General features: G+C 72.2%; 78 protein-coding genes, 1 tRNA gene and 2 pseudogenes. 50 read left to right on the top strand and 31 right to left on the bottom strand.

Annotated features, from left to right (window positions below; genetic code table 11):
- Positions 1-891: 891 nt before the first annotated feature.
- Together AB0K03_RS30185 and AB0K03_RS30180 are read left to right on the top strand one after the other, a co-directional pair.
- Positions 892-1311: pseudogene (locus AB0K03_RS30185) on the top strand (adenylate/guanylate cyclase domain-containing protein); the annotation flags it as partial.
- Positions 1312-1797: 486 nt separating this feature from the next.
- Positions 1798-4035: an adenylate/guanylate cyclase domain-containing protein gene (locus tag AB0K03_RS30180; RefSeq protein WP_364691717.1), complete on the top strand. Its 2238-nt coding sequence runs from the start codon at positions 1798-1800 to the stop codon at positions 4033-4035.
- 39 nt (positions 4036-4074) lie between these two features.
- On the opposite strand, the gene AB0K03_RS30175 is transcribed toward AB0K03_RS30180, so the two are convergent.
- Positions 4075-4575: a phospholipase gene (locus AB0K03_RS30175; protein WP_364691610.1), complete on the bottom strand. Its 501-nt coding sequence runs from the start codon at positions 4573-4575 to the stop codon at positions 4075-4077.
- 194 nt (positions 4576-4769) lie between these two features.
- On the opposite strand from AB0K03_RS30175, the gene AB0K03_RS30170 reads away from it, so the two are divergent.
- The gene (locus tag AB0K03_RS30170; protein ID WP_364691607.1) at positions 4770-5783 is read left to right on the top strand and encodes a potassium channel family protein; all 1014 of its coding nucleotides are present in this window, start codon (positions 4770-4772) and stop codon (positions 5781-5783) included.
- A 31-nt stretch (positions 5784-5814) separates the two neighbouring features.
- Here the strand turns inward: AB0K03_RS30170 and AB0K03_RS30165 are convergent, their stop codons facing one another.
- Both AB0K03_RS30165 and AB0K03_RS30160 read right to left on the bottom strand, forming a co-directional pair.
- Entirely contained in the window at positions 5815-6837 is a 1023-nt protein-coding gene (locus tag AB0K03_RS30165; protein WP_364691605.1) for a 2-oxoacid:ferredoxin oxidoreductase subunit beta, read from the bottom strand.
- Complete coding sequence (locus AB0K03_RS30160; RefSeq protein WP_364691715.1) at positions 6830-8608, bottom strand: 2-oxoacid:acceptor oxidoreductase subunit alpha; 1779 nt, start codon at positions 8606-8608, stop codon at positions 6830-6832. The genes AB0K03_RS30165 and AB0K03_RS30160 overlap by 8 nt, the downstream gene beginning before the upstream one ends.
- A gap of 264 nt (positions 8609-8872) precedes the next feature.
- Here AB0K03_RS30160 and ndhC point away from each other — a divergent pair, with 264 nt between their 5' ends.
- The 5 genes from ndhC to AB0K03_RS30135 all read left to right on the top strand — a co-directional run bounded on the left by ndhC (position 8873) and on the right by AB0K03_RS30135 (position 11872).
- Positions 8873-9250, top strand: coding sequence for an NADH-quinone oxidoreductase subunit A (gene ndhC / locus AB0K03_RS30155; protein ID WP_364691602.1), 378 nt, complete (start codon positions 8873-8875; stop codon positions 9248-9250).
- A 57-nt stretch (positions 9251-9307) separates the two neighbouring features.
- Positions 9308-9988, top strand: coding sequence for a DivIVA domain-containing protein (locus AB0K03_RS30150; protein WP_364691599.1), 681 nt, complete (start codon positions 9308-9310; stop codon positions 9986-9988).
- Positions 9985-10482, top strand: a complete 498-nt coding sequence (locus tag AB0K03_RS30145; protein WP_364691596.1) for an SRPBCC family protein — start codon at positions 9985-9987, stop codon at positions 10480-10482. The genes AB0K03_RS30150 and AB0K03_RS30145 overlap by 4 nt, the downstream gene beginning before the upstream one ends.
- Positions 10483-10592: 110 nt before the next feature.
- Positions 10593-11156 (top strand): DNA-3-methyladenine glycosylase I, encoded by a 564-nt coding sequence (locus tag AB0K03_RS30140; protein WP_364691712.1) that lies wholly within the window; start codon positions 10593-10595, stop codon positions 11154-11156.
- Between the two features lie 158 nt (positions 11157-11314).
- The gene (locus tag AB0K03_RS30135) at positions 11315-11872 is read left to right on the top strand and encodes a hypothetical protein (RefSeq protein WP_364691593.1); all 558 of its coding nucleotides are present in this window, start codon (positions 11315-11317) and stop codon (positions 11870-11872) included.
- A gap of 64 nt (positions 11873-11936) precedes the next feature.
- Here the strand turns inward: AB0K03_RS30135 and AB0K03_RS30130 are convergent, their stop codons facing one another.
- The 3 genes from AB0K03_RS30130 to AB0K03_RS30120 form a co-directional block, all read right to left on the bottom strand.
- A complete protein-coding gene (locus tag AB0K03_RS30130; RefSeq protein ID WP_364691590.1) occupies positions 11937-12734 on the bottom strand; it encodes a serine protease in 798 nt (265 codons plus the stop codon).
- Between the two features lie 190 nt (positions 12735-12924).
- Positions 12925-13713, bottom strand: coding sequence for an enoyl-CoA hydratase-related protein (locus AB0K03_RS30125; RefSeq protein WP_364691587.1), 789 nt, complete (start codon positions 13711-13713; stop codon positions 12925-12927).
- The gene (locus AB0K03_RS30120) at positions 13710-14522 is read right to left on the bottom strand and encodes a PaaX family transcriptional regulator C-terminal domain-containing protein (protein ID WP_364691584.1); all 813 of its coding nucleotides are present in this window, start codon (positions 14520-14522) and stop codon (positions 13710-13712) included. Before AB0K03_RS30120 ends, AB0K03_RS30125 begins: the two co-directional genes overlap by 4 nt.
- A 289-nt stretch (positions 14523-14811) precedes the next feature.
- Between AB0K03_RS30120 and AB0K03_RS30115 the strand changes: the two genes are divergently transcribed.
- Together AB0K03_RS30115 and AB0K03_RS30110 are read left to right on the top strand one after the other, a co-directional pair.
- The gene (locus tag AB0K03_RS30115) at positions 14812-14979 is read left to right on the top strand and encodes a DUF3117 domain-containing protein (protein ID WP_015625691.1); all 168 of its coding nucleotides are present in this window, start codon (positions 14812-14814) and stop codon (positions 14977-14979) included.
- Positions 14980-15055: 76 nt separating this feature from the next.
- Positions 15056-16465, top strand: a complete 1410-nt coding sequence (locus AB0K03_RS30110; protein ID WP_364691582.1) for a leucyl aminopeptidase family protein — start codon at positions 15056-15058, stop codon at positions 16463-16465.
- Here AB0K03_RS30110 and AB0K03_RS30105 read toward each other — a convergent pair.
- Positions 16455-17063, bottom strand: coding sequence for an O-methyltransferase (locus tag AB0K03_RS30105; RefSeq protein WP_364691709.1), 609 nt, complete (start codon positions 17061-17063; stop codon positions 16455-16457). The genes AB0K03_RS30110 and AB0K03_RS30105 overlap by 11 nt on opposite strands.
- Before the next feature lie 259 nt (positions 17064-17322).
- Between AB0K03_RS30105 and AB0K03_RS30100 the strand changes: the two genes are divergently transcribed.
- The gene (locus tag AB0K03_RS30100) at positions 17323-18588 is read left to right on the top strand and encodes a trypsin-like peptidase domain-containing protein (protein WP_364691579.1); all 1266 of its coding nucleotides are present in this window, start codon (positions 17323-17325) and stop codon (positions 18586-18588) included.
- 28 nt (positions 18589-18616) lie between these two features.
- Positions 18617-19030 carry a preprotein translocase subunit TatB gene (locus AB0K03_RS30095; protein ID WP_364691576.1) on the top strand — a complete coding sequence of 138 codons (414 nt, stop codon included), beginning with the start codon at positions 18617-18619 and terminating at the stop codon, positions 19028-19030.
- Positions 19031-19240: 210 nt separating this feature from the next.
- On the opposite strand, the gene AB0K03_RS30090 is transcribed toward AB0K03_RS30095, so the two are convergent.
- Genes AB0K03_RS30090 through AB0K03_RS30080 form a run of 3 tightly spaced genes read right to left on the bottom strand, consistent with a single transcriptional unit; the run spans position 19241 to position 22236 of the window.
- A complete protein-coding gene (locus AB0K03_RS30090; RefSeq protein ID WP_364691573.1) occupies positions 19241-20389 on the bottom strand; it encodes an Mrp/NBP35 family ATP-binding protein in 1149 nt (382 codons plus the stop codon).
- 21 nt (positions 20390-20410) lie between these two features.
- A complete protein-coding gene (locus AB0K03_RS30085) occupies positions 20411-20944 on the bottom strand; it encodes a DUF1003 domain-containing protein (protein ID WP_364691571.1) in 534 nt (177 codons plus the stop codon).
- Entirely contained in the window at positions 20941-22236 is a 1296-nt protein-coding gene (locus AB0K03_RS30080; RefSeq protein WP_364691568.1) for a magnesium transporter MgtE N-terminal domain-containing protein, read from the bottom strand. The genes AB0K03_RS30085 and AB0K03_RS30080 overlap by 4 nt, the downstream gene beginning before the upstream one ends.
- 34 nt (positions 22237-22270) lie before the next feature.
- Between AB0K03_RS30080 and AB0K03_RS30075 the strand changes: the two genes are divergently transcribed.
- On the top strand, positions 22271-23149 hold the full coding sequence (locus AB0K03_RS30075; RefSeq protein ID WP_364691565.1) for a PhzF family phenazine biosynthesis protein: 879 nt from the start codon (positions 22271-22273) through the stop codon (positions 23147-23149).
- Here AB0K03_RS30075 and AB0K03_RS30070 read toward each other — a convergent pair whose 3' ends face one another.
- Together AB0K03_RS30070 and AB0K03_RS30065 are read right to left on the bottom strand one after the other, a co-directional pair.
- The gene (locus AB0K03_RS30070; RefSeq protein WP_364691563.1) at positions 23150-23650 is read right to left on the bottom strand and encodes a hypothetical protein; all 501 of its coding nucleotides are present in this window, start codon (positions 23648-23650) and stop codon (positions 23150-23152) included.
- Between the two features lie 31 nt (positions 23651-23681).
- A complete protein-coding gene (locus AB0K03_RS30065) occupies positions 23682-24380 on the bottom strand; it encodes an HAD family hydrolase (protein ID WP_364691560.1) in 699 nt (232 codons plus the stop codon).
- A 127-nt stretch (positions 24381-24507) separates the two neighbouring features.
- Between AB0K03_RS30065 and AB0K03_RS30060 the strand changes: the two genes are divergently transcribed.
- Together AB0K03_RS30060 and AB0K03_RS30055 are read left to right on the top strand one after the other, a co-directional pair.
- Positions 24508-25455: a DMT family transporter gene (locus tag AB0K03_RS30060; protein ID WP_364691557.1), complete on the top strand. Its 948-nt coding sequence runs from the start codon at positions 24508-24510 to the stop codon at positions 25453-25455.
- A 69-nt stretch (positions 25456-25524) separates the two neighbouring features.
- A complete protein-coding gene (locus tag AB0K03_RS30055) occupies positions 25525-26160 on the top strand; it encodes a hypothetical protein (RefSeq protein ID WP_364691554.1) in 636 nt (211 codons plus the stop codon).
- A 138-nt stretch (positions 26161-26298) separates the two neighbouring features.
- Here AB0K03_RS30055 and AB0K03_RS30050 read toward each other — a convergent pair whose 3' ends face one another.
- Positions 26299-26898, bottom strand: coding sequence for a DUF4190 domain-containing protein (locus AB0K03_RS30050; protein ID WP_364691551.1), 600 nt, complete (start codon positions 26896-26898; stop codon positions 26299-26301).
- Between the two features lie 357 nt (positions 26899-27255).
- On the opposite strand from AB0K03_RS30050, the gene AB0K03_RS30045 reads away from it, so the two are divergent.
- Complete coding sequence (locus AB0K03_RS30045; RefSeq protein WP_364691548.1) at positions 27256-28176, top strand: SDR family NAD(P)-dependent oxidoreductase; 921 nt, start codon at positions 27256-27258, stop codon at positions 28174-28176.
- Between the two features lie 338 nt (positions 28177-28514).
- Here the strand turns inward: AB0K03_RS30045 and AB0K03_RS30040 are convergent, their stop codons facing one another.
- The 4 genes from AB0K03_RS30040 to trxA form a co-directional block, all read right to left on the bottom strand.
- Positions 28515-29021 (bottom strand): DUF4190 domain-containing protein, encoded by a 507-nt coding sequence (locus AB0K03_RS30040; protein ID WP_364691545.1) that lies wholly within the window; start codon positions 29019-29021, stop codon positions 28515-28517.
- Positions 29022-29521: 500 nt separating this feature from the next.
- The gene (locus AB0K03_RS30035; protein WP_364691542.1) at positions 29522-29929 is read right to left on the bottom strand and encodes a CoA-binding protein; all 408 of its coding nucleotides are present in this window, start codon (positions 29927-29929) and stop codon (positions 29522-29524) included.
- A 69-nt stretch (positions 29930-29998) separates the two neighbouring features.
- Complete coding sequence (locus AB0K03_RS30030; RefSeq protein WP_364691539.1) at positions 29999-32056, bottom strand: intein-containing Rv2578c family radical SAM protein; 2058 nt, start codon at positions 32054-32056, stop codon at positions 29999-30001.
- Between the two features lie 144 nt (positions 32057-32200).
- Positions 32201-32563 (bottom strand): thioredoxin, encoded by a 363-nt coding sequence (trxA, locus tag AB0K03_RS30025; protein ID WP_364691536.1) that lies wholly within the window; start codon positions 32561-32563, stop codon positions 32201-32203.
- 678 nt (positions 32564-33241) lie between these two features.
- Here trxA and AB0K03_RS30020 point away from each other — a divergent pair.
- The 7 genes from AB0K03_RS30020 to AB0K03_RS29990 all read left to right on the top strand — a co-directional run bounded on the left by AB0K03_RS30020 (position 33242) and on the right by AB0K03_RS29990 (position 38324).
- A complete protein-coding gene (locus AB0K03_RS30020; protein WP_364691706.1) occupies positions 33242-33850 on the top strand; it encodes an RNA methyltransferase in 609 nt (202 codons plus the stop codon).
- A gap of 95 nt (positions 33851-33945) precedes the next feature.
- A complete protein-coding gene (locus AB0K03_RS30015) occupies positions 33946-34620 on the top strand; it encodes a DUF6758 family protein (RefSeq protein WP_364691533.1) in 675 nt (224 codons plus the stop codon).
- Positions 34621-34748: 128 nt separating this feature from the next.
- Positions 34749-34907 carry a hypothetical protein gene (locus tag AB0K03_RS30010; RefSeq protein ID WP_364691531.1) on the top strand — a complete coding sequence of 53 codons (159 nt, stop codon included), beginning with the start codon at positions 34749-34751 and terminating at the stop codon, positions 34905-34907.
- A gap of 9 nt (positions 34908-34916) precedes the next feature.
- Entirely contained in the window at positions 34917-35795 is an 879-nt protein-coding gene (locus AB0K03_RS30005) for a PH domain-containing protein (protein ID WP_364691528.1), read from the top strand.
- 43 nt (positions 35796-35838) lie between these two features.
- The gene (locus AB0K03_RS30000) at positions 35839-36690 is read left to right on the top strand and encodes a PHP domain-containing protein (RefSeq protein ID WP_364691526.1); all 852 of its coding nucleotides are present in this window, start codon (positions 35839-35841) and stop codon (positions 36688-36690) included.
- 52 nt (positions 36691-36742) lie between these two features.
- The gene (locus AB0K03_RS29995; protein ID WP_364691523.1) at positions 36743-37357 is read left to right on the top strand and encodes a MarC family protein; all 615 of its coding nucleotides are present in this window, start codon (positions 36743-36745) and stop codon (positions 37355-37357) included.
- 148 nt (positions 37358-37505) lie between these two features.
- The gene (locus AB0K03_RS29990) at positions 37506-38324 is read left to right on the top strand and encodes a PD-(D/E)XK nuclease family protein (protein ID WP_364691703.1); all 819 of its coding nucleotides are present in this window, start codon (positions 37506-37508) and stop codon (positions 38322-38324) included.
- Positions 38325-38370: 46 nt separating this feature from the next.
- Here the strand turns inward: AB0K03_RS29990 and AB0K03_RS29985 are convergent, their stop codons facing one another.
- Complete coding sequence (locus tag AB0K03_RS29985) at positions 38371-39231, bottom strand: oxygenase MpaB family protein (protein WP_364691520.1); 861 nt, start codon at positions 39229-39231, stop codon at positions 38371-38373.
- Between the two features lie 60 nt (positions 39232-39291).
- Positions 39292-39726, bottom strand: a complete 435-nt coding sequence (locus tag AB0K03_RS29980; RefSeq protein ID WP_364691517.1) for a Fur family transcriptional regulator — start codon at positions 39724-39726, stop codon at positions 39292-39294.
- Between the two features lie 480 nt (positions 39727-40206).
- On the opposite strand from AB0K03_RS29980, the gene AB0K03_RS29975 reads away from it, so the two are divergent.
- Entirely contained in the window at positions 40207-40692 is a 486-nt protein-coding gene (locus AB0K03_RS29975) for a DUF2231 domain-containing protein (RefSeq protein WP_364691514.1), read from the top strand.
- 111 nt (positions 40693-40803) lie between these two features.
- Here AB0K03_RS29975 and AB0K03_RS29970 read toward each other — a convergent pair whose 3' ends face one another.
- Positions 40804-41136, bottom strand: a complete 333-nt coding sequence (locus AB0K03_RS29970; RefSeq protein ID WP_364691511.1) for a translation initiation factor 2 — start codon at positions 41134-41136, stop codon at positions 40804-40806.
- 56 nt (positions 41137-41192) lie between these two features.
- Between AB0K03_RS29970 and AB0K03_RS29965 the strand changes: the two genes are divergently transcribed.
- Positions 41193-41384 (top strand): hypothetical protein, encoded by a 192-nt coding sequence (locus tag AB0K03_RS29965; RefSeq protein WP_364691509.1) that lies wholly within the window; start codon positions 41193-41195, stop codon positions 41382-41384.
- 450 nt (positions 41385-41834) lie between these two features.
- Here AB0K03_RS29965 and AB0K03_RS29960 read toward each other — a convergent pair whose 3' ends face one another.
- On the bottom strand, positions 41835-42077 hold the full coding sequence (locus AB0K03_RS29960) for a hypothetical protein (protein ID WP_364691506.1): 243 nt from the start codon (positions 42075-42077) through the stop codon (positions 41835-41837).
- 778 nt (positions 42078-42855) lie between these two features.
- Between AB0K03_RS29960 and AB0K03_RS29955 the strand changes: the two genes are divergently transcribed.
- Positions 42856-43194 (top strand): hypothetical protein, encoded by a 339-nt coding sequence (locus AB0K03_RS29955; protein ID WP_364691732.1) that lies wholly within the window; start codon positions 42856-42858, stop codon positions 43192-43194.
- 14 nt (positions 43195-43208) lie between these two features.
- Here the strand turns inward: AB0K03_RS29955 and AB0K03_RS29950 are convergent.
- Both AB0K03_RS29950 and AB0K03_RS29945 read right to left on the bottom strand, forming a co-directional pair.
- Positions 43209-43349, bottom strand: a pseudogene (locus tag AB0K03_RS29950) (FmdB family zinc ribbon protein); the annotation flags it as partial.
- 70 nt (positions 43350-43419) lie between these two features.
- Positions 43420-44046: a 5-formyltetrahydrofolate cyclo-ligase gene (locus tag AB0K03_RS29945; RefSeq protein WP_364691504.1), complete on the bottom strand. Its 627-nt coding sequence runs from the start codon at positions 44044-44046 to the stop codon at positions 43420-43422.
- 82 nt (positions 44047-44128) lie between these two features.
- Between AB0K03_RS29945 and AB0K03_RS29940 the strand changes: the two genes are divergently transcribed.
- The 6 genes from AB0K03_RS29940 to AB0K03_RS29915 all read left to right on the top strand — a co-directional run bounded on the left by AB0K03_RS29940 (position 44129) and on the right by AB0K03_RS29915 (position 51033).
- Complete coding sequence (locus AB0K03_RS29940; protein ID WP_364691501.1) at positions 44129-46813, top strand: diguanylate cyclase; 2685 nt, start codon at positions 44129-44131, stop codon at positions 46811-46813.
- 49 nt (positions 46814-46862) lie between these two features.
- Complete coding sequence (locus AB0K03_RS29935) at positions 46863-47789, top strand: UTP--glucose-1-phosphate uridylyltransferase (protein ID WP_364691498.1); 927 nt, start codon at positions 46863-46865, stop codon at positions 47787-47789.
- A complete protein-coding gene (glp, locus tag AB0K03_RS29930) occupies positions 47786-49096 on the top strand; it encodes a gephyrin-like molybdotransferase Glp (RefSeq protein ID WP_364691495.1) in 1311 nt (436 codons plus the stop codon). The genes AB0K03_RS29935 and glp overlap by 4 nt, the downstream gene beginning before the upstream one ends.
- Positions 49096-49737, top strand: a complete 642-nt coding sequence (locus AB0K03_RS29925) for a GNAT family protein (RefSeq protein ID WP_364691492.1) — start codon at positions 49096-49098, stop codon at positions 49735-49737. Before glp ends, AB0K03_RS29925 begins: the two co-directional genes overlap by 1 nt.
- A gap of 311 nt (positions 49738-50048) precedes the next feature.
- The gene (locus AB0K03_RS29920; RefSeq protein ID WP_364691489.1) at positions 50049-50876 is read left to right on the top strand and encodes a hypothetical protein; all 828 of its coding nucleotides are present in this window, start codon (positions 50049-50051) and stop codon (positions 50874-50876) included.
- Positions 50877-50959: 83 nt separating this feature from the next.
- Positions 50960-51033, top strand: a tRNA-Ala gene (locus AB0K03_RS29915).
- Positions 51034-51301: 268 nt separating this feature from the next.
- Here AB0K03_RS29915 and AB0K03_RS29910 read toward each other — a convergent pair.
- Positions 51302-51691 carry a response regulator gene (locus AB0K03_RS29910; protein WP_364691486.1) on the bottom strand — a complete coding sequence of 130 codons (390 nt, stop codon included), beginning with the start codon at positions 51689-51691 and terminating at the stop codon, positions 51302-51304.
- A 216-nt stretch (positions 51692-51907) separates the two neighbouring features.
- Between AB0K03_RS29910 and AB0K03_RS29905 the strand changes: the two genes are divergently transcribed.
- The 4 genes from AB0K03_RS29905 (at position 51908) to AB0K03_RS29890 (ending at position 55120) form a co-directional block, all read left to right on the top strand.
- On the top strand, positions 51908-52297 hold the full coding sequence (locus AB0K03_RS29905) for a VOC family protein (protein WP_364691483.1): 390 nt from the start codon (positions 51908-51910) through the stop codon (positions 52295-52297).
- Positions 52298-52420: 123 nt separating this feature from the next.
- Positions 52421-53182 carry a phosphodiesterase gene (locus tag AB0K03_RS29900; RefSeq protein ID WP_364691480.1) on the top strand — a complete coding sequence of 254 codons (762 nt, stop codon included), beginning with the start codon at positions 52421-52423 and terminating at the stop codon, positions 53180-53182.
- A gap of 152 nt (positions 53183-53334) precedes the next feature.
- Positions 53335-53700: a VOC family protein gene (locus AB0K03_RS29895; protein ID WP_364691477.1), complete on the top strand. Its 366-nt coding sequence runs from the start codon at positions 53335-53337 to the stop codon at positions 53698-53700.
- A gap of 190 nt (positions 53701-53890) precedes the next feature.
- Positions 53891-55120 (top strand): GAF domain-containing sensor histidine kinase, encoded by a 1230-nt coding sequence (locus AB0K03_RS29890; RefSeq protein ID WP_364691474.1) that lies wholly within the window; start codon positions 53891-53893, stop codon positions 55118-55120.
- A 198-nt stretch (positions 55121-55318) separates the two neighbouring features.
- Here the strand turns inward: AB0K03_RS29890 and AB0K03_RS29885 are convergent, their stop codons facing one another.
- The 3 genes from AB0K03_RS29885 to metG form a co-directional block, all read right to left on the bottom strand.
- On the bottom strand, positions 55319-57802 hold the full coding sequence (locus AB0K03_RS29885; RefSeq protein WP_364691471.1) for a glycosyltransferase: 2484 nt from the start codon (positions 57800-57802) through the stop codon (positions 55319-55321).
- The gene (locus AB0K03_RS29880; protein ID WP_364691468.1) at positions 57799-58743 is read right to left on the bottom strand and encodes a hypothetical protein; all 945 of its coding nucleotides are present in this window, start codon (positions 58741-58743) and stop codon (positions 57799-57801) included. Before AB0K03_RS29880 ends, AB0K03_RS29885 begins: the two co-directional genes overlap by 4 nt.
- A 942-nt stretch (positions 58744-59685) precedes the next feature.
- On the bottom strand, positions 59686-61470 hold the full coding sequence (metG, locus tag AB0K03_RS29875; RefSeq protein ID WP_364691465.1) for a methionine--tRNA ligase: 1785 nt from the start codon (positions 61468-61470) through the stop codon (positions 59686-59688).
- A gap of 120 nt (positions 61471-61590) precedes the next feature.
- On the opposite strand from metG, the gene AB0K03_RS29870 reads away from it, so the two are divergent.
- The gene (locus tag AB0K03_RS29870; protein WP_364691462.1) at positions 61591-63165 is read left to right on the top strand and encodes a hypothetical protein; all 1575 of its coding nucleotides are present in this window, start codon (positions 61591-61593) and stop codon (positions 63163-63165) included.
- Here the strand turns inward: AB0K03_RS29870 and rsmI are convergent.
- Positions 63159-64010 carry a 16S rRNA (cytidine(1402)-2'-O)-methyltransferase gene (rsmI, locus tag AB0K03_RS29865; protein ID WP_364691459.1) on the bottom strand — a complete coding sequence of 284 codons (852 nt, stop codon included), beginning with the start codon at positions 64008-64010 and terminating at the stop codon, positions 63159-63161. The genes AB0K03_RS29870 and rsmI overlap by 7 nt on opposite strands.
- 168 nt (positions 64011-64178) lie before the next feature.
- Between rsmI and AB0K03_RS29860 the strand changes: the two genes are divergently transcribed.
- A complete protein-coding gene (locus AB0K03_RS29860) occupies positions 64179-65678 on the top strand; it encodes a glycosyltransferase family 39 protein (protein ID WP_364691700.1) in 1500 nt (499 codons plus the stop codon).
- Between the two features lie 12 nt (positions 65679-65690).
- Here AB0K03_RS29860 and AB0K03_RS29855 read toward each other — a convergent pair whose 3' ends face one another.
- Entirely contained in the window at positions 65691-66725 is a 1035-nt protein-coding gene (locus tag AB0K03_RS29855) for a hypothetical protein (protein ID WP_364691456.1), read from the bottom strand.
- 79 nt (positions 66726-66804) lie between these two features.
- Between AB0K03_RS29855 and AB0K03_RS29850 the strand changes: the two genes are divergently transcribed.
- Positions 66805-67707, top strand: a complete 903-nt coding sequence (locus AB0K03_RS29850; protein WP_364691453.1) for a TatD family hydrolase — start codon at positions 66805-66807, stop codon at positions 67705-67707.
- Positions 67708-67711: 4 nt separating this feature from the next.
- On the opposite strand, the gene AB0K03_RS29845 is transcribed toward AB0K03_RS29850, so the two are convergent.
- The gene (locus tag AB0K03_RS29845; RefSeq protein WP_364691451.1) at positions 67712-68134 is read right to left on the bottom strand and encodes a hypothetical protein; all 423 of its coding nucleotides are present in this window, start codon (positions 68132-68134) and stop codon (positions 67712-67714) included.
- A gap of 136 nt (positions 68135-68270) precedes the next feature.
- Here AB0K03_RS29845 and rsmA point away from each other — a divergent pair, with 136 nt between their 5' ends.
- The 5 genes from rsmA (at position 68271) to AB0K03_RS29820 (ending at position 73055) form a co-directional block, all read left to right on the top strand.
- A complete protein-coding gene (gene rsmA, locus AB0K03_RS29840) occupies positions 68271-69170 on the top strand; it encodes a 16S rRNA (adenine(1518)-N(6)/adenine(1519)-N(6))-dimethyltransferase RsmA (RefSeq protein ID WP_364691448.1) in 900 nt (299 codons plus the stop codon).
- Between the two features lie 46 nt (positions 69171-69216).
- Complete coding sequence (locus AB0K03_RS29835; RefSeq protein WP_364691445.1) at positions 69217-70164, top strand: 4-(cytidine 5'-diphospho)-2-C-methyl-D-erythritol kinase; 948 nt, start codon at positions 69217-69219, stop codon at positions 70162-70164.
- A gap of 93 nt (positions 70165-70257) precedes the next feature.
- Positions 70258-72057, top strand: coding sequence for an ABC-F family ATP-binding cassette domain-containing protein (locus tag AB0K03_RS29830; protein WP_364691442.1), 1800 nt, complete (start codon positions 70258-70260; stop codon positions 72055-72057).
- Positions 72058-72174: 117 nt separating this feature from the next.
- Positions 72175-72636, top strand: coding sequence for a DUF4383 domain-containing protein (locus AB0K03_RS29825; protein ID WP_364691439.1), 462 nt, complete (start codon positions 72175-72177; stop codon positions 72634-72636).
- Positions 72636-73055, top strand: a complete 420-nt coding sequence (locus AB0K03_RS29820) for a DUF4383 domain-containing protein (protein WP_364691436.1) — start codon at positions 72636-72638, stop codon at positions 73053-73055. The genes AB0K03_RS29825 and AB0K03_RS29820 overlap by 1 nt, the downstream gene beginning before the upstream one ends.
- A 7-nt stretch (positions 73056-73062) precedes the next feature.
- Here the strand turns inward: AB0K03_RS29820 and AB0K03_RS29815 are convergent, their stop codons facing one another.
- Positions 73063-73665, bottom strand: a complete 603-nt coding sequence (locus tag AB0K03_RS29815; RefSeq protein WP_364691697.1) for a TetR/AcrR family transcriptional regulator — start codon at positions 73663-73665, stop codon at positions 73063-73065.
- Positions 73666-74105: 440 nt separating this feature from the next.
- Between AB0K03_RS29815 and AB0K03_RS29810 the strand changes: the two genes are divergently transcribed.
- The 6 genes from AB0K03_RS29810 (at position 74106) to AB0K03_RS29785 (ending at position 89534) form a co-directional block, all read left to right on the top strand.
- The gene (locus AB0K03_RS29810; protein ID WP_364691433.1) at positions 74106-81221 is read left to right on the top strand and encodes an SDR family NAD(P)-dependent oxidoreductase; all 7116 of its coding nucleotides are present in this window, start codon (positions 74106-74108) and stop codon (positions 81219-81221) included.
- Between the two features lie 6 nt (positions 81222-81227).
- Complete coding sequence (locus AB0K03_RS29805; protein WP_364691430.1) at positions 81228-85814, top strand: beta-ketoacyl synthase N-terminal-like domain-containing protein; 4587 nt, start codon at positions 81228-81230, stop codon at positions 85812-85814.
- Positions 85815-85827: 13 nt separating this feature from the next.
- Positions 85828-86127 (top strand): acyl carrier protein, encoded by a 300-nt coding sequence (locus AB0K03_RS29800; protein WP_364691427.1) that lies wholly within the window; start codon positions 85828-85830, stop codon positions 86125-86127.
- Positions 86124-86894 (top strand): alpha/beta hydrolase, encoded by a 771-nt coding sequence (locus AB0K03_RS29795; protein WP_364691424.1) that lies wholly within the window; start codon positions 86124-86126, stop codon positions 86892-86894. Before AB0K03_RS29800 ends, AB0K03_RS29795 begins: the two co-directional genes overlap by 4 nt.
- Positions 86895-86902: 8 nt before the next feature.
- Entirely contained in the window at positions 86903-87844 is a 942-nt protein-coding gene (locus AB0K03_RS29790) for a hypothetical protein (RefSeq protein ID WP_364691421.1), read from the top strand.
- An 85-nt stretch (positions 87845-87929) separates the two neighbouring features.
- Positions 87930-89534 carry a hypothetical protein gene (locus tag AB0K03_RS29785; RefSeq protein ID WP_364691418.1) on the top strand — a complete coding sequence of 535 codons (1605 nt, stop codon included), beginning with the start codon at positions 87930-87932 and terminating at the stop codon, positions 89532-89534.
- Positions 89535-89616: the final 82 nt, after the last annotated feature.

The raw sequence follows: 89616 nt of genomic DNA, 5'->3' as shown, positions 1-89616 counted from the left end.
GCGTTGAGCCCGCACGGCGTTGAGCCCGCACGGCGTTGAGCCCGCACGGCGTTGAGCCCGCACGGCGTTGAGCCCGCACGGCGTTGAGCCCGCACGGCGTTGAGCCCGCACGGCTCTCGGCGAAGCAGGTTCCGCGACCGGTTCGGCCGGCCACGGGGCGGTCGACCACGGGGCGGCGGATCCGCGGGCGGCCGGCCTGCTGAGCGATCGGCCACGGGACGGCCGGCCTGCTGAGCGACTGTGACCGACCCGGGGGTGCGGTCGAGGGGTTCGCGACCGCTGCTCGACAGCACGCCCGACGGACCTCCGCGTCGACGCCTGGCCGGTGGACGCGGGCCCGGCGGGTGGACGCGGGCCCGGCGGGTGGACGCGGGCCCGGCGGGTGGACGCGGGCCCGGCCGGTGGACGCGCGCCTGGGCGGTGGCACGCCGACCCGCCGGCAGAACCGGCGGGTGGTCGGACCGATGCCGCAGCGGCCACCGGGCGTGACGTCCGTCGATCCAGGCAGCCGGTCGCCGGAAAAGGTCCAACCGCGACAGCGCGTACGGGCAGCTCAACTCGCCCACCGCCGGGGAAAGGAGGTCGCCTACTGTCCAGTGAGGGCACTCTCATTCCGTGATCGAGTAGTGACGTGCCGAAGTCGCACAAAGGAGCTCTTGCGGGTACGTCCGTTCGGGGGCCGGAAAAGGCCGAGTGCTGCGTGACCCGCACATGAACCGGGTCGTTACGTCACGCGTAGTGCCGTGCGTGGATGTGGACGACCGCTCCGGGGTCGCCCGAACGGGGTCGGCCGTGGCGGGTGGACGGTTACCGACCGTTTCTACGATGTGCCGCGCGATTGCTGTGCGGCAGCATGGAGCGCGACTTCCCAAGGGGGCGGAGGTTCACACCGTGTCGGGACGGACCGAGCTGCCGAGTGGGCTGGTGACCTTCATGTTCACCGACATCGAAGGCTCGACGCGGCTGGCCAGGATGCTCGGCGACGGCTATCGCAGCGTGCTGAACGCGCATCGCGGCGTCATTCGGGATGCTCTGCGTAATCACGCTGGGATCGAACTTTTCACTGAGGGTGATTCGTTCTTCGTGGCATTCGCCGACGCTGCGGATGCCGTCGCGGCCTGCGTGGCGTCACAGCGTGCACTCGCCGATCACCCGTGGCCCAGCCCCGACGTGGCGCCGCGCGTACGGATGGGTCTCCACACCGGATGGGCCCAGCCGATCGGCGGGGAGTACACCAGCCACGAGGTTCACCGCGCCGCCCGGGTCTCCGCCGCAGCCCACGGCGGGCAGATCATCTGCTCCGAGGCGACGGCGCTGGCGGTGAGCGTGTGGTCCGTCGATCTGCTCCCGGGAGTTCCGGTCACCCACAACCGCGGGCACAACAGGCCGGACAACCCTGGAGCTTGGAAGCACGCCGGCAATACGAACCGCACCGCTGCGGGCTCGCTGATCAGATCATTCGCAGCGTCGGCTGACCGAGCGGCAGGAGCCACGACCGGAACAAGGGCGACCGCCGGCCCCGCCGGCCCCGGCGCAGCCGCCGGAGCGGCCACGACCGAGACGGCGTTCGGCAGGGCTGCGACGGAGACGGCGTTCGGCAGGGCCGCGACCGCAGCGGCTGCGACCGAGACGGTGTTCGGCAGAGCTGCGACCGAGACGGTGTTCGGCAGAGCCGCAACCGGAACGGCCGCAACCGAGCCAACCTTCGAAAAAGCCGTCGGCACAACGACGGCCGGCCTCACAATGGCCGGCACAGCGACGGCCGGTCCGGCGACCGCCGGAACAGCCGCGACCAGGGTGGCCTTCGGGACGGCATCGAGCGGACCCTCGTTCGGTACAGCGGCACGGGCCGTCGTCGATCTGGTCGATCTGGGCCAGCACCGGCTGCGCGGCTTCGACGACGCCGAGCGGCTTTTCCAGATCGTCGCGCCCGGCCTGCAGCGATCGTTCCCCGAGCCGCGGACGGAGAGCGCCCCCGTCCACAATCTTCCGGCCGCGTTGACGTCGTTCGTCGGGCGGCAGGCCGAGGTCGCCGAGCTGCGGGCGCTCGTCGGGGAGCACCGGCTCGTCACCGTGGCCGGGGCCGGTGGGGCGGGCAAGACGCGGGTCGCGCTGGTGGTCGCCGAGCAGGTGCTGCCGGCGTACGCCCAGGGGGTCTGGGTGGTTGATCTTGCCGAGGGGGTGCCGGAGGCCGCCTTGGCGGCCGCGATGGGGGTACGCAGGGAGCCCGGGCGCTTGCTTATCGAGTCCGTCGTCGAGCGCTGCCGCAACGGCCGAATCCTGCTGGTGCTGGACACCTGCGACGCGCGGCCCGACGAGGTACGGCATCTGGTGCGGCGGCTGCTCTCGGCGTGCCCGCGGCTGGACGTGCTGGCGACCTCGCGGGCGCCGCTCGGGGTGCCGGGGGAGCTGGTCTGGCGGTTGCCGCCGATGGTGCCGGCGGAGGCGTACGCGCTGCTCAGCGAGCGTTCGACCGCTGCCAGGGGTGGACGGCCGGCGCCGGCGGATGAGTTCGCCGATCTGGGGCGGGTGGCGTCGAAGCTGGACGGGCATCCGCTGGCGATCGAGCTCGCCGCCGACCGGTTGCGGCTGTTGTCCGCGGCGCAGCTGGCCGGGCGCCTCGACGACCCGATCTCGGCCCTCGACGCCGGCCGTGACGGCTGTGAGCCGTCGAAGCGCGCGGAGAACGACCGCGGGGAGTCCTTCCGGGACCGGCACACCAGCCTGACCCGGAACCTCGACTGCTCCTACCGAGCCCTCAGCGAGCGGGCCGCCGCCCTGCTCCGCCGCCTCGCCGTCTTCGCCGGCCCGGTCGAGCTCGCCACCGTCGAATGGTCCGGCGAGGACTCCTTCGGCGCCCTGTCGGAGCTGGCCGACCGGTCGCTGGTCGAGGTCGTGTCCGGGCCGCGGTACCGGTTGGGTGAGCAGGTACGGGCGTACGCGGCGCGCCGGCTCGCCGCGGCCGGCGAGGAGCGGGTGGCCCGGGATCGGCATGCCGCGTGGTCGTTGCACACGTTGGACGGTGTCGTCGTGGACACGGACGGGCAGCCGCGGACCGTGTCGTTGACGGAGCTGTCGCCGTACGTGAAGGAGTGGGAAGCCGCTCTGCGGTGGTCGGTCTCGGGCGGCGACGTGCGGGCCGGGTTGCGGCTCGCCGGTGCGCTGGACCCGTGGTGGCGCGAGCACGGCGGCGCGCGGGCCGGGCGGGACCTGCTCTATCGGCTGTACGGCCGGCTGGAGGGTGCGGACGTGGCGCCCGGGCAGCTGGCGTCCGCGTACCTGGTCCACGCCGGCCTGGCGGCCGATCGCGACGAGCGGGACCGCTTCCTGCAGCGGGCCGAGGTTGCCGCCCGGCAGGCGGAGGATCCGGTTCTCCTGGTACGGGCGCTCGCCGGGCACCGCGTCTCGCTCATCGAGGCGGGCCGGTACGACGACGCGGAACGGCTGTGTTGCGAGGTCATCCGGGCCGCCGACCGGACGGGTTTCCCGGCCGCCGCCCTGCCGTCGATCATCGCGCTCGCCGAGTTGCTGTGGCGGCGGGGCGCGCTCGACGAGGCGGCGGAGCTGCTCGGCGGGGCGCGCGTCATGGAGGCGACGCGGCCGGAGGACCGTGGCCGCCGTACCGTCGACTGGCTTCTCGGAATGGTGGCGTTGCGCCGCGGTGACCTGGTCGCCGCGCATGACCACCTGGTTGTCGCCTTGCGGTCGCGGCTGCGGCACGGGTTCCGGGGCGCCGCGGCGGACGCGGTCGCGGCCATCGCCGTGCGCTGCGCGATGGGCGGGGACCCGGTGACCGCCACCGTGTTGTTCGGCGGGGCGGAGTCGGTGCGGGGTGCGCGGCGGGCGACGCAGTTCGGCGTGTTCTGGGGGAACCAGCAGGCGGCCCTGCGGCAGATGATCGGCGACGCGGCGTTCGACGCGGCGTACGCGGACGGCGCGCAGATGGGCTTCACCAGCGCGGTCGCGACCGCGCTGGCCGTGGAGCACCCGGACCTGGAGCACGGCTCGGCCCGGTTCGCCCAGACGCTGGGCTGACCCCGCGCCGTGCGGCACGAGGTCAGCCCGGCACCGGGCTCAGCCGACGAGCGCGCGGGCCCGGTCGACGTCGGACGGGTTGACCGCCTCGAGCGAGCCGAAGATGCTGACCGCCTGGTAGTACGTCCAGGCCAGGCTGTAACAGGCCGGCTGGGTGACGGCGCTGTACGTCGCGCACTTGCGCTTCAGGTCGGCGTAGAACATGGAGTCCAGCCGGGCCTTGTTGGCGTCGAACGTGCCGAGGTCCTTGTAGTTGCGGTAGCCGAAGTCGTGGTGCCAGCACGACAGCTTGAAGTCGAAGCCGAGCGGGTTGTCCGGGCTCGACGAGCAGTAGTCGGTGGACCAGTCGAAGTTGTACGACGCCCACGGCTCGCGGTCGAGCCGGGCGGCGTTCCACGCGTTCGTGCTGGACGCGGTGGTCTGGGTCCAGCTGGACAGCACGGATGTCTTGCTCTCCGCGGCGAGGGCCGCGGCCGGGGGTACGAGCAGAGCCAGGGTCGAGATCAGGACGACGAGGAGACGGCGGGGGGACCGGTTCATCGAAACCTCCAGCAGTGGGGGCCACTGCCGGTAAGTCTTCGGCTCCATAGCGTCATCAAACAATACGGCCGTCTAACTTTGCTTAACGATGCTTTAACTTACTCGCGGGTATTCCGCGTCGGTGACGTCTGTGATGTCCTGAGAAGCGCTGTGGGGAGCGGCCGCTATGGTGTGAACGTGCAGGCGGACGTCAGGTGATCCATCTCCCGCTGGTCCGCCAGGGCCCGTTGCGCGCCCTGGCCGTCCGGCTCGTGGCGGCGATCGTGCTCGTCCTGCTCACGGTGCTGGTGATCTACCTCGACCGGGACGGCTACCGCGACGTCAACGAGGACGGCCTGACGCTGCTCGACTGCTTCTACTACGCGGTCGTGTCGCTCTCGACCACCGGCTACGGCGACATCACCCCGGTGACCTCCCACGCCCGCCTAGTTAACATCGTGTTCATCACCCCGGCGCGGGTGCTCTTCCTGATCATCCTGGTCGGCACGACCCTCGAGGTGCTGACCGACCAGTACCGGAACAGCCTGCGGGTGAACCGGTGGAGGCGAAAGTTGAAGGACCACATCATCGTCTGCGGCTACGGCACCAAGGGCCGCGCCGCGATCAGCGCCCTGCTCGAGACCGGGTACGACAAGTCCCGCATCGTCATCGTGGAGAGCCGGGAGGTCGCGCTGCGGCAGGCCGCCGCGAACGGACTGGTCGCCATCGAAGGCAACGCCACCCGCTCCACGGTGCTGATGCAGGCGGACGTCAAGAACTGCAAGGCGGTCATCATCGCGACGGACACGGACGAGGCCTCCGTGCTGATCTCGCTGACCGTACGGCAGCTGACCGCCGGCCAGGTCCGCATCATCGCCGCCGTCCGCGAACAGGAGAACGCGGCGCTGCTCAAGCAGAGCGGCGCCCACCACGTGATCGTCTCGTCGTCCACCGCGGGCCGGCTGCTCGGCCTGACCACGACCACGCCGCCGCTGATCGACGTGGTGGAGGACCTGCTCACCCCGGGCCAGGGCATGGCGCTGGCGATGCGCTCGGCCGAGCGGGCCGAGGTGGGTCAGAACCCCCGCGAGCTCCAGACGCTGGTGGTCGCGCTGATCCGGCGCGGCAAGGTGGTGCCGCTGGGCGGGGAGCAGGCGGAGACCATCGAGACCGGCGACATGCTCATCTACATCCGCGACGAGGAGAAGAGCATCCCGGCGACCGTCTGACGGCCGTCCGGGCGGACGGCCGTCGTCGCGGCTAGAGGATGGTCCAGGTGTCGCCGGCGTTGAGCAGGTCGCCCAGCATCTCTTCCTTGGTGCCCGTCGCCGTGGCCTGCGCGTCCTGGAGCTGCTTCTGCACCAGGTTGTCGTAGGTGGGGCGCTTGACGTTGCGGAAGACGCCGATCGGGGTCGTGTTCAGATCCGAGCCCGACAGGCGGGACAGCGCGAACGCGTACGCCGGGTCGTCGACCGTCGCGTCGTGCACGAGCGGCGTGCCGCCCTCCTGCACCTGCAGGCCGAAGCTGCCCTCGGGGTGCACGACCGAGTAGCGGTTGTCGCCGCCGAAGGTGATCGGCTGGTCCTGCTCGAGGCGGATCAGGTGCTCGTCGCGAGTGCCCGGGTCCTTGATGAGCTCGAACGCGCCGTCGTTGAAGATGTTGCAGTTCTGGTAGATCTCCACGAACGCCGAGCCCTCGTGCTCGGCCGCCGCGCGGAGCACCGACTGCAGGTGCTTGCGGTCCGAGTCGATCGTGCGGGCCACGAACGTCGCCTCCGCGCCCAGCGCCAGGGACAGCGGGTTGAACGGGGCGTCGTTGGAGCCCACCGGCGTCGACTTGGTGATCTTGCCGAGCTCGGACGTCGGCGAGTACTGGCCCTTGGTCAGCCCGTAGATCCGGTTGTTGAACAGCAGGATCTTCAGGTTGACGTTGCGGCGCAACGCGTGGATCAGGTGGTTGCCGCCGATCGACAGCGCGTCACCGTCACCGGTCACCACCCACACCGACAGGTCCGGGCGTGAGGCGGACAGCCCGGTCGCGATCGCCGGGGCGCGGCCGTGGATCGAGTGCATGCCGTACGTGTTCATGTAGTACGGGAAGCGCGACGAGCACCCGATGCCGGAGACGAAGACGATGTTCTCCCGCGGGATGCCGAGCTCCGGCATGAAGCCCTGCACGGCGGCCAGGATCGCGTAGTCACCGCAGCCCGGGCACCAGCGGACCTCCTGGTCGGACTTGAAGTCCTTCGCGGTGAGCTTCAGCTCCACGGTGGGGTTAGCCATTCTTGACCACGTCCTCGAGCATGTTCTCCAGCGCCGCGGCCGTGAACGGCAGGCCGCTGACCTGGTTGAAGGGGACCGCGTCGACCAGGTAGCGGGCCCGGACGACGTGGGCCAGCTGGCCCAGGTTCATCTCCGGGATCACGACCTTGTCGTACGCCTTCAGCACCTCGCCGAGATTCGCCGGCAGCGGCGCCAGGTGCCGCAGGTGCGCCTGAGCCACCGGCAGGCCGCGCTGACGCAGGGCCCGGCACGCGGCGCCGATCGGCCCGTACGTGGAACCCCAGCCCAGCACCAGCACGCGGGCGTTCTCGTCCGGGTCCTCGACCTCGACGTCGGGGACGGGGATGTTCTCGATCCGCGCCGCGCGGGTGCGGACCATGAAGTCGTGGTTGGCCGGATCGTAGGAGATGTCACCGGTCTTGTCGGCCTTCTCCAGGCCGCCGATGCGGTGCTCCAGGCCCGGCGTGCCGGGGATCGCCCACGGCCGGGCCATGGTCTCCGGATCCCTCAGGTACGGCAGGAAGCGCCCGTCCTCGGTGTTCGGCTCGGTGGCGAACGGCACCTGCAGGTCCGGCAGCTCGGAGACCTCGGGCAGCAGCCACGGCTCGGAGCCGTTGGCCACGTAGTTGTCCGAGAGCAGGATCACCGGCGTGCGGTAGGTCAGCGCGATCCGCGCCGCCTCGATGGCCGCGTGGAAGCAGTCCGACGGCGACTTCGGCGCGATCACCGCGAGCGGCGCCTCGCCGTGGCGGCCGTACAGCGCCATGTTGAGGTCGGCCTGCTCGGTCTTGGTCGGCATGCCCGTCGACGGCCCGGCGCGCTGCACGTCGACGATGACCAGCGGCAGCTCCAGCGCGATGGCCAGCGAGATCGTCTCGCCCTTGAGCGCCACGCCGGGGCCCGAGGTCGTGGTGACGCCGAGCGCGCCGCCGTACGAGGCGCCGAGGGCCGCGCCGACCGCGGCGATCTCGTCCTCGGCCTGCATGGTGGTGATGCCGAACTTCTTGTGCTTGCTCAGCTCGTGCAGGATGTCCGACGCCGGGGTGATCGGGTACGCACCCAGGAACACCGGCAGCTTCGCGCGCACGCCGGCCGCCACCAGGCCCAGCGCGAGCGCCGCGTTGCCGGTGATGTTGCGGTAGGTGCCCGGCAGCATCTTGGCCGGCTTCACCTCGTAGCGCACCGAGAAGGACTCGGTGGTCTCGCCGTAGTTCCAGCCCGCCTGGAAGGCCGTCTTGTTCGCGGCGACCAGCTCGGGGCGCTTGGCGAACTTGCGCTCGAGGAACCGCAGCGTCGACGCGTACGGCCGCGAATACATCCAGCTCAGCAGGCCGAGGGCGAACATGTTCTTGGCCCGCTCGGCGTCCTTCTTCGACAGGCCCGAGTCGGCCAGTGCCGCCACCGTCATCGATGTCAGCGCCACCGGGTGCACCGACCACTCGGACAGCGAACCGTCCTCGAGCGGGCTCACCGCGTACCCCACCTTGGCGAGGTTGCGCTTGGTGAACTCGTCGGTGTTGACGATGATGTCCGCGCCGGCCGGCAGGTCGGCGAGGTTGGCCTTCAGCGCGGCCGGGTTCATCGCCACGAGCACGTTCGGCGCGTCGCCCGGCGTGAGGATGTCGTAGTCGGCGAAGTGCACCTGGAAGCTCGACACGCCCGGCAGGGTGCCTGCCGGCGCGCGGATCTCCGCGGGGAAGTTGGGTAGCGTCGAGATGTCGTTGCCGAGCTGAGCGGTCTCCGACGTGAACCGGTCACCGGTGAGCTGCATACCATCACCGGAGTCGCCGGCGAACCGGATGACCACGCGATCGAGCTGCTCGACACGCTTCGCGGGAGCGGCCACGTTCCAACCTCCTGAGGGTGCCGGCCTGCGCGGGTACGCACGTCGATGAGCCGGCCCGCATTCGTCATTTCCAGCCTACGTCGCCGCCCCTTACCAGTGGTTGCCGCAGACTGTCCGATCGAACACATTAGCCAGGCAAGCCTTCCCTCAGCCAATCGAGTCCACCTGGTGACTCGCTAGACTCCGCGCGTGGACGGGTATCTGGGTACGTACGCGACGCTGGGGCTCGTGCTGGCGGCCGGCGTGCTCGTCTTCGTCGGCGCGTTCGGGGCGAACCGGCTGCTCAGGCCCGCCAACCCGGCCGAGCCCGCCGGCAAGCGCATCGCGTACGAGAGCGGCATCGACCCGGTCGGCGGCGACTGGGCCCAGGCACAGATCCGCTATTACGTGTACGCGTACCTCTATGTGCTCTTCGCCGTCGAGGCGGTCTTCCTCTTCCCCTGGGCGGTCGTCTTCGACCGCCCGGGCTTCGGCGCGGTGACCGTCGCGGAGATGGGCATCTTCGTCGCGGTGCTCGCGCTCGGCATCCTGTACGCGTGGCGCAAGAAGATCCTCACCTGGACGTGACCCCCTCGGGGGGTGGCGGGCTCGCCACGCCGCACCGCTCGTGCCACGATCGTGCCCATGGGTCAGCTTCTCCTCTTCGTCGTCGTGGCGCTCGTGGTCGCGGCCATCGTCTTCGGCGTGACCGTCATGATGAGCGGCGGGGACCCCGGTCTGACGCCGGTCGAGCCCGACGGCAAGGCGTTGCCGCTGCCCAGTGACCGGCCGCTGGCGGAGGACGACGTGGTGCGGACCCGCTTCGACATGGCGTTCCGCGGCTACCGGATGGCCCAGGTCGACCAGGCGCTGCAGCGGGCGGCGTACGACATCGGCTACAAGACCGAGCTGATCGGCGTGCTGGAGGCAGAGGTCACGGCGCTGCGCGAGGGCCGTACGGCCGACGCCGACGTGCTGCGCCGCGCGCGGGAAGCCGCGGTGGCCCCGCCCCCGGCCGCCTCGCCGCCCGCCGGCCCGGCGCCCGACGTCATCTCGTCGCACCCGGAGCCCGACCCGGCGCCCGAGGCATCGGCTGACGCCCCTGCTGCGTCGCCGGCGGGATCGACTGCTGCGTCATCGTCCGGCCCGGCCGCGTCGGCGGGCTCCGCAGCATCGGCGGACTCGACGGTGGCGTCGGCGGGCTCGGCACCGGCCGGTTCGGCACCGGCCGGCTCGGCCGCTGCTTCACCCGCCGCTTCGCCGGCTGCGTCGTCGGTGGAGGCCGCCGAGGCCGTGGCGGAGGAGAAGGCGGCCGACCGCCGATGAGCGAGACGGAGCGGGTCGGCGGTCTCGGCGACGCCGCGCGACCGGGCACGGGCGAGGTCACCGCCACGGTCATCGTCGACGCCCCGGCGCCGCGGGTCTTCGCCGCGTTCCTGAACTGGGAGAAACAGAGCGAGTGGATCCCCTTCACCAAGGTGCGCGTGGTGGAGGGTGACGGCGGCGAGGGCAGCCTGATCGAGGCGATCACGGCGATCGGCCCGGCCGCGCTCCGTGACGAGCTGCGCGTGGTCCGCGTGGACGCGCCGTACGAGCTGCGCGTCGTGCACTGCGGCACGGTGCTGCGCGGCCCGGGGTCGATGCGCTGCACGGCCATGGGCGGCGACCGTACGCAGGTGGTCATGCACGAGTGGTTCCACCTGCCCGGCGGCCCGGCGGGGAAGCTGGCGTGGCCGGTGCTGTGGCCCGGCTCCAAGCTCGGCTTCAAGGGCGCGCTGAAGAAGTTCGGGCGGCTGGTCGAGGAGGGCAAGCTGCCCTGAGGCTTTTTGTCGGTGGCTGCTCCTAGGGTGTCGCCATGACGGATGACATCTCGCCGTTCGGCGCACCCACGCCCGGCCTCGCCCCGGAGGACGCCCTGAGCCGGGGCCTGGTGATCGGCGAGGACGGCCGCGCCCGCTGCTTCTGGGGCGGCAGCACCCCCGATTACGTGGCATACCACGACACGGAGTGGGGACGTCCGCTGCGCGGCGACGACGCCCTCTTCGAGCGCATGTGCCTCGAGGCGTTCCAGTCGGGCCTGTCCTGGATCACCATCCTGCGCAAACGCCCCGCGTTCCGGCAGGCTTTCGCGGGCTTCTCCATCGAGGCGGTCGCGGCGTTCGACGACAAGGACGCCGACCGGCTCATGACCGACCAGGGCATCGTCCGCAACCGCATGAAGGTCGACGCCGCCCTGCACAACGCCCGCGTCGCGGCCGGCCTGCCCACCGGCCTCTCCGACCTGCTCTGGTCGTACGCGCCGGCGCCCCGGCCCCGGCCCGCCACGAGGCAGGACGTGCCGGCCACGACGCCGGAGTCCAAGACGATGGCGAAGGACCTGAAGAAACGCGGCTTCAAGTTCGTCGGCCCGACCACCGCTTACGCGCTCATGCAGGCGACAGGCATGGTGGACGACCACGTGGCGGGCTGCCACGTTCCGCCCGCGACCCCCTGACGGACCGCAGTGCCCCTCCCGCGGCTCACCCGGCCCCGCCGTGTCGCCCTCGGCGACCTGCCGGGATGCCGCGTCCGCCCTCCCGCAGGGTGACGTGACGCCCGCCGCCGCTCTCACCCAGCGGCCGGGCTCCGGGGCCAGCGTGATGTCATAGGCGCATGGCTCAATGGGCGGTGGTCATTCCTGCGGACCGGTGGGCGACCGAGCGGTTGTTCCACCACGACACCCTGACGGTGGCCGGCTCGGCCGGCGTCGCACCCGCGGCGGGTGACGAGGTGTTGCTGGTGACGGAGGAGGACACTCCGCACCTGGTCGCGCTCGGTGTCGTGGCGGAGCAGGAGTCGCGGCGGCGGGGGGCGCACGGGGTGCCCGAGGTCGAGGTGGCGTACACGCGGCGGTCGTTCGACGCGCCCGTGGCGGTCGAGGAGCTCACGCTCGACGCGCCCGTCGTGGCCGTGGACGCCGACGTGTTCCGCGGGCTCGCCGCCAAGCTGGGCGGCGACCGCGACAAGCAGACGTGGCTGGTCAGCCTGGACCTGCCGATCGAGGCGGCCACCCCGGCCGAGGCCGTACGCCAGTTCTGGTCGTACGTGGTGGAGCTGGGACCGGCGGAGCTGCCCACCTTCGTCTCGCCTTCCGGGGACGAGCTGGCGATGCAGGCGTTCGTGCTGGGCGAGGAAGCCAACCAGGACCCGGAAGAGGACGAGGACGACTGACCGGCCGCCGGCGACGTACGGGCCCCGGAGCACCGCTCCGAGGCCCGTTGTCGTCTGCCGGGGATCAGCCGCCCAGGCTCGAGGCCGCGGAGGCGATGGCGGAGGAGAAGTAGCTCACCTGGGTGTAGACGCCGGGCTTGTTCGGCCGGGCGCACCCGTCGCCCCAGCTCACGATGCCGACCTGGATCCAGGCGTTGGCGGCGTCGCGGCGGAACATGGGGCCGCCGGAGTCGCCCTGGCAGGTGTCCACGCCGCCCTGCGTGTAGCCGGCGCAGATCTCGTCGGTGGGGATGATCTGGCCCGCGTACATGCTGCTGGAGTTGCAGGTCGAGTCGCTGACGAACGGGACCGTCGCCGTCATCAGGTAGCGCTGCTGAGCGCCGCCCTCACGGGTCGCACCCCAGCCGGCGACCGTGAACGTGCCCGTGTCGTAGGTCGTCGTCGTCGCGATGGGCAGGGTGGCCAGGCCGGTGACCGGGCTGGAGAGGCGGATCAGCGCCCAGTCCTTGCCGTTGCCGTTGTAGCCGGGCGCCCGGTACACGTAGTTGGACCTACGGGTGATCTTGCTGCTCGAGTTGAGGTCCACGACGCCGAGCGTCGCGGTGATCGACGTGTTGGTGCCCGTGCGGCCGACGCAGTGCGCCGCGGTCAGCACCAGCGTGGGGCTGTACAGCGCGCCGCCGCAGCCCATCGAGAGGCGCACCATGAACGGGAAATCGCCCTGGGCGGCCCGGCTGCCGCCGACCACCTTCTGCGGACCGTCGTCGGCAGCCGCCGCGGGCGACGTCTGCATCACGGTGCCCATCGCGGCCACCGTGAGTGCGGCCGCGAGCCCGCCCATCATCCTGCGCCACCTTGCCATCCGGACCTCCCCAACCAAACCGGTCCGGGACCGGCCGGTGGCCGGCCCCGAAGGTGAGCGAAGGGGCGCCCGGTGGGGCGCTCCTTCACGATTGGGCAGAGCCTATGCATCCATCGACATATATGTCGCTATCCCGAAACACTCATACCGTCAGCGCGAGAACGGTCGAATCAGGGAGGTGGCGGGCGGTTCAGCGGCCCTCGAACACCGGCTTCTGCTTGCCGACGAAGGACGTCACCGCGTTCTTGTGGTCGCTGGTCGCCCCGCAGATCGCCTGCGCCTGGGCCTCCGCCGCGAGCGCGTCCGAGAGCGAGCCCGCCGTGCCGATGGAGAGCTCGCGCTTGATCGCCGCGTACGCCACTGTCGGGCCGGCGGCGAGGCGGGCGGCGAACTCCTGGGCGGTCGGCAGAACCTGCTCGTCGTCCTCGAGCAGCTGGGTGAGCAGGCCGTACTCGTAGCACTGCTGGGCTCGGACCGGCTCGGCAAGCAGGAGCAGCTCCAAGGCGCGGGCGCGGCCGACGATGTGCGGCAGCGACCAGGACACGCCCGAGTCGCCGGCGAGGCCGACGTTGGCGAAGGCCATGAGGAACGTCGTCTTCGGGCCGCCGATACGGAAGTCGGCGAGCAGCGCGAGCGAAGCGCCCGCGCCGGCCGCGGTGCCCCGTACGGCCGCGACCACCGGCTTGGGCAGGCTCGCCAGCCGCTGCGCGATCGGGTTGTAGTGGGCCCGGACCGTGTCCAGGTCGGTCGAGCCGCGCTCGAGGATGCCCGCGTGCTCGCGCAGGTCCTGACCGACACAGAACGCCTTGCCCGCCCCGGCGAGCACCACGGCTCGCACCGAACGGTCCCCCTCGATCTCGGCGAGCGTGTCCCGCAGCGCCTCCTTGAGATCCACGTCGAGGGCGTTCATGGCGTCGGGGCGGTTGAGGGTGAGGGTGACGACCGCATCGGTGCGATCGACGAGCAGCGAGTCAGTCATGCGTCAGAGAATCCCACACGGCCATTGCGGGAGGCGGATGCGAGGCAGCGCTCCACGAAGCGGTCTGCCGCGGGGCGCAACCGGGCCGCGTGCTTGTCGAAGAAGGAGGCCGCCCCGATCCCGGGCCAGCGGGGCGGCAGCAGCGACGCCGGCAGCTGCGGGTCGCGGAAGAGGAACGTGCGCCACGCGTGGACGAGGTGGAAGCGGGCGGCGTACGCGTCCTCGTCCGAGCTGCGCGCGGTGATCGCGGTGACGGCCGGGCGCTGGGCGGCCACGAACTCCTCGTACGCCGTCCCGATCTCCTCGAGGTTCCACGCCCGTCCCACCACGTGGGCCGCCCCGGGGGAGCCGGCGGCGTGGGCGGCGCTGAACCGCTCGTACGCGACCCCGGCCCCGGCCAGCACCGCGTCGATCTCGTCCGCGGCCCGGGGCGCGACCCAGGAGCGGTCGTCGAGCATGCCGTACCCGAGGAACGCCAGGCGCTGGGCGTCGCGGCGCGCGAGCGGCGCGCTCAGCAGGACCAGGTCGAAGCGGCCGTCCCAGCCGGACCGGCCGGTCCGGTAGATCCGCGCGGACGCCTCGTCGAGCCTCCGGGCGGCCTTCGGGGTCAGTAGATAGCCTGGTCCGGAGCCCAATCGCAGGGGATGCAGCCAACCTTGCCGCACCATGCGGGAGACGGCGGTCCGCACCGCGGGAGCGGCTATGCCGAGTGGTGCGAGCAGTTTGACGAGGGCTGCGACCGGCGCCCGGCCGCCGCGGGGGCGCAGGTAGTCGCCGTAGAGGTCGAAGAGTGCCGACCGCGCCTGCATGACCGCACATTGTGACAGCCCGAAAGACGATATGCTAGACGCTGTCACATCAGCCCGGGCTGGGTTTGGGTTCGCCGGTGTTCATCAGGGAAAATGTTTGATCGGCACGGTGGGCCCCGTCGCGTGACCTTGTGGCGAGGCCCGCAACGCTGCGGTCTCGGGTCGGTCCAGCGGGCGCGATCCCGGCGGTCGGCAACGAGTACGGCGCACTGTGGGGCTGAGCACAGGGCGTGATGAATTGGCTGTGGGGCAACCCACCGTCCCTGATGTAGGTCTGAGGGGAGACAAGATGGCGGCGATGAAGCCGCGGACGGGCGATGGTCCGCTGGAGGTCACCAAGGAAGGGCGCGGCATCGTCATGCGCGTCCCGCTGGAAGGTGGTGGCCGTCTCGTCGTTGAGATGACTCCGGACGAGGCCAACGCGCTGGGTGACGCGTTGAAGGCGATCGCCGGCTGACGTTTCACGTGGCCCGCCGGTACGGTACCGCCGTACCGGCGGGCTTTCCATGTCTTCGCGAAAGGGTCATCCTTCGGTGTTCGCGATTCGCCTGGTCACCACGCCGCAGCCCGGAACCTGCGTGCTCGCCGCGGACGCGTCCGGCGTTCTGGCGGGCGGGGACGACGAGACCGCCGAGCTGCACCGCACGGCCGAGGACCCGGGACGCGCGGGCGCCGCGCAGGTGATGCCGCGTCCCCTGCGTACCCCGGCGAAGGTGGTGATCGCCGGGGTCGGCGCCGGCGACGAAGCCGGGTGGCGCGCGGCCGGTTGCGCCGCGATCCGTTCCGTGCCGGCCGGCGAGGCGCTGCACGTCGTGCTGCCCGAGGGAGTCGCGCCTGAGGCGGTGCGCGGCCTGGCGGAAGGCATCTGGTTCGCGGCCTACCGGTTCCGCGATGCCGTCGACAGCCCCCGGTCCGTCGAGGTCACGCTGCAGACCTCAACCCCTGACGCGTACGCCGGGAGCCTGGCGACCGCCCGGGTGACCGCCGCGGCGACCTGGCTCGCGCGCGACCTGACCAACATGCCGTCCTCGGTCAAGAACCCGGCCTGGTTCGCCGGACAGATCGTGGGCGAGGCGGCGACACGCCCGGGACTCACCGTGACCGTGCGCGAGCCGGAGCAGCTGCGGGCCGAGGGCTTCGGTGGCCTGCTGGCCGTCGGCGGTGGCTCCGCGACCCCGCCCCGGCTGGTGGAGCTCTCCTGGCAGCCCGAGGGCGCGACCCGGCACGTCGTCCTGGTCGGCAAGGGCATCACGTTCGACACCGGCGGCCTCTCGATCAAGAACCGCGACGGCATGAAGCTCATGAAGAAGGACATGGGTGGTGCGGCGGCCGTCGTCGCCGCCACGCTGGCGGCGGCGGACCTGGGTCTTCCCGTACGCGTCACCGCGCTCGTGCCGCTCGCGGAGAACGCGGTGAGCGGCTCGGCGTACCGGCCGGGTGACGTGATCACCCAGTGGGACGGCAGCACGACCGAGACCACCAACTCCGACGCGGAGGGCCGGCTCGTCCTCGCCGACGCCCTCGGGTACGCCGTCGCCCGGCTGAGCCCCGACGTGGTGCTCGACCTGGCCACGCTGACCGGCGCCAACTCGGTCGCTCTCGGCAAGCGCACCGCGGCGCTCTACAGCCACGACGACGACCTCGCCGCCGCCCTGGAGTCCGCCGGGCGGGCCGCGGGAGAGCGGATGTGGCGGCTGCCGCTGCCGGACGACTACGTGGAATACCTGCACAGCGACATCGCCGACCGGCACAGTTCACCCACGCGCGGTGCCGGCTCGGTGGTGGCTGCCCTGTTCCTGCGCGAGTTCCTCGGCGACAAGGTCGGCAGCTGGGCGCATCTCGACATGTCGGCACCCAGCTGGGCCGAGAAGCACGAGGACGACCTCACGCAGGGCGCCACCGGCTGGGGCGTCCGTACGCTGCTGCGCTACCTCACCGCTTGACGGCGGCGAGGACGCCGGCGCCCGCCGGGATCAGGGCCGGGATCCACTCCTCGGACTCCCGGACCGCCTTCACGGTCTCGCGGATCGTGATCGTGTCGGCGTCGCGGGCCGACGGGTCGCTGATCCGGCCACCGGCCAGCGCGCCGTTCACCACCAGGACGCCGCCCGGGCGCAGCAGCCGCAGCGCCGCCTCGGCGCACGCCCCGAACTCGGTGGCGTCCGCGTCGACGAAGACCAGGTCGTAGACGCCGTCGGCGAGCCGGGGCAGGACGTCGAGGGCCCGGCCGGTGATGATGCGAGTGCGGGAAGCCGCGAAGCCGGCCTCCTGGAAGATGCGGCGGGCGATGCGCTGATGCTCGTTCTCGACGTCGATCGTGGTGAGCACGCCGTCGGGCCGCATGCCGCGCAGCAGCCAGACGCCGCTGACCCCCGTACCCGTGCCGATCTCGACGACCGCCTTGGCGCTGCCCGCGGCAGCCAGCAGGCTGAGCACGGACCCCGCGCCCGGGGTCACGCAGGAGAGCCCCACCTCACGGGCGAGGCTGCGGGCGGTCTGCAGCACGATGTCCTCGGCGGCGTACGCCTCCGCGAACTGCATCGACTGCGCGCTGGGAGTGCCGAGCTGGCGGGCTGCGGTGACGATGACGAACCTCCGTGTGGGATGCGCGGAAGACAACCGGTGCACATCGGGTATGAGCGTAGAGCGATGCACTCCCTTCGCGCACCGGGACTTCGGTGGCGGAAAGCGGCGATGAGACCCGCAGGGGACCGCACAGAGCGGATGACCGCCACCGATCCGTGTCATCCTGGAGGGCGGGAGCCCTCGGGCTCCGAGGACGACGAGTGGAGGCACCCACGTGACCGACGGCTGGAACTGGCGCCGGCCTCAGCCACCACCGGCGGGGCCTCCGGCGTCGGGTGGCTCGCCCTGGTGGTCCGATGCGCTGGCCGACCCGTGGCGCGACCCGTACGCGCCGTCCGCCGTGGTCGTGCCGAGCGCGCCGGTCAGCACCGGGCCCGCGCCCGAGCCGGTCGCCGACCCCGACGCGCCCCGCCGCTCGCTCACGCCGATCCTGATGATCTGCCTGCTCACGGCTCTGCTCGCGGGCGGGCTGGGCGGCACCCTCGGGTACGTGTTCGCGACCCGCAGCGGCGTCGGCGGCGGCGGTACCCAGCTCGGCGGCGCACCCCTGGCGGCCCCTAGCGCCGCCCAGCGTGCCCCCGAGTCGTTCGGCGGGGTCGCCAAGCAGGTCCTGCCCAGCGTCGTCACGGTGCGGGTCACGGGTGCGATCGGTTCCGGCTTCGTGGCGTCCGCGGACGGTTACGTCATCACCAACGACCATGTCGTCGAAGGCGCGGGCAAGACGATGTCGGTGTCGTTCAGCGACGGCTCCACGGCGCCCGCGACCCTGGTGGGGCGCGACCCCGAGTCGGACATCGCAGTGATCAAGGTCTCCAAGAGCAATCTGCCCGCCGTCCAGTTCGGCAACTCCGACTCGATCGCGGTCGGTGACCCGGTGCTCGCGTTCGGCTCGCCGCTGGCCCTCGTCAACACGGTCACCCAGGGCATCGTCAGCGCGCTCGACCGGACCATCCAGGCCGGCGACCCGGGCGGCACGACCCGCTACTACGCGGCCATCCAGACCGACGCCGCCGTCAACCAGGGCAACTCCGGCGGCCCGCTCGTCGACGCCGCCGGCCGGGTCGTGGGCGTGAACTCGGTGATCCGCTCGGTGGGCGGCAGCGAGACCGAGGCCGGCAACATCGGCCTGGCCTTCGCCATCCCGATCAACCAGGCCCGGCGCATCGCCGAGGACATCATCGACACCGGCAAGGCCCGGCGTACGGTGATCGGCGCGGAGGTCTCCGCCGGCGGCTCCACGGGCTCCAGCGGCTCCACCGGGGCGCGGCTGCGCGCGGTTCAGCCGGCGGGCCCGGCGGCGGCCGCGGGCTTGAAATCCGGCGACGTGGTCACGAAGATCGACGGGCACGTCCTCGAGGACGGCACCGACCTGATCGCCCTGGTCCGCAAGTACGCCCCGGGTGCCACCGTCTCGGTGGAGTACCGCCGGGGCACCGGCACACAGACGGCGTCAGTAACCTTGGCAGCCGACGCGAAGTGAGAGGCCCTCACGGGCAGGGGAGGCCGCCATGTTCGAGAACCTGAACTGGTGGGAGATAGGCGCGCTGCTGATGCTCGCGCTGCTCATCTTCGGCGAACGCCTGCCCAAGGTCATCGGCGACGGCCTGCGCATGCTCCGCGGGCTGCGCGCCATGGCCCAGAACGCGACCAGCGACCTGAGCCGCGAGCTCGGCACGGACATCCAGCTGCAGGACCTGCATCCCAAGGCGTTCATCCGCAAACACCTGCTGAGCGAGGAGGACGAGGCGGCGATCCGCAAGCCCCTCCAAGGCCTCTTCGAGGACGTCAAATCCGACCTCAACGGCGTCAAATCCGACCTCAACGAGGTAGCCGCCGCCGCAGACATCAAGTCCCCCTCCGCACCCACCTCTGCGCCTGCGCCGAAGCCCGCCTCCGCGTCCTTCGACATCGACGCGACGTAGCCCGGGCGCTTCTGGGGCGGAATTGGCCCACTCCGGGCGGTCAGGCTGCCACGTAACTCTTCTGTGCCACGCGCGCTGCGAAGCTGAAAAGCCGCCGGTCAATCGCCCACCGGAACCACGACGGCGTTTTTGGCGGGGATCGCCTCACGCAGGGATCAAGCCTGACCGCCCGGAGTGAGGTGATCCCCGCCAAAAACGCCCCCAGCGCAATCAGCGCCGAGCGTTGACCATCAACCCCAAGGGCTTGCCGACGAGGGACTCGCGACGGACGGCGAGACGGTCCGCCACCGCGGAGAGGGCCGCCGCAGCAGGAGCCGAAGGGTCGGCGAGGACGATCGGGGTGCCCGCGTCGCCGGCTTCGCGGACGCGGGTGTCGAGGGGGATCTGGCCCAGCAGCGGCACCGAGGCGCCGACGGTCTTGGTGAGGGAGTCGGCGACCGTCTGGCCGCCGCCGGCGCCGAAGACCTCCATGCGGGTGCCGTCGGGCAGCTCAAGCCAGGACATGTTCTCCACGACGCCGATGAGGCGCTGGTGGGTCTGCATGGCGATCGCGCCGGCCCGCTCGGCCACCTCGGCGGCCGCGGCCTGCGGGGTGGTGACGACCAGGATCTCGGCGTTCGGCAGGAGCTGGGCGAGGGAGATCGCCACATCGCCGGTGCCCGGGGGCAGGTCGAGCAGGAGCACGTCCAGGTCGCCCCAGAAGACGTCGGCGAGGAACTGCTGCAGCGCGCGGTGCAGCATCGGGCCGCGCCAGACGACGGCCGCGTTGCCCGCGGTGAACATGCCGATCGAGATGACCTTCACGCCGTGCGACTGCGGCGGCATGATCATGTCTTCGACGCGGGTGGGGCGTCCGTCGGCGCCGAGCATGCGGGGCACCGAGTGGCCGTAGATGTCCGCGTCGATGACGCCGACCGACAGGCCGCGCTTCGCCAGGGCCGCGGCGAGGTTCACCGTGACGCTGGACTTGCCGACGCCGCCCTTGCCGCTGGCCACCGCGTACACCCGGGTCTTGGAGCCCGGCTGCGCGAACGGGATGACCGGCTCGGCGCTCTGGCCGCCGCCGCGCAGCGTGGCCTGCAGGGCCTTGCGCTGCTCCTCGGTCATCACGCCGAAGTCGATCTCCACCGAGTCGATGCCGGGGATCTTCGTCACGGCGGCGGTGATGTCGGTGTTCAGCTTGTCCCGCAGCGGGCAGCCGGCGACCGTCAGCAGCAGCTCGACGGTGACCTTGCTGCCGGCGACGGTGAAGCCCTTGACCATGCCGAGCTCGGTGATCGGCCGGCGGATCTCGGGGTCGTCGACCGTGGCGAGGGCCGCCTGGACGGCTTCCTCGATGGCGGGGGCGGGTGCGGACATGTCGACAAGCTTACGTCTGTGTCAGGAGTGCTCTTCTTCCCACTCCTTGCGTTCCAGCTTCTGCCGCCGGTGTGCCGCCTCGTCCAGTTCGTCGGCCAGCCGGCTCAGCTCCGAGCGCAGGAAGTCGCGGGTCGCGACCTCGCCGAGAGCGATGCGCAGGGCGGCGATCTCGCGGGCCAGGTATTCCGTGTCGGCCTTCTGCATGGCGGCCCGCCGGCGGTCCTCCTCCATGGCGAGGCGGTCGCGGTCGGCCTGCCGGTTCTGCGCGAGCAGGATCAGCGGCGCGGCGTACGACGCCTGCAGGGACAGGATCAAGGTCAGGAACGTGAACGTGTACGGGTCGAAGCGCAGGTTCTCGGGCGCCAGCGTGTTCCACGCGAACCAGGCCGCGATGACCACGGTCATGTAGACGATGAACTTGGCCGTACCCATGTAGCGGGCGATGTTCTCCGACCACTGGCCGAAGGCCTCCGGGTCGAACCGGGGCAGCCGGACGCGGCCGGGCTCGACGGGCTGGTCGAGCCGTTCGATCCGCTTGCTGCGCAGGTCCGTCATCGCTCGACCCCGGGCAGCAGGCCGGCGGGCTCGATGTCCTGGACGTCGCGGTCACGCCAGTCGCGTGGCAGGGCGTGGTCGAGCACGTCGTCGACCGTGACGGCCCCGACCAGCCGGAACGAGCTGTCCACCACCGGCATCGCCACCATGTCGTACGTCGCCATCCGCCGGGTGATCTCTGTGAGATTCGTCTCGGGTTGCAGCGGGTGGATGTCGGTCTCGATGAGGCCGCCGAGGATCGCCGACGGTGGCTCGCGCAGGAGCCGCTGGAAGTGCACCATGCCGAGATACTTCCCGCTGGGCGTCGCCGAGGGCGCCCGGGCCACGAACACCTGCGCGGCCACGACCGGGGAGAGCTCCGGCTCCCGGATGCGGGCCAGCGCCTCGGCGACCGTGGCGTCCGGCGTCAGGATCACCGGCTCGGACGTCATCACCGATCCGGCCGTACCCGGGGTGTAGCTCATCAGCTGCCGGACGGGGGCGGCCTCCTCGGGCTCCATCAGGTCCAGCAGGATGGTCTGCTCCGCCTTGGGCAGCTCGGCCAGCAGGTCGGCGGCGTCGTCCGGGTCCATCCGCTCGAGCACGTCCGCGGCTCGTTCCCGGTCGAGCCGGACGAGGATCTCCACCTGGTCGTGCTCGGGCAGCTCCTCGAGCACGTCGGCGAGCGTACGGTCGCTCAGCGCGGCGGCGACCTCGTTGCGCCGCGCGTCCGGCAGATCCTGCAGGGCGTTCGCCATGTCGGCGGGGCGCATCTGCTCGAGCAGCGCGACCAGGTTGGCGCTGCCCTGGGTGTCGGTCGGCCCGACGAGCCCGCGGACCCGGTCGTACTCGACCTGGTACGTGTGCCCGCGCCGGGTGAGGCGGCCGGTGTGCTCCCGCACGGCGACCCGGGTGATCAGCCACTCGTTGTTGCGGTTGAGCTCCATGGCGAGGTCGACGACCGTGCCGCTCTGCCCCGGCCCGTTGCGGTCCTCGGGCTCGACGGTGACCCGGCGGTCCAGCAGGTCCTCGAGCACGAGCAGCTCGTTGGGGCGCTTCTCGAACCGGCGCAGGTTCAGCGTGCCGGTGCTGAGCACCACCGCCTCGGCGTCCATCGAGGTCACCCGTCCGATGGGCAGGAAGATGCGCCGCCGCAGCGCCATCTCGGCCACCAGCCCGACGACCTGCGGCGGCCGGTTGGTCGTCCGCAGCCGCACGACGGCGTCGCGGACCCGCCCGACGCGGTCGCCGTTGGGGTCGAACACCGGCAGAGCGGCGAGCCGCGCCAGATAAACCCTCGTCCCCATGGTCACGGCACCAGCCTAGGCCGTCGGCTAGCGTCGAGCTGTGTCTACCGTGGCGTACGAGATCGTGGACGTGTTCACCGACCGCCCCTTCGCCGGCAACCCGCTCGCGGTGGTCTTCGGGGCGGAGGCTCTCGGTGCTGACCAGATGCAGGCCCTGGCCCGGGAGTTCAACCTCTCGGAGACCGTGTTCGTCCTGCCGCCGACCGACATCGAGGCGACCTACCGGGCGAGGATCTTCACCCCGGAGACGGAACTGCCGTTCGCCGGTCACCCGAGCGTCGGCGCGGCGGTGACATCGGTACGCCGTGGACTCGCGGCGCACGGCCGGGTGGTGCAGGAGTGCGGGGCGGGTCTGCTGCCCATCGAGGTCACGGACGCGGGGTCGGCGACGCTGACCGGCGGTACTCCCACGCTCGGGAGCCCGCGGGAGCCGGCGGCCCTGCTGGAGCTGGCCGGGCTCGCCGCCGACGATTACGCGGGCGGCTCGGCGCGTCCCTCGACGGCCGGCTGCGGGCTGGAATTCGTGTTCCTGCCGGTGCAGCGCCGGGCCCTGGACCGCGCATGGGCGGACGCGGCGCGCGCGGCGAAGGAGGGCGTCTCCCAGATCAGCGTCTTCGCGTGGGACGCCGACACCCGTACGGCCTGGGCCCGCGTCTTCTGCCCGGGCGTCTCCGTGCCGGAGGACCCGGCCACGGGCTCGGCGGCGCTGGGGCTGGGCGTGTGGCTGGTGGCGAACGGATGGCTGCCGGGCGACGAGACCTCGGCGTACACGGTGCACCAGGGGATCGAGATGCACCGGCCGTCGCTGCTCGAGTGCACTGTCACCGCCTCCGGCGGCGAGGCGACCTCGGCGACCGTCTCCGGCCACGTGGTGCCGGTCGCGACGGGCGAGATCTCGGTGCCGCCCTTCGTCGGGTGATCAGCCGCGCTTCCGGCGTACCCGATGAAGACGGAACGGGCGACGGACCGGGACCCTCGCCGGGGTTTCCCGCGGCGCGGCGGCGCCGGAGCCGTCGGGCAGGCCGGGAGCGGCGATCGGCGCGGATTCGGCGGGGGTGAGGCGGACGACCGCGCAACCGGTCTCCGCCCATCGCGCCACGACCTCCTCGGTGGTGCCGGCGGCGTTCAGGCGCTTGCCGGCCAGCTGGGGTGCGACCTCCGCCCAGGCCTCGCTGCCGGGGGTGAGGCGCTCCACCCGCGCGTCGGTGAGCACGATGAGACCGCCGGTGTCGCCGCGGAGCCGCACCTGCACGGACTGCGCCTCGGCGAGCCCGGGCGCCGGCTGCTCGCCGGGGCCGCTCACCACGACCAGCGAACCGTCCAGGGGCATGACCCACAGGCCGAGCGCGGGACCGCCGTCGACGCTGATCCAGGCGATGGCGGCCTTCTTGATGGCCTCGGCCACGAGCTCCGTCGTCACCGGCCCATCCTCTCAGCCCGCCGGTGCCCGCTCAATTCAACGCCGGGACGCGGTCCAGCAGATCGACGACCGCGGACAGCGACGACACGCTGGGGCCGGCGAAGTCGTCGTCGCGGTTGAACACGAGGTGGTCGGCCAGGTCCGGGGCGTTCAGCCGGACCGGTGTCATGCCCACCGCCGCCGCGCCGGTGAGCTCGCGGCTGCCGCCGTCGCCCACGTACAGGCAGTCCTCCGGCGCGACCTGCAGCCGCCAGCAGGCCTCCAGGTAGATCAGCGGGTCCGGCTTGCAGCGGCCCACCTCGACCGAGAAGACGTTGACGTCCAGCAGCGGCGCGATCGGCATGCTCGGCAGGAAGGCCGGTAGCTCGTGGGTGCAGTCGCTGATCAGGGCCGTGCGCAGGCCGCGGCTCTTGAGCGTGGTGAGAACGCTCTCAGCGTCCGCGCGCAGTTCCGTGTCGGCGCGCAGCGCGTCCACCCGGGCCGGCACGGCGGCCCGCAGCTGAGCGGGGCGCGGGCTGCCTCCGGCCTGCTCGGTGACCCATCGTAGGGTGGCCTCCGCGGAGCCGAACTGGCCCCGGGCCCGGACCTGGAAGGTGCGGTCCAGCACGTTCAGCACGGCGTCGGGATCGCACCCGAGGGCACGGGCGATCTCGGCGTGCTGCGGCCCGCGCTTGACGGACCGGGTGAGCGTGCCGAAGAAGTCGAACAGCACCGCTTGGTACGCGGGCATCTAGAAATCACTCTCCAGGGGCATTGACCGATGAGTACCGGCGGCGAGCGTAACGACAGAATCACTTTCCGCTCAAACGAGGTCGACAAACTGTGACGTGCCGATCTGCGGAAAGCGACCCCGAGGGATGAATGCACGCTCAACACCCGGATTGCTCACGGTTGCGGCCTTGACTGTCGCCGTCCTGGCGGTGTCCTCCTCGGCCCCTCTGATCGCCTTCGCCGCGGCTCCGGCCCTGGCCATCGCGTTCTGGCGCAACAGCCTCGCCTTCGCGGCGCTCACCCCGATCAGCGCCGGCCCCCGCCGGGCGGAGGTCCGTACGCTGCTCAGCAAGGACGGCATGTACTGCGTCCTCGCGGGCCTCGCGCTGGCCCTGCACTTCTCCACCTGGATGCCCAGCGTGCAGCTCGGCTCGGTGGCGACCGCCACGGCCCTCGTCGCCACCCAGCCGGTGTGGCAGGGCCTGATCGCCGTCGCCGTGGGGGGCCGCAGCGCAGCACCGTCGCGTACCGCCTGGATCGGCATCGTGCTGGCCGTCGCGGGGGTCGGCTGGGCCACCGGGGTGGACGTCGGCGTCTCGGCGCAGGCGGTCCTCGCCGACGTGCTCGCGCTCATCGGCGCCATGGCCGCGGCGGTCTACACCGCGTTCGGGGAACGGGCCCGCGCCCGGCTGAGCACGACGACCTACACCTGGACCTGCTACGGGACGTGCGCCGCGGTGCTGCTGGCGGTGTGCCTGATCGGCGGCGTCCGCCTCGCCGGCTACGACGGCCGTACGTGGGCGGCGATCCTCGCGCTGGTGGTGGGAGCCCAGCTGCTGGGCCACTCGATGTTCAACTACGCGCTGCAGCACGTGTCCGCCACGACGGTCAGCGTGCTGATCCTGCTGGAGGTCCCGGGAGCGGCCCTGCTCGCGTGGCTGTGGCTGGGGCAGGTGCCCCGCGCCGAGTCGCTGCCGGGGCTCGCGGTGCTGGTCGCCGGGGTTGCGGTGGTGATCCTCGGCGGTGCGCGGAAGTGGAACGGCCGGCCGGCCACCGCGTCGCTGGCCGAGGCGGCCGACCCGGAACAGGCCTGACCCTTTCCCCTCCGGGTGTCGTTGAACCTTGGCGAACTGCCGCCCGGCGCGGTAGAGAGGGGGGATGCGATGCGCCGCTGTCGATGTGTGCTCGGAGTGCTGCTGCTCGGGGCGGTGCTCATGACCGCGGCCTGCGAACCCCCCGAGGCGCCGCAGCCCGGCCTCGTCGGCGGCTGGACCACGGCGGGGTGCGAGTTCACGCGTACCCCCGAGACCGTGACCGTGGGCGGCCACACCATGCCGGCGACCCCCGCCGCCCTGGCGGCGGCCATGAACCGCATCGACGCGGGCGGCCGCGCCGAGCACGCCGCCAGCTACGCGGGCCTCGAGGTCGACCAGCAACGGGTACGCGCGATCGTCTACCGCGTGCCGTCCGCACCGTTCGACGACTTCATCCGCCAGGCGGCCGAGGACACCTGCATCTTCGTCCGCGACGCGCCGTACAGCCTGCAGGACCTGACGGCCTGGCACGACCGCGTCCGCGCCGACCTCGAAGCATGGCGCGCCCGCGGCGTCCGCATCTCCTCGATCGCATCCCGCCACGACGGCGCGGGCGTCGAGATCGGCACCCAGGACGTCTCCCGCGCCCGCCACGACCTGCCCCGCCACTACGGCCGCAGGGCGCCGCTGATCTTCGTGGCGGAGGGGCCGGTCACGCCGAGACCCGGCGACGGCTTCCCGACCGCGCCCCAGCCGGGCGGCTGAGCGGCCGCTCAGCCGCCCGGCTGAGCGGCCGCTCGTGGGCGCCGCGCGGATCTCTCGACCCGGCGCTGTGCGGATCTCTCCGACCGGCGCTCTGCGGATCTCTCCGGCGCTGTGCGGATGTCTCCGGCGCTGCGCGGGTCAGAAGGTGTTGCTCGAGTTGTCCGTGGCGATCGCGATCACGATCAGCACCGTCCCGATCACCGCGATGCCCGTGACGATCCAGCCGATGATGATGCCCGCGAGCGCCATCCCGGCCCCGTTCGCTCCCGACCGGCGGATCCGCCGCCGCGCGACATGCCCGAAGATCGCCCCGAGGATGCCGAGCAAGCCGCCGATCCCCCAGCCGCAGAGCCCGGCGATCGAGGCGCAGGAGACGACCAGCGAGGCGACCGCGAGACCCTCGGTCGGGCGCGGACCCTGCGAATACCCGTACGGGCTGCCGGGGTACCCGAAGTCGTACGGCTGCGGCGCCGGCGCGTACGGCTGCGGCGCGGGCGCGTACGGCTGCGGCGCCTGCGTATACGGAGCGGGCGCAGGCGCCGCCGCGTACGGGTCATGAGCCGGCGGGTATGGGTCATGAGGCGGCGGGTACGACGGGTGCGGCTGCTGCCCTGACGGCTGAGGAGCGGGCTGCTGGAGGCCCGGCTGCTCGAGACCGGGCGGCTGGTAGGGCTGCACGGGCGGGTCCGGCGGCGGCGGGTACGTGCCGTCCGGGCCGGACGTCGGTGGGTAGGTCACGTCATGCCTCCGTCCAGCCCTCGAGTCGCGGCCCGAGAGGTCCCGCCCTCGAGTGCGGCCCGAGAGGTCCAGCTCTCGAGTGCGGCCCGAGAGGTCCTCCCCTCGAGTGCGGCCCGAGTGATCCAGCCCTCGGGTCGCTCCCCCCAGGGTAGAAGCCTGTGTCATCAGCCTCGTCAGGTGATCACCCGATGCGTCGTCGCCGGCCGCGACCGATCGCGCTTCGTGTCGGCCCGTTCGCCGACCGTTCTTGGCAGGCGCCGGGCGAATCGTCCATGCCGGGCCGGATGAGCAGATCCGGCGTACGCCACGTGCGGGGCGATGTTTGCCCCCGTGCGCGGGAGCGGGCAGGATCGCCGCATGGTCTTCGACGCCCGTTCCGCGAGTGGCAGCCGGTCGAGGCGGGACGCGACGCGTCCCGCGGCCGGACGCCGGCCCCGGTCCGCCACCACCGCCGCCGAGTCCGAGCCGGTCGCGGCGACGCTCGAGGACTCCGCCACGGAAGCGGAGGAGGCCCCGGTGACGCTGCGCCTGGACGGCAAGGTCGCCCTGGTCACGGGCGCGGGCAGCCCGGACGGCATCGGGTACGCGACGGCGCGCCGGCTGCGCGACCTCGGCGCCCGGGTGGCGATCGTGTCCACCACCCGCCGCATCCACGAACGGGCGACGGAGCTCGGCGTGACCGGCTTCGTCGCGGACCTGACCGACGAGGCCGAGGTCGGCGCGCTCGCCGACGCGATCGCCGACCAGCTCGGCGACGTCGAGGTTCTGGTGAACAACGCCGGCCTGGCGAGCCGCACCAGCCCGGAGGTCCTCCGCCCGGTCGCCCAATTGACGTACGACGAATGGCGAGCGGAGATCGACCGCAACCTGAGCACGGCGTTCCTGTGCAGCCGCGCCTTCGTAGGCGGCATGTCGGAGCAGGGCTGGGGCCGCATCGTCAACCTCGCCGCGACCGCGGGCCCGATCAACGCCCTCCCCACCGAAGCGGCGTACGCGGCGGCGAAGGCCGGCGTGGTCGGCCTGACCCGGGCCCTGGCCATGGAGCTCGTGGCGGACGGCATCAACGTCAACTGCGTGGCCCCGGGCACCATCTACACGGCGGCGTCCACCGTGACGGAGATCAAGCAGGGCCTCGGCACCCCCATCGGCCGCCCGGGCACCCCGGACGAGGTGGCGGCGGCGATCGCGTTCCTGTGCTCGCCGGCGGCCTCGTACATCACGGGCCAGATGCTGGTGGTGGACGGCGGCAACAGCGTCCGCGAGGCCGAGTTCCGCTGACCGCCGGTCCGGGCCGCCGGGTCGTGCGCCACGCCGGGCCGGGCGCCACGCCGGGTCGTGCGCCACGCCGGGTCGTGCGCCACGCCGGGCCGGGCGCCGGGCCGGGCCGGGCGCCACGCCGGGCCGGGCGCCACGCCGGGCCGGGCGCCACGCCGGGCGCCGGGCTGGGCTTGCCCCATGTCGGGCCGGGCGTTACCCCGGGCCGGGCTGTCGGTGACGGCCCGGGCTGGCGCTGATTGCAGGGCCGGCGGCGCAGATTCGCCCGCGCTCGCAGGTCGCGGCGCGGCCCGGGTACGGGGTGAGGCCCGGCGTACCGTGGTCCGCCGGGCGTACCCGCGTCAGTACGTCGACGTGCTGCTCGAGCCGATCGCGAAGATCACGAGGAGAAAGTAGGCGGCGCAGAAGAGCAGGTACGCGCTGGTGAAGATATAGCTGAGCCAGAGCCCCGCCGTCGCCAGCCCGTCACCGGACTCGCCGGTGTTGCGGATCTGCTTCCTCGCCACGTGCCCCATCACGATCCCGGCGGGCGCGAACACGAAGGCGAACACCAGGCTGAGGATCGCCATGGTGTTGGTCGGCGCGGGCATCTGCCCGTACGGCTGCTGCGCGTACGGCTGGCCGTAGCCGGGCTGCCCGTACTGTTGCTGCCCGTACGGCTGCCCGCTCGACGGCGCCCCGTACGGCGGCTGCTGCCCGTACGGCTGCCCGCTCGACGGCGCACCGCTGGCCGGAGCCGCGTACGGATCCTGCGAGTACGGCGAGTTGGGGTCGTACGACGGCTGCTGCCCGTAGGGCTGCTGCGGCTGATATGGGTCCGGCGTGCCACCGGGCGGCGGGTAAGTCATTCAAGGTCCTCCTAGTTCACCCGGCACCGTACTAGCCGGAGCCGCGATCGGGGCACCCGCGCCTGCGTGTCTGACCCTGGCGTCCCACGTCACGCCCCGATCGAGCCGTCCGGAAGCCGCCGGAACGCCGGTCAAGCCGCCCGCAGCCCTCTCCGGACGCCATCGGTCGCCCGGTAGCGATCCGCAATGCCGGTCGGGCGGCGACCCGCGTCACCGGTCGGGCGACCCGTCGGCGAGCCCTCGCTGGTGGTCCAGCGGGCTCCGCGGTGAACCGCGCTTGCGCTGCGTGTCCCACCGGCCGGGTGGCGCCTGCGCTGCTGGGCCCACCGGCCGGGCGGCGCCTGCGCTGCTGGGCCCACCGGCCGGGCGGCGCCTGCGCTGCTGGTCCGACGGTCCCGGCGAAGTGACCCGCACTGCTGGGTGAGAACCGCCCGGACGTGACCCGAAGCTCAGACTACGCCGCCTCCGCCAAGCGACGGGGCAGGAAGGCCAAGCCCCGGTCAGCTCAGCTTCGTCAGGTTGCCGACGGCTCGTTCCACCGCCAGGCAGCGGTCCTCCACGTAGTCCATGCCCGCCTCGGTCGCGATCCGCCGGGCCTCCGCCGACACGATGCCGGTCTGCAGCCAGACCGCGGGCGCGTTGATCGCCGCGGCCTGTCGCACGATGTCCACGGCGTCGGCTGCCGGGCGGAAGATGTCGACGAGGTCGACCGGCTCGGGCAGGTCGGCCAGCGTGGGCACCGTCTTCACCCCGAACACCTCGTCCACGAACGGGTTGACCGGGATGATCTTCCAGCCGTGCCGGAGCATCTGCAGCGGCACGGAGTGCGCCGGCTTGAAGGGATCACGAGAAGCGCCGACGACGGCGATGACGTGCGCTTCCGCCAGGATCTGCTGAGCACTTCTCATCCCTCGACTCTAGTCACCGGCGCGGCCACGGCGAGGTGAACAACCGGCGCCGGCGGTCTGCGCGGCCACTCACAGCAGCGTCAACTGCTGGGAAACCCGATCATCGACCGGCCCGACCGCCGGAAGCCGCCGCGCCTCGGCCGGGACCTGCCGCGCCTCGGCCGGGACCTGCCGCGCCTCGGCCGGGACCTGCCGCGCCTCGGCCGGGACCTGCCGCGCCTCGGCCGGGTCTCGCCGCGCCGCCGCCGGAACCCGGCGGGCCTCGGCCGGACCTGGTCGGTGCAGCCCGTGCCGGCGTGCCGCCAGCCGTACCCGGGCGGTGATCTCGTTCTGGAACGACTGCGGCAGGTACGACCCGCCGCGGTACAGCTCCCTGTACCGCGACGCCAGCTCGGGGTGCTCGCGCGTCAGCCAGGCCGCGTACCACTCGCGGGCGCCGGGCCGCAGGTGCAGGGCCAGGGGAGTCACACCGGTCGCGCCGGATGCGGCGATCGCGGCGACGGTTTCGTCGATCGACTCGTCCGTGTCGGTGAGACCCGGCAGGATCGGTGCCATCAGCACGTTCACCGCGAACCCCGCGTCGGTCAGCCGGCGTACGGCGTCCAGCCGGCGGCGCGGGCTCGGCGTGCCGGGCTCGACCGCGCGCCATATGTTCTCGTCGACGAAACCCACGGAGAACGACAAGCCGACCCGGGTGACGGACGCCGCCTGTTCGAGCAGCTTCAAGTCACGCAGGATCAGCGTCCCCTTCGTCAGGATGGAGAAGGGGTTGGCGAAGTCGCGCAGCGCCGACAGGATCTGCGGCATCAGCCGGTAGCGGCCCTCCGCGCGCTGGTAGACGTCCACGTTGGTGCCCATGGCTATGTGGTCGCCGGTCCACCGGGGCGCGGCGAGCTCGCGCCGGACCAGCTCGCCGGCGTTGACCTTGACGACCACCTTGGAGTCGAAGTCGTGTCCGGCGTCCATGTCGAGGTACGTGTGCGTGTTGCGGGCGAAGCAGTTGTGGCTGACCACCCCGTCGGCGATGAAGTCCCCGGTGCCCGTGGTGATGTCGTACAGCGGGAGGGTGAGGCCGAGGTCCTCGATGTCCGCGACGGTGAGCTGGGCGTCGCTGCGCACGCCGATGCCGGCCGCGTCGAGCGGCGCCTCGCTGACTCCGGTCATGTGCCGGAACCGCAGGGCGGCCCAGAGGTCCCGCGTGATCTCGACCGTGTGGACCCCGCCGAGCTGGGTGTGCGGCGGGCGGCGGCTGGGCAGGCCCAGATGCGTCAGCGCCTCCGTCACCCGGTCCAGGAAGCCGCGGTCGCGGCTGGTGAAGACGAGCGCCAGGCGATCCGCCGACCCGGTGGATCCGTACGCCCCGGCGAGAAACCCGCGATACCAGCTGCCGGTCGGCATGTCGGGCCAGCGCAGCGCCTGGTGCATGGGGACATCGTCGAGGTACGCGTCCGCGCGGATCCACGCGTCGCCTTCGCGCGGGCCGGACGGGGCAGCGCAGGAGTCGCCCCGGATGAGTCCGCAGAGGTAGCCCGCCTGGTAGTCGGGGGACTCCTTGGGCGGATCCGCGAAGTGCCCGACGCCGGACATGCGGTCGCCGACGGCGAGAGCGGGCAGATGTGGCTCTGCGGGGCTGACGTGCCGCCAGCCGCGATCGGTGAGGAACCGGTGGTCTCCGCTCGCCACGAGCCGGGTGCCGTCCGCCAGCGTCACGCGGAAGGCGCGCTTCGATGTGGACCAGTGGTCGAGCACCGTCGTCGCCACGTACCGCCGATGGGCGCCTGCCCCCATCGTGCCGAGCACCGCGTCGCCCACCTTGAGCTGCGACAGCGGCCGCGTGGAGCCGTTCGCCAGGAGGATCGGGGTGTCACCGCTCAGGCAATACGAGCAGGCGTGCGAGCAGCCTCGATACGGGTTGACGGTCCATTCGAACGGCACGCGTGAGGCGCCGGGCACGCGGTTGATGATCGATTTGGCCCGGATCTCGTAGAACGTCATGCCCGCGAAGCCCGGGGTGTCGAACGTGCGGACGGTCGCCCCGGGCACCGCCAGCGGCAGGGGTGAGGCCGCTGGCGGTGCGTCCAGGAGCGAGTCGTCGCCGGCCGGGGCCGACAGGTGAGACCATCGCATGGCGAAGATTCGAACACATGTACGACCGCGCTGTCCACTCGGATCGCCGGGCCGGGTGCGCCGATCTGCCGGCCTACAAAAGCCGCGCCGGCATGCAAAAGCGCCGCGGACCGAGCGGTCCGCGGCGCCGTGCCGTGCTGGTGGTCAGTGGTTGTGCGCGGCGAGCTGCTTGCGCACGTCGTCCATGTCGAGCTTCTCGACCTGGTCGATCAGGGACTCGAGCGCCGACTCGGGGAGGGCGCCGGGCTGCGAGAAGACGATGACGCCGTCGCGCACTGCCATGATCGTCGGGATGGAGCTGATGTTGAACTTCGCGGCGAGTTCCTGCTGAGCCTCGGTGTCGACCTTGCCGAACGTGATGTCGGGGTGCTTCTCCGACGAGCGCTCGTACGTCGGGGCGAAGCGCACGCACGGGCCGCACCAGCTGGCCCAGAAGTCGACCAGCACGATGCCGTCCTTGCCGGTCACCTCGTCGAAGTTCTCTGTGGTCAGCGCAACGGTCGCCATGATCTCTCCGTCCACGGGATTGGGGCTACGTGGCTTTCAACCGAACCTGTACCTCGTCAATTCCCTGCCCACCGGCGATGACACGTGGCCTGCGGCACCATTGACGGCGCTCTCAGGCGTGCGGAGGCAACTCATCGTAACCGAATGCATGGAGAGCGCTCTCAGTTGTTACGAGAAGTCCGACGTCTCTTTTGCACCGTCTCGACCGGACTCGTCGGCTCTGACGCTGCTCGATAACGACAAGGTCACCGATAACGAAAACTGGTAACAAAGTTAAATGTGACCTGTGTCACTTTTGAATTCTCTTCACATGGATACGCAGGGTGAGGCAGACTCTTCCCCAACAGAGCGTGGGCGGCGGGTGCCGGGGAGGGCCCCGCCGCTCATTGCGTCTCCTCCCCGATGCGCTCCGAGACCGTGAATCCGCCGGTCGGAGCCGGATCCCCGAACCGCCGACGCGGCATCACGCCGCCGCATCGGCCCGAAAGGGGTGCGACGGATTCGGTTCCTGCCCGCCGGGACGCTCGTACCTCCGTAGCCGGCTGATTCCACCGCGTGCTATCGGTCCGGCCGCCGCGCGGGCTGGACCGCGCATCCCGCGAGAGACGACGGCGCCCGGCCCGGATAGCGTGCTGCGCCATGGCGGCCGATGAGGTTGCGGCGAACGGTGAGCCGCTGATGGAAGTGGGTGTCGGGCCCTGGTCCGGGCCGTGGCCCGACGGCGACCGCTACGACCCCGAGCTCCTGGAGCACGGCGACCGCCGCAATGTCGTCGACCGGTACCGGTACTGGCGGCGTGAGGCCGTGGTCGCCGATCTCGACCGGCGACGGCATCCGTTCCACGTGGCGATCGAGAACTGGCAGCACGACTTCAACATCGGGACCGTCGTACGCAACGCCAATGCGTTCCTCGCCGCCGAGGTGCACATCGTCGGTTTGCGGCGGTGGAACCGGCGCGGTGCCATGGTCACCGATCGGTACCAGCATGTCCGGCACCATCCGAGCGTCGAGGCGTTCGCGGCGTGGGCCGCGGAGGCCGGACTGCCGGTCGTCGGCATCGACAATCTGCCGGGATCGCGGCCGATGGAGAGCGTCACGCTTCCGCGTGAATGCGTTTTGATCTTCGGCCAGGAGGGGCCCGGGCTTTCCGACGCGGCGCGCGCTGCGTGCAGCGAACTCTTCTCCATCGCCCAGTACGGGTCCACGCGCTCGATCAATGCGGGCGTGGCGAGCGGCATCGCGATGCACTCCTGGGTACGCGCCCACGCCGGCCCGCCCCCGGGGTGACCGGCGGCTCCGGCGCAGCGTGGCAGCCCTTCTCCATCCTTTCGGGTTCCGCCGATCCGCTTGACGGGGGCCTCCGGGGCAAGCACCTTTAGGGGGTGGGTGTCACCGTAAGCTGCCCCCGTTGTGCTGGTCAGGTCCGACCTCCGGACCTGATGCACAGCGCTTGGCGTTGCAATGACTGCGGTGACGTCCAGCCCTTCCACGTCGCCCAGCACATCGGGCCGGAGATCCTCGAGAGCGTCCTGCGCCAGGCTGCCCAGGGTCCCGACCGCATGCCGCTGTGGTGTCCGTGGCCGCTGCCGCCCGGGTGGATGGTCACCGGCGTCGGCTGGGCGGGTGACGACCGGTCCGGCGTACGCGCGACAGCCCTGTCCTGCAGCGGCCCCGACCCGCTCGGCGGCGGCCCCGCCGACCTCGTCCTCATCGCCGAGCAGCCCGGCGTCGGCCTCGGTACGCGCTTCGCCGGCATCCCCGGCATCGACCCCGGTTACCTGATAACCGAGGCGCTCAGCGACGGCGCCGGCCGTCCCGGGCCGCACGCGAAGATCAAGGCCGGGGGACATCCGACTCCACTGTGGTGTGTCAAGTCCCCGGAGGACCGAAGCGCCTATGTGAGTGAAGCCCGAGGAATGTGGCTCTATGCGGTAGCGTGGCCCGCAAGCGCGGGCTACTTCCTCGCCGAGCATGTCGTGCTGCACGACCTGACCGACGGGGTGCCGCCCGAGCTCGTGTACGGAGCGCCGTCGCCCTACCTGCACGGCCGGGTCTGATCAAGGACCCGTGACCTGCGGGAACGGTATCGGCTTTTCGGGCACTCTGTTCACAGAGCGCAGTCTTACTGATACCGTGAGTGTTGCTGCGGCGTCGACCGTACCCGCAACGGAGGAGCAGGCCCGCCATGATCAAGAAGGTACTCACCTGGCTTGGCATCGCATTCTTGATCTTCTTCATTGCGTTCAACCCGAACTCCGCCGCAGCGGTCTTCTCGTCCCTCGGACAGACCATCGGCGACATCGCCCGCGGTTTCGGAACCTTCTTCACCAACCTCGTCGCTTAACATCGGCGCATGGGTCCTGGTGAGCCGCGGCAACCTGATGACGAGGGTGCGCGTCGCCCTCAGGACGACGACGAGACCTTCGGCTACGACGATCCGGCGTTCCGGGCCGCCGACGGCCCGGAGTATGCCCGCGGAGTAGCCTCTGCGGACGGTCCCGGATATTCGTCCGGTCCCGCGTACGCGACGAGCGCCGGTTACGCCGACGACTACGAGACGCGTGAGCAGGAGCGCTACCGCGATCCCGGCGAGTACGACCCCCCGGTCTTCACCGAGGAGGAGCTGCAGGGCCTCGGTGGTGACGGCGGGGGTGTCCCCGGTGGACCACGTCGCGTCCTGCCGCTCGAGGACGAACCGACCACACTGGTCTCCCGCTATCTCTTCCCGACCGAGCGCTACCGCGGGGAGTGGAAGCGGCACTGGATCCACCTGTCCACGCCGCTGCTCGTCGGCGTCGGCGCCACACTGCTGCTCGGCTATCTCGCCGGCTTCCTCACCCGGCAGAACATCGACGGCCTGGTCACGGCGGCCGTGTTGATCTGGCTCGGCGTCATGGGCTGGGTCGGCTGGAAGGTCGCCGACTGGTACTTCGACCGGTTCATCCTGACCAACAAGCGGGTCATGGTCGTCAACGGCATCATCACCCGCAAGGTCGCCATGATGCCGCTGCTGCGGGTCACCGACATGAAGTACGAGCAGTCCGCCCTCGGCCGCATGCTGAGCTACGGCACGTTCGTCCTCGAGTCGGCCGGCCAGGACCAGGCGCTGCGTGAGGTCAAGCATCTGCCCAACCCCAACGAGCTCTACCTGCGCGTCGTCGAGGAGATGTACGAGCCGCAGGCGGTCGAGGCGCGGTTGGGCAAGGACGGTGACGCGGGCGACGACGCCTGACGTCATCGGCGGAATCCGTGCGCGCAACCGGTAGCGTCGCCGAGTGACCAGAATCGACCTGCACTGCCACTCGACCGCCAGCGACGGCACGCTGACCCCGTCCGAGTTGGTCCGGGCGGGCGCCGCCGCGGGTCTGGACGTCATGGCCATCACGGACCACGACACCACGGGCGGCTGGGCCGAGGCGGCGGCCGCGCGGCCGGCCGGGCTGACTCTGGTACGCGGCGCCGAACTGTCCTGCCGCTGGTACGGGGTGGAGCCCGCCATCCCGCTGCATCTGCTGGCGTACCTGTTCGACCCGGAGGAGCCGCAGCTCGCCGCCGACCTCGCGCGCCTGCGCGCCGACCGGGAGCAGCGCGCCGAGAAGATCGTCGAGTTGCTCCGCGCGGACGGCGTCGACATCAGCTGGCCCGAGGTCAGCGGTTATGCGGCGGGCGGGTCGGTGGGGCGTCCGCACATCGCCCAGGCCTTGATCCGGGCCGGTCTCGTCCGTACGACCAGCGAGGCGTTCGCCTCCCGATGGCTGGGCGCGCGGTACTTCGTACCCAAAGCGGATCTTGATGTTTTCGAGGCGTTGCGGGCGGTGCGGGCCGCGGGCGGGGTGGCCGTGTTCGCCCATCCCAACGCGACGGTCCGCGGGCGGATCGTGCCGGACAAGCTCGTCGTGGAGCTCGCCGCGGCGGGCCTTTTCGGACTCGAGGCAGACCACGAGGACCACTCGCCGCAGCAGCGCGCCCACGTCCGGTCGCTCGCCGGGGAACTGGGGCTGGTCGTCACCGGATCGTCGGATTTCCACGGTACGCACAAGACCGTCAAGCTGGGCGCCTTCACGACCGACCCCGCCGAGTACGGGAAAATCGTGACCGCCGCCACCGGAGTTTCCGTCCTGGGGTGACGGTCCTCGCAGTTCGGAGCGGGTGACCCGGCGCTGCGCCTAGGTTGAGCGCGTGAATGTGAAGTTGTTCGGCGAGGTCTTCGTGACCCTCCTGGTGATCGTGGATCCGCCGGGCATGGTGCCCGTCTTCCTGGCGCTGACCGGCACCCTGCCGGCCAAGCAGCGGCACCGCGCGGGAACCCAGGCGGTGCTGCTCGCGCTCGGGGTCATCGTCGTGTTCGCGGTGGCCGGCCAGACCCTGCTCGACTATCTGCACGTCCAGCTGCCGGCGCTGCAGGGCGCCGGCGGCCTGCTGCTCATCCTCGTCGCGTTGCAGCTGCTCACCGGCAAGACCGACGAGCCGTCCGAACAGGGCGGCACGAGCAATGTGGCGCTGGTCCCGATCGGCACGCCGTTGCTCGCCGGGCCCGGCGCGATCGTGGCGACCATGCTGTTCGTGCAGCGCGCCGAGGGGGCGGTGGACTACACCGTGATCGGGCTCGCCATCCTCGCCGTCATGCTGACGGTGTGGGTGGTGCTGCGGTTCTCGGGCGGCATCGTCAAGCTGTTGCGGCCCGGCGGGATCGAGGTCCTCACCCGGATCGCCGGCCTGCTGCTCGCGGCCATCGCGGTCCAGCTCATCGCGGACGCGGTCGGCGCGTTCGTCAAGCTGTACGCGGCGGCCTGAGGGAGCGCGCCGCCCGTTCCGTACGGCCCTGCGCGTCGTCGGCCGGGGGTCGCGGGCGGGTTTTGTCGGAGGGGCCTGGCAGGATTGTTCCGTGCGCAGGACACCGCCGAGATCGGCCGCCGTACCCGAGCAGTTGGGCTTCGCCGGCATGCCCGAGCGCCTCTTCGTCTGCACCCCCAGCAAGCTGGGCACCTACGTCGACTGCCCGCGCCGCTACCGGTACACGTATGTCGACCGGCCCAGCCCGCCGAAGGGTCCGCCCTGGGCGCACAACTCGCTCGGCGCGAGCGTCCACACGGCCCTGAAGAACTGGTACGCGTTGCCGGCCGCCCGCCGCAGCGCCGCCTCCCTGCCCACGCTGCTGAAGGCGACGTGGGTGCGCGAGGGCTACCGGGACGTGGACCAGGAGCGGGTCACCTACCGCAAGGCGCTGGAGTGGCTCGACACGTATGTCGCGGGTCTCGATCCGGAGGAGGAGCCGCTGGGCGTCGAGCGGGTGGTCGCGACCAAGACCGGAGTGCTCGCCTTCAACGGACGCGCCGACCGCATCGACGCCCGCAACGGCGAAGCGGTGATCGTGGACTACAAGACCGGCCGTTCCGGCCTCGACGCCGACGACGCCCGCGGATCCCAGGCCCTGGCCCTTTACGCGTACGCGGCCCAGCGCGTGTTCCGCCGCCCGTGCCGCCGCGTCGAGCTGCACCACCTGCCCTCGGGCACCGTGGCGGCCCACGAGCACACGGAGGAGTCCCTGGCCCGCCAGGTCGCGCGGGCGGAGGACACGGCGCGCGACATCATGGCGGCAGAGAAGGCGGTCGCCGCCGGGGCCGATCCGGACGCGGAGTTCCCCGCCAACCCGGGGTCGCTGTGCGGGTGGTGTGACTTCCGGCGTACGTGCCCGGCGGCCGGGGATGTGCAGGCCAAGGAGCCGTGGACGGCCGTCGAGCACCTGGAACGCGCCGTCTGATCTCCTCGCCGGCCGTTCGTCTCGTCAGGCCGTCGGCCGCGGGGTGTCAGGTCAGGCCGGCTCGTTGGAGCGCCTCGCGGCGCATCGGGGCCACCCGGTACCGCTCCGGGACGGCGGCGAGGGCGGCCTTCATGAGCAGGCGCATACCGCGTACGGAAAGGTCCGCCGACATGTCGGTCGTCGGCCAGCCCAGGCCGCCGTACATCTTGCGGGCCCAGGGTGGCAGCAGGGCGAGCGCGGTCGCGGCCACGCCGAAGTACGCCCACCGCGTCGGGCCGAGCGTGAGGCCGAGCCGCAGCGGCCTGCTGCCCCACGACTGCGGCACCGGCGGCACCGTGAGGAACAACGCGGTCTCGGCGCTGTCCCGGGTCATCCCGAGCTCCGGCCGCATGCTGTCGTAGTAGTCGGCCACCTCGGCAGCCGTGGCTGGGACAGTGGCGGGGTCGAGCCCCATCAGCTCGGCCGCCCGCACCTGCTCGGTGTAGTAGCGGTCCACCTCGTCGTCGGTGAGCTCCAAGCCGGCGCGGCGTGCCGTGGTGAGGAACGATTCGACCTCGGCGACGTGGACCCAGCGGAGCAACTCCGGCTCGTCGATGCGAAACGTCTCACCCGTACGCGGATCGGTCGCGGTCATCCGCGAATGCAGCCGCCGGATCCGGCTCGCGGCCCGTTCGACCTCGGCGGTGGCGCCGTAGACGACGGTGCCCACGTACGCGGAGGTCCGCTCGAGCCGCCCCCACGGGTCGGCGCGGTACCCGGAATTCTGGGCGACGCCGGCCACCGCACGAGGGTGAAGAGCCTGCAGGTAGAGGGAGCGCAGCCCGCCGACCAGGAGGATTGGCTCCTCATGCACTCTCCACGTGACCGAGCCGGGGCCGAAGAGTCCGAGGTCTGCGGCGCTGTCCATGACCCCAGCGTGCCACGCGAACGGCGAAGTTGAACAGGTTCAGAATTTCCGCCGCCGCCTTCAGGCGACCCGCTCCGACCGGCGAGCCTGCCGGCACGAGGGGCAGAGACCCCAGAATGTGACTTCCGCCTCGTCCACCTCGAAACCATGCCCGGCGGTCGGATCGAGACACGGACGTTCACCGACGACGCAGTCGACGTCCTCGATGGCGCCGCAGCTCCGGCAGACGAGGTGGTGGTGGTTGTCGCCCACGCGCGCCTCGAACCGTGCGGGGCTGCCGGCCGGCTCGATCCGCCGCGCGAGACCCGCCCGGGACAGCGCGCCGAGTACGTCGTACACACCCTGGGTCGACACCGAGTCCAGCCGCTCGCGTACCTGCCGGGTGATCTCGTCGACCTCGAGATGACCGCCCTGCGTGAGCACCTCGAGCACCGCGACCCGCGGCCGCGTCACACGCAGGCCGCGATCACGCAGCAGCTGCTCGGCGGTCGGCATCTGCCAATGACAGCATGCGAAACTCCGCTGCTCAACTCTTGATCCTGCTTGTACGCGGTGCTCGGTGGCGGCTCGGCCTGCTCGTCGTTGCCCCCCCCTTGTTCGCGGCCTGTTGTTCGCGGCCTGTTGTCCCGGCCTGTTGTTCCCGGCCTGGGGTGACCCTTCCGCGGGTTCCGCGGGTTCCGCGGGCCGCAGGGTTTTGCGGCCCGCAGGGTTCCGCGGGGACCGCAGGGTTCCGCGGGGACCGCAGGGTTCCGCGGGGACCGCAGGGTTCCGCGGGGTCCGCAAGGTTCCGCGGTGTTCCGCGCGGGGTTCCGAGAGTTCCGCGGGCATGTATTCGCGGCCGTGCGTCTCTTCGGTGAACCGGATCGGCTCGGCCGGCGTAAGCGCGAACAAGGGAATTCCCGGGCTCCCGGGAGTGCCGTGAAGGGTGCCGGTGGCTCTACGCTTGGGTCCAAGATTGTTTAACGTTCAAGGAGGGTGACCGTGTTCGACCAGATAAACGGCATGCCCGTACACGCGTTGGTGCTCCACGCGGCGGTGGTGTTCGTGCCGCTCCTGGCCCTCGCGGCGATCGTCTACGCGGTCGTGCCCCGCTGGCGGGCGAAGGTCGGCTGGGCTGCCGTCCTGCTGGCCCTGGCCGCCCCGGTGGCCACCTTCGTCGCGATGGAATCCGGCGAGAAGCTGCGCGACCGCATGGTGGCCAACGGCCTGACCGGCCCACCGCTAGAGAAGATCGACGACCACATGGGGTACGGCACCCTCACCTTCTATTTCACGCTCGGGCTCGGCGTGATGACCCTCCTGATGGTGTTCCTCACCCTGCGCCAGACGGCCCGACCGCTACCCCGAGCGGCCGGCCTGCTACTTGCCGTGATCATGGTGGCGCTCGCGGCGGTTTCCGGCTATTACGTGTTCAGGACCGGTGACTCGGGAGCCCAGGCGGTCTGGGGAACCTCGTCCTGACGGACGCCGTCCCGGCCGCCGTGTGGGGTGGCGGCTGGGACGGCTCACCTGCCTCGCGCGGCGCGCGGGCCGCGTTGTGCCAGGCTCGTTCTGCTCCAGGTGCGGGCTCGTTCAGAAGATCGCGCGGGCGCAGAGCAGACACATGAGGATCACGGCGATTGCTCCGGCGACCAGGCCGACCCCGTACGTCACGGTGCGGGCGGATCCCTCCTCCTCGTCGAGGGCGTCCATGTTCTGAGCCGGCATGGCGCGGGGCGGCGGCGGATGGGACACCGTCGGCGGTCGCCAGTGCGGTGAGGCCGGGGCCGGTCGGGGCGGTCCCTCGTACGCCGGCTTGGCGTCGGGGGCCGGGCTGGGACGGTCGGCACCGAACTGGTCGGCGCCGGACTCCGGCCGCTGCCAGTACGCGTCGTCGTCGGATCCGGTCGGGGCGCTCACGTTCATCGACGCTACATCCCTCGGGTGCCGACAGCGCGCGCGACGCGGCCTACCCTCATACCGTGGACATCCTTGACGACCCCGACCCCGACCGCGACGCTGACGCCGAGCGCACCGTCGACCTCGAGTCCGAGGAAGCACCGCTGCTCCCGGACCAGACCCGCGACGACACGGAACGCGGCTGGGGCTACAGCGGCACCGAGAGCTCGAACGACGACCGCCTGCTGGAGGACCGCCCGCCCCACTGGGGGTGAGCGGATCTCCTGCCACAGCGTCGCGGGCTTCTGCTCGAGCGGCGCGGATCGGATCCCGCCGGACGCGTCGCCGGTGCCGTGCTGGGCCGCCGGAGCATCTGCTGCCCAGCGCGATGCCTTGTGCTTCCGGCGGGCGTCATTTTGTGGCTCGGCGCGTTGCCCCGTGCCCACGGTGCGCGTCGTCTTGTGGTCCAGCGAGATGCCTTGTGTCCCGGGCGGCCGTCGGTTTTTCGCTCAGCCGTGATGTCGTATGCCAGGTGGCCCCGCCACCCTCCGTCGCCTCGCATCGCGCCACCCCTCCCCTCCGTCGCCTCGCCTCGCCTCGCAACGCGTCGCGTCGCGTCGCCTCGCGTCGCCTCGCCTCGCGTCGCGTCGCGTCGCGTCGCGTCGCGTCGCCTCGCGTCGCCTCGCGTCGCCTCGCGTCGCGACGCGTCGCGGATGTGGCGGCGGTCAGCCGTCCGGTCTGATCACGACCACGTACCCGTCCGGGGCTGGGTTGACTGTTTCCTTCGCCGCTGCGGGCGTGAGCGCCAGGAGGAGCCCGCCGGTCAGCGGATCGTCCGTGCCGGTCACCGCCAAGACCAATGCCGCGGCGGCTATCGGCTGCGTTCCGGCTCCGGCCCTGAAGACGTCCACGTGGTCGCCTGCGTGTACGAGGCGCAATGCCGTCGGCTCCGCCAGGCGGATCGGCACGCCGACGGTTCCCGCAGGCGCCGGCAGAGGGGCAGCCGCAGATGCGACGGGCCCCGTACTCATGGGTGTTGTGCCTTGCGGCGAGCCGACCGCAGTGGCCGTCTCCAGGGCGTCCTGGCCGGCCCCGGTCTCCATGCGGTGTGAATCCGGAGCGGGCTGAGCAAGGGCCGGTTGCGGGGACGCCGGCTTTTCGGACGGTGGCTTGCACGTTGCCGGGCCGGACCACGCGAGTGTTCCGGCGACGGCCAGCAGCGCCGCGACGGTGGCCAAGCGCAGCAGGGTTGAGCGCCCTGGTCTGCGCCGGCGTACCGGGGCGAGGGCGTGGCTGTCTGGTGTCCGCGATTGAGTCGGCCGCACGCGATGAAGCTAGGGGGATTCGGGGGCAGCCGCCGGCGGCGCTGTGGATACCCGCGCGTTGTGGATAACCGGCGGCCGTGGTGGCGGGGCGGGGTAGAAAGGACGGGCCGTTCCGGCGGGCACCGTGAGCTCGGACCCGCCGGACCTGGCAGGCATGGCAGACGGCTCGAGGCCCGGCGGGCCGGACCACTGCGGACGTGGTCGGCCTCTGGTGCGCGGTCTCGCAGCCTGTGGCGTTCCGCCCCTGTCCCGGATTCACCCCGGACTTCGGCCGATCGCCTGGGTAGCGCCGTCAGGGCGGGCCGGCCTGTTGCGGGCGCGGCGCTGGGGCGCCGTCATGGTCCCGTGCTCCGCGCGAGACCAGGCACCGTGGCGGGCGCGGCGCGCTGATGGGGTGCCGTCAGGGTGGCCTGTTGCGGGCGTGGCCCAGCGCTGGGGGCGGCGCCAGGGCCGGGTTGGCCTGCTGTGGGCGCGGCTCGGCGCTGGGTGCGCCCCGGCGGGCTCGGTCACGAGGGGCGTGATCGGCGCCGGGGCGGCCCTCGGTGAGGTGGCCGGCGATGCGGCCCGGGTTCAGGAAGCGGTCGAGGCGGCCGGTGATGAGGTCGTCGACGAAGAGGAGGAGGACGACGATGACGAGGTCGACGTTGCGGCCGGGGTCGGGGACGCGGTCGAGGACGAGTCCGACTTGCCGTCCGTGGAGGTCGTCGAGGCGGCCGGCTTGTCCGCGCTCACGCTGCCGGAGCGCGAGTCGTTGCGGTAGAAGCCGGAGCCCTTGAAGACGATCCCTACGGAGTTGAAGACCTTGCGCAGCTTGCCGCCGCAGGCGGGGCATTCCGTCAGCGCCGGGTCCGAGAAAGACTGCACCCTCTCGAGCTGCTCCCCGCACTCCGTGCATGCGTACTGGTACGTGGGCACTGGTCCTCCGCGTCGATACTCAGGGCTTGGCACTCGCCGTCTCAGAGTGCCAATGCTGCGTCATCGGAGTTTATTTCGTCCAGTCCGGCGTCGCACTGAGGCCCTCCGCGGGTGTGATCACGGCCCGTACGCGGCGGTCGTGGGCCTCCGACGGGACGGAATCGAGCAGCTCGCCGTCGTGGAGCAGGGCCACGGTGAACGCCGTGGGTGCCACCCGGGCGAGGGCGCGGTCGTAAGAGCCTCCGCCGCGGCCCATGCGTACGCCGTGGCGGTCGGCGGCGAGGGCCGGGACGACCACGAAGTCGGCTCGGGAGATCGCCGTCGTCCCGAGGCGGGGGCCTGCCGGTTCGAGAAGACCACGCGGTCCGGGGCGCAGTGAGTCGCGCCCCTCGTAGCGGACCCAATCCAGATCGCCGTCGCTCAGGAGCGCGGGAAGCAGGAGCAGGGAGGCTGGAGGCAGTGCTGTGCGCAGGGCGTCGGGTAGCTCCGGACCGCCTGGTTCCGAGCCGACCGGGACATAGGCGGCGATGACTGTGGGTGACTTCTGGCGTACGAGGGGCACGAGTTCCTCGAGGACCGTCTTGGCGGCTGCAGCGAGGGCTTCGGGCGGCCTTGATCTACGTGCTGCGAGCAGGCGGTTGCGGAGGGCTACCTTCTCGGCCCTAGATCTTTCCGCATCACGGGTCAAATCGGACATGAAACACCCCCTTTGGAAGACCGGCAAACGGTGCGCACTATGTCAGCATCGCTGGATAAGAAGGCCACTTCCAGGAGGACGTGTGACTCTGCGTGGCCGACTCACTACCGCCTTCCTGGTGGTCGTGCTCGGCCCGGTTCTGCTCGGATCCTTCTTCATCGGGATGACCGTCGCCACGGTGAGCCGGGACCGGACGGTCGAGCGGCTCGATCATGCCGCAACGACGGTACGCACGGCGATGGGGGCGATGTGCCGGCAGCTCCAAGCGGTCGCCGACGCCGTGGCGGTGCTGCCGCCGGCCGATCGGCAGGCCGCCGCCGAGCAGATGATCACCCGCGGGCTGGCCGCTGACGTCCGCATCGTCGGCGGTCCGGGGGCAGGCCCGGGTACGGCGGACGGCCGCCCGACCGAGAGCTCAGGAGCAACTCAGGAACGGGTCACGGCCGGCGGCGTGCCACAGGGAAGCGGACACAGCCCTAGCAGCACAGAGGGCGTGGGCGCCGCGACCCGTCCCGGAGGCATGGCCGGCGCGGCGGCAGCGCCGGACCCCCGAGGGGCCCAGGCTGCGGGAGGCGCGGTTGGACCAGCTGCGTCCAGCGCCGGGAAGGGGATGGCTGCCGCCGGCACTGAGGCGCTGCCCTCGCAGGCGCATCAAGGCGAGCGTGACTGCGCCGGCGGGCAGAGCACCGACGCTGCCACGCCCGCCACGGCGGTGGTCGCGTACGCGGTGCAGGGCGATGTCACCGTGGCCGCCACGGAGCGGGTGGACAGTGCCTTCATCTCTCGGCTGGGCGGGACGAGTGGCGCGGCCGTGAGCCTCCTCCAAGCCGCCGCGCGGAGCCCGTACGCGAGGAAGATAGAAGTTTCTCCCGGGCAGCCTCTTCCGCTCGTGGTGTCCGTGTCCGACAGTGAGCCCACCGTTCTCTACGTAGTGCTCGTCGTGGCAGTGGTGGCGGTTGCCGGGATCGCGATTGTGGCGGCGCGGTGGCTCGCGCGATCCACCACCCGGCCGCTCGCCGAGCTCGCGTGGGCTGCGGGGGAGGTGGCCGGCGGGGCGTTGGACGTACGGGTTCCGGTCGGGCGGGACGACGAGATCGGGCAGCTCGCGGGGACCTTCAACCGGATGACGCGGGAGCTGCAGACGTACGTGCAGGCGCTGACCGCGAGCCGGGACCAGTTGCGCGGGCATCTGGCGATCCTGGGTGACACCCTGTCCAGCACGCATGATCTGCACCGGATCCTTCAGGTCATTCTGCAGACGGCGCTGTCCGCGACCGGTGCCCGTGCGGGCGTGGTGCTGCTCATCGACCCCGAGGAGAACTGCCTGGTGGCGCGTTGCGCCGAGGGCCTGACCGGGCGGTGGGACGTGCCCGCGGAAGAGATCGGTTCTCTGCGCGTACGGCTGGGGCAGGGGATTCTCGGGGCCGTTGCCGCCGGTGGGGAGCCGCGGCGGGGGGTGTGCGCGCGCGGCGATGGGATCGGGGACGAGCCGGTCTGCAAGACGTACGTGGCCGTCCCCATCTGCGCCCCCGCGACGGTCGGGGATCCCTTGGTGCCCGGGGAGCGAGAGACCGCCGGGCAGCCCGCGACCCTCGGGGTGCTCGCCCTGTACGACCGCCTCGGCTCCGACGAGTTCGACGACGCGGACCTGCTCACCCTGCGTACGTTCGCGGGGCAGGCCGGGATCGCCGTGCAGAACGTGCGTGTCCACGAGGAGGCGCAGCGGCTCTCGCTCACCGACCCGCTGACCGGGTTGTGGAACTACCGCTGTCTGCAGGAGTCGTTGCGGCGGGAGGTGGAACGGGCCAGCCGGTTCGGGCGGACGCTCACCGTGCTGGTGCTCGACCTCGACCATTTCAAAGAGGTCAACGACACGTACGGGCACGCTGCCGGCGACGCGGTTCTCAGCGAGTTCGCGCGGCGGATCCGGGTGGGCCTGCGGGAGGTCGACATTGCGTTCCGGCAGGGTGGCGAGGAGTTCGTCGTGCTGTTGCCGGAGACCGACGCGTACGGCGGGATCATCGTGGCCGAGCGGCTCGGGGCGGCTGTGCGCCAGGTTCCCGTCGCGGTCGACGGCCGGCGGCTGGACCCGTCCGGCACGGCCGTTGTCGAGCGGATCTCGATCAGCGTGTCCATCGGCGTCGCCGTGTACCCCGAGCACGGCGTGAACGCTCAGCAGGTGCTCGAGGCGGCGGATGATGCGCTGTACGCGGCCAAGAGCGCCGGGCGGGACACCTACCGGCTCGCGGAGAGGACGCGGACGGTGAGCGCGATGGGTCCGCCGCGCCGACCGGTCGAAGACGGCCCGGCGCCTCGTGTCGATGCGCGAACCGGACCCGGACCCGGACCCGGACCGGGAGCCGGACCCGGACCGGGAGCCGGACCGGGAGCCGGACCCGGACCGGGAGCCGGACCGGGAGCCGGCCCTGGACCGGGAGCTGGACCGGGAGCCGGACCCGGAGCCAGAACCGGGACGGGCGGCGACGACGCTGCGGGAACGGCTGCGGGCGCGGAGAATGGCGTCGTAGGCGTGGCGGGGGACGGTACGCGGCACGGCACAGACAGCGATGCGGCGCATCCGGCGCCTGTGTTGTCCGACGGCATCGATGGTTCGCGACGCCGAACACCCGGCGGTGGGGCGGGCCCGGGCGGTGTGACGGACCCGTCAGTTTCGGGGCGGGTTCGGGACGGGCAAATGGATCATCCGGGATCGGTGACGGGCGCGTCCGGCGGGCCACAGCCGCCGCGGCAGGGCCGTGGCCGATAGTCTCGCGGCATGTCCGGGCACAACTCAGCGAAGGTGCGGTGACCCTCAGATGTCCACGCAGGCGCATGCGACCGGCCGTCGAGCCGTGAAGGCCGTCATTCCGGCGGCCGGGCTCGCCACCCGATTCCTGCCGGCCACCAAGGCTGTCCCGAAGGAGCTGTTGCCTGTCGTGGACCGCCCGGTCCTCCAGTACATCGTGGAGGAGGCGGCCGCCGCCGGGATCACCGACGTGCTGCTCGTGACCGGGCGGGGCAAGACCTCGATGGTCGATCACTTCGACCGGCGGCCCGACGTGGAGGCCCGGCTGGAGGAGAAGGGCGACACCGAGCGGCTCGCGGCCGTGCGCCGGACGAGCGAACTGGCCGACATCTACACCTGCCGGCAGGGTGAGCCCCTCGGCCTCGGGCACGCGGTCGGGGTGGCCGCCTCGCACGTCGGCGACAACGCGTTCGCCGTCCTTCTCGGTGACGAGTTCGTCGAGGAGGACCAGCCGCTGCTGCCGGCCATGCTGGACCTGCAGGCCGAGACCGGCGGCATCGTGCTGGCGTTCATCGAGATCCCGCGCGAGCAGACCAGCCGCTACGGCATCGCCTCCGTCGAGCCCGAGGAGGGCCGGGGGCCCGACGTCGTCAAGGTCACCGGCCTGGTCGAGAAGCCCTCGCCGGAGGACGCCCCCAGCAACCTCGCCGTGGTCGGGCGCTACGTGCTTCCGGCGTCCATCTTCGACGCGATCCAGAACACCAAACCGGGCAGCGGCGGGGAGATCCAGCTGACCGACGCGATGGCCCAGCTGCTCGCCGACGGCGTACCGGTGCACGGCATCGTCTACCGCGGGCACCGGTACGACACCGGCATGCCGCTCGGCTACCTGCAGTCGGTCGTCGAGCTGGCGTGCAAGCGCCCCGACCTGGGCGCCGAGTTCCGGCAGTGGCTCGCCGAGTTCGTGGCCACGGAAACCGGCGGTGCGAAGGGATGACGGCCACGGCCGATGCCGAGGCGGCCGCCAACGAGCTGATGCCTCTCGCCGAATACCTGGGCAGCGTGCTGCGCAGGCTGCGGGCGCTGCCTCCGCTCGACCTCGACCTCACCCAGGCGCACGGCAACGTCCTCGCCAACGACGTGCTGGCCCCGCACCCGTACCCGGCCTTCGACCAGGCCGCGATCGACGGGTACGCGGCCCGCTGGGAGGACCTTGCCGCCGCCGGGCGTATCGGCTCGCACCCGTCGTTCGGCGCGTTCGAGGGCGGGCTGCGGCCCGTACGGCTCAACGTCGTCGGTGACCTCGGCGCAGCCAGCTGGCGGCCCGTCCGGCTGACCCCGGGGACCTGCTTCTCCGTGGCGGCCGGCGCGCCGCTGCCGATCGGCGCCGACGTCGTCGTACCCGTGCACTGGACCGACCAGGGCATGGCGGCGGTGGAGATCCTGCACGCACCGAAGCGCGGATCCGGGGTCCGGCGGGCGGGCGACGAACTGCCCGTCGGCCGGGTCCTGGCCACCGCCGGCTCGTACGTGACACCGGCCATGGTCGCGGTGTTCGCCGCGTCGGGCATCGGGCACGTCGTGGTCCGGCCCAGCCCCCGCGTCGTCGTGGTGGCCACCGGCGACGAACTGGTCGACGTGGGCCGCCCCAGCCAGCCGGGACAGGTCGTCGACGCGAACTCGCACGCGCTCACCGCCGCGGCCGTGGAGGCGGGTGCTCTCGCGTACCGGATCGGCATCTGCGACGACGACCCGGAAGGCCTGCGGGGGTTGCTCGAAGATCAGACGCTGCGGGCCGATCTGATCATCACCACCGGAGGCACGGGCACGGGGCCCGGCGACATGCTGCGCCGCGTGCTGTCCCGGCGCGACCCCGGCCGGGGCGCGGTCGAGTTCACCGACGTGGCGCTGTGTCCCGGGGCGGCCCTGGGGTTCGGCACCGTCGGCGGCGAGGAGGTCCCGGTCGTCTGCCTCCCCGGGGAGCCCGGCGCGGCCCTCATCGGCTTCGAGGTCCTCGCACGGCCGGTGATCCAGCTGCTCGCCGGGGCGGAACCGGTCTTCCGGCCCAGCGTCAAGGCTCACCTGCTGGAGACCGTCTCGTCGCCGGGCGGGCTGCGCGAGTTCCGCCCCGCGCATGTAGCGGAACGGCGCGGCGGCGGCTACACGGTGCAGCCGCTCGCCGGAGGGCCGTACACTCTGTCCGGCCTCGCCGAAGCCAACGGTCTGCTGGTGCTCGGCGAGCGGGTCACCGCGGCGGCTGCCGGGTCGACCGTCGACGTGTTGCTGCTCGACCGGAGGCGATGATGCTGGGGTCCACGCCCGGATGGCCTGCCGTCCTGGCGGACGGGCCCGTGCTGCTGCGGCCCTACCGGCGCAGCGACGCCCGCGCCTGGTCCGAGGTCCGCGTCGCCAACCAGGCGTGGCTCAGCCCCTGGGAATCCGCGCCGCCCGGGCCCTGGGCCGAGATGAACTCCCCGCGCGCCTACCTCTATGTGTATCGCGACATGAAACGGGCCGCGCGGCGCGGCGACAGCATGCCGTTCGCCGTCTGCCTGCGGCAGGACGCCGGCGAGGAACGGCTGGTCGGGCACATCAACCTCGGCAGCATCGTGCGGCGGGCGTTCAGTTCCGCGTACGTGGGCTACTGGGTCGATTCCCGCGTCGCCGGCCGCGGGGTGATCCCCACGGCGCTAGCGCTCGCGGTCGACCACGCTTTCGGGGCGGGCGGGCTGCACCGAGTCGAGATCAACATCCGGCCGGAGAACGGGCCCAGCCGGCGGGTCGTGGAGAAGCTCGGCTTCCGCGAGGAGGCGTACCACCCGCGCTACATGCACATCGACGGCGCGTGGCGCGACCACCTCGGGTACGCGATGACGAGCGAAGAGGTGGCCGCGGAGGGCGGCCTGGTGGCGCGGTGGCGGAGGCTGCGCACGGCCGCGAAGTGAAACGCCCGCCGAGGCCGGGGCGGCGCGTCGGCGGGGCATTCGTGCGCGGGGCGCGCCGGGCGGGGACGGGCGCGGCCGATCCAGGCGGGGATAGCGCGGCCGATCCGGGCGGGGACGGGCGCGGCCGATCCAGGCGGGGATGAGCGCGGCCGATCCGGGTCGGCGGCGATGAATTGATCATCAGGACGTTACGGGACCGGCGCGCCGCGCCGGTATCCGCAGGTGTCGCCCGTAATCTCGGGGAGATTGCGACTTTTTCGTGACCGGGCGCGACCGTCCGGCACGGTTCGAGGCTGACGGGAGGGGTGAGGGTGCCGACCTCGGTGCTCCTCGCCGTCCTCGCCGCGGCCGGGTTGCTCGCCCTCGCGCCGGCGCTCGTCCGCCGGTACGACGCGACCGAGCGCCTGGCGGCGGAGCGGGCGTCGTCGACGGCTCGGGTGCTGCAGCGCCGCCGTCGACGCCGTACTGTGCCCGGACGCCGACCGGTCAACCCTGGCCGCCAGTACATGGTTACGTCGCGGACCCTAACGGGTGAAGCTGCGCCGGTCCCGGCCGACCCCGCCACTGCGGGCCGTGATCCGGTCACTCCGGTCTCCGCCGCTCCCGTCTCCGCGCCCCCGGCGCGACGGCTGCGGGTCGTCACGTCGCGCCGGCCGGCCCGGCGGCGTCCGCCCGTACGGCGCCAGACCCCGGCCGTGGTCCGCCGGCGCCGGGTGTTCGCCGCGCTGCTGCTGCTCAACGTCATCGAGCTCGTGGGTGTGCTCGCCGTCGGGCCCGGCTTCTGGATCAGCTTCGCGGTGACCGCCACGCTGCTCGGCGTCTACCTCGTGCACCTGCGCAACCGGGCGATCGCGGATCGCCGCCGCCGGCGCATCGAGGCCCGGGAAGCGGCCTGGCTCGCGGCGCGGCAGGCGGAGGTACGCCGGGAGCAGGCCCGTCGCGCGGCGGCACGCCGGGAGGCGCAACGCCGGCTGGCGGCGCAGAAGGAAGCGGTACGCCGGACAGCCATGGGTCTCGACCGTGACCCGTCCGACCTGCCGGCCGCCGTCAACGGGGCTTCGGTCTCCTACCGGCGTACCGGAGGGCTGCGCGGCCGGGCCTACGAAGCGGGCGGCCGGGGCAGCTCCTACCCGGCCTGAGAACTGGCGAACCGCGACACGGGAGGGCGATTCGCGGGGCGGGCGGGGGACCTGTTAGCCTAGCTGCGGTCCTACGGGGCCGGGGGGCTGTGGCGCAGTCCGGTAGCGCACCTCGTTCGCATCGAGGGGGTCTGGGGTTCAAATCCCCACAGCTCCACCCCACAGAGGTCAGGCCATCTCCGTTCGCGGAGGTGGCCTTCTTCGTCTGCCGGGCGCGCCGGCGGCGGAGCGAGCGGGCGTGCTGGGCCGATGCGAGCGGACCTGCGCGACCGCTGCGATGGTGCGGTGATGGGGCGCACCAGGCCAGCGTCGGCAAGCTGAGTGCGCCAGGCCCGTGATGCGGGTCCACCTGCCGTGTGTCGGTGCCGTGCTCGATGACGAGCAGCGCGACGGCCGGTGTCGTGCGCCGGGGGCGGCGGTGCGGGTCAGGAGCCGATCATCTTGCGGCGGGCGATCAGCTGCTGGAGTTCCGTGACCAGGCGACGCGGGGAGAGTGGCTTCGGCAAGTAGCCGTCCGCGCCCGAGTACAGGCCCGCGTTGATGTCGTGGGCGTGACTGTTGGCCGAGACCATCAGGACCGCCGCGTTGCGGGACTCCGGGTCGCTGCGGACCAGCTGGCAGAGTTCCATGCCGTTGAGGGCCGGCATGCGGACGTCCGTGACGATGCCGATGGGGTGGGCGACCCGGATGATGCGCGCCGCCGTGCTGCCGTCCTTGGCGCCCACCGTGGTGTAGCCGGCACGCTCCAGGGTGTACGTGATCATGTCGCGCAGGTCCGGGTCGTCCTCGGCCACGAGGATCAAGTTCTCGTTCATGCGCCCGCACATCGGCGGGCTTGCGGGATCCCCCAGCGGGACCCGGGTTGCATCCCAGGAGCGGATCTCCGCGGCGTCCGGCAGCCGGTGCTCACCGATCACGAAGGCGGTCCGGGTGGCGCCGCCACCGGGCAGATGATCATTGCGACATATCGATACAGCCAAGAGCCCGCGCGCCCCGGTGCGCGGGGCGGTACCGGCGGGCAGACTGCACGGATGCTGGGACGAAACTCATCGCACTTCTGGGGCGTGGTGCTCGAGACTCCCGACCCGCTGGCCCTGGCGGAGTTCTACTCGGCGCTGATGGACTGGCGGATCGTCAAGGAGGGGCCGGACTTCGTGGCCCTGGCGCCCCTCGGCGACCACGTCGAATATCTCGCATTCCAGCGGTCGCCCGACTACGAGCAGCCGACCTGGCCGAACAAGTCCCACAAGCAACAGATGATGATGCACCTCGACATCGAGGTGCCCGACCTGGAGAAGGCCGTCCGGTTCGCCACGGAAGCCGGTGCCACGGAAGCGGACCATCAACCCCAGGACACCGTACGGGTCATGCTCGATCCGGACGGTCACCCGTTCTGTCTGTACGTGGACACCAGCGTTTAGCGTCTCGCCCCGGTACCGGATGCGTCGTCGTCATGCCGTACCCGTCGATGTCTTGATGTTGACGTTGTAGGGCTTTTGACCGATCGATTGACCGGCCCCGCCCGCGCCGGATCACATGACGACATGACCTCCTTCATCGCTCAGCTCAGCGACTCGCATCTGACCACCGGGCCGCTGGGCGGCGGGCCGGCCGCCGGGCTCCAGCTCGCCCTCGCCCGCGTGATGGCCCTCGATCCGCTGCCCGACTGCGTCGTCGTCACCGGCGACCTCACCGACCACGGCCGGGAAGAGGAGTACGCGGCACTCAAGGAGGTCATCGGCGATTTTCCGCTGCCGCTGCACCTGACCACCGGCAACCACGACGACCGCGACGCGATGATCAAGGTGTTCGGCGGCGAGCCGTATTACTCGGTCGAGTACCCGGAGTTCACGTTCGTCGCCCTCGACTCGCTGATCCCGGGATCGCCGGCCGGGCGGCTCGGCGAGGAGCAGCTCGACTGGCTCGACGGCGTGCTGGCGGCGCGGCCGGGGCTGCCCGCCATGATCGGGCTGCATCATCCACCGATGCCGATCGGCATCCCGTTCCTCGACGGTATGCGGCTGCTCGACGGCAAGCGGCTGCGCGACGTGGTGGCCGAGCACGGCAACGTGGCGAGGGTCATGGCCGGCCACGTGCACCGCCCGATCACCGCCGCGTTCGGCGGGAGTGTGATGACGATCGCACCCAGTACGTGGCGGCAGTCTGGGCTGCTGCTGAACTCGGACGCGCCGCCCGGGTACGTGGCCGAGCCGACCGGTTTCCTGCTGCACATGATCGAGGGAGAGGACTGCGTGACGCACACCGTGCAGGTCAGCCATGCCGGAGCGTTGCTGGGGGCGTACTGAGATCCTCGGTTCTCGCTCCGCCTGCTTGCTCGGCGCAAGGGTGGCACCGCTCGGCGCAGAGATCCGGGAAGTGTCGTACCCGCGCTATACGGTCGATGTCCACGCACGGTCGATGCCCGCGTGCTCGACGTCCACCGCTGGAAGGGGGAGCGATGATCGATCATGTCGTTCTCGGGGTGCACCACCTCGACGAGAGCCGGTTCTTCTACGAGCATGCGCTGCGGCCGTTGGGCATCAAGGTGGTGAGTCAAGGGCCCGAGCTGGTCGGGTTCGGCGACGACAGCGGGCGGCCGTTCTTCTGGCTGGCGGTCCGGGAGCCGTCGCATCGGGTGCACGTCGCGTTCACGGCGGCCGACCGGGCGGCGGTGGACGCGTTTCACGCCGCGGCCCTGCACGCGGGCGGGGTGGACAACGGGCCGCCCGGGTTGCGGCCGGAGTATCACGAGAACTACTACGGGGCGTACGCGTTCGATGCCGACGGGAACAACATCGAGGCGGTGTGCCACCGGCCGGGGTGAGCCGGTTACGGGCCGGGGTGAGCGGGCCACGGTGAGCGGGCCACGCGCCGGGCTGGATTGGGCAGTGCGCGGGCCATGGGTCGGCATGGCGGTGCGGTGAGCGGGCAGGTGCTGGGGAGCGAATCGGGCGAATTGTGACCCTCGCTACTTATGGGTGGTATCTCTGGAGGCAGCCTCGGAGGTGACCGCCATGCAAGCGCCCTTGCCCGCGAACGAAGCCGACCGGCTTGCCGCCCTCTACGAACTGGACATCCTCGACTCCGCTCCGGAGAAGGACTTCGACGACATCGTCGCGCTCGCTTCCAGCGTCTGCGGGGTGCCGATGTCGCTGGTCAGCCTCATCGACACCGACCGGCAGTGGTTCAAGGCGCGGCAGGGCACCGACCTGACGGAGACCTCACGGGATCTGTCGTTCTGTGCCCACGCGATCCTCGGGAAGGACCTGATGGTGATTCCTGACGCGAGTCAGGACCCTCGGTTCACCGGGCATCCGGCCGTCGCGGTCGACGGCGGGGTGCGGTTCTACGCGGGGGCGCCGCTGATCACGACTGACGGGTTCGCGCTCGGCACGCTCTGCGTCGTCGACTCACATCCGCGGCGGCTCGACGTCGAGCAGTTGCAGGCATTGCGCGCGCTGGCCCGTCAGGTCACGTCGCAGCTCGAACTGCGGCGGTACGCCGTCGCGCTGGCCAACACCACCGCGCGGCTGCAGGAGCTGGAGCGCCGCAAGGACGACCTGGCCGGACTGGTCGGCGGGAAGTTGCGCGCGCCGCTGCGGCTGATGCGGTCGTACCTGGCCGAGCTCGGGGACAAGGGGATGCATGACCCGGAGCTGGCCGACCTCGTGGGCCGGGCCACCGCGGCGCACGTGCGAGGGCTGACCGATCTGCTCGACCATCTCACGTCCATGGCGGACGCCGGGCACGGCGCGGACAGCCTGCACATGCGCGAGATCGACCTGACCCGGCTGACCCAGCGGGCGGTCGAGGCCGTGCGGCCCATCGCCGCCACGAAACAGATCTGGATCCTGAACCACGCCGGCGGGCCGTCGTTGCCGATCATCGCCGATCCCGTACGCCTGGAGCAGGTCCTGATGCACCTGCTCTTCGCCGCGGTGAAGTACACCCCGCCCGGTGGGCGCGTGCGCGTGGGCACCGAGATCGAATCGGGTCCCACGGTGCGGCTGGACGACATGGACATGCCGGACGGTATCCGTCCCGACCTCTTCCCGCACCTCTACTACGGCACGATCGCCAACCCGTCCGAGGTGCCGGGGCCGGACCAGGGGCTGGCCGTCGCCAAGCGCATCCTCGACGCGCACCACGCCACGGTGGCGCTCTCCGACCGCCCGGGTGACGGTACGTCGCTGCATGTGGTGTTCCCCTTCGCGGAGAAGGAGGCCGAGCTCGCGGACGTGTGACCTGAGAACCCGCCGGTGAACGCGACCCGGCGGGCCGGGCGGACGGCGGCCGAATGGACGGCGGTCCGGGCGGCGGGCTGAACGGACGGCGGGCCGGACGGACTGCGGGCCTGGACGGACTGCGGGCCGGGCGGCGGGCCTGGACGGACTGCGGGCCCGCTCCCGCCCGGCTGCAGTTCGGGCGGGAGCGGGCCCGGTTCAGGCCCCGCGCGTGTAGACGGGGCCGGTGCCGCCGCCCGGGGGCGAGCCGGCCGACGGAAGGTCCTCGGCGCGCATGACCTGGGTCTGGGACGGGACCGTCGGCCGTGCGGTGGCCCGTTCCGCCGACGGGACCGCCGGTCGCTCGGCGGCAAGGCCCTCCTTCGGGCCCGCCGGCGGCGCGGTGGCCCGGCCCGCCGCCGGGTGGGTCGTCGGCGGGGCGTTGTCGAGGCTCGGGGGCCAGGTGTCGACCGCCGGCGCCACGCTCTGCTGCGGCAGGATGATCGGCGTCTCTGTGACCGGCACGGATTTCACTCCCGCCAGGCCGGCCCGGTGCAGTTTGTGCCAGCGCAGGCGGCCGCCCGTCATGGCCGTCATGGCGGACTGGATCAACACCAGATACATCAGCTGCCGGTACGCGAACTGCTGCAGCGGGAGCCGCAACAGCGGCTTCATCGGCTCGCGGTCGAAGCGGAAGGCGACGGCCGCGGTGAAGAGTTGCAGCGCCAGCATCGCCAGCCAGGCCGTGACCGTGGCGCTGAGCTCCCAGAACACCAGGCCGTACAGCAGCATGATGTCGACGACCGGGGCGAGCATCGGCAGCGCCACGCCGAACAGCGCCAGGAACGGCAGCCCCACCCGGCCGAAGCGGCCCGAGTCGCCCGAGTCCGTCAGCGCCCTGCGGTGCTTCCACATCGCCTGCATGGTGCCGTAGCTCCAGCGGTAGCGCTGCCGGTACAGCTGCTCCAGCGTGGCCGGCGCCTCCGTCCAGGCCTTGGCCCGTTCCTCGTAGACGACCCGCCAGCCGGCCCGGCACAGGGCCATCGTGACGTCGGTGTCCTCGGCGAGCGTCTCGTCGCTGATGCCGCCGACCTGGGCCAGGGCCGTACGCCGGAACGCGCCGATCGCCCCGGGCACGGTCGGCATGCAGTTGAGCACCTCGTAGAGCCGGCGATCGAGGTTGAAGCCGATCACGTACTCGATGTGCTGCCAGGTCGCGACCATCTTGTCGCGGTTGCCGACCTTGACGTTGCCGGCGACCGCGCCCACCGCGGGGCTGGCGAACGGCTGGACCAGCATCCGGATGGAGTCCGGCTCGAAGATGGTGTCGCCGTCGACCGTGACGATCAGGTCGTGGCGGGCCAGGGCGACGCCGGTGTTCAGCGCGTTGGCCTTGCCGCCGTTCGGCACCCGGATCACCCGGACGTTGGGCAGGTGGAGGCGTTCCACGATGGCCGCGGTGCCGTCGGTGGAGCCGTCGTCGACCACGACCACCTCGATGTCCGGGTAGTCGCCGCCGGCGAGCGAGCGGACGGCCGCCTCGATGCCCTCCTTCTCGTTGTAGGCGGGCACGATCACGGACACCGGCTCGGTGACCGGCGGACCCCAGCTGAACGTCTTGCTGCGGCGCTGCCGGGCGTGCCGGGTGGCCAGCACCAGGAGGAGCACCGTACGGCCGATGGTGAGCAGGCCGACGACGAGGAAGAGGCCCGCGATCACCCAGACCAGGCCGTCGGCCAGGCGTACGGTCCACAGCAGTGCCGTGCCGCGCCAGCGGTCGGCGGGCTCGGCCTTCGGGTTGACCGGGAGCAGCGGCAGCGCCTCCGCCGCGGACGCCGCCTGCTGCTGCTCGATGGCGCGGTTCATGCCCTCGGTGACCGTGGTGAACGTGTACCCGCGGGCCTTCATCATCGGGATGAAAACCTTGAGCGCCGCGAGGGTCTGGGCACGATCGCCGCCGGCGTCGTGGAAGAGGATGACCGCGCCGGTGTCGGCGGGCGGGGTGGCGTTCCGGATGATCTGGTCGACGCCGGGCCGCTGCCAGTCCTCGCTGTCCATGTCGTTGACGACGACCAGGTAGCCGCGCTCGCCGGCCTCCTTGACGATCTTCCAGTTCACCTCGTCGATCGCCTGCGGCTTCGAGGAGTACGGGAACCGCACGAGGTTCGTGCGCACGTTCGCGGTACGCGCGATGGCGACCTGGGTCTGCGAGAGCTCGAGCTGCCGCCGCCAGGACGCGAGGCGCTGCAGGTTCGGGTGGGTGAACGTGTGCAGGCCGAGCTCGTTGCCGCGCTCGGTGATCCGGCGGGTCAGCTCGGGGTTCCGGGCGACCGCGGACCCGACCACGAAGAACGTGCCGTGCGCGTCGTTCTCCTCGAGCAGGTCCAGGATCTTCGGCGTCCAGACCGGGTCCGGGCCGTCGTCGAAGGTCAGCGCGATCGTACGGTCGGGGAGCTGGCTGGAGCTCTCCTGACCGCCGGTGGTGTTGATGATCGGGCCGCCCTCGCGGATCGCCCGGGGTACGCCGTCCTGATCGCCGACCTCGGTCTCCACGTGGTCGCCCCGGAACTCGGCGTTGATGTACGCCTGCACGACCAGGACGCCGACGAAGAGGCTGATGAGCAGCACGCCGAGCATGACCCGGGGCGGGGGGAGCACCCGGCGCCGGGACCGGCTGCGGTTGCGGTTACGGGGGGCACTCACAGGTCGGCCTCGACGGTGTGGCCGGTGTCGGGAACCGGGTCGGCGGTTGTGTCCGCGGGGCCGGCGCTGTCTCCCGTGTCGACGGCCGGAGGCTCGGGCGCGCTGCCACCGTCGGTTCCGCCGCTCTTGCTTCCGCCGCTGCCCCCGCTTTTGCTTCCGCCGCTGCTCCCGGTCTCGCCGCTGCCGCCGCCGGTCCCGCCGGTGCCGGTGCTGCCGCTGGCCGATCCTCCGCCGCCGGTCTGGCCGGTGCCGCTGCCACCGTCGGTTCCGCCGGCCGACCCTCCGCCGCCGCCGGCGCTGCCGCTGTCGGTCTCCCCGGGGTTGACCGGGGTTCCGGTGCCGCCGCCCGATCCGCCCGTACCCGGCGGGGCCGGGGGTGGGGTCTCGTCGTCGGTCGCCGGGGGCGTGGTCGCCGGTGTCGTCGGCGTGGTGGGCTTCGTGGTGCCCGACTCGACCGGCCGCGCCGTCGGGACTCCCGGAGCGACCGGCTTCTTGGTCGTCGGCTTCGGGGTCGGCGTACGCGCCGGGCGGGTTGCTGACGTCGCCGGCCGCGGCTGCGTCCCGGCCTCCACAGTGTGCCCGGTGACGGGCGCGTTGCGGCGGGGGAGGACCTCCAGCACGGGGCGCCGGCTCGGCGTGGCCGTGAGCGGCTCCGGCGTGGGAGTCGGCACGGCGATGACCGCCTGGTCGTCGCCGTCCGCCAGGTCGGGCAGCGGCAGCACCGCGCTCGAGCTGACCGGGCCGCCGGCGAGGCTGACGCTCACCAGGCCGCCGTACATCATGCAGATGGCGCCGAAGCCGTACGCGACGCGCCGCAGCACCCGCCGGCGCCGCCCGGTCGAGTCGACGAAGACCGGCGAGGGCTGCGCGACGACGATCACCTCGGTGTCGAGGATTTCGGCATCGGCGGAAATCGGGTTCTGAAGCTCCTGCGAGGTCACGCCGCGAAGCTTAGGAAGGTCTTCGAGGATCTTGACGGGCGTCACTCCATCAGATGACGACCATTCGCGGGAGGCGCTTCCTCCGAAACGGTGAGTCTCTGCGTTTGACCTGATGGCGGGTCTGTGCGCAACGGGCTCGCGAGTCCTGTCTGACCTGCGCGGAATGCATTGCCCGCAGAAGGTTACGCGATTTCCGGCGCGAAGTTGCTGTCGTTTTCACGACTCCCGGACGGGCAATTTCCGAACGAAATTCACCAATACATTAATGGCTTAAAACCCAATATAGCCTTATGCCCGTTTTGCCACAACTCGGAGGTGCGATGAGCAGGGAGTGCTCGACCCGTTACGGTCCATCGCCATTCTGCCAACAAGATTCCCAATAACTGGCGAACGCGACCCGTTGTGTCCGCGACAGCCGCTCGTTAAGCTTTCTCTTGCACGCCCCTATCGCCCGCTTCCCCCGTGGCAGGCGATCGGGGCGTTGCCTATTCCCGCGACGTGATCGTCGATGTGATCGTCCCGGAAGCCGCGGCCCATGGTGGACGGCCCATGGTGGACGCAGGATGCCATCCCTTCAGCAAGCCCCCGGTTCCGTGCCGCCGCATAGGAAACGCCGCGACGCCTGCGGGCGATGCCCCAGGGCGGCGGCACCGGACCCGAGGGGTCTAGGGCGATGCGCGGGGCGGCGACGCCAGGCGCCGCGGGCCGGCGGCGGCCGGACCTGAAGGGTCTTCGGGCGATGCCTTGGACGGCGGCGCCAGGCCCCGCGGCCTGCGGGGGATGCGCGGGGCGGCGGCAGGCCCGGCGGCCTGCGGGCGATGCGCTTGCGGACTGTGCGCAGGCGGGTGATGAGACATGCCCGGCCGCACGCTGATGCTGTGCGGGCTACGGTGAGGCCCGCCGCGTCCGGGGCGCGGCGGGCCTGCTGTCAGTGCACCGTGGTCAGGAGCCCAGGCGCTCCAGCTCCTCGTCCACGACGGACGGGTCGAGCTTGCGGAACACCGGCTTGGGCGCGGCCAGCGGGGTCCCGGCGGCCAGCGGCACCGACTCCCACTTCGCGCCCCGGGTGTAGTCGCCCGTGAGGACCGGGTACGACGGGCCGCCGTCCAGGTCGTCGACCTCGACGATCGACGGCATCGGGGCGTGGACGCCGGTGCCGCCGAGCAGCTCGTGGACCTTCTGCGCCGAGTGCGGCAGGAACGGCGTGAGCAGCGTGTTGGCGTCGCTGACGACCTGCAGGGCCACGTGCAGGATCGTTGCCATCCGGGGCTTGGACGCCTCGTCCTTGAGCTTCCAGGGCGCCTGGTCCGAGAGGTACTTGTTGGCCTCGGCGACCACCTTCATCGCCTCGCCGATCGCGGCCTTCTGGCGGTGCTTGCCGATCAGGTCGCCGACCGTGGCGAAGCCCGCCTTGGCGACCTCGAGCAGCGCGCGGTCCTCGGCGGTCAGCTCGCCCGGCTCCGGGATCGCGCCGAAGTTCTTGGCCGCCATGGAGACCGAGCGGTTGACCAGGTTGCCCCAGCCGGCCACCAGTTCGTCGTTGTTGCGCCGGACGAACTCCGCCCAGGTGAAGTCGGTGTCGTTGGACTCGGGGCCGGCCGCCGCGATGAAGTAGCGCAGCGCGTCGGCGTCGTACCGCTCGAGGAAGTCGCGGACGTAGATGACGACCTTGCGGGACGAGGAGAACTTGCGGCCCTCCATCGTCAGGTACTCGCTCGAGACCACCTCGGTGGGCAGGTTCAGCGCGCCGAGCGAACCCGGCTTGCCGCCCTTGTCGCCCTCGCCGGAGTAGCCCAGCAGCAGCGACGGCCAGATCACCGAGTGGAAGACGATGTTGTCCTTGCCCATGAAGTAGTAGCCCAGGGCGTCGTCGTCGGACCACCACTTGCGCCACGCCTCCGGGTCGCCCGAGCGGCGGGCCCACTCGATCGACGCCGACAGGTAGCCGATGACCGCGTCGAACCAGACGTAGATGCGCTTGTCGTTCCGGTCGCGCCAGCCGTCGAGCGGGATCGGCACGCCCCATTCGAGGTCGCGGGTGATGGCCCGGGGCTGCAGATCCTCCAGCAGGTTCTTGGAGAACTTGAGCACGTTGGGGCGCCAGCCGTCGCGGGTGTCCAGCCACTTGCTCAGCGCCTGCGCGAAGGCGGGCAGGTCGAGGAAGAAGTGCTCGGTCTCGACGAACTCCGGGGTCTCGCCGTTGATCCGCGAGCGCGGGTTGATCAGCTGCTCGGGGTCGAGCTGGTTGCCGCAGTTGTCGCACTGGTCGCCGCGGGCGCTCTCGTAGCCGCAGATGGGGCAGGTGCCCTCGATGTAGCGGTCGGGCAGCGTACGGCCGGTGGACGGCGAGATCGCGCCGAGCGTGGTCTTGGCGACGATGTAGCCGTTCTCGTGTAGGCCGGTGAACAGCTCCTGCACGACGGCGTAGTGGTTGCGGGTCGTCGTCCGGGTGAAGAGGTCGTACGACAGGCCGAGCCCGTGCAGGTCCTCGACGATCACCCGGTTGTAGCGGTCGGCGAGCTCACGCGGCGTCACGCCGTCCGCGTCGGCCTGCACCTGGATCGGGGTGCCGTGCTCGTCGGTGCCGGACACCATGAGCACGTCGTGGCCGGCCATCCGCATGTACCGGCTGAACACGTCGGAGGGCACCCCGAAGCCGGAGACATGACCGATGTGGCGCGGGCCGTTGGCGTAGGGCCAGGCGACCGCGGCGAGAACGTGACTCATGGGGACCAAGCGTAGTGAGTCGCGGACCGGGCTCGCGAACCGACAGGCGCCCGCCCTTTTTGCGCCGACACGCCCTTCATCTCCGCAATTGGGGGCGCATGCCGTAGTCCAATGGGACCCATGACCGGAGACGCGCCGCACCCTGGGGAAACGCCGCGCACCGAGGGCAACCCGTGGTCGTGGGCGGATGCGGACACCGGCGCGTGGTGGCGTGCGGACACCGCGCCGGCGACCGGCACGCGCGAAGCCACCGCCGCCATGCCGGTACCGCCGCGCAAGAGGCCGGCTCCGAAGGCCGCCGCCGCCGAAGGCGAGACGAAGACGGAAACCGCGTGCAAGCCGGAAACCGCGAGCAAGCCGGAAACCGCGAAGCCGGAGGCCGGGCCAAAGCCGGGAACCGCGCCCAAGGCGGAAACCGCGGCTAAGCCGGAGACCGCGCCCAAGCCGGCCTGGCCGCCGGCCGCCGGGACACGAACCCCCACGCCGAAGCCGGCCGCGGCGCCGAAGCCGGCGACACCCGAACCGGCTGGGGAGAGCGCCGCCGCGCGCGAGGCCGGCGCTCAGGACGCCACCGCGTTCTTCCAGGTGCCGGCTTATCTGGCCGACCGCGCTGCGGAGCCCGAGACCACGCAGGCGGAGACCGCGGCCGCGCAGGCGGCGATCGTGGCGGCCGAGGCCGGCGACGCCGAGCCGGAGGACCGGGCGGCGAAGGGTGTCGAGCGTTCCCACGACGAGGTCGACGCCGCACGGTTCAACGCCGAGGGAACGACGACCCGCTACGCGGCCCGCCAGGACGAAGCGGCGAAGACCCAGAAGGCTGAGAACGACCAGAAGGCGGAAGAGGCCCAAGACCCCCAGGACCCTCGCAAGGTGCGGGAGGAAGCCGGGGAGGCGGATGGAGCCGAGGACCTCGGGCGTGCTGCGGCCGTACCCGATGTGATGATCCTTCCCGAGCCGCAGCGCAACCGGCCGACGGTGGTCCTGGATCGCGCGGCGGTGCCCGGGCAGGCATCGGGCCGGCCGCGGCCGGCCCGGACGCCGCAGGACGTGGCGCGGGCGGACCGCGAACTGCAGGAACGGGTACGCGCCGAGCGCACGTCCGCGCTGCTGGAGACGTCGCCGTTCTGGCTGGAGGAGCACGAGCGTCCCGCCGAGCCGGCCCAGGTACGGGTTCCCGTGGCGCCGCGGCAGTCGCGCAAGCGGGGTCGTGAGCCGCGCCGTCCGGCCGGCGGCCTCATGGCGTTGCTGACGCTCGCGCTGGTCGCCGCGTTCTTCTCCTGGGTCAGCGCGGAACCGTTCTGGCTCGCGGTGGGGCACGGCGATCAGGGTGAGGCCACGGTCAGCCGGTGCACCGGATCGGGGGTCACCCAGCGGTGCGTGGGCGACTTCGCCGCCGGGAACGGGCAGTACATCGTGAAGCACGTCGCGCTGGTGGGTGTCGAGCCCGGGCAGACGACCGCGCCGGCGCGGATGGTGAGCAGCGGCAGCGCGCAGGCGTACGTGGGGGACACCGGCCCGCTGGTGCACCTGCGCTGGTCGCTGGGCTTCGTGCTGGTGCTGCTGTGCGGGCTGGGCATCGCCGGGCTGACCGGGGTGCGGCGGCTGGAGAGCCGGCCGAAGCGGCGTACCGCCCTGCTGCTGAGCCTCGCCGGGCCGCTCGCCCTGCTCGCCGGGTTCCTGGTGGCCGCTTACTGAGCGGTGTGCACCAGCGCGTACACCTCGCGTTTGCGAAGGCCGTACGCGTCGGCCACGGCCTGGATGGCATCGCGCCGCGACTCGCCGGCGCTCTCCCGCCGCGCGACCGCCGCGCGGAGCTCCTCGTCGGCCGGACGCTCGGCCGGTCCGGCCGGCGCGCCCGCCACCACGACGGTGATCTCGCCGCGCGGCTCGGCCTCGGCCGACCAGGCCGCGAGCTCGGCGAGCGGGCCGCGGCGGATCTCCTCGTACGTCTTCGTCAGCTCGCGGCAGACGGCGGCCTCGCGGGCCTCGCCGAACGTGCCGGCCAGGTCCTGCAGCATGCCGGTGATCCGGTGCGGCGCCTCGAAGAACACCAGCGTGCGCGGCTCGGCGGCGAGCTCGCGCAGGCGGGACCGGCGCCCCGAGCCGGTGCGCGGCAGGAAGCCCTCGAAGCAGAACCGGTCGCTGGGCAGCCCGGACAGGGCCAGCGCGGTCGTGACGGCGCTGGGGCCGGGAGCGGCGGTGACCGGGAAGCCGGCGTCCAGCGCGGCCCGGACCAGCCGGTATCCCGGGTCGGACACGCTCGGCATGCCGCCGTCGGTGACGACGGCGACGACCGCGCCGCCGCGCAGGGCCTCGACCAGATCGGGGGTACGTCGCTCCTCGTTGCCCTCGAAGTACGACACGATCCGCCCGCTCACGGTCACGCCGAGGTCGCGGGTCAGCCGGGTCAGCCGCCGGGTGTCCTCCGCCGCGACCACGTCGGCGCTCGCCAGCACGTCCCGCAGCCGGGCGGAGGCGTCGCCCACGTTGCCCAGCGGCGCGCCGACCAGCACGACCCGGCCCGTACCGTTCTCGTCCACGACCGGAAGTCCATCACACTCACCCGGCCGGGCCGCCTCCAGGCACCGCGAGGTGGACGGGCAGCCTACGATCGCGGGGTGACTTCGGCGACAGCTGAGACCGACACCGCGAGCCCGCCGCCGGCGGACGACACCCCGGGTACGGGGGCCGCCGACGGCGCCTCCCGCGTGCCCGCCGCCGTCCGCCGCCGCCTGGCCACCCTCGACAACTGGCTCAACCCGTACTCGTGGCTCGTCACGGGCGTGATCGTGGCGATCGCGGCGATCCTGCGGCTGGTCGGGATCACCCACCCGCGGGGGTACATCTTCGACGAGGTGTACTACCCGACCGACGCGTGGGACATGTTGCAGCACGGCGTCGAGTGGGACGAGAAGACCAACGGGCCCGCGTACGTGGTGCACCCGCCGCTGGGCAAGTGGCTCATCGCCCTCGGCGAGAAGGCGTTCGGCAACAACGAGCTGGGCTGGCGCTTCCCGGCCGCGGTCGCCGGCACGCTGATGATCCTGATCCTGATCCGGGTCGCGTACCGGCTGTTCCACTCGGTCGTGCTGGCCGGCACGGCGGGCCTGCTGATGTCGCTCGACGGTTTCCAGCTCGTGCTGTCGCGGACGTCGTTGCTGGACATCTTCCTCGGCCTGTTCATTCTCATGACCTTCGCCGCGCTCGTGCTGGACCGCGACCATTACCGCCGGCGCTGGCTCAGAGCGCTGGAGGAGGGCTACGACCCGGCGACCGCGCACTCGCGGCCGCGGATCGTGCCCTGGTGGCTGTTCGTCTCGGGGATGACGTTCGGGCTGGCCTGCGGGGTGAAGTGGAGTGCGCTGTTCTTCGCGCCGTTCTTCGCGCTGCTCGTGGTGGTCTGGCGGGTGCAGGCGCGCCGCTCCGCCGGGGTGCGCCGCCCGATCGGCTCCGGCCTGGTGGGTGACCTCGGCTACCTGCTGCTCAGCTTCGCGCTCACGGTGATCTTCTACCTCGCCACGTGGACCGGCTGGTTCGTCACGAACACCGGCTACTTCCGGCACTACCGGCAGGCCAACGGGCTCAGCGAGCCGCCGGTCCTGGGCGCGTTGCTCAACCTCATGCACTACCACCACGAGGCGTACTCGTTCCACAGCGGGCTGACCGACCGGCACCCGTACCAGTCGTGGCCGTGGCAGTGGCTGCTGCTCGGCCGCCCCGTCGCGTTCTCCTGGAACGGCAAGGGCGACTGCGGTGCCCCGAGCTGCGCGGCCGAGATCCTGCTGCTGGGCACGCCGCTGCTGTGGTGGTCGTTCCTGCCGGCGCTGGCCGCGCTGGTGTGGTTCGGCATCGCGCGCCGCGACTGGCGGGCCTTCGCCATCGGTACGGGCGTCGTGGCGGGCATGCTGCCGTGGTTCTACTACGCGGTGGCCGACGGCCGCACGATGTTCGCGTTCTACGTGCTGCCCGCGCTGCCGTTCCTCATCCTGGCGGTCGTCTACGTCCTCGGGGCGATCATGACCCCGCCGGAGGGCGTGACCTCGGGCGCCGGGCGCACGGACCGGCAGCTCGTGGGCACTGTCGTGGCGGGCGTCTACGTGCTGCTGGTCGCGCTGTGCTTCGCGTACTTCCATCCCATCTTCGTGGGACAGCTGATCCCGTACGACGACTGGTCCTCGCGGATGTGGCTGGGCAACCGCTGGATCTAGCGTCCGCGCCGGTCAGAGCGTGTACGGCGTCTCGGCGATGTGGTGGTCGGTGAGCTCACGCACCGGCGCCCACACCTCGTAGACGCCGCGCTCGTAGCAGCGGGCGCCGACGGCCGCGACCGCGTCGGCGTCCGGGCGGACCAGCCGCAGCCGCGCCCACGAGTCGTCGCGCTGCAGCACCCAGGCCGGCACGTTGCGCCACAGCGCCTGCTCGGCCCGGCGGCACAGCGACTGCACGGGGTAGCGGGCCGCCCGGGTCAGGGCCCGTACCCGGAAGTCCTCGGGCGGGTCCGCGACGGCCTGGTACTCGTGCTCGTTGATCCGGCCCATCAGGCGGGCCGAGCCGGCGTCGGTGCAGGGCACGTACTCGCGGTCCGGGCTGACCCCGGGCACGCCCTCGAGCAGGTGCCGCCAGCGCGGGCCGGCCAGCCGCAGCCAGCCGTGCTGCTCCGGCTGGTACGTGTAGAGCACCACCTCGTCGCCCGTCCCCGGGTACGCCAGCAGCTGCGCGTTCGCCGGCATGGGCAGGTCGGCGAAGCCCGCGGTGACGAACTCGGGGATGAGGTCGTCGGTGCTCGGCGTGAAGCCGGTGCCGAGGACCATCGAGCCGATCCGGGAGTGCGCGGGCAGGGCGGTCAGCCCGGCCTGCACCGACCCCATCGGGATCTCGAAGTCGATCGGGTCGGTGGCGCGCCAGCGCAGCGCGTACGCGACCGAGTCGTCGGCGGCGCCGTCGGTGCGCAACAGTGCGAGCTCGGCGGGGGTGCGCAGGTGTGCGATGTCGCAGGCGCGGTAGCAGAAGCCGTACGGCAGCCACCCGGCGAGATGCCCGGCGAGCTGGGCCGCCGAGAGCACCTTCGTCATGCGGGTGCCGCGGCGTACGGCCGCGGTGGCGCGGATGCGCTGCAGCACCGCGTCCTGCCGGTGCCCGGCGGACTGGCTCATGGCCTGCACCTGGGACCAGGTCAGGTCACGCCGCAGTGGCGCCATCAGGGGTGGGTCGAGCGGGTCGGTGGCGACGGCTGAGTCTTCGCCGGTCACGGTCACCCCGTGCAACCTAGGGGTCGCAAGTGGACGCTGGGTGAACGGCGAGTTACCCGGACGCGATGTGTGATGCTGGACGGCGATGAACACGCAACCGTCCGAGTCCCGCAAGCAGCGCTCCGCCCGGCGTGCCGGTGAGTTCCCGCCGGCGCCGGAGCCGCTGGCCGTACCGGTCTTCGACAGCCACACGCACCTCGACATCACGGTCCACGAGACCGGCGTGCCGGGTCTTGACGCCGGCGTGCCCGGCGGCGACCCCGTCGAGACGTTGATCACCGAGGCCGCGAAGGCGGGCGTGGACCGGCTCGTGCAGGTCGGCGTCGACGTCGCCTCGTCGCGCTGGGGCGCGGAGCTGGCCGCCCGGCACCCCGCGGTGCTGGCCACGGTCGCGCTGCACCCCAACGAGGCGCCCGGGCTCGCCGATCTGGACGAGGCGCTGCGCGAGATCGAGGCCCTCGCCGGGCAACCGCGGGTGCGCGGGCTGGGCGAGACCGGCCTGGACACCTTCCGTACGGGCGAAGAGGGGCGCGCGGCCCAGGAGGCGAGCTTCCGCGCGCACATCGCCATCGCCAAGCGGCACGGCAAGGCGCTGGTCATCCACGATCGCGACGCCCACCAGGACGTGCTGCGGGTGCTCGACGAGGAGGGTGCACCCGAGACCGTCGTGCTGCACTGCTTCTCCGGCGACGCCGGCTTCGCGGCCGAGTGCGTACGCCGCGGCTACTTCCTGAGCTTCGCCGGCACCGTGACCTTCGCCAGCGCCGGGGCGTTGCGGGAGGCCGCGGCGCTCACTCCTTCGGAGCAGATGCTGGTGGAGACCGATGCGCCGTTCCTGACGCCGGTGCCGTATCGGGGGCGGCCGAACGCGTCGTACCTCATTCCGGTGACCGTACGGGCGCTCGCCGACATCACCGGGCGGGATCTCGACGAGCTCTGCGCGGCGATCTCCGCCAACGGCGAGCGCGTCTTCGGTAGCTGGGGATAAAGCTTCAGGCGGGCAGCGGGTACGCGGCGCAGTCGAGGCGCTCGCCCAGCCCGCCGAGCAGCTTCGCGAAGGCCGTCGGCGCGGCGTTGATCGGGCCGCGGGACACGAACCGGACCGCCCAGCCGTGCTGCGGCGCGACGTTGAAGATGCGGTGCACCACGAGCGAGCCTCGGTCGTCCGGCTCCACGCTGGTCACGCCGCGATACCACCACTCGCCCTGTTGCACGAGCGAGCGGTTGGCCCGGTCGATCGTGACGGTGATCGTGCTGCCGTCGCGGGTGACGGTGAACTCGTCGCCCTTCGCCGGGCGCGCGGCCCCGGTGGCGGCGATCGGCGAGCGTCCGCCCGGCCGGGCGTCCAGCAGCACCTCGGCGACCCGGTCCGGTGTCGACTCGACCACGCCGCGCAGCTCGAGCAGCTCCGTCATGCCCCTGTTCTACCGTGCGGCGTCCAACCGTGCTGCCCCGGTGACGCAGCGTCACGCGTCCGGTTGTGGTGTGGCCGGGCCGGGCCGGGCGGGCGGTGACGTGCCGGCCGTGGGCAGCGCCGTAGGCTGTGGCGTCATGGCTGACGCACTGCTCGGCCCGGCGGAGATCCGGGAGCTCGCCGCGCGCCTCGGGGTGGCGCCGACGAAGAAGCTCGGTCAGAACTTCGTGCACGACCCGAACACCGTCCGGCGCATCGTCGCGGCGGCCGGGCTCACCGGCGACGACGTCGTGCTCGAGGTCGGCCCGGGGCTGGGCTCGCTGACGCTCGGGCTGCTCGGGGTGGCCGCGCACGTCCACGCCGTGGAGATCGATCCGGCCCTGGCCGCCGCGCTGCCGGTGACCGCGGCGGAGCGGGCCGACGCGGCCAAGCTGACCGTGCACCCGGCCGACGCGCTGAAGGTGACCGCCGACCTGTTCGCGCCGGCCCCGAGCATGCTGGTCGCGAACCTGCCGTACAACGTGGCCGTCCCGGTCGTGCTGCACCTGCTGGCTACCCTGCCCACGCTGCGCGGCGGGCTGGTCATGGTGCAGAAGGAGGTCGCCGACCGGTTGGTCGCCGGCCCCGGATCCAAGGTGTACGGCGTCCCCTCGGTCAAACTGGCCTGGTACGCGGACGCGCGCGCCGCGGGGCGCGTACCCCCGGCGGTCTTCTGGCCCGTGCCCAACGTCGACTCCGGCCTCGTGGCCTTCACCCGCCACGAGCCGGTGGCCGACGTGCCGCGCGCCGCCGTCTTCCAGGTGATCGACGCCGCGTTCGCGCAGCGGCGCAAGACGCTGCGCGCGGCCCTCGCCGGGTGGGCCGGCGGGCCGGACCGGGCGGAACGGCTGCTGGTCGAGGCCGGGATCAACCCGCAGGCCCGCGGCGAGGCGCTGACCGTGACGCAGTTCGCGGCGGTCGCGGCTGCCGCGATCGCCCAGGGGCACGGCGGTAAGCTCACCCCGTCCGGCAGCCGGCACGAGGAGGCGGACTCATGACGGTCGGGGTCGTGACGGTCCGGTCCGCTGATCGGGGCAGCGCTCCGTGACGGAGGCGTGGGGTCCGGACGACGACAAGCCGCGCCCGTCCGCCGGTCCGGTCAAGGTACGGGTGCCGGCGAAGATCAATCTGCACCTGGGGGTCGGTCCGGTGCGGCCGGACGGCTTCCATGAGCTGAGCACCGTTTACCACGCGATCAGCCTCTTCGACGAGCTGACCGCGCGCCGCGGCGACACCCTCGCGCTGACCATGGAGGGCGAGGGCGCCGGCGAGCTGGCGCTGGACGAGAGCAACCTGATCATCCGGGCGGCCCGGGCGCTGGCCCGCGCGGCGCGGGTGCCCGCCCACGCCCGCCTGCACCTGCGCAAGTCCATCCCGCTGGCCGGCGGCCTCGCCGGCGGCAGCGCGGACGCCGCGGCGACCCTGCTGGCGTGCGACCTGCTGTGGGGGACCGGCTTCACCAAGGACGAGCTCGCCGAGATCGGCGCGGAGCTGGGCTCGGACGTGCCGTTCCTGCTGCACGGCGGGACGGCGCTGGGCACCGGCCACGGCGAGGTGGTCAGCCCGGTCCTGGCCCGCCCGACGACCTGGCACTGGGTGGTGGCGATCGCCGACGGCGGCCTGTCCACCCCGGCGGTCTACCGGGAGCTGGACCGGCTGCGCGACACGGCCGGCTCGCCGCCGCCGCTGGAGAGCCCGGACGAGCTGATGGCCGCGCTGCGCCAGCGCCGGCCCGAGGTGCTGGGCGCGGCGCTCGCCAACGACCTGCAGCCTGCGGCGCTGTCGCTGCGCCCGGCGCTGGCCGGCGTGCTGAAGGCGGGGGAGCAGGCCGGCGCGGTCGCGGGCATCGTCTCGGGCTCCGGGCCGACGTGCGTCTTCCTCGCGGCCGACGGCGCGCACGCGCAGCAGATCGCCTCCGGCCTGGCCGCGGCGGGTGTCTGCCGGGCGGCGGTGACGGCCCGCGGCCCGATGCCGGGAGCCCGCGCCACCTGACCGGCCCCGCCGGCGCCGGGCGTGACCGGCTCGGCGGGCCGGTGACCGGCCGCGCGGGGCCGGGACGGCCGCCGGGATAGGCTGGGGAGCATCGTGGCCAACATCGTCAATCTGGACCGGGTCAACAAGGGTTACGGCGCCGCCGGTCAGCTGCTCACCGACGTCTCCCTCGGGCTGGACGACGACGCCCGGGTCGGCATCGTCGGCCTCAACGGCGCCGGGAAGTCGACCCTGCTGCGGATGCTCGCCAAGGCTGAGGAGCCCGACTCCGGGCGCGTCACCCACCGGCGGGACCTGCGGGTCGCCGCGCTGCCGCAGAATCTCACGCTGGCGCCGGGCGCCACCGTCCGCGACGTCGTGCTGGGCACCGCCTGGCTCGCCGAGGGGATGGGCGCCGAGCACGAGTGGGCCGGCGACTCCGGCGTACGCGAGATCCTCGAGGGTCTGGGGATGGGCTACCTGGGGCTGGAGTCCCCGGTCGGGCCCATGTCGGGTGGCGAACGCCGCCGGGTCGCCCTGGCCGCGCTGCTGGTGCGCGAGTCCGGCCTGCTGATCCTCGACGAGCCCACCAACCATCTGGACGTGGCCGGCGTGGACTGGCTGGCCCGCTATCTGCTCGGCCGGCGCGGCGCGCTCGTGGTCGTCACCCACGACCGCTGGTTCCTCGATGCCGTCTGCACCGCGACCTGGGAGGTCGTGGACGAGCAGGTACACACGTACGAGGGTGGCTACGCGGCCTGGACCCTCGCCCGCGCGGAACGGCAGCGGGTGGCCGCGGCGGTCGAGGCGCGGCGGCAGAACCTGTTGCGCAAGGAGATCGCCTGGCTGCGCCGGGGCCCGCCGGCGCGCACGTCGAAGCCGCAGTTCCGGATCGACGCGGCGAACGCGCTGATCGCCGACGTGCCCCCGGTCCGCGACAAGGTGAGCCTGCAGCGGCTCGCGACCAGCCGGCTGGGCAAACAGGTGTACGACCTCGAGGGCGTCACGCTCAACGCCGGCCCGAAGACGATCCTGGACGACCTGACCTGGCAGGTGGGGCCCGGCGACCGGATCGCGATCCTCGGCGCCAACGGCGCGGGCAAGACCACGCTGCTGCGCCTGCTCGCCGGGGTCAGCACCCCGGACGGCGGGCGGATGGTGACCGGTTCGACCGTACGGGCGGCGTTCCTGTCCCAGGAGCTCAAGGAGCTGCCGGGGCACCTGCGGCTGCTCGAGGCCGTCGAGGAGGTGGCCAAGCGCGTCAAGCTGGGCGACCGGGAGTTGTCCGCGGGACAGCTCGCCGAGGTGTTCGGCTTCACCGACAAGCGCATCTGGACCCCGGTGAGCGACCTCTCCGGCGGTGAACGCAGGCGGCTGCAGATGCTGCGCCTGCTCGCCACCGAGCCCAACGTGCTGCTGCTCGACGAGCCGACCAACGACCTGGACACCGACACCCTGGCGTCGCTGGAGGACCTGCTCGACTCGTGGCCGGGCACGATGGTGGTCGCCAGCCACGACCGGTACCTCGTGGAACGGGTCACCGACACGGCGTACGGGATGTTCGGCGACGGCCGGCTCGTGCACCTGCCCGGCGGCATCGACGAATACCTCGCGCGCGCGGCGGGTACGCCGGTGACCTCCGTGACGCCGGCGTCCGTCCCCTCGGTGAAGGCCGAGAGCAGCGGCATGTCGGCCGCGGAGCTGCGGGCGGCGAAGAAGGACCTCGGGCGGCTGGAACGTCAGCTCGCCAAGCTCGAGGACCGGATCGTGAAGATCAACGAGGGGCTGGCCGAGCACGGCAGCGACTACGACAAGATCATGGAGCTGGACGCGCAGCTGAAGGCCGTGCAGGCGGAGCGGGCCCAGGTCGAGGAGGCCTGGCTGGAGCTGGCCGAGCAGGTGCCGGAAGCCTGAGCCTGCCCGCGGCGGAAAACCCAGACTGAACCCCGAATAACCGGGGGTGCTCCTGCGCCCGCCCACACGATGCGCGAGAATCACCTCGACACATACCGAGCTTGGAGACGGGACACCATGGCGCACACTCCGGTCAACCACCCCCTGCGGCCGATCTACCGCGCCCTGGGCGCGCTGACCGGCGTCTACTTCATCGTCTTCGGCGTCGTCGGGATCATCGTCAACGCCGGCGAGGGCCTCTTCGGCAACGACGGCGGTCTGGTGCTGGGTCAGCAGGCCAACATGTTCTGGTCGATCGTCTCCATCCTCGTCGGCGCGATCGTGCTCGCGGCCGCGGTGATCGGGCGCAACTCCGACACGCTGGTGGACAAGTACTTCGGCTGGGGCCTGGTCGGGGTCGGCGCGTACGAGCTGGCGGTGCTGCGGACGGACGCCAACTTCCTCGATTGGAGCGTCGCGACGGTCGTCGTCACCTGGCTCCTGGCCCTGGTGCTCATCATGGCCGGGCAGTACAGCAAGGTGGCGCCCCCGTCGCAGGCCGGTGCGCCGCGTCAGGAGCGCGAGGCGCAGAACGCCTGATGGCTCACTACCCCCTCGACCACCACCTCCGTCAGCCGTACCGTTTCCTCGCCGGCGCCGCCGGGCTCTACCTGACCCTCTTCGGGGTGCTGGGGATCGCCGCGACGTGGGGTGACCCGTTCCTGCACCGTGGCTCCGACTGGGTGCTGGGCCTGCGGACCAACCCCGCCACGGCCTGGCTGTCCACGCTGGTGGGGCTCGCGATCCTGGCCGCCGTCCTGCTGGGCGGGAACGTGCACCACCGGGTCAACGTGGTGCTCGGGTGGGCGCTGATCGCGTACGCCATGGTGCTGCTGGCGTTCCTGCAGACCGACGCCAACGTCCTGAACGTCTCCATGGTGAACGTCATCGTGCTGACGATCCTCGGCCTGGTGGTGCTCACGGCCGGGCTCTACGGCAAGGTCGGCGACCGGGCCTGAGCGCCGCTCAGCGTGACGCGCGGGTCAGCGGGGTGGGCTTCGCCTCGAGGTTGGACAGGCCGTTCCAGGCCAGGTTGACCAGGTGCGCCGCCACCACCTCCTTCTTGGGCTTGCGCGCCTCGCGCCACCACTGGCCCACCAGCGCCACCATGCCGACCAGGGCCTGGGAGTAGAGCTCGGCGAACTTCGGGTCGATGCCCCGGGCCTTGAACTCGGCGCCGAGGATGTGCTCGACCTGGTGCGCCACGTCGTTCATCACGCTGGAGAAGTTGCCCGCCGACTGCAGGACCGGGGATTCGCGTACCAGCACGCGGAAGCCGTGCGGTTCCTGCTCGATGTAGTCGAGCAGGGCCAGCGCCGCCTGCTCGAGCAGCTCGCGGGGGTGCCCGGCGGTGAGCGCGGTGGTGATGCGCTCCAGCAGGGCGCGTACCTCACGGTCCACGACCACCGCGTAGAGGCCCTCCTTGCCGCCGAAGTGTTCGTAGACCACCGGCTTGGAGACCTTCGCCCGGGCCGCCACCTCCTCCACCGACGTCCCGTCGTAGCCGCGTTCGGCGAACAGCTGGCGGCCGATGACGATGAGTTGTTCGCGCCGCTGGGTGGCGGTCATGCGGACGCGGGAGCCGCGGCGGCGGCCTGGCTCGCTGGGGTCGGTCACTTCCACATCCTGTCAGGACCCGCCGTCCCGCGCGGGCCGGTCGCGCGTCGCCGCAACCTTGCACGAAGGGGCAGGTCAGGGACGAACGGGCAAGGGAAAGGTCGGCCGGCCGTTTCCGATGTCATATCTCGTCACGTTCTGCGCTGAGATCCGCGCCATACGGCGGCGGTCGGTAAATTCTGCCGTAACCCCCTGTGACCCCGGCAGACACGGCGGATTGCTGCACGGCGAGCGAAAGAATCTGCACTTTTTCCATCGAGAAGGTGTAACGCGTCTGTAACTAGAGATCGATAACGTCCGCTGTCGAGCAACATTCACGTATCGACATTCTTTCCTCCCCCATGCCCTTGCCCGGCTGTGCAACCGTGTCCGAACGACGAGGCGGGAGTCCGATGAAGACAGTGCGACAGACGAGGTCACTGGTTCTTGCCGTGAGCGGCGGCGCGGCGCTCGAACCGAGCCCGCACCAGGTCGCCGCGGCGGCCCGGGCCGGCGCGGTCGGCGTGTTCGACCTGGGCGCCGGTGACCCCTGGACGCTGCGGTTGCTGAGCCGGGCGGCGCGCCGGGCGCGCGACGGCATGGGCGTACGGGTGACCGCCGCGTGCGCCGCCACACCGTCCGATATGGAGCGCGCGGCCGGCGATGCGGTCGATCTGGTGATCGTGGCTGCCGACGCCGGCTGGGACATCGCCGCGCTGGCCGGGCGCCACCAGGTGTACGCGGAGGTGACCGGCCTCGACGAGGCGCGCGCCGCGATCGCCGCCGGCGCCCACGGGCTCGTCGCGCGGGGCATGGAGTCCGGCGGCCGGGTCAGCGAACTGAGTGCGTTCGTGTTGCTCCAGCGTCTTGTCGAGCTCGGGGTGCCGGTGTGGGTGGCCGGCGGCGTGGGGCCGTACACCGCGGCGGCCTGCGTGGTCGGCGGTGCTGCGGGCGTGCTGCTGGACACCCAGCTGACGCTGCTGCCCGAGTCCACTGTGTCCGACGGCGCCCGCTCCGCGATCCGCCGGATGGACGGCACCGAGACGGTGCTGCGCGACGGGCTGCGGGGCATCGAGGTCGACGGCGCTCTGCTCCCCGTCGGCCAGGACGGCTGGCTCGCCGCCGACTTCGCCCGCCGGTACGCCGACACGCCTGCCGCCGTGCGCGGGGTGCGCGACTCGATCCTGCGGGCCCTGGAGCACCCGGAGGCCGGTGACGTGCTCGCACCGGGCGCGCCGTTGGCCCGGACGCTCGGCGTGGACCTCCCCGTCGCCCAGGGCCCGATGACCCGGGTGAGCGACGTCGCCGGGTTCGCCGAGTCGGTGGCCGAGCGGGGTGGCCTGCCGTTCATCGCGCTCGCGCTGGCGAACGCCGAGCAGACCCGGCGGATGCTCACCGAGGCCGCCGCCGCGCTGGGCGACCGCCCGTGGGGTGTCGGCGTGCTCGGCTTCGCCCCGGAGCAGCTGCGCGCGGCGCAGATCGAGGTGATCCGCGAGATCCGCCCCGCGGTCGCGATCATCGCCGGCGGTCGTCCCGCCCAGGCGAAGGGCCTGGAGGCGGACGGCATCAGCTCGTTCCTGCACGTGCCCTCGCCCGGTCTGCTCAAGCAGTTCCTGCAGGCGGGCTCGCGCAAGTTCATCTTCGAGGGCGCCGAGTGCGGCGGGCACGTCGGCCCGCGGGCCAGCTTCCCGCTGTGGGAGGCGCAGCTGGGCGTGCTGGAGGAGTTCCTCGCCGGCCGTCCCGACGGCACGGCCGCGGAGCTGCAGATCTTCTTCGCCGGCGGCATCCACGACGAGCGCTCGGCGGCGATGGTGGCCGCGATGGCCGGTCCGCTCACCCGTCGCGGCGCCCAGGTCGGCGTGCTCATGGGTACGGCGTACCTGTTCACCGAGGAGGCCGTGACCCACGGCGCGATCCAGCCGCTGTTCCAGCAGCAGGCGATCGACGCGACGAGCACCGCCCTGCTGGAGACCGCCCCCGGCCACGCCACCCGCTGCCTGCAGTCCGGTTTCGTGGACGACTTCCACAGCCTGCGCGAGCAGCTCGAGGACGCCGGCGTGGAGAACCGGGTCGTCTGGGAGCAGCTGGAGATGCTCAACGTCGGCCGGCTGCGCATCGCCAGCAAGGGCCTCACCCGCGACGGCGACCGGCTGGTCACCGTGGACGAGGCCACCCAGGCCGCCGAGGGCCTGTTCATGGCCGGCCAGGTCGCCGTGCTGCGCGACGCCGCGACCACGATCTCCGGGCTGCACGCCCAGGTCACCACCGCGGCCGCGGCCACGCACGCCGACCGGGTCGCCGATCTGCGCGTGGACCTGGGCCTCGACCCGGTGCTGGAGGCCGAGGTCGCCGACCCGCTGGACGTCGCGATCGTCGGCATGGCCTGCGTCTTCCCCGGCTCGCCCGACCTGGCGAGCTTCTGGGAGACGGTGCTCACCGGCGCGGACCGGGTGGGCGAGGTGCCGGCCGACCGCTGGGACGTCGACACGTATTACGCGCCCGAGGTCGGGCCCGGGCAGACCGGCCGGATCACCGTGTCGAAGTGGGGCGGGTTCATCGACCCCGTACCGTTCGACGCGATCAAGTACGGCATCCCGCCGGCCGCGCTGGCCAGCATCGACCCGACGCAGCTGCTCGCGCTGGAGATCTCGCACCGGGCGCTGGTGGACGCGGGGTACGCGTACGACTCGGGCTTCGACCACGCGCGGACCGGCGTGGTGTTCGGCGCCGAGGCCGGCAGCGACATGAGCCAGACGCAGACGCTGCGCACGCTGCTGCCCGGCTACCTGGGCGAGGTTCCGGAGCAGATGGAGGGCCTGCTGCCCACCGTCACCGAGGACACGTTCCCCGGCGTGCTGGCCAACGTCATCGCCGGCCGGGTGGCCAACCGGCTCGACCTGGGCGGCCCGAACTACACCGTGGACGCCGCGTGCGCCTCGTCGCTGGCCGCGATGGACTCCGCCTGCAAGGAGCTGCTCGCCGGCGACAGCGACCTGATGATCTGCGGTGGCGCCGACCTGCACAACGGCATCAACGACTACCTGATGTTCACCTCGGCGCACGCGCTCTCGCCGACCGGCCGGTGCCGCACCTTCGACAGCACCGGCGACGGCATCGCGCTGGGCGAGGGCGTCGCCGCGGTCGTGCTCAAGCGGCTGTCGGACGCCGAGCGCGACGGCGACCGCGTGTACGCCGTCATCAAGGGCCTCGGCGGCGCCAGCGACGGACGGGCGCTGGGCCTGACCGCGCCGCGCGCCGAGGGGCAGCGGCGGGCGCTCGACCGGGCGTACGCCGGCGCGGGCATCTCCCCGAGCGAGGTGGGGCTGGTCGAGGCGCACGGCACCGGGACGGTCGTCGGTGACCGTACGGAGCTGGAGACGCTGACCCGGCTCTTCACCGAGTCCGGCGCCCGCCCCGGCGCGACGGTGCTGGGCTCGGTGAAGTCGCAGATCGGGCACACGAAGTGCGCGGCCGGCATGGCGGGCGTGATCAAGGCGGCGCTCGCGCTGCACACCGGCGTCAAGCCGCCGACGATCGGACTCACCCGGCCCAACCCGGCGTGGAGCCCGGAGTCCAGCCCGTTCGCCTTCCACACCGAGACCCGCCCCTGGGCCGCGCCCGCCGAGGAGCGGTACGCCGGCGTCAGCGCGTTCGGCTTCGGCGGCACGAACTTCCACGTGGTGCTCGGCGCGCACGCCGCCACCGCGGACCCGCGGCACACCCGGCAGCAGTGGCCCGCCGAGCTGTTCCTGTTCCGCGGCGCCACGGCTGACACGGCCCGGCGCGGCGTGCAGAAGCTGCTCGACAAGCTTCCGGGCAGCGGCCGACTGCGGGACCTGGCCGCCGCGGCGGCGCGCGAGTCCGACCCGCGGACCGGCCCGGTGCGCATCGCCGTCGTCGCGTCCGGCGTGGACGACCTGGCCGGGCTGCTGCAGCGCGCGCTGAACGGCGAGCACGACCCGCGTGCCGGTTTGATCCAGCCGCCTGCGGCCGAGGGGCCGGGGAAGGTCGCCTTCCTGTTCCCGGGGCAGGGCAGTCAGAAACCGGGGGCGTTGTCCGACCTGTTCGTCGCCTTCCCCGAGCTCCACGAGTATCTCGAGCTGGGCCGGGAATGGGCCGGCCTGCTGTTCCCGCCGACGGCGTTCGACGAGGAGACGGAGAAGGCCCAGCAGGATCGCGTACGCGACACCCGCGTCGCCCAGCCCGTCCTGGGCATCGGCGGTCTCGCCGCCGACCACGTGCTGCGGCGCCTCGGCGTACGCCCCGACATGGCCGGTGGGCACAGCTACGGCGAGCTCGTGGCGCTGTGCACGGCGGGCGCCTTCGACCCGGCGACGCTGCTGGACCTGAGTCGCGAGCGGGCCGCCGCGATCCTCGCCGCCGCGGGCGACGACCCGGGCACGATGGCCGCGGTGAGCGGCACCGCCGAGCAGATCTCCGGCGTGCTGGCCGCCGCCGGGCTGTCCGGCGAGGTGGTGCTCGCCAACCACAACGCGCCGACTCAGGTCGTCATCTCGGGACCGACCGAGGCGGTCAAGCGCGCGACGGCCGCGCTCAAGGAGGCCGGCCTGCGGGCCCGGGGCATCCCGGTGGCGGCCGCGTTCCACAGCCCGGTCGTGGCCGGCGGCTCCGACACCTTCGCCGGCGTGCTCGCCACCCGCGAGATCGGCGCGCCGGCGTTCCCGGTGTGGTCCAACCGCAGCGCGGAGCCGTACCCGGCGGACGCCGCCGCGGTCCGTGACGGGCTCGCCGGGCAGATCGGCGCGCCGGTCCGCTTCGTCGAGCAGATCGAGGCCATGTACGCCGCCGGTGCCCGCACCTTCGTCGAGGCCGGCCCCGGCCAGGTTCTCGCCGGCCTGGTCGGCGCGGTGCTCGGCGACCGCCCGCACCTGGTCGTCACCGTCGACGGCCGCCCCGGGCAGGGCCTGCGCGCGCTGCTCACCGCCGCCGCCGAGCTGGCCTGCGCCGGGGTGCCCGTGCAGACCGGCTGGCTCTTCGCCGGACGCGACGCCGGTGACCCGGCGGGCCCGGCGACGAACCGCCCCATGTGGACCGTCGACGGCCAGGTGGTCCGGGACGGCAACGGACAGTGCCTGCCCGGCGGGATGACCCCCGCCCGGCGCATCGAGATCGGAGAGGTGACGATGACCGCAGCGCCGGGGCCCGAGGGCGTCCGCGACAGCCGCAGCGAGCTGGTCAGCGAGTTCCTGCGGACCAGCCGGGACCTGATCGCGACCCAGCGCGACGTGCTGCTGGCGTTCCTGGGCGGGGACGGTTCCGGCGGGCGGCTCGTGTGGCAGCCGGGCGAGGCCGTGGCCGCGCCGGCGCTCGCCCCCGTACCGGTGGCGGCGGCCACGCCGATGGCCGCGCCGGTCTCGCCGGCGCCGGTGATGACGTCCGGGGTGCACTACCCGACGGTCGCCGAGACGGAGGCGGTGCTCGTTCCGGAGCCGGCGGTGGCGGCCCCCGGCATGGACGTCCAGGGCGCCGTCCTCTCCGTCATCAGCGAGCGCACCGGCTACCCGGAGGAGCTCATCGAGCTGGACCTGGACCTCGAGGCGGACCTGAGCGTCGACTCGATCAAGCGTGCCGAGGTGGCCGGCGAGGTCGCCAACCGGCTCGGGCTGGCGGTCGAGGGCGACGAGTCCGAGCTGGAGGACCTGGTCAAGGCCCGGACCGTCCGCGCGATGGTGGGCTGGCTCGACTCGAAGATCAACACGACCGCTCCCGCCGCCCCGGCGGTCGTGGCACCCGCCGCGTCGGCTCCGGCGATCGACGTGCAGGGCGCGGTGCTCGCGGTGATCAGCGAGCGCACCGGCTACCCCGAGGAGCTCATCGAGCTTGACCTTGATCTGGAGGCGGACCTCAGCGTCGACTCCATCAAGCGCGCGGAGGTGGCCGGCGAGGTGGCCGACCGGCTGGGCCTCGCCGTGGAGGGCGACGAGTCCGAGCTGGAGGACCTGGTCAAGGCGCGGACCGTACGGGCGATGGTCGGCTGGCTCGACACGAAGATCAACGCGTCGGCCGCCCCCGCCCCGGCCGTTGCGGCGTCAGAGGTCAGGGCCGAGGAGAGCGAGGCGCCGCCCCGGCTGGGCATCGCGCCGCAGCGCCTCGTCGCTCGCCTCGAGCCCGCCGCTCCCGGCGAGACGGCCGGGCCGGGCCTGGCCGGCGCCCGCTTCCTGATCACCGGGGGCGGCGCTGCCGGCGTACGGCTCGCCGAGCTGCTCACCGAGTCCGGCGCCACCGCGGCGACCGGCGCGCTCACCGACGACCCGGCCGGCGCCGACGGCATCATCCTGCTCGACGGGCTCACCGACGGCTCGGGCCCGCTGCTGCCCGACGCGTTCGGTTTCCTCAAGAACGCCCTCGCCGGCGGGCCGCGCTGGCTCATCGCCGCGGGCCCGGCCGACGCGCGTACCGACGGCCTGACCGGGCTGTTCCGCACGATCGCCCGGGAGTATCCGGAGACCGTCGCCCGCTACGTCGAGATGTCCGCGCAGGCCGGCCCCGATGACGTCGCGGGCGCGCTGATGGAGGAGCTGCACGACAGCTCCACGACACCCGTGGTGTACCGCCGGGCCGAGGGCCGCCTCGTGGGGCGGCTCACCGAGAGCGGCCTCGGGATGCTCGCCGACGGCGGGGCGGGACCGGCCGGGGACGGTGTGGCCGAGGCCCGCGCGATCGGGCTCGACCAGGACGCGGTGGTGGTGCTGATCGGCGGGGCGCGGGGCATCACGCCGTGGTTCGCCCGTACGGTCGCCGCCGCCTCCCGGTGCCGGGTCGAGCTGGTCGGGCGTACCCCGCTGCCGCAGACCGACGAGGACCCGGAGCTGGCCGCCGCCACCGACAAGGCGGCGCTGCGGGCGGCGTTCGCCCGGCGCGGCATGCGCTCGCCGGCCGACATCGACCGGGCGGCCTCGGCGATCCTCGCGGCTCGCGAGGTCAACGCCACCGTGGCCGAGCTGACCGAGCTCGGCGCCGAGGTGCGCTACCACTCGCTGGACGTCCGCGACGACGAGGCGACCCGCCGGCTGATCAAACGGATCCACGACGAGCACGGCCGCCTCGACGGCCTCGTCTACGCGGCCGGGATCATCGAGGACAAGCTCATCGGCGACAAGGACCCGGCCTCCTTCGAGCGGGTGTTCCGCACCAAGGTGGACGGCGCCCGGTCGGTGCTGGAGGCGCTCGACGCGTGCGGCGCGGCACCGAAGTTCGTGGTGATGTTCGGCAGCATCGCGGCCGCGTACGGCAACCGCGGCCAGAGCGACTACGCCGCCGCCAACGACGCGCTCGACGCGATGGGCGCGCGCTGGTCGCAGGCCACCGGGCACCGCGCGCTGACCGTGCACTGGGGTCCGTGGGCGCCGGTCGGGCAGCACGGCGGCATGGTGACGCCCGAGCTGACCGCGGAGTACGCCCGCCGCGGCATCGGCCTCATCGACCCCGAGGAGGGCGCGATGAGCCTGCTGCGCGAGCTGGCGTGGGGCGACAACCCGTCGGTCGTGCTGACCGCGTCGGGCTGGTAGGCCGCCGTGCAGCCGATCGCCATCGTGGGGATGGCGGCGATCTTCCCGGGCGCCGCCAACCTGGAGCAGTACTGGCAGAACCTGGTCAACGGCAAGGACATGATCACCGATGTCCCCGAGGACCGCTTCGACGCGCTGTTCTACGACCCGGACAACGCGCACCGCCCCGACCGGCTCTACACCCGACGCGGCGGGTTCCTCGACGAGCAGGCCGTGTTCGAGCCGCTGAAGTTCGGCATCATGCCCAACTCGGTCGGCGACATCGAGCCGGACCAGCTCATCGCGCTCGAGGTGGCCGCGGCGGCGATCGCCGACGCGGGTGGCTCGCAGCGGATGCCCGACGCCGACCGGATCGGCGTGATCCTGGGCCGCGGCGGCCTGCTCAACCCGGCCGCGTCGCGCTACGCCAACAAGGTGCGCATGGCCAGCCAGGTCATCAGCGTGCTGCGCGAGCTGATGCCGGACCTCGGCGAGGACCGCCTCGAGATGCTGCGTAACCGCATCGACGAGCGGCTCGGCAAACACCAGCCCGAGGGCACGATCGGGCTGGTGCCCAACCTGGCCGCGTCCCGGGTCGCCAACCGGCTGAACCTGCGCGGGCCGGCGTACACGATCGACGCGGCGTGCGCGTCCTCGCTGATCGCCGTCGACCAGGGGATGACCGAGCTGATCAACGGCCGGCTCGACGCGGTGCTGGCCGGCGGGGTGCACCACGTGCACGACATCAGCTTCTGGTCGGTGTTCAGCCAGCTGCAGGCGCTGAGCCGAAAGGGCGACATCCGCCCGTTCGACGCCGACGCCGACGGGGTGCTGATCGGCGAGGGCACCGGCATGGTGGTGCTCAAGCGGCTGGCCGACGCCGAGCGCGACGGCGACCGGGTGTACGGGGTGATCCGCGGCAGCGGCACCTCCAGCGACGGCCGCTCGGCGAGCATGTTCAACCCGGCCAGCTCCGGCCAGGTCCTGGCGATCCGGCGCGCCTGGGAGACGGCAGGGCTCGACCCGACCGCCCCGGACGCCCTCGGCCTGCTCGAGGCGCACGGCACCGCCACCCCGACCGGTGACGCCGCGGAGCTGACCTCGGTGGCCGAGGTGTTCGGACCGTACGCCGGCGGCGAGAAGCCGGTCATCGGCTCGGTGAAGTCGATGATCGGTCACGCGATGCCGGCGGCCGGGGTCGCCGGGCTCATCAAGGCGACGCTCGCGGTGTACCACGGCGTCCTGCCGCCGACGTTGAACGTCACGAAGCCGCGGGCGGAGATGGCGAAGACCCGGTTCCAGCCGATCGCGTCGGCCCAGCCGTGGCGCAGCCAGGGACCGCGCCGCGCCGGGGTCAACGCGTTCGGCTTCGGCGGCGTCAACGCGCACGTCATCGTCGAGCAGTACGAGTCCGCCGCGCCCGTGACGGTCGCCGAGCCGGAGCACATCGTCTGGCTCGCCGCCTCCTCCGTCGAGGAGATGGGCCGCCTGCTGGAGCGTCCCGACGTCCGCGACCTGCCCCGCCCCGCGACCGGCGGACCGGTACGCCTGGGCATCGTCGACCCCAGCGACCAGCGTCTCGCCATCGCCCGCAAGATCGTGGCGCGCGGCGAGGCGTGGCGCGGCGGCCGCGACCTGTGGTTCACCCCGCGGCCCCTGCTCGGCCCCGGCGGCGGCAAGCTGGCGTTCGTGTTCCCCGGCGTGGAGGCGGAGTTCGCGCCGCGGACCGCCGACATCGCCGCCCACTTCGGACTGCCGCACCGGGAGTGGACCGCCGAGGACCTCGGCCGGCACGGCTCCGGCCTCGTCGAGGTGGGCAGGCTGCTGGACGACGCGGTGCGCCGGATGAACGTACGCCCGGACGCGGTCGCCGGTCACAGCATCGGGGAGTGGACGGCCGCGGCGGTCACCGGGCAGATGAGCACCCAGGGCGTCGACGCGTTCCTCGGCATCTTCGACGCCGACAGCGTGGAGGTCTCCGGGTACGCGTTCGCCGCGGTCAGCGCCCCGATGGAGACCGTGACGCCGCTGCTGGACGGCTACCCGGGCGTGGTCCTGTCGCACGACAACGCCCCGAACCAGTGCGTCGTCAACGGGCCCCGGGAGCAGGTTCAGCGGCTGGTCGACGACCTGCGCGCGCGGACCATTCTGTGCCAGCTGCTGCCGTTCCGGTCGGCGTTCCACACGCCCGTGTTCGCCGAGGGCCTGCAGGCGATCGGCGCGGCGTTGGGCCGCTGGGAGGTGCACCCCACCGAGGTGCCGGTCTGGTCGGGCACGATCTCTGCGCCGTTCCCGTCCGACCCCGACGAGGTCAACCAGCTGTTCATCCGGCACATGATCGAGCCGGTCTGGTTCCGCCGGACGGTCGCCGCCATGTACGACGCCGGCATCCGGGTGTTCCTGCAGATGGGCGCCGGTCAGCTCGCCTCGCTGATCGACGACAACCTGCGCGACCGCGAGCACCTGGCGATGCCGGTGAACGTGTCCCGCCGCGACGGCCTCGCCCAGCTGCGCCGGGTCGCCACGGCGTTGTGGGTGGACGGCGGCGACCCGGACCTGGCGGTTCTGGACCCGGCACCCGTGCACCGGGCCGCGCCGAAGGTCAACGCGGTGGCCGAGCCGTCGGCGCGCAAGGGCCCGGCGGTCCGCCTGGACCTGGGTGGCCCGCTGGTGAAGCTCGGGGAGGGCGCGGACGAGATCCTCGGCCTGGGCACGACACACCCGGCCGAGCCGAGGAACGCGACGCGACCGGCTGAGCCGAAGAAAGAACCGCAGCCCAACGCCGAGGCGCACACCGCGGCGTTGTCCGCGCTGAGCAAGATGGCCGGCACGTCGAAGGCCGCGGCCGAGCTGGCCGCGCTGCTGCAGGAGACCGCCAGCGACGCGGTCACCGTCATGAACGCCGCCGCCACGGCCCCCGCACGGCGGCCGGCGATCCCGCGGCAGCAACCCGCGCCGGCGGTCCCGCGGCAGCAACCCGCCGCGGCGGGGATTCCCCGGCAGCGGGCCGCGACGGCGCCGGCGGCGAGGGCGGCAGCGGCACCACCGCCGGTAACCGCTGGGCACGGATCGACGGTGTCAGCGAGGCCGGTAGCCGTACCGTCGAGCCAAGCGGAGGAAATCCTCCTCAGAACGACCCTCGACGTCTCCGTGGAGACGATGCCCTACCTGCGTGACCACTGCTTCTTCGTGCAGCCGGACGACTGGCCGCGGGTCGAGGACCGCTGGCCGGTCGTGCCCGCGACGACCGTGGTGCAGCACATGATGGACGCCGCGGAGCGGGCCCTGCCCGGCCTCAAGGCCGTCACGGTGCGCGACGCGAAGTTCAACCGCTGGCTGATCGCCGCGCCGCCGCAGAAGGTCGACATCACGGTCAAGCGGGCCGGCGCGAACGTCGTCACGGTGATCTTCGGCGGGTACGCCCGCTCCACCGTGGAGATGGCGGCCGCCTACCCGGAGCCGGCGGAGAAGCCGTGGACGCAGGACCCGGCGACGGAGTTCCCGCCCACGATCAGCGCGGAGCAGATGTACGCCGAGCGCCTCATGTTCCACGGCCCGCAGTTCCAGGGAGTCACCGACGTCCACGCGCTCGGCGACATGCACGTGCGTGGCATCGTCACCGCGCCGACGCCGCCGGGTGCGCTGCTCGACAACGCGCTGCAGCTCATCGGCAACTGGCTCATCACCACGCAGCCGTTCCGCACGGTGGCGTTGCCGGTCGGGCTGCGGCACGTCACGTTCCACGGCCCGCCGCCGGCGCCGGGTACGGCGTTCGACTGCGTCGCCCGGGTGCGCACCGTCACCGACGGTGAGCTGGTCGCCGACACGCAACTGTCGGTGAACGGCCGGGTGTGGGCGCAGATCAACGGCGCCACCGACCGGCGGTTCGACAGCCACCCGACGGCGCGCGCCTGCGAGCGGTTCCCGGAGAAGTACCCCATGTCGCTGCGGCAGGACGGCGGCTGGACGGTGGTCTTCGACGCGTGGACCGACCTGGTCACCCGGGGCATGGCGGCGCGCGGCATCCTCGGCGGCGAGGCCGCGGTCGAGTACGAGCGGATGCCCGGCGCGCGGCGCAACCAGTGGATGCTGGGGCGGATCGCCGCCAAGGACGCGGTGCGCTTCCGGCAGTGGGACGCCGGGCACACCGACGTCTACCCGATCGAGCTGACCGTGCGCAACGAGCCGAGCGGCCGGCCGTACGTGCAGCTGCGTCCGGGCCGCGGCCTGGTCGACTGCGCGGTGTCGATCGCGCACACCGGCGAGGTCGGCGTGGCCATCGCAGGCCCCGCGGGCGCGCAGGTGGGCATCGACGTCGTCGAGATCGCCCCGCGCGAGGAGAGCACCTACCGGTACGCGCTCACCGACGCCGAGCGGGCCCAGCTCACCGACGACCGCAGCTTCGCCCGGCTCTGGGCCGCCAAGGAGGCCGTCGGCAAGGCGCTCGGCACGGGGCTCGACGGCGCGCCCCGCCGCTTCGAAGTCTCCCTGGCCGCCGGCACGGTGACCGTCGGCGACCGGGTCTTCCCGGTCGCCTGGCGGGAGATCGAGAACCCGCCCGACCTGCCGCCGCGCCGCTACGTCGTCGCCTGGACCAACCCCGTAGAGAACTAAGAGGAGCACCGCCATGCCCCTGGACCGGACCACCACGATCCTCGCCGACGTCGCCGGAATGCTGCGTTCCGTGCTCGGCGACTTCGGCGACGACGCCGAGATCACCATGGACACCACCTTCCGCGACGACCTCGGCATGGAGAGCATCGACGTCGTCTCGCTCGCCGGGCGGCTGCAGGCCCGCTACGGCACCTCGGTGAACTTCGCGCTGTTCGTCTCCGGCCTGGACGTCGAGTCGGTGGGTGAGCTGCGCGTCGGCCAGCTCGTCGACTACATCGCCGACTCGCTCGCGAAGGTTCCGGCCACGTCATGAGCATGGTCCGGGCGAACGGGATCGCCCAGCACGTGGAGGAGGTGCCGCCGATCGGCGCCCACCGGGGCACGGTGGTGCTGATCCACGGCATGACGTCGGACAGCATGGCGAGCTGGTTCCTCACGCTGGCCCACCCGCTGGCCGAGGCCGGCCTGCGGGTGCTGCTGTACGACCTGCGCGGACACGGCCGCAGCGCGCGCCCCGCCACCGGCTACCGCCTGGACGACTTCGTCGACGACCTCGAGGCGCTGCTCGCGCACTGGGGCGTCGACGGGCCGGTGCATCTGTTCGGCAACTCGTTCGGGGGCACGGTCGCGTTCGCGTACGCGGCCCGCCACCCGTCCGCGGTCGCCGGCATCGTCACCATCGAGTCGGCGCCGCCCACCGGGGAGTGGTTCACCCGGATGGCGCGCCGGCTCGCCCGGGTCACGGAGACGCTCGCCGACGCCGACGCGGTGGCCGCGAGCCGCCCGCTCATGGCCCGGCGGATGCGCGACGCCTCGGCGCTGCTGGCCCAGACCAGCATCGGCGAGGAGCTGCCGGCGAGCGCCCTGCCCGATGCGGCCGCGTTCGCCGCGGTCGACTGTCCCGTCCTGTGCCTGTACGGCGGCGAATCGGCGGTCAAGGAGCTCGCGACCGCCACCGAGCGGCTGCTGCCGCAGTCCAAACACGTCGTCGTCCCCGGCCAGAAGCACACCCTGCTCATCAAGGCTCCCGACCAGGTGCGCGCCGAGGTGCTGCCCTGGCTCGCCACCCACGTGCACTAGGAGATCCGATGGACCGCGCCATCATCATCAGCAACGGCCGCTGTGGTTCCACCCTGCTCTCCGACCTCATCGTCGAGGAGCCGGAGACCTGCTCGGTGCAGGAGTTCTTCATGTCGGTGGCGCCGTGGAACCGGAGCACCGAGATCATCACCGGGCCGGCGTACTGGGACGTGCTCAGCGGTCCCAAGGAGGAGCTGTCGGTGCTGTTCCGCATCGGCGTGCCGCCCAAGGAGGTGCGCTACCCGGCCACCGGCCGCTTCACCGACGACCTGGTCAACCTCCCGAGGATCCTCGCCATCACGCTGGCCAAGCTGACCGACGACCCGGACGCGCTGTTCGACCAGCTCGCGCCGCGGGTGCGTGCCTTCCCGACGCAGAGCGTCGGCGCGCACCACCAGGCGTTCCTCGACCTGCTCACCGAGCTGACCGGCAAGAAGCGCTGGGTGGAGCGGTCCGGCGGCTCCAGCCAGGTCACCACCTCGCTGCTGGAGAACTTCCCCAGCGCGAAGATCGTCTACCTGACCCGGGACTGGGCGGCGACCGCGAAGTCGATGAGCCGGCACTCGTCGTTCCAGCTCGTGCAGCTGCGGGTCGAGGCGGTCGGACGGTACGGCGTGGACCCGCTCACCGCCGACGCGAGCGACGACATGCCGGAGGAGGTCCGCGCGTACCTGCCCGACCGGCTCACCGCCGAGTTCCTGCAGGAGCGCGGCCGCGACCCGAAGCGGTTCATGGGGTTGTGCGCGTTCATGAGCAGCCAGGCCGAGCAGGCGCTGGCCGATCACCCGCCGGCCCACCTGCACAAGATGGCGTACGAGGCCCTGGTGGCGGACCCGGTGGGCGAGCTGACCGCCCTCGGCGCGTTCCTCGGCTTCGCCGACCCGGCCGGGTGGGCGGTGTCGGTGGCCGATCGCGTCCGCAAGCCTGAGCCAGTAGCGGTGCCGGCATGACCGACTGCACCGAACAACTCCTTGCTGAACCGGGCGACGGCCTCGGCTGTGAGGGCCAGGAGGGCATGCCGACTGGAGGCACAGCATGAGTGCGTTAGCCGGATTAGCGGCTCTCCTGCTGGCGGTCTCGCCCACGTCCGTCGCGAAGGCGGACAGCTTCGAGCTGCTGGGCAAGGCCGCGCCGGACGAGTGCTTCGCCGGCATCGGGCAGCCGTACCCACCGGGCCCGCCGTGCGCGCAGGGCGAACCGAAGGTGAACCAGGCGTACGTGTGGGGCCTGACCCGAGCCGGCAAGCAGGTCTGGTTCGGCACCGGCGCCAACACCCACTGCCTGACCAGCGGCACCAGCCTCGCCACCAGCGAGCCCGTGGTCAACGACAACTACGTCTGCGAGTACGGCGAAAGCCAGGTCGCCCGCACCCACCCGAGCGTGCCCGACGCCCTGGGCGACGTGCGCCCACCCCAGGTGTGGCTCTACGACACCGGCACCGGCGCCCTCACCGACCGGTCGGCCGACATCACCGGCGCCTCCGCCGCGGACGCCCGGCGGCTGCGCAGCACGCTCGGCATGCGCGCGGCCGGAACGCTCGGCGGCGTGGTGCTCTTCGCGGGTCCCTCGCTGACCAGCGGCCTCAACGTCTTCGCCTTCGACGCCGTCAGCCGACGCTTCCTCGGCTCGCGCACGCTGGCCCAGTACGGCAACGCCCGCACGTTCCTCGCCGCCGGCGGCAACCTGTACCTCGGTGTGGGGACCGGGCCCGGTGGCGAGCTCGGCGGGGCGGTGCTGCGCTGGCGCGGCAACCGGGTCACCCCGTTCCTCTTCGAGCGGGTCGGCACCCTGCCCGCGCAGGCCGCCGACCTCGCGTACCAGGACGGACGGCTGTACGCGACCACCTGGTCGACCGCCCGCCCCACCGCGGACGCGCAGCTCGCCGGCGTCTGGCGGAGCCCACCGTTGCCGCTCGACGGTGGTGAGTGGACCCAGGTGTGGAACGCCGGCAGCTACGAGACCGACTCGCTCACCACGACCACGTACGGCCTCGGCGGCGTCGCGTCCTACGGCGGCTGGCTCTACTGGGGCAGCATGCACGTGCCGCTGAAGGCCACAAAAGTGCACCAGACCACGTACCCGCAGCCCACCCCGGAGGCGCAGCGCGCCCAGGTCCGCTTCACCCAGCGCGCCACGAGCATCTGGCGGGGACGGAACCTCGGCACCCCGCAGCAGCAGATCGAGCTGCTGTACGGCGAATCCGCCCTGCCCCGCTACACCCCCGAGACCGGCACCTGGGCGGCCGTGCCGACGGGTTGGACCCCGCGTTACGGCAAGTCCGGCTTCGGCAACACCTTCAACAACTACACGTGGCGGATGACGGTGGCCGGCGACCGGCTCTACGTCGGCACGATGGACTGGAGCTACCTCGTCCAGGACCTCGCCGACGACGCGCCACCCACCGACCCGGCCGGCTGGGGAGCCGACCTGTGGGCGTTCCCCTCCGCCGATGCGCCGGCCCAGGCCGTCGACACCCAGGGTCTCGGCAACCACCTCAACTACGGCATCCGCAACATGGTCACCGACGGGAACGCCCTGTACCTCGGCATGGCCAACCCGATGAACCTGCGTACCGACCCCACCGACTCGGTCCCCGAGGGCGGCTGGGAGCTGAGAAGGCTCACGGTGCCCCACCCGTAACACCGCAAGCGTGGGCGGGCGGCGCATCCCACGACGCCGCAGACCCGTTTCGTGGTGACGAATCCCAGCCCCAGCTTCCGGC

The sequence above is a fragment of the Actinoplanes sp. NPDC049316 genome (assembly GCF_040677315.1).
GTDB lineage: Bacteria > Actinomycetota > Actinomycetes > Mycobacteriales > Micromonosporaceae > Actinoplanes.
The sequence above is the reverse complement of the archived record's forward strand: the minus strand, read 5'-3'. Positions and strand labels throughout refer to the sequence as shown.

Excerpts from the sequence above, each read along its gene's own strand:
- AB0K03_RS30175 (WP_364691610.1), bottom strand. The coding sequence starts at position 4,575 with ATGAACCGGTCCCCCCGCCGTCTCCTCGTCGTCCTGATCTCGACCCTG.
- AB0K03_RS30165 (WP_364691605.1), bottom strand. The coding sequence starts at position 6,837 with ATGGCTAACCCCACCGTGGAGCTGAAGCTCACCGCGAAGGACTTCAAG.
- AB0K03_RS30160 (WP_364691715.1), bottom strand. The coding sequence starts at position 8,608 with ATGCAGCTCACCGGTGACCGGTTCACGTCGGAGACCGCTCAGCTCGGC.
- AB0K03_RS30150 (WP_364691599.1), top strand. The coding sequence starts at position 9,308 with ATGGGTCAGCTTCTCCTCTTCGTCGTCGTGGCGCTCGTGGTCGCGGCC.
- AB0K03_RS30145 (WP_364691596.1), top strand. The coding sequence starts at position 9,985 with ATGAGCGAGACGGAGCGGGTCGGCGGTCTCGGCGACGCCGCGCGACCG.
- AB0K03_RS30135 (WP_364691593.1), top strand. The coding sequence starts at position 11,315 with ATGGCTCAATGGGCGGTGGTCATTCCTGCGGACCGGTGGGCGACCGAG.
- AB0K03_RS30130 (WP_364691590.1), bottom strand. The coding sequence starts at position 12,734 with ATGGCAAGGTGGCGCAGGATGATGGGCGGGCTCGCGGCCGCACTCACG.
- AB0K03_RS30125 (WP_364691587.1), bottom strand. The coding sequence starts at position 13,713 with ATGACTGACTCGCTGCTCGTCGATCGCACCGATGCGGTCGTCACCCTC.
- AB0K03_RS30120 (WP_364691584.1), bottom strand. The coding sequence starts at position 14,522 with ATGCAGGCGCGGTCGGCACTCTTCGACCTCTACGGCGACTACCTGCGC.
- AB0K03_RS30115 (WP_015625691.1), top strand. The coding sequence starts at position 14,812 with ATGGCGGCGATGAAGCCGCGGACGGGCGATGGTCCGCTGGAGGTCACC.
- AB0K03_RS30105 (WP_364691709.1), bottom strand. The coding sequence starts at position 17,063 with ATGCAGTTCGCGGAGGCGTACGCCGCCGAGGACATCGTGCTGCAGACC.
- AB0K03_RS30095 (WP_364691576.1), top strand. The coding sequence starts at position 18,617 with ATGTTCGAGAACCTGAACTGGTGGGAGATAGGCGCGCTGCTGATGCTC.
- AB0K03_RS30090 (WP_364691573.1), bottom strand. The coding sequence starts at position 20,389 with ATGTCCGCACCCGCCCCCGCCATCGAGGAAGCCGTCCAGGCGGCCCTC.
- AB0K03_RS30085 (WP_364691571.1), bottom strand. The coding sequence starts at position 20,944 with ATGACGGACCTGCGCAGCAAGCGGATCGAACGGCTCGACCAGCCCGTC.
- AB0K03_RS30065 (WP_364691560.1), bottom strand. The coding sequence starts at position 24,380 with ATGCCCGCGTACCAAGCGGTGCTGTTCGACTTCTTCGGCACGCTCACC.
- AB0K03_RS30060 (WP_364691557.1), top strand. The coding sequence starts at position 24,508 with ATGAATGCACGCTCAACACCCGGATTGCTCACGGTTGCGGCCTTGACT.
- AB0K03_RS30055 (WP_364691554.1), top strand. The coding sequence starts at position 25,525 with ATGCGCCGCTGTCGATGTGTGCTCGGAGTGCTGCTGCTCGGGGCGGTG.
- AB0K03_RS30045 (WP_364691548.1), top strand. The coding sequence starts at position 27,256 with ATGGTCTTCGACGCCCGTTCCGCGAGTGGCAGCCGGTCGAGGCGGGAC.
- AB0K03_RS30040 (WP_364691545.1), bottom strand. The coding sequence starts at position 29,021 with ATGACTTACCCGCCGCCCGGTGGCACGCCGGACCCATATCAGCCGCAG.
- AB0K03_RS30035 (WP_364691542.1), bottom strand. The coding sequence starts at position 29,929 with ATGAGAAGTGCTCAGCAGATCCTGGCGGAAGCGCACGTCATCGCCGTC.
- AB0K03_RS30030 (WP_364691539.1), bottom strand. The coding sequence starts at position 32,056 with ATGCGATGGTCTCACCTGTCGGCCCCGGCCGGCGACGACTCGCTCCTG.
- trxA (WP_364691536.1), bottom strand. The coding sequence starts at position 32,563 with ATGGCGACCGTTGCGCTGACCACAGAGAACTTCGACGAGGTGACCGGC.
- AB0K03_RS30020 (WP_364691706.1), top strand. The coding sequence starts at position 33,242 with ATGGAAGTGGGTGTCGGGCCCTGGTCCGGGCCGTGGCCCGACGGCGAC.
- AB0K03_RS30010 (WP_364691531.1), top strand. The coding sequence starts at position 34,749 with ATGATCAAGAAGGTACTCACCTGGCTTGGCATCGCATTCTTGATCTTC.
- AB0K03_RS30005 (WP_364691528.1), top strand. The coding sequence starts at position 34,917 with ATGGGTCCTGGTGAGCCGCGGCAACCTGATGACGAGGGTGCGCGTCGC.
- AB0K03_RS29990 (WP_364691703.1), top strand. The coding sequence starts at position 37,506 with ATGCCCGAGCGCCTCTTCGTCTGCACCCCCAGCAAGCTGGGCACCTAC.
- AB0K03_RS29985 (WP_364691520.1), bottom strand. The coding sequence starts at position 39,231 with ATGGACAGCGCCGCAGACCTCGGACTCTTCGGCCCCGGCTCGGTCACG.
- AB0K03_RS29980 (WP_364691517.1), bottom strand. The coding sequence starts at position 39,726 with ATGCCGACCGCCGAGCAGCTGCTGCGTGATCGCGGCCTGCGTGTGACG.
- AB0K03_RS29970 (WP_364691511.1), bottom strand. The coding sequence starts at position 41,136 with ATGAACGTGAGCGCCCCGACCGGATCCGACGACGACGCGTACTGGCAG.
- AB0K03_RS29945 (WP_364691504.1), bottom strand. The coding sequence starts at position 44,046 with ATGTCCGATTTGACCCGTGATGCGGAAAGATCTAGGGCCGAGAAGGTA.
- AB0K03_RS29935 (WP_364691498.1), top strand. The coding sequence starts at position 46,863 with ATGTCCACGCAGGCGCATGCGACCGGCCGTCGAGCCGTGAAGGCCGTC.
- glp (WP_364691495.1), top strand. The coding sequence starts at position 47,786 with ATGACGGCCACGGCCGATGCCGAGGCGGCCGCCAACGAGCTGATGCCT.
- AB0K03_RS29925 (WP_364691492.1), top strand. The coding sequence starts at position 49,096 with ATGCTGGGGTCCACGCCCGGATGGCCTGCCGTCCTGGCGGACGGGCCC.
- AB0K03_RS29910 (WP_364691486.1), bottom strand. The coding sequence starts at position 51,691 with ATGAACGAGAACTTGATCCTCGTGGCCGAGGACGACCCGGACCTGCGC.
- AB0K03_RS29905 (WP_364691483.1), top strand. The coding sequence starts at position 51,908 with ATGCTGGGACGAAACTCATCGCACTTCTGGGGCGTGGTGCTCGAGACT.
- AB0K03_RS29900 (WP_364691480.1), top strand. The coding sequence starts at position 52,421 with ATGACCTCCTTCATCGCTCAGCTCAGCGACTCGCATCTGACCACCGGG.
- AB0K03_RS29895 (WP_364691477.1), top strand. The coding sequence starts at position 53,335 with ATGATCGATCATGTCGTTCTCGGGGTGCACCACCTCGACGAGAGCCGG.
- AB0K03_RS29890 (WP_364691474.1), top strand. The coding sequence starts at position 53,891 with ATGCAAGCGCCCTTGCCCGCGAACGAAGCCGACCGGCTTGCCGCCCTC.
- metG (WP_364691465.1), bottom strand. The coding sequence starts at position 61,470 with ATGAGTCACGTTCTCGCCGCGGTCGCCTGGCCCTACGCCAACGGCCCG.
- AB0K03_RS29870 (WP_364691462.1), top strand. The coding sequence starts at position 61,591 with ATGACCGGAGACGCGCCGCACCCTGGGGAAACGCCGCGCACCGAGGGC.
- AB0K03_RS29850 (WP_364691453.1), top strand. The coding sequence starts at position 66,805 with ATGAACACGCAACCGTCCGAGTCCCGCAAGCAGCGCTCCGCCCGGCGT.
- AB0K03_RS29845 (WP_364691451.1), bottom strand. The coding sequence starts at position 68,134 with ATGACGGAGCTGCTCGAGCTGCGCGGCGTGGTCGAGTCGACACCGGAC.
- rsmA (WP_364691448.1), top strand. The coding sequence starts at position 68,271 with ATGGCTGACGCACTGCTCGGCCCGGCGGAGATCCGGGAGCTCGCCGCG.
- AB0K03_RS29825 (WP_364691439.1), top strand. The coding sequence starts at position 72,175 with ATGGCGCACACTCCGGTCAACCACCCCCTGCGGCCGATCTACCGCGCC.
- AB0K03_RS29820 (WP_364691436.1), top strand. The coding sequence starts at position 72,636 with ATGGCTCACTACCCCCTCGACCACCACCTCCGTCAGCCGTACCGTTTC.
- AB0K03_RS29815 (WP_364691697.1), bottom strand. The coding sequence starts at position 73,665 with ATGACCGCCACCCAGCGGCGCGAACAACTCATCGTCATCGGCCGCCAG.
- AB0K03_RS29810 (WP_364691433.1), top strand. The coding sequence starts at position 74,106 with ATGAAGACAGTGCGACAGACGAGGTCACTGGTTCTTGCCGTGAGCGGC.
- AB0K03_RS29800 (WP_364691427.1), top strand. The coding sequence starts at position 85,828 with ATGCCCCTGGACCGGACCACCACGATCCTCGCCGACGTCGCCGGAATG.
- AB0K03_RS29795 (WP_364691424.1), top strand. The coding sequence starts at position 86,124 with ATGAGCATGGTCCGGGCGAACGGGATCGCCCAGCACGTGGAGGAGGTG.
- AB0K03_RS29790 (WP_364691421.1), top strand. The coding sequence starts at position 86,903 with ATGGACCGCGCCATCATCATCAGCAACGGCCGCTGTGGTTCCACCCTG.
- AB0K03_RS29785 (WP_364691418.1), top strand. The coding sequence starts at position 87,930 with ATGAGTGCGTTAGCCGGATTAGCGGCTCTCCTGCTGGCGGTCTCGCCC.